Source organism: Amycolatopsis sp. NPDC043889, from assembly GCF_056435645.1.
Genome location: NZ_JBWKEC010000023.1, coordinates 1 through 112,611, shown reverse-complemented (window position 1 = coordinate 112,611; position 112,611 = coordinate 1). Strand labels below are relative to the sequence as shown.

General features: G+C 68.3%; 109 protein-coding genes and 3 pseudogenes. 69 read left to right on the top strand and 43 right to left on the bottom strand.

Translation table 11 applies throughout. The features are described 5' to 3' along the window. The first annotated feature begins 73 nt into the window (after window positions 1–73). Window positions 74–520, top strand: a complete 447-nt coding sequence (locus tag AC0685_RS31880) for a winged helix-turn-helix transcriptional regulator (RefSeq protein WP_478228878.1) — start codon at window positions 74–76, stop codon at window positions 518–520. Between the two features lie 46 nt (window positions 521–566). On the opposite strand, the gene AC0685_RS31875 is transcribed toward AC0685_RS31880, so the two are convergent. Both AC0685_RS31875 and AC0685_RS31870 read right to left on the bottom strand, forming a co-directional pair. Further along, window positions 567–1,145 carry a DUF2867 domain-containing protein gene (locus AC0685_RS31875; RefSeq protein ID WP_478228877.1) on the bottom strand — a complete coding sequence of 193 codons (579 nt, stop codon included), beginning with the start codon at window positions 1,143–1,145 and terminating at the stop codon, window positions 567–569. After that, the gene (locus AC0685_RS31870) at window positions 1,142–1,426 is read right to left on the bottom strand and encodes an antibiotic biosynthesis monooxygenase family protein (RefSeq protein ID WP_478228876.1); all 285 of its coding nucleotides are present in this window, start codon (window positions 1,424–1,426) and stop codon (window positions 1,142–1,144) included. Before AC0685_RS31870 ends, AC0685_RS31875 begins: the two co-directional genes overlap by 4 nt. A 93-nt stretch (window positions 1,427–1,519) precedes the next feature. Between AC0685_RS31870 and AC0685_RS31865 the strand changes: the two genes are divergently transcribed. Both AC0685_RS31865 and AC0685_RS31860 read left to right on the top strand, forming a co-directional pair. Beyond that, window positions 1,520–2,086 (top strand): TetR/AcrR family transcriptional regulator, encoded by a 567-nt coding sequence (locus tag AC0685_RS31865; protein WP_478228875.1) that lies wholly within the window; start codon window positions 1,520–1,522, stop codon window positions 2,084–2,086. Between the two features lie 60 nt (window positions 2,087–2,146). Then, window positions 2,147–3,148, top strand: coding sequence for an RNA polymerase subunit sigma-70 (locus tag AC0685_RS31860; protein ID WP_478228874.1), 1,002 nt, complete (start codon window positions 2,147–2,149; stop codon window positions 3,146–3,148). A 4-nt stretch (window positions 3,149–3,152) separates the two neighbouring features. Here AC0685_RS31860 and AC0685_RS31855 read toward each other — a convergent pair whose 3' ends face one another. From AC0685_RS31855 to AC0685_RS31840, 4 genes are read right to left on the bottom strand one after another with little or no spacing between them, the layout of a single operon-like run. Continuing rightward, the gene (locus AC0685_RS31855) at window positions 3,153–3,737 is read right to left on the bottom strand and encodes a dihydrofolate reductase family protein (protein ID WP_478228873.1); all 585 of its coding nucleotides are present in this window, start codon (window positions 3,735–3,737) and stop codon (window positions 3,153–3,155) included. 55 nt (window positions 3,738–3,792) lie between these two features. After that, on the bottom strand, window positions 3,793–3,939 hold the full coding sequence (locus tag AC0685_RS31850) for a hypothetical protein (protein WP_378444531.1): 147 nt from the start codon (window positions 3,937–3,939) through the stop codon (window positions 3,793–3,795). Next, on the bottom strand, window positions 3,936–5,159 hold the full coding sequence (locus AC0685_RS31845) for a hypothetical protein (RefSeq protein WP_478228872.1): 1,224 nt from the start codon (window positions 5,157–5,159) through the stop codon (window positions 3,936–3,938). The genes AC0685_RS31850 and AC0685_RS31845 overlap by 4 nt, the downstream gene beginning before the upstream one ends. Continuing rightward, entirely contained in the window at window positions 5,156–5,521 is a 366-nt protein-coding gene (locus AC0685_RS31840; protein WP_478228871.1) for a cupredoxin domain-containing protein, read from the bottom strand. The genes AC0685_RS31845 and AC0685_RS31840 overlap by 4 nt, the downstream gene beginning before the upstream one ends. Before the next feature lie 111 nt (window positions 5,522–5,632). On the opposite strand from AC0685_RS31840, the gene AC0685_RS31835 reads away from it, so the two are divergent. The 6 genes from AC0685_RS31835 to mptB all read left to right on the top strand — a co-directional run bounded on the left by AC0685_RS31835 (window position 5,633) and on the right by mptB (window position 14,888). Continuing rightward, window positions 5,633–7,423, top strand: a complete 1,791-nt coding sequence (locus AC0685_RS31835) for a hypothetical protein (RefSeq protein ID WP_478228870.1) — start codon at window positions 5,633–5,635, stop codon at window positions 7,421–7,423. 392 nt (window positions 7,424–7,815) lie between these two features. Beyond that, the gene (locus AC0685_RS31830) at window positions 7,816–9,600 is read left to right on the top strand and encodes an ABC transporter substrate-binding protein (protein WP_478228892.1); all 1,785 of its coding nucleotides are present in this window, start codon (window positions 7,816–7,818) and stop codon (window positions 9,598–9,600) included. 110 nt (window positions 9,601–9,710) lie between these two features. Continuing rightward, window positions 9,711–10,742, top strand: a complete 1,032-nt coding sequence (locus AC0685_RS31825) for an ABC transporter permease (RefSeq protein ID WP_478228869.1) — start codon at window positions 9,711–9,713, stop codon at window positions 10,740–10,742. Beyond that, the gene (locus AC0685_RS31820; RefSeq protein WP_478228868.1) at window positions 10,739–11,644 is read left to right on the top strand and encodes an ABC transporter permease; all 906 of its coding nucleotides are present in this window, start codon (window positions 10,739–10,741) and stop codon (window positions 11,642–11,644) included. The genes AC0685_RS31825 and AC0685_RS31820 overlap by 4 nt, the downstream gene beginning before the upstream one ends. Further along, entirely contained in the window at window positions 11,641–13,311 is a 1,671-nt protein-coding gene (nikE, locus tag AC0685_RS31815; RefSeq protein ID WP_478228867.1) for a nickel ABC transporter ATP-binding protein NikE, read from the top strand. Before AC0685_RS31820 ends, nikE begins: the two co-directional genes overlap by 4 nt. Window positions 13,312–13,325: 14 nt before the next feature. Next, window positions 13,326–14,888 (top strand): polyprenol phosphomannose-dependent alpha 1,6 mannosyltransferase MptB, encoded by a 1,563-nt coding sequence (gene mptB, locus AC0685_RS31810; RefSeq protein ID WP_478228866.1) that lies wholly within the window; start codon window positions 13,326–13,328, stop codon window positions 14,886–14,888. 290 nt (window positions 14,889–15,178) lie between these two features. On the opposite strand, the gene AC0685_RS31805 is transcribed toward mptB, so the two are convergent. From AC0685_RS31805 to AC0685_RS31790, 4 genes are read right to left on the bottom strand one after another with little or no spacing between them, the layout of a single operon-like run. Further along, window positions 15,179–15,595, bottom strand: a complete 417-nt coding sequence (locus tag AC0685_RS31805) for a TIGR03668 family PPOX class F420-dependent oxidoreductase (RefSeq protein WP_478228865.1) — start codon at window positions 15,593–15,595, stop codon at window positions 15,179–15,181. Between the two features lie 14 nt (window positions 15,596–15,609). After that, a complete protein-coding gene (locus AC0685_RS31800) occupies window positions 15,610–16,233 on the bottom strand; it encodes a class I SAM-dependent methyltransferase (protein ID WP_478228864.1) in 624 nt (207 codons plus the stop codon). A 48-nt stretch (window positions 16,234–16,281) separates the two neighbouring features. Next, on the bottom strand, window positions 16,282–17,169 hold the full coding sequence (locus tag AC0685_RS31795) for a S66 peptidase family protein (protein ID WP_478228863.1): 888 nt from the start codon (window positions 17,167–17,169) through the stop codon (window positions 16,282–16,284). After that, entirely contained in the window at window positions 17,166–19,106 is a 1,941-nt protein-coding gene (locus AC0685_RS31790; protein ID WP_478228862.1) for a S9 family peptidase, read from the bottom strand. The genes AC0685_RS31795 and AC0685_RS31790 overlap by 4 nt, the downstream gene beginning before the upstream one ends. A gap of 121 nt (window positions 19,107–19,227) precedes the next feature. Between AC0685_RS31790 and AC0685_RS31785 the strand changes: the two genes are divergently transcribed. From AC0685_RS31785 to AC0685_RS31755, 7 genes are all read left to right on the top strand, one after another. After that, window positions 19,228–19,803: a DUF3090 domain-containing protein gene (locus AC0685_RS31785; protein WP_378439468.1), complete on the top strand. Its 576-nt coding sequence runs from the start codon at window positions 19,228–19,230 to the stop codon at window positions 19,801–19,803. A 4-nt stretch (window positions 19,804–19,807) separates the two neighbouring features. Then, window positions 19,808–20,590: an SCO1664 family protein gene (locus tag AC0685_RS31780; RefSeq protein ID WP_478228861.1), complete on the top strand. Its 783-nt coding sequence runs from the start codon at window positions 19,808–19,810 to the stop codon at window positions 20,588–20,590. Then, window positions 20,575–21,474: an aminoglycoside phosphotransferase family protein gene (locus AC0685_RS31775; protein WP_478228860.1), complete on the top strand. Its 900-nt coding sequence runs from the start codon at window positions 20,575–20,577 to the stop codon at window positions 21,472–21,474. Before AC0685_RS31780 ends, AC0685_RS31775 begins: the two co-directional genes overlap by 16 nt. Window positions 21,475–21,571: 97 nt before the next feature. Further along, window positions 21,572–22,387 (top strand): DUF3097 domain-containing protein, encoded by an 816-nt coding sequence (locus AC0685_RS31770; protein ID WP_478228859.1) that lies wholly within the window; start codon window positions 21,572–21,574, stop codon window positions 22,385–22,387. A 95-nt stretch (window positions 22,388–22,482) separates the two neighbouring features. Then, on the top strand, window positions 22,483–22,914 hold the full coding sequence (locus AC0685_RS31765) for an NfeD family protein (RefSeq protein ID WP_478228858.1): 432 nt from the start codon (window positions 22,483–22,485) through the stop codon (window positions 22,912–22,914). A 58-nt stretch (window positions 22,915–22,972) separates the two neighbouring features. Beyond that, complete coding sequence (locus AC0685_RS31760; protein WP_478228891.1) at window positions 22,973–24,319, top strand: SPFH domain-containing protein; 1,347 nt, start codon at window positions 22,973–22,975, stop codon at window positions 24,317–24,319. 194 nt (window positions 24,320–24,513) lie between these two features. Beyond that, window positions 24,514–24,996: a pyridoxamine 5'-phosphate oxidase family protein gene (locus tag AC0685_RS31755; protein WP_478228857.1), complete on the top strand. Its 483-nt coding sequence runs from the start codon at window positions 24,514–24,516 to the stop codon at window positions 24,994–24,996. On the opposite strand, the gene AC0685_RS31750 is transcribed toward AC0685_RS31755, so the two are convergent. Genes AC0685_RS31750 through AC0685_RS31740 form a run of 3 tightly spaced genes read right to left on the bottom strand, consistent with a single transcriptional unit; the run spans window position 24,986 to window position 27,386 of the window. After that, a complete protein-coding gene (locus tag AC0685_RS31750; RefSeq protein ID WP_478228856.1) occupies window positions 24,986–25,360 on the bottom strand; it encodes a MerR family transcriptional regulator in 375 nt (124 codons plus the stop codon). The two genes, AC0685_RS31755 and AC0685_RS31750, sit on opposite strands and share 11 nt — an antisense overlap. Beyond that, window positions 25,357–26,805 (bottom strand): DHA2 family efflux MFS transporter permease subunit, encoded by a 1,449-nt coding sequence (locus AC0685_RS31745; protein ID WP_478228855.1) that lies wholly within the window; start codon window positions 26,803–26,805, stop codon window positions 25,357–25,359. Before AC0685_RS31745 ends, AC0685_RS31750 begins: the two co-directional genes overlap by 4 nt. Then, complete coding sequence (locus tag AC0685_RS31740) at window positions 26,802–27,386, bottom strand: NADPH-dependent FMN reductase (protein ID WP_478228854.1); 585 nt, start codon at window positions 27,384–27,386, stop codon at window positions 26,802–26,804. Before AC0685_RS31740 ends, AC0685_RS31745 begins: the two co-directional genes overlap by 4 nt. A 42-nt stretch (window positions 27,387–27,428) precedes the next feature. Between AC0685_RS31740 and AC0685_RS31735 the strand changes: the two genes are divergently transcribed. The 5 genes from AC0685_RS31735 to AC0685_RS31715 all read left to right on the top strand — a co-directional run bounded on the left by AC0685_RS31735 (window position 27,429) and on the right by AC0685_RS31715 (window position 30,321). Then, entirely contained in the window at window positions 27,429–28,511 is a 1,083-nt protein-coding gene (locus tag AC0685_RS31735) for a hypothetical protein (RefSeq protein ID WP_478228853.1), read from the top strand. Between the two features lie 32 nt (window positions 28,512–28,543). Continuing rightward, window positions 28,544–28,930, top strand: a complete 387-nt coding sequence (locus AC0685_RS31730; protein ID WP_478228852.1) for a VOC family protein — start codon at window positions 28,544–28,546, stop codon at window positions 28,928–28,930. Then, window positions 28,930–29,247, top strand: coding sequence for a metalloregulator ArsR/SmtB family transcription factor (locus AC0685_RS31725; protein ID WP_007034535.1), 318 nt, complete (start codon window positions 28,930–28,932; stop codon window positions 29,245–29,247). Before AC0685_RS31730 ends, AC0685_RS31725 begins: the two co-directional genes overlap by 1 nt. Before the next feature lie 20 nt (window positions 29,248–29,267). Further along, window positions 29,268–29,684 carry an SRPBCC family protein gene (locus tag AC0685_RS31720; RefSeq protein WP_340682020.1) on the top strand — a complete coding sequence of 139 codons (417 nt, stop codon included), beginning with the start codon at window positions 29,268–29,270 and terminating at the stop codon, window positions 29,682–29,684. 64 nt (window positions 29,685–29,748) lie between these two features. After that, window positions 29,749–30,321, top strand: a complete 573-nt coding sequence (locus AC0685_RS31715; RefSeq protein ID WP_478228851.1) for a TetR/AcrR family transcriptional regulator — start codon at window positions 29,749–29,751, stop codon at window positions 30,319–30,321. On the opposite strand, the gene AC0685_RS31710 is transcribed toward AC0685_RS31715, so the two are convergent. The 3 genes from AC0685_RS31710 to AC0685_RS31700 form a co-directional block, all read right to left on the bottom strand. Next, entirely contained in the window at window positions 30,312–31,070 is a 759-nt protein-coding gene (locus AC0685_RS31710; RefSeq protein WP_478228850.1) for an SGNH/GDSL hydrolase family protein, read from the bottom strand. The two genes, AC0685_RS31715 and AC0685_RS31710, sit on opposite strands and share 10 nt — an antisense overlap. Before the next feature lie 165 nt (window positions 31,071–31,235). Then, window positions 31,236–31,457 carry a hypothetical protein gene (locus AC0685_RS31705; protein ID WP_478228849.1) on the bottom strand — a complete coding sequence of 74 codons (222 nt, stop codon included), beginning with the start codon at window positions 31,455–31,457 and terminating at the stop codon, window positions 31,236–31,238. Between the two features lie 494 nt (window positions 31,458–31,951). Next, window positions 31,952–33,424, bottom strand: a complete 1,473-nt coding sequence (locus tag AC0685_RS31700) for an alpha/beta hydrolase (RefSeq protein ID WP_478228848.1) — start codon at window positions 33,422–33,424, stop codon at window positions 31,952–31,954. Window positions 33,425–33,553: 129 nt separating this feature from the next. On the opposite strand from AC0685_RS31700, the gene AC0685_RS31695 reads away from it, so the two are divergent. The 7 genes from AC0685_RS31695 (at window position 33,554) to AC0685_RS31665 (ending at window position 43,605) form a co-directional block, all read left to right on the top strand. Further along, a complete protein-coding gene (locus AC0685_RS31695; RefSeq protein ID WP_478228847.1) occupies window positions 33,554–34,276 on the top strand; it encodes a helix-turn-helix domain-containing protein in 723 nt (240 codons plus the stop codon). Window positions 34,277–34,278: 2 nt separating this feature from the next. After that, complete coding sequence (locus tag AC0685_RS31690) at window positions 34,279–34,941, top strand: hypothetical protein (protein ID WP_478228846.1); 663 nt, start codon at window positions 34,279–34,281, stop codon at window positions 34,939–34,941. A 79-nt stretch (window positions 34,942–35,020) separates the two neighbouring features. Beyond that, the gene (locus AC0685_RS31685; protein WP_478228845.1) at window positions 35,021–39,397 is read left to right on the top strand and encodes an HAD-IC family P-type ATPase; all 4,377 of its coding nucleotides are present in this window, start codon (window positions 35,021–35,023) and stop codon (window positions 39,395–39,397) included. A 208-nt stretch (window positions 39,398–39,605) separates the two neighbouring features. Beyond that, complete coding sequence (locus AC0685_RS31680) at window positions 39,606–41,084, top strand: FAD-dependent oxidoreductase (protein WP_478228844.1); 1,479 nt, start codon at window positions 39,606–39,608, stop codon at window positions 41,082–41,084. Then, on the top strand, window positions 41,081–42,124 hold the full coding sequence (locus tag AC0685_RS31675; RefSeq protein ID WP_478228843.1) for a hypothetical protein: 1,044 nt from the start codon (window positions 41,081–41,083) through the stop codon (window positions 42,122–42,124). The genes AC0685_RS31680 and AC0685_RS31675 overlap by 4 nt, the downstream gene beginning before the upstream one ends. A gap of 28 nt (window positions 42,125–42,152) precedes the next feature. Beyond that, window positions 42,153–42,758 (top strand): TetR/AcrR family transcriptional regulator, encoded by a 606-nt coding sequence (locus tag AC0685_RS31670; protein WP_478228842.1) that lies wholly within the window; start codon window positions 42,153–42,155, stop codon window positions 42,756–42,758. 124 nt (window positions 42,759–42,882) lie between these two features. Then, on the top strand, window positions 42,883–43,605 hold the full coding sequence (locus tag AC0685_RS31665) for a VanZ family protein (protein ID WP_478228841.1): 723 nt from the start codon (window positions 42,883–42,885) through the stop codon (window positions 43,603–43,605). Between the two features lie 10 nt (window positions 43,606–43,615). On the opposite strand, the gene AC0685_RS31660 is transcribed toward AC0685_RS31665, so the two are convergent. Continuing rightward, window positions 43,616–44,071 (bottom strand): glycogen operon protein GlgX, encoded by a 456-nt coding sequence (locus tag AC0685_RS31660; RefSeq protein WP_478228840.1) that lies wholly within the window; start codon window positions 44,069–44,071, stop codon window positions 43,616–43,618. A 100-nt stretch (window positions 44,072–44,171) separates the two neighbouring features. Here AC0685_RS31660 and AC0685_RS31655 point away from each other — a divergent pair, with 100 nt between their 5' ends. Then, on the top strand, window positions 44,172–44,897 hold the full coding sequence (locus AC0685_RS31655) for a TetR family transcriptional regulator (RefSeq protein ID WP_478228839.1): 726 nt from the start codon (window positions 44,172–44,174) through the stop codon (window positions 44,895–44,897). Between the two features lie 208 nt (window positions 44,898–45,105). Here the strand turns inward: AC0685_RS31655 and AC0685_RS31650 are convergent, their stop codons facing one another. Beyond that, window positions 45,106–46,209, bottom strand: coding sequence for an epoxide hydrolase family protein (locus tag AC0685_RS31650; RefSeq protein ID WP_478228838.1), 1,104 nt, complete (start codon window positions 46,207–46,209; stop codon window positions 45,106–45,108). A gap of 90 nt (window positions 46,210–46,299) precedes the next feature. Between AC0685_RS31650 and AC0685_RS31645 the strand changes: the two genes are divergently transcribed. Beyond that, window positions 46,300–46,758, top strand: coding sequence for a MarR family winged helix-turn-helix transcriptional regulator (locus AC0685_RS31645; protein ID WP_478228837.1), 459 nt, complete (start codon window positions 46,300–46,302; stop codon window positions 46,756–46,758). Here AC0685_RS31645 and AC0685_RS31640 read toward each other — a convergent pair. Further along, the gene (locus AC0685_RS31640; protein WP_478228836.1) at window positions 46,755–47,630 is read right to left on the bottom strand and encodes a LysR substrate-binding domain-containing protein; all 876 of its coding nucleotides are present in this window, start codon (window positions 47,628–47,630) and stop codon (window positions 46,755–46,757) included. The genes AC0685_RS31645 and AC0685_RS31640 overlap by 4 nt on opposite strands. Before the next feature lie 51 nt (window positions 47,631–47,681). Then, entirely contained in the window at window positions 47,682–48,437 is a 756-nt protein-coding gene (locus AC0685_RS31635; RefSeq protein ID WP_478228835.1) for an SDR family oxidoreductase, read from the bottom strand. A 151-nt stretch (window positions 48,438–48,588) separates the two neighbouring features. Here AC0685_RS31635 and AC0685_RS31630 point away from each other — a divergent pair, with 151 nt between their 5' ends. Beyond that, the gene (locus tag AC0685_RS31630) at window positions 48,589–49,809 is read left to right on the top strand and encodes a hypothetical protein (RefSeq protein ID WP_478228834.1); all 1,221 of its coding nucleotides are present in this window, start codon (window positions 48,589–48,591) and stop codon (window positions 49,807–49,809) included. Between the two features lie 151 nt (window positions 49,810–49,960). Beyond that, window positions 49,961–50,081 (top strand): annotated as a pseudogene (locus AC0685_RS31625) (IS481 family transposase); the annotation flags it as partial. Between the two features lie 3 nt (window positions 50,082–50,084). Here the strand turns inward: AC0685_RS31625 and AC0685_RS31620 are convergent. Continuing rightward, on the bottom strand, window positions 50,085–50,603 hold the full coding sequence (locus AC0685_RS31620) for a CGNR zinc finger domain-containing protein (protein ID WP_478228833.1): 519 nt from the start codon (window positions 50,601–50,603) through the stop codon (window positions 50,085–50,087). A gap of 204 nt (window positions 50,604–50,807) precedes the next feature. After that, entirely contained in the window at window positions 50,808–51,617 is an 810-nt protein-coding gene (locus AC0685_RS31615) for a tyrosine-type recombinase/integrase (RefSeq protein WP_478228832.1), read from the bottom strand. Between the two features lie 54 nt (window positions 51,618–51,671). Between AC0685_RS31615 and AC0685_RS31610 the strand changes: the two genes are divergently transcribed. Further along, a complete protein-coding gene (locus AC0685_RS31610; RefSeq protein ID WP_478228831.1) occupies window positions 51,672–51,881 on the top strand; it encodes a hypothetical protein in 210 nt (69 codons plus the stop codon). An 83-nt stretch (window positions 51,882–51,964) separates the two neighbouring features. On the opposite strand, the gene AC0685_RS31605 is transcribed toward AC0685_RS31610, so the two are convergent. After that, on the bottom strand, window positions 51,965–52,390 hold the full coding sequence (locus AC0685_RS31605) for a nucleoside deaminase (RefSeq protein WP_478228830.1): 426 nt from the start codon (window positions 52,388–52,390) through the stop codon (window positions 51,965–51,967). Then, window positions 52,387–53,256 carry an LLM class flavin-dependent oxidoreductase gene (locus AC0685_RS31600; RefSeq protein WP_478228829.1) on the bottom strand — a complete coding sequence of 290 codons (870 nt, stop codon included), beginning with the start codon at window positions 53,254–53,256 and terminating at the stop codon, window positions 52,387–52,389. The genes AC0685_RS31605 and AC0685_RS31600 overlap by 4 nt, the downstream gene beginning before the upstream one ends. Window positions 53,257–53,349: 93 nt before the next feature. Here AC0685_RS31600 and AC0685_RS31595 point away from each other — a divergent pair, with 93 nt between their 5' ends. Beyond that, window positions 53,350–53,796: an Lrp/AsnC family transcriptional regulator gene (locus AC0685_RS31595; RefSeq protein ID WP_007034427.1), complete on the top strand. Its 447-nt coding sequence runs from the start codon at window positions 53,350–53,352 to the stop codon at window positions 53,794–53,796. A 26-nt stretch (window positions 53,797–53,822) separates the two neighbouring features. Here AC0685_RS31595 and AC0685_RS31590 read toward each other — a convergent pair whose 3' ends face one another. Next, complete coding sequence (locus AC0685_RS31590; RefSeq protein WP_478228828.1) at window positions 53,823–54,212, bottom strand: VOC family protein; 390 nt, start codon at window positions 54,210–54,212, stop codon at window positions 53,823–53,825. A gap of 70 nt (window positions 54,213–54,282) precedes the next feature. Then, the gene (gene rox, locus AC0685_RS31585) at window positions 54,283–55,710 is read right to left on the bottom strand and encodes a rifampin monooxygenase (protein ID WP_478228827.1); all 1,428 of its coding nucleotides are present in this window, start codon (window positions 55,708–55,710) and stop codon (window positions 54,283–54,285) included. A gap of 160 nt (window positions 55,711–55,870) precedes the next feature. Between rox and AC0685_RS31580 the strand changes: the two genes are divergently transcribed. Beyond that, window positions 55,871–56,134 carry a hypothetical protein gene (locus AC0685_RS31580; protein WP_478228826.1) on the top strand — a complete coding sequence of 88 codons (264 nt, stop codon included), beginning with the start codon at window positions 55,871–55,873 and terminating at the stop codon, window positions 56,132–56,134. On the opposite strand, the gene AC0685_RS31575 is transcribed toward AC0685_RS31580, so the two are convergent. Further along, entirely contained in the window at window positions 56,125–56,715 is a 591-nt protein-coding gene (locus tag AC0685_RS31575; RefSeq protein WP_478228825.1) for a CGNR zinc finger domain-containing protein, read from the bottom strand. The two genes, AC0685_RS31580 and AC0685_RS31575, sit on opposite strands and share 10 nt — an antisense overlap. A gap of 97 nt (window positions 56,716–56,812) precedes the next feature. Between AC0685_RS31575 and AC0685_RS31570 the strand changes: the two genes are divergently transcribed. Beyond that, window positions 56,813–57,580, top strand: a complete 768-nt coding sequence (locus AC0685_RS31570) for an MBL fold metallo-hydrolase (protein WP_478228824.1) — start codon at window positions 56,813–56,815, stop codon at window positions 57,578–57,580. A gap of 51 nt (window positions 57,581–57,631) precedes the next feature. Beyond that, on the top strand, window positions 57,632–58,375 hold the full coding sequence (locus AC0685_RS31565) for a dienelactone hydrolase family protein (protein ID WP_478228890.1): 744 nt from the start codon (window positions 57,632–57,634) through the stop codon (window positions 58,373–58,375). 286 nt (window positions 58,376–58,661) lie between these two features. Here the strand turns inward: AC0685_RS31565 and AC0685_RS31560 are convergent, their stop codons facing one another. Next, complete coding sequence (locus AC0685_RS31560) at window positions 58,662–59,828, bottom strand: epoxide hydrolase family protein (RefSeq protein ID WP_478228823.1); 1,167 nt, start codon at window positions 59,826–59,828, stop codon at window positions 58,662–58,664. An 81-nt stretch (window positions 59,829–59,909) separates the two neighbouring features. Here AC0685_RS31560 and AC0685_RS31555 point away from each other — a divergent pair, with 81 nt between their 5' ends. Continuing rightward, window positions 59,910–60,476 (top strand): CGNR zinc finger domain-containing protein, encoded by a 567-nt coding sequence (locus AC0685_RS31555; RefSeq protein ID WP_478228822.1) that lies wholly within the window; start codon window positions 59,910–59,912, stop codon window positions 60,474–60,476. A gap of 11 nt (window positions 60,477–60,487) precedes the next feature. Further along, entirely contained in the window at window positions 60,488–61,177 is a 690-nt protein-coding gene (locus AC0685_RS31550; protein WP_478228821.1) for a class I SAM-dependent methyltransferase, read from the top strand. Here AC0685_RS31550 and AC0685_RS31545 read toward each other — a convergent pair. Further along, window positions 61,174–61,984: pseudogene (locus AC0685_RS31545) on the bottom strand (NAD-dependent epimerase/dehydratase family protein). The gene AC0685_RS31550 and the pseudogene AC0685_RS31545 sit on opposite strands and share 4 nt — an antisense overlap. Before the next feature lie 51 nt (window positions 61,985–62,035). Between AC0685_RS31545 and AC0685_RS31540 the strand changes: the two are divergent. Next, a pseudogene (locus AC0685_RS31540) lies at window positions 62,036–62,538 on the top strand (TetR/AcrR family transcriptional regulator). A gap of 89 nt (window positions 62,539–62,627) precedes the next feature. Here the strand turns inward: AC0685_RS31540 and AC0685_RS31535 are convergent. Continuing rightward, window positions 62,628–63,821 carry a tyrosine-type recombinase/integrase gene (locus AC0685_RS31535; RefSeq protein ID WP_478228820.1) on the bottom strand — a complete coding sequence of 398 codons (1,194 nt, stop codon included), beginning with the start codon at window positions 63,819–63,821 and terminating at the stop codon, window positions 62,628–62,630. A gap of 137 nt (window positions 63,822–63,958) precedes the next feature. Then, window positions 63,959–64,345, bottom strand: a complete 387-nt coding sequence (locus AC0685_RS31530; RefSeq protein ID WP_478228819.1) for a cobalamin B12-binding domain-containing protein — start codon at window positions 64,343–64,345, stop codon at window positions 63,959–63,961. A gap of 426 nt (window positions 64,346–64,771) precedes the next feature. Between AC0685_RS31530 and def the strand changes: the two genes are divergently transcribed. From def to AC0685_RS31480, 10 genes are all read left to right on the top strand, one after another. Beyond that, on the top strand, window positions 64,772–65,392 hold the full coding sequence (gene def, locus AC0685_RS31525; RefSeq protein WP_478228818.1) for a peptide deformylase: 621 nt from the start codon (window positions 64,772–64,774) through the stop codon (window positions 65,390–65,392). A gap of 573 nt (window positions 65,393–65,965) precedes the next feature. Beyond that, a complete protein-coding gene (locus AC0685_RS31520) occupies window positions 65,966–66,181 on the top strand; it encodes a phosphopantetheine-binding protein (protein ID WP_340681980.1) in 216 nt (71 codons plus the stop codon). A 17-nt stretch (window positions 66,182–66,198) separates the two neighbouring features. Further along, window positions 66,199–68,262: a condensation domain-containing protein gene (locus tag AC0685_RS31515; RefSeq protein ID WP_478228817.1), complete on the top strand. Its 2,064-nt coding sequence runs from the start codon at window positions 66,199–66,201 to the stop codon at window positions 68,260–68,262. Between the two features lie 20 nt (window positions 68,263–68,282). Next, window positions 68,283–69,587 carry an adenylosuccinate lyase gene (gene purB, locus AC0685_RS31510; protein WP_478228816.1) on the top strand — a complete coding sequence of 435 codons (1,305 nt, stop codon included), beginning with the start codon at window positions 68,283–68,285 and terminating at the stop codon, window positions 69,585–69,587. Next, window positions 69,574–69,978 carry a GNAT family N-acetyltransferase gene (locus AC0685_RS31505; RefSeq protein WP_478228815.1) on the top strand — a complete coding sequence of 135 codons (405 nt, stop codon included), beginning with the start codon at window positions 69,574–69,576 and terminating at the stop codon, window positions 69,976–69,978. Before purB ends, AC0685_RS31505 begins: the two co-directional genes overlap by 14 nt. 60 nt (window positions 69,979–70,038) lie before the next feature. Continuing rightward, a complete protein-coding gene (locus AC0685_RS31500; protein ID WP_478228814.1) occupies window positions 70,039–71,769 on the top strand; it encodes a hypothetical protein in 1,731 nt (576 codons plus the stop codon). Beyond that, window positions 71,762–73,180, top strand: coding sequence for an amidase (locus AC0685_RS31495; RefSeq protein ID WP_478228813.1), 1,419 nt, complete (start codon window positions 71,762–71,764; stop codon window positions 73,178–73,180). The genes AC0685_RS31500 and AC0685_RS31495 overlap by 8 nt, the downstream gene beginning before the upstream one ends. A gap of 9 nt (window positions 73,181–73,189) precedes the next feature. Then, window positions 73,190–74,743 (top strand): glutamine synthetase family protein, encoded by a 1,554-nt coding sequence (locus tag AC0685_RS31490; RefSeq protein ID WP_478228812.1) that lies wholly within the window; start codon window positions 73,190–73,192, stop codon window positions 74,741–74,743. Window positions 74,744–74,785: 42 nt separating this feature from the next. Then, the gene (gene asnB / locus AC0685_RS31485; protein WP_478228811.1) at window positions 74,786–76,639 is read left to right on the top strand and encodes an asparagine synthase (glutamine-hydrolyzing); all 1,854 of its coding nucleotides are present in this window, start codon (window positions 74,786–74,788) and stop codon (window positions 76,637–76,639) included. Continuing rightward, window positions 76,639–80,379, top strand: coding sequence for a non-ribosomal peptide synthetase (locus AC0685_RS31480; RefSeq protein WP_478228810.1), 3,741 nt, complete (start codon window positions 76,639–76,641; stop codon window positions 80,377–80,379). The genes asnB and AC0685_RS31480 overlap by 1 nt, the downstream gene beginning before the upstream one ends. Here the strand turns inward: AC0685_RS31480 and AC0685_RS31475 are convergent. From AC0685_RS31475 to AC0685_RS31465, 3 genes are all read right to left on the bottom strand, one after another. Further along, on the bottom strand, window positions 80,363–80,581 hold the full coding sequence (locus AC0685_RS31475) for a ferredoxin (RefSeq protein WP_340681973.1): 219 nt from the start codon (window positions 80,579–80,581) through the stop codon (window positions 80,363–80,365). The genes AC0685_RS31480 and AC0685_RS31475 overlap by 17 nt on opposite strands. Next, window positions 80,574–81,776 (bottom strand): cytochrome P450, encoded by a 1,203-nt coding sequence (locus AC0685_RS31470; RefSeq protein ID WP_478228809.1) that lies wholly within the window; start codon window positions 81,774–81,776, stop codon window positions 80,574–80,576. The genes AC0685_RS31475 and AC0685_RS31470 overlap by 8 nt, the downstream gene beginning before the upstream one ends. Window positions 81,777–81,839: 63 nt before the next feature. Continuing rightward, window positions 81,840–83,021 (bottom strand): GNAT family N-acetyltransferase, encoded by a 1,182-nt coding sequence (locus AC0685_RS31465; RefSeq protein ID WP_478228808.1) that lies wholly within the window; start codon window positions 83,019–83,021, stop codon window positions 81,840–81,842. Between the two features lie 112 nt (window positions 83,022–83,133). Here AC0685_RS31465 and AC0685_RS31460 point away from each other — a divergent pair, with 112 nt between their 5' ends. The 7 genes from AC0685_RS31460 to AC0685_RS31430 all read left to right on the top strand — a co-directional run bounded on the left by AC0685_RS31460 (window position 83,134) and on the right by AC0685_RS31430 (window position 92,488). Beyond that, on the top strand, window positions 83,134–84,396 hold the full coding sequence (locus tag AC0685_RS31460; RefSeq protein ID WP_478228807.1) for an MFS transporter: 1,263 nt from the start codon (window positions 83,134–83,136) through the stop codon (window positions 84,394–84,396). A 317-nt stretch (window positions 84,397–84,713) separates the two neighbouring features. Further along, complete coding sequence (locus tag AC0685_RS31455) at window positions 84,714–86,060, top strand: lysine N(6)-hydroxylase/L-ornithine N(5)-oxygenase family protein (RefSeq protein WP_340681969.1); 1,347 nt, start codon at window positions 84,714–84,716, stop codon at window positions 86,058–86,060. A 12-nt stretch (window positions 86,061–86,072) separates the two neighbouring features. Further along, window positions 86,073–86,732, top strand: a complete 660-nt coding sequence (locus AC0685_RS31450; protein ID WP_478228806.1) for an FMN-binding negative transcriptional regulator — start codon at window positions 86,073–86,075, stop codon at window positions 86,730–86,732. Then, a complete protein-coding gene (locus AC0685_RS31445) occupies window positions 86,729–88,306 on the top strand; it encodes an amino acid adenylation domain-containing protein (protein WP_478228805.1) in 1,578 nt (525 codons plus the stop codon). The genes AC0685_RS31450 and AC0685_RS31445 overlap by 4 nt, the downstream gene beginning before the upstream one ends. Window positions 88,307–88,320: 14 nt before the next feature. Further along, on the top strand, window positions 88,321–89,622 hold the full coding sequence (ccrA, locus tag AC0685_RS31440) for a crotonyl-CoA carboxylase/reductase (protein WP_478228804.1): 1,302 nt from the start codon (window positions 88,321–88,323) through the stop codon (window positions 89,620–89,622). 11 nt (window positions 89,623–89,633) lie between these two features. After that, window positions 89,634–91,061 carry a methylmalonyl-CoA mutase family protein gene (locus tag AC0685_RS31435; protein ID WP_478228803.1) on the top strand — a complete coding sequence of 476 codons (1,428 nt, stop codon included), beginning with the start codon at window positions 89,634–89,636 and terminating at the stop codon, window positions 91,059–91,061. Between the two features lie 302 nt (window positions 91,062–91,363). Next, entirely contained in the window at window positions 91,364–92,488 is a 1,125-nt protein-coding gene (locus tag AC0685_RS31430) for a response regulator receiver protein (protein ID WP_478228802.1), read from the top strand. Between the two features lie 139 nt (window positions 92,489–92,627). Here the strand turns inward: AC0685_RS31430 and AC0685_RS31425 are convergent, their stop codons facing one another. Further along, on the bottom strand, window positions 92,628–92,963 hold the full coding sequence (locus tag AC0685_RS31425) for a hypothetical protein (RefSeq protein ID WP_478228801.1): 336 nt from the start codon (window positions 92,961–92,963) through the stop codon (window positions 92,628–92,630). 280 nt (window positions 92,964–93,243) lie between these two features. Between AC0685_RS31425 and AC0685_RS31420 the strand changes: the two genes are divergently transcribed. Beyond that, on the top strand, window positions 93,244–93,840 hold the full coding sequence (locus tag AC0685_RS31420) for a hypothetical protein (RefSeq protein ID WP_478228800.1): 597 nt from the start codon (window positions 93,244–93,246) through the stop codon (window positions 93,838–93,840). A gap of 304 nt (window positions 93,841–94,144) precedes the next feature. Here the strand turns inward: AC0685_RS31420 and AC0685_RS31415 are convergent, their stop codons facing one another. Both AC0685_RS31415 and AC0685_RS31410 read right to left on the bottom strand, forming a co-directional pair. Next, window positions 94,145–95,791, bottom strand: a complete 1,647-nt coding sequence (locus AC0685_RS31415) for a WXG100 family type VII secretion target (RefSeq protein WP_478228799.1) — start codon at window positions 95,789–95,791, stop codon at window positions 94,145–94,147. A gap of 98 nt (window positions 95,792–95,889) precedes the next feature. Further along, window positions 95,890–96,669 (bottom strand): SDR family NAD(P)-dependent oxidoreductase, encoded by a 780-nt coding sequence (locus AC0685_RS31410; RefSeq protein ID WP_478228798.1) that lies wholly within the window; start codon window positions 96,667–96,669, stop codon window positions 95,890–95,892. Window positions 96,670–96,754: 85 nt separating this feature from the next. On the opposite strand from AC0685_RS31410, the gene AC0685_RS31405 reads away from it, so the two are divergent. Further along, the gene (locus tag AC0685_RS31405; protein ID WP_478228797.1) at window positions 96,755–97,606 is read left to right on the top strand and encodes a helix-turn-helix transcriptional regulator; all 852 of its coding nucleotides are present in this window, start codon (window positions 96,755–96,757) and stop codon (window positions 97,604–97,606) included. On the opposite strand, the gene AC0685_RS31400 is transcribed toward AC0685_RS31405, so the two are convergent. Beyond that, window positions 97,556–98,788: a PucR-like N-terminal domain-containing protein gene (locus tag AC0685_RS31400; RefSeq protein ID WP_478228796.1), complete on the bottom strand. Its 1,233-nt coding sequence runs from the start codon at window positions 98,786–98,788 to the stop codon at window positions 97,556–97,558. The two genes, AC0685_RS31405 and AC0685_RS31400, sit on opposite strands and share 51 nt — an antisense overlap. 152 nt (window positions 98,789–98,940) lie before the next feature. Here AC0685_RS31400 and AC0685_RS31395 point away from each other — a divergent pair, with 152 nt between their 5' ends. Next, entirely contained in the window at window positions 98,941–99,771 is an 831-nt protein-coding gene (locus AC0685_RS31395; protein WP_478228889.1) for an SGNH/GDSL hydrolase family protein, read from the top strand. A 136-nt stretch (window positions 99,772–99,907) separates the two neighbouring features. On the opposite strand, the gene AC0685_RS31390 is transcribed toward AC0685_RS31395, so the two are convergent. Next, entirely contained in the window at window positions 99,908–101,089 is a 1,182-nt protein-coding gene (locus AC0685_RS31390; RefSeq protein ID WP_478228795.1) for a S8 family peptidase, read from the bottom strand. A gap of 260 nt (window positions 101,090–101,349) precedes the next feature. On the opposite strand from AC0685_RS31390, the gene AC0685_RS31385 reads away from it, so the two are divergent. After that, window positions 101,350–102,153 carry a pentapeptide repeat-containing protein gene (locus tag AC0685_RS31385; protein ID WP_478228794.1) on the top strand — a complete coding sequence of 268 codons (804 nt, stop codon included), beginning with the start codon at window positions 101,350–101,352 and terminating at the stop codon, window positions 102,151–102,153. A gap of 123 nt (window positions 102,154–102,276) precedes the next feature. After that, window positions 102,277–103,230, top strand: a complete 954-nt coding sequence (locus tag AC0685_RS31380; protein ID WP_478228793.1) for a helix-turn-helix transcriptional regulator — start codon at window positions 102,277–102,279, stop codon at window positions 103,228–103,230. Here AC0685_RS31380 and AC0685_RS31375 read toward each other — a convergent pair. Then, the gene (locus AC0685_RS31375; protein ID WP_478228792.1) at window positions 103,209–104,147 is read right to left on the bottom strand and encodes an AraC family transcriptional regulator; all 939 of its coding nucleotides are present in this window, start codon (window positions 104,145–104,147) and stop codon (window positions 103,209–103,211) included. The two genes, AC0685_RS31380 and AC0685_RS31375, sit on opposite strands and share 22 nt — an antisense overlap. 81 nt (window positions 104,148–104,228) lie before the next feature. Between AC0685_RS31375 and AC0685_RS31370 the strand changes: the two genes are divergently transcribed. Together AC0685_RS31370 and AC0685_RS31365 are read left to right on the top strand one after the other, a co-directional pair. Beyond that, window positions 104,229–105,056 (top strand): Rossmann-fold NAD(P)-binding domain-containing protein, encoded by an 828-nt coding sequence (locus AC0685_RS31370; RefSeq protein ID WP_478228791.1) that lies wholly within the window; start codon window positions 104,229–104,231, stop codon window positions 105,054–105,056. Window positions 105,057–105,088: 32 nt separating this feature from the next. After that, window positions 105,089–105,580, top strand: a complete 492-nt coding sequence (locus AC0685_RS31365; RefSeq protein ID WP_478228790.1) for an anthrone oxygenase family protein — start codon at window positions 105,089–105,091, stop codon at window positions 105,578–105,580. A gap of 7 nt (window positions 105,581–105,587) precedes the next feature. On the opposite strand, the gene AC0685_RS31360 is transcribed toward AC0685_RS31365, so the two are convergent. The 3 genes from AC0685_RS31360 to AC0685_RS31350 all read right to left on the bottom strand — a co-directional run bounded on the left by AC0685_RS31360 (window position 105,588) and on the right by AC0685_RS31350 (window position 108,790). Continuing rightward, window positions 105,588–106,361, bottom strand: a complete 774-nt coding sequence (locus AC0685_RS31360) for an alpha/beta fold hydrolase (protein ID WP_478228789.1) — start codon at window positions 106,359–106,361, stop codon at window positions 105,588–105,590. 72 nt (window positions 106,362–106,433) lie between these two features. Continuing rightward, window positions 106,434–107,660: an RNA polymerase sigma factor gene (locus tag AC0685_RS31355; protein ID WP_478228788.1), complete on the bottom strand. Its 1,227-nt coding sequence runs from the start codon at window positions 107,658–107,660 to the stop codon at window positions 106,434–106,436. Next, window positions 107,657–108,790, bottom strand: a complete 1,134-nt coding sequence (locus tag AC0685_RS31350) for a glycosyltransferase (RefSeq protein WP_478228787.1) — start codon at window positions 108,788–108,790, stop codon at window positions 107,657–107,659. The genes AC0685_RS31355 and AC0685_RS31350 overlap by 4 nt, the downstream gene beginning before the upstream one ends. A 74-nt stretch (window positions 108,791–108,864) precedes the next feature. Here AC0685_RS31350 and AC0685_RS31345 point away from each other — a divergent pair, with 74 nt between their 5' ends. Genes AC0685_RS31345 through AC0685_RS31325 form a run of 5 tightly spaced genes read left to right on the top strand, consistent with a single transcriptional unit; the run spans window position 108,865 to window position 112,374 of the window. Continuing rightward, the gene (locus tag AC0685_RS31345; RefSeq protein ID WP_478228786.1) at window positions 108,865–109,890 is read left to right on the top strand and encodes a hypothetical protein; all 1,026 of its coding nucleotides are present in this window, start codon (window positions 108,865–108,867) and stop codon (window positions 109,888–109,890) included. 12 nt (window positions 109,891–109,902) lie between these two features. Next, a complete protein-coding gene (locus AC0685_RS31340) occupies window positions 109,903–110,190 on the top strand; it encodes a hypothetical protein (RefSeq protein WP_478228785.1) in 288 nt (95 codons plus the stop codon). After that, a complete protein-coding gene (locus AC0685_RS31335) occupies window positions 110,187–111,587 on the top strand; it encodes a WXG100 family type VII secretion target (RefSeq protein ID WP_478228784.1) in 1,401 nt (466 codons plus the stop codon). The genes AC0685_RS31340 and AC0685_RS31335 overlap by 4 nt, the downstream gene beginning before the upstream one ends. Then, window positions 111,571–112,119, top strand: a complete 549-nt coding sequence (locus tag AC0685_RS31330) for a hypothetical protein (RefSeq protein ID WP_478228783.1) — start codon at window positions 111,571–111,573, stop codon at window positions 112,117–112,119. The genes AC0685_RS31335 and AC0685_RS31330 overlap by 17 nt, the downstream gene beginning before the upstream one ends. 6 nt (window positions 112,120–112,125) lie before the next feature. Next, window positions 112,126–112,374, top strand: a complete 249-nt coding sequence (locus AC0685_RS31325) for a hypothetical protein (protein ID WP_478228782.1) — start codon at window positions 112,126–112,128, stop codon at window positions 112,372–112,374. The last annotated feature ends 237 nt before the right edge of the window (window positions 112,375–112,611 follow it).

Genomic DNA, 112,611 nt, shown 5'->3' with positions numbered 1-112,611 from the left:
GAGTTGGTATCTCCAACTCACTGTGGCATCGAGTGGGTTGGAAATCAAGACTCACTGGGTTTACGCTGGTCGCATGACCGAAGGACCGAGGGACTGCTCGATCGCCAACGCGATGGAGGTGATCGGGGAGCGCTGGAGCCTGCTCGCGCTGCGCGAAGTGTTCTTCGGTGCGCGGCGGTTCGACCAGATCGTCCGCAACACGGGGGCGAGCCGGGACATCCTGACCGCGCGGCTGCGGAAGCTCGTCGAGACGGGAATCCTCGAAAAGCGGCTCTACGAGGAGCATCCGCCGCGCTACGAGTACGTGCTCACCGAGGCCGGGCACGCCCTCAATCACGTGCTGCTGAACCTCATGGCTTGGGGCGACGCGCACGTCACGGAGGGGCCGCCGCCGACGGTGTGGCGGCATTCGTGCGGCGAGGTCCTCGCCCCGGAGACCGTATGCGCGCACTGCCGCGAACCGGTGCGGGAGAAGGACATGACGCTGGTACGGAGCAGTCGTCGCGCCACTTCCTCGTGAGTGGTAAGGACGGTTCTAACCGTCCTTACCACTCACGAGGCTGGTCTCAGGAGTGGCTCGTCCATTCCCGCGCGATCATCCGCATGAGCGCCGGATAGATGATCAGGTACCGGAACGGCTTGATGAATTCCATGTACACCCGGCCGAACAACCCGTTGGGTTTGACCAGCACCGCCATCTGACCGCGATACCCGCCACGCCCGTCTTCGACCCAGGCGATGTGCAGGACGCCGTGCATGGTCCGGTTCGCCATTTCGGCGGCGAATTCGTCGTCGAGCCGGTAGAGCGGGGTGAACGGAAGCCAGTCCTCGTCCGGGCCGGTGGGTGTGCCGCGAAGGTCTTCCGGCAGCTTGCCGCGGAGCGATCCCACTCGGGTGTCGAGGCCGGAATTCCGTTTGTCCAGCCCCAGTAGGCGACCGAGCTTCCAGCGCAGCGCCCACAGTGCCCGGACGGGGGGTGGCGCCCCGTCCGGGAAATTCCCCGACGAGAACTGCACCACCAGCTTGCCGAAATCGTCCGGCCCGCCGGGTGTTCCGAGCGCCCAGACGTCTTCGAGGTCGAAGTCCCCGGCGATTTCGTGGATCCGCCACGAACGTGTGGTGTGGGCCGTGTTCGCGAGCTTCATGCCGACACCAACTGGACGATCTCGCGCGGACGGACCTCGCGGTCGTCGAAGGCGACGTCCACGTCCGCCAACCCCAGAGCTTGCATCGAGGCCGCCTGGGCCGCCTCGGATTCCCGGCGCACGATCGACACCACGGCGTCACCCGCGGTGGTGACCCGGCATTCGGCGGCGAGACAGCCCGGCGTGCAGCGCAAGACGTCGGCGACTCGCCGGACTCGCGCGACGAATTCGTCGTGGTGATCGGTGTGCGGGTAATGCGTGGCCACGAATCCGACAGTCATCGTCGTTGTTCCTCCCAGTGGACTTCCGCCATCTATACGGTAGCGTATATATCGTCCTAGTGGTGCCGGAGTGACGGGAGATACGGTGATCCCATGGCCGCCGCAACCCGGACCCCGCCGAGCGCCTGGATCGACGCGGGGCTGCACGCTCTCGCCGCCGGAGGTCCCGACGCCGTGCGCGTCGAGGCGCTCGCGAAAGCCCTGGGAGTCACCAAAGGCGGGTTCTACGGCCATTTCGCCGACCGGGGGGCGCTATTGGAGGGAATGCTCGCCACGTGGGAGCGGATGAGCACCGACCTGCTCTTCGAAAGCGTCGAGAGCACAGGCGGTGACGCCAGGGCGAAGATCCGGCGCGCGGGTCTGCTCGCCGGCGATCGTCTGCTGCCGATCGACCTCGCCATCCGGGATTGGGCCCGGCGCGATCCGGCCGTGGCCGAGCGGCTCCGGAGGGTCGACAACCAGCGAATGGACTACCTGCGTTCCCTCATGCGCGAGATCTTCGCCGACGAGGACGAGGTCGAGGCCCGTTGCCTGCTCGCGTTCTCACTCCTGATCGGCAAGCACTTCATGGCCGCCGACCACGGTGGCCGTACCCGGGACGAGGTCACCGAGCTGGCCGGAGCACTGCTTCTCGGCGGTCGGCCCGGTCATGACGGCTGAGGCGGGCCACCACGTCGTCAGTTCCGGTAGCCCTCGCATCCAGTGGAAGGATTGATGACGATGACCGACGCTGGAGCGCTGCGCGCCGACGCGGCCACGTTCATCGCGGCGGCCCGCTCCAGCGATACCGCGCGGTTCGCGCTCATCACGGAGCGCCACCGGCGTGAGCTGCAGGTGCACTGCTACCGGATGCTCGCGAACTACGAGGACGCCCAGGACATGACGCAGGAGACGTTCCTGCGGGCGTGGAACAAGCGGGAGTCCTTCAAGGGCCACGCCACGTTGCGGACCTGGCTGTACCGGATCGCGACCAACGTCTGCCTCGACTTCCTGGAGAAGCGCGACGACCGCACGCCCGCACCGTCCGAGCTGCCGGACTCCGAGGTGCTGTACCTGCAGCCGTACCCCGACCGGATGCTCCCCGAGGACCCGCAGGAATCGGTGGTGGTGCGGGAGACGATCGAGCTGGCGTTCATCGTCGCCGTCCAGCATCTGCCGCCGCGCCAGCGGGCGGTGTTCATCCTGCGCGACGTCCTCGGCTGGCCGGCGTCGAAGGCCGCCGACGCCCTCGAGGTGACCGTCGCGTCGGTGACCAGCGCACTGCAGCGGGCGCGCGTGACGATGCGGGAGCGGCTGCCCGGCAGCCGCCTCGATTGGCGGAGCCCCGCCACCCACGAGCTGTCGGATGACGAGCGCGGAGTGGTGAAGTCGTACATCGAGGCCCATGAGCGCAACGACCTCGACGGGCTGATCTCCCTGCTGCGGGCCGACCTGCGCTTCGCGATGCTGCCCGATTCGGGCACCGCGGTCAGGACGGCCAAGGACGCGGTGGACGGCTGGGTCTCCGGCGGGCTCTTCCAGCGCGGCCACGACGACTGGCGCGGTATCACCACGACGGTCAACCGCATGCCGGCCGCCGCGCTCTACCTGCGCACCCCCGGCGATCCGGAGTACCGGCTCTTCGCCATCGCTGTCCTGCGCGTCGTCGACGGGAAGATCGCCGAGCTCACCGGATTCGACGCCGCCGGCAAACCATGGCTGGACGTGCCCCCGGCACTGTGACCACTCAGCGCCTTGTCTCGTATCGGGTCAGCACCACACCGCCGGGAAACGTCCGTGTCTCCACCAGGGCCAGGTTCACCCAGTTGTCCAGGGCGGTGAAGAACGGCGTGCCGCCGCCCACCAGGACCGGATGGGTGACCAGCACGTACTCGTCGATCAGCCCGGCCCGCATGGCCGCCCCGGCGAGCGTCGCGCCGCCGATGTCCATCGGACCGGCGTCCTCGGTCTTGAGCCGGGTGATCTCGGTGACCGCGTCGCCGGTGACCAGGCGGGTGTTCCAGTCGACCGTGCCGGTCGTCGAGGAGAACACCACCTTCGGCATGTCCCGCCAGCGGCGGGCGAACTCGGTCTCCGCCGGGGTGGCGCCGGGCTGCAGGCCGGCGGTCGGCCAGTGGGAACTCATCGCCTCCCACAGCTTGCGTCCGTACAGCGCCAGGCCCGTCGCCGCCACCCGGTCGGACCACCACCCGAACAGCTCGTCGCTCGGTGACGAGTCCGGTCCGTCACCGCCGCTCCAGCCGAGGTCGTCGCCGGGCGCGGCGATGTAGCCGTCCACGGTCAGGTTCATGCCGAAGGTCAATTTCCGCATGGCGTCAGCCTCCTGTGAGTCGATCTCACACGTACTGACGGGGGCGGCGCGAAAACTAATCGTCGTCTTCTTCGGGTGTCGTCGGGACCTGCTTGCGCGCGACGTAGACGAGCAGCCCGATGATCACCACGGGGCCGGCGAAGATGAGGATCTCGTCCCAGCCGCCCTGGTGCATCATCACCACCCGCGCCGCGATGGTCATGAGCCGGAGACCAGCGCGATCCCGAGCGCGGTGTAGCCGATCATCAGCGCCAGCATGGGGTACTGGCCCACCTTGACGTAGTTCGAGCGCAGCACGCCGACGGAACGGTCATGCGCCGAGGTTACGGCCAGCACGTGCCCGGCGACGATCCCGGCGATCTGCACCAGCGCGATCACCCCGGCCGAGACGACCGTGTAGTCGATCGCGCGGCCGAATCCCTGCTGGCCCGAGAACACGGCGAACGAGAAGTAATGCGCGACCGTGTAGCCGACCATGATCGGGATCAACGACGGCGCGAACGCGGGATACGGGTCGAACCCTCGGCGCAGATACGGCCTGGTCAGGCTGATGGCGCCCGCGTAGGCGCCGTAGGTGAGCGCGATACAGACCGCGAGCCCGGCGGTGCCGCCGAAGACGCCCGCGTCCAGCGACGTCCAGAACGGAAGCCGGGTGAGGCCGTCGAACGCCGTCGAGCCGAGCACCACCAGCACCAGCGCGGTCAGCCAAGGCGCGGGGGAGACGGTGAGCAGGCCGTCCAGCGGATTCCGGATCACCAGGCGCCCATCTGTCCGCCTCCCGAAAGGGGAGAGGGCCGCGATCAGGCGCGCATAGACCTCGAAAGCGTCGCCGCGGTCGAACCAGCGCGGACCGAACACCGCCCCGAGAGCGATGTGTATAACGGCATACACGGTGGCGAAAAGAGCGATCGCCCTGGGCGAGTCCGAATGCGGAAACACCAGTTCCAGCCAAAGAAACGCCAGGAGGCCGACGATCGCGGGCAGGTAACCCAGTCGATCCGGGAGTTCGCGCCGTCGCGCGGGGATCAGTGCCGCGATCGTCCTCAGTGGATTCAACCGCGGCCAGACCGGGCCGAGCAGGAGCGAAAGCGGGACCAGCCCGACCCAGAACCAGACGTAGAACCACGCCGGAGCCGGGTTGCCGGCCGAGTTGTCCGGGCCTGCCCATGCCATCGCGAGGAAGCCCGCGAACAGCGCCAAGCCGAGTACGCGCGCCGCGATCCGCGAGAACCCACCATCGGCGAACCGTTGCAGGACCTCGGGAAGGGGGCGGCCGGCGTCGGCGCCGCGGAGTTTGGGCTTCTTCCAAAGCACGGTGAGCGCGAAGAAGGAGACCACGACGGCCGCCGCTCCCGCGTAGAGCGCGAGCCACAGCGGGACCGGCAGATCGGACCGGCCGCCGAGACCGTGCGCCAGGATCATCCGCTCACCCGGAGCTTGGTCACCGCCGCGCCGCTCTTGTGCAGTTCCACCTCGAAGATCCCGTCGATGTTCGCGGTGAAGGCGACCGTCCCCGGAACCCCGGGAGACAGCTGGGCGGCCTTGTCGTAGCCGTGGACGTGCAGTTCGTCCGGCTGGTCCGACGTGACTTCGAGCGCGACGTTCTCGCCCGTGCGCACCGCGACCTCTTCCGGCCCCGCCGTGCGCTTGCCCTCGGTGATCGAGAACTTGACGGTCCGGGTGCCGGCGCCCGGCGCCTGTTCGGAACCGGTCGTTCCCGAACAGCCGGTCACGGCCAGCAGTGCGGCCACGGTGATCCCGCGGATCCCGCCGATCCTCCGCATCGAGGTGCCTCCAAGTCGTACGCCCCGGCTTGCCCGGCCGGGACCTTGCGCCTATCGTGTTACCCCAAGGTAACAGTTACTCAGGTTAGCAGGAAGGCGAGCACGGTGTTCATGGCTCAGGAGAGCCCGCCTGCCGGCGGCGCGCAATTCGGGCAGATCGTCATCGCGGGCCTGATGTTCACCGCGGTCTTCCTGCCCTTGGCCCTTTTCGTGCTCCGCGAGCGCGCGGGGAAGCGGACGGTCTTCGGCCGCGTCGCCGACTGGATGGGCGGGTTCAGCGGTCTGCCGCGCTGGGCGGCGCTGCCGATGTTCGTCGCCTTCCTCTCCGGGATGTCGGCGCTGATCGGCGTCTACTGGGACGTGCCGATCCACATGGAACTCGGCCGCGACGAAGGCCCGCTCGCGAACCCTTCGCATTACCCGATCTACTTCGGACTGATGGGCATCTTCGCCAGCGGCGTGCTCAGCGCGACCCTCGCGACGAAGGACCTGCCCAAGCGCACGTTCAAGATCGGCCCGCACTGGCGGGCGCCGATGGGGTCCATCCAGATGATGGCGACCGGCCTGGTCGGCATCGCGGGCTTCCCGCTCGACGACGTGTGGCATCGCCTGTTCGGCCAGGACGTCACCGAATGGGGACCGACGCACGTCCTGATGATCGGCGGCGGCGTCTGTGTCGTGCTGGGCCTGCAACTGCTGCTCGGCGAGGCCCGACAGGTCGGCGCGACCGGGCCGGTCGTGCGCCTGCTCGGCCCGGTGCTCGCCGGTGCCTGGATGATGGGTGCTTCGGCGTTCCTCATGGAGTTCGACCTCGGCGTCCCACAGTTCCCGATGCTGTCGCAGGTCGTGCTCGTCGGTCTGATCGGCGCGTGGACGCTGACCTACGGGCGGCTGTCCTGGGGGCCGGGCGGCGCGCTGATCGTGCTCGTGGTCTTCCTCGCGTCCCGTGCTTCGTTCGCCGTCATCCCGCTGTTCGCGGACCTGCACGTGGCCTCGCTGCTGCCGTACGTCGCCGAAGCGGTGATCATCGAGGTCGTCGCCCTCGCGATGCGCAACCGGCAGGGCTACACGTTCGCCGCTGTCGCCGGTCTGCTCGTGGGGACCGCCGGGATGCTCGCCGAGGCGGCGTTCACCCACTGGCTGATGCCGAACCCGTGGCCCGCCGCCCATCTGCCGCTGTTCGTCCTGTTCGGGACCGGCGCGGCGCTCGCGGGTGCGTTCATCGGTGTCTGGCAGTACCAGCGAGTGGAAGAGACGGCGACGCGGGTGCCCGCGGCGGGGCCCCGGCACGCCGTCGGACTCGTCGGCGCGCTGGGCGCGGTCGCCCTGATGTCGGCGGTCGCCGTCCCGCAGGATCCGGAACCGGGGTTCACCGCCGACGTCCGGCTGACCGAGGCCGCGACCGGGCTGCCGATCTCGAATCCGCACGGCGGCGGCACACCCCGCTGGGTCGACGCGACCGTGACGATCTCGCGGCCCGACCTGGCCGACGATGCCGTGTGGCTCAACGGTTTCGCTTGGCAGGGCGGCGACTTCTTCACCGCGCCGCTGGAGAAGATCGGCGACGGGGTGTACCGCACCGCCCAGCCGTTGCCGGTGTTCGGCCAGTGGAAGACGGGGATCCGCGTGCACGTCCCGAACCGGGTGATGGGGCTCGCCCCGATCTACGCGCCCGCCGACCCGGCCGCGAACGCGCCGTCGATCGACGCGAAGTCCGGCACGCGCCCGTTCATGTCGGAGATCGAGTTCCTGCAACGGGAGCGGAAGTCGGACACACCCGCCGTGCTGTGGACTGTCGCTTACGTGACCGTGGGGCTCATCTTCGCCGGTATGTGGGCGCTGTTCGCGTGGCTCTACGCGGCCGCGGCCACCGCGCGGCGGCGTGAGGTCCCGGTCGGCTGACGCCTCGCGTTTCGTCCTCTGAATGCGGTACTTGCGTGTGCAACTACCGCATTCAGAGGACGAAACGCTTTGCTCTCACTTCGTCGCACGTATCGATTGGGCATCATCGCGCGCAAGGCTTTTGCAAGCCCGCTTCCCTTGAATACCCAGGACACTGCACGTGTTGCCCGTTCGCGCGCCGAAATGGTGACACAGCGCAACGTCGATGAGACGTAAAGTAGCTGCCGACCACGCGACGACATCCGCTGTGCACGATCGGTATTGGCGAGTCATTGCGCGGTTACCGCGACATGTGGTTACTTTTCCGCCTCGGGGGTTGGGTTACAGCGAGTTTCGATGGGGTGGTCTTCGTGCGCACAGAGCGTTTTCCGAAGCGACGGCGCGGTCTTCGCGTGGTCGCGGTCCTCGCCGCTTCGGCGGTCGCGACGGTGCCTTTCGTGCCCGCCGCGTCGGCGCAGCAACAGGGCAAGGTGCTCCGGGTGGCGCTCACGACCGGCATCGACCACCTGAACCCCTTCACCGCCCAGCTGGCGGCGTCGACGCAGGTCGGCCGGTTCAACTACGAGTTCCTGACCCTGCCCTCGGCCGAGGACACCCAGCCCACGGGCGGGATCGCGGAGTCGTGGAAGACCTCCGACGACAAGCTCACCTGGACCTTCACCATCCGCCAGGGGATGAAGTGGTCCGACGGCAAGCCGATCACCGCGCAGGACCCCGCGTACACCTTCCAGCGGATGCTCGACGACGAGAACGCCCGCACCGCGAACGGCAGCTACGTGACCAACTTCGCCTCGGTGTCGGCACCCGACGACAAGACGCTGGTCATCAAGACCAAGGCCCCGCAGTCGAGCATGACCTCGCTCGACGTCCCGATCGTGCCCAAGCACATCTGGGAGCCGATCAAGGATCTCAACGCCCCCTCGACCGACGACATGGCCGTGGTCGGCGTCGGCAGCGGACCGTATCTGCTGACCGAGTACAAGAAGAACGAATTCGTGAAGTTCAAGGCGAACAAGGACTACTGGCGTGGGGCGCCCAAGGTCGACGAGCTGCAACTGTTGCAGTTCAAGGACGCCGAGGCCGCGGTCAACGCGCTGAAGCAGGGCGAGGTCGACGTCATCAACCGGCTCACGCCGACGCAGTTCGACGCGCTCAAGGGCGAGAAGAACATCACCACGAACAAGGCGCCGGGCCGCCGGTACAACGAGCTCATCATCAACTTCGGCGTCAAGAACGTCCTCGACCAGCCGATCGGTGACGGCAACCCGATCCTGAAGGACCTCCGCGTCCGCAAGGCGATCGCGCAGGCCATCGACACCAAGACCATCGTGGACAAGGTGATGAACGGGTACGGCCAGCCGGGGACCGGTGTCGTTCCGGCGATCTACAAGGCCTACACCTGGAGCCCGTCGGACGCCGAGAAGACCAAGTTCGACATCGCGGCCGCGAACGCCACCCTCGATCAGGCCGGCTACGCCAAGGGTGCGGACGGCATCCGCGTCGCCCCCGGCGGCGCGAAGCTGGAGTTCCGGCTCGCCGGTCACGCGAACCGGCCGTTCGACCAGCGCACCGCGCAGTTCGTCAGCGGTTGGCTCAAGGACGTCGGCATCGGTGTCAAGCAGGAGCTCGTCTCCGACGACGAACTGGACGACCGCACCACCGCGGGCAATTACGACCTCGCGATCTCCGGCTACGGCACCTCACCCGACCCGGACTACGCCCTCAGCCTGAACACCTGCGCCGGCCGCCCGAACGCGGAGGGCAACGGCGGCAGCTCGGCGACGTTCTTCTGCGACTCGCGCTACGAAGACCTGTACAAGAAGCAGCTGACCGAGTTCGACCCGGCGAAGCGCGCCGAACTCGTCAAGCAGGCGCAGGCGGTGCTGGCGGGTGAGTACGTCGACGTCGTCCTGGACTACGACAACGTGCTCGAGGCCTACCGCTCGGACAAGTTCTCCTCGTTCACCAAGCAGCCGCAGCCCGACGGCGCGATCCTCGAACAGTCCGGCTACTGGGGCGTCTACGGCGCCACTCCGGCCGACGCCGCCGCGGCGGGCGCCGAGGAAAGCAGCAACACCGGATTGTGGATCGGCATCGGCGTGGTCGTGCTCGTGGTGCTCGTCGGCGGCGGGGTGCTGCTCGGGCGGCGCGGCAAGTCGGCCGACGACCGGGAGTAAGCAGCTGTCGGCGGAGCTGAGATCTACTCCGAGAAAGGGACACAACGCGTGAACCAGTCTGGCTGGCCGCTCGCGGACGCGGGTTCACCGACGAAATCAGAAGGACCGCGTTGACCGAAGCACTCAGTTCCCTCGAAAAGCCCCCAGCGCTCGGCGATCCCGACGAGCGCCGGGGCGGGACCGGCACCGCCCGGTTCGTGCTCTCCAAGATCGGCGGCGCGCTGGCGAGCCTCGCGCTCGTCGTCGTGCTGGGGTTCTTCCTGTTCCGGACGCTGCCCGGCGATCCCGTGCGGTTCATGGTCCGCGACCGGCCGACCGATCCGAAGATGATGGCGGAGCTCCGGGCGCAGATGGGCGTGGACAAGCCGCTGCTGCAGCAGTTCTGGGACTACCTCACCGGCCTGCTCCAGGGCGACATGGGGGTCTCGTACCTGCAGCGGCGCCCGGTCATGGACATGGTCGGCGAGCGGTTGTGGCCGACGATCCTGCTCGTCGGCAGTGCGACAGTGCTCGCGGTCGCGCTCGGCCTGTGGCTCGGCATCCGCGCGGGCTGGCGCCGGGGGAGCAGGTTCGACAAGGTCCAAACAGGACTCGCGCTGACCCTGTGGTCGGTGCCGCAGTTCTGGCTCGGCCTGATGCTCCTGGTGGCCACCAACGGACTCTTTCCCAGCCGGGGCATGCATTCCCCGGATGTCGCGCCGGGCTTCTTCAGTGAAGGGCTCGACGTGCTCCACCATCTGGTGCTGCCATGCGTGACCCTGCTGGTGGTGTTCTACGCGCAGTACATGCTGGTCATGCGTTCGTCCCTGATCGGTGAGATGAACTCGGACTACCTCACCACCGCGCGGGCCAAGGGCCTGCGTGACGACCTCGTCCGCAAGCGGCACGCCGTGCCCAACGCCCTGCTGCCGACGGTGACGCTGGTCTTCATGCAGTTCGGCATGGTGGTCTCGGGTGCGGTCTCGGTCGAGGCCGTGTTCAGCTGGCCGGGGCTCGGGCAGCTGCTCTACGAAGCGCTCCGCGGACCTGATCTACCTGTCCTGCAAGGAGTCTTCGTCACCCTCGCGGGTGCGGTGGTGCTGATGAACCTGCTCGCGGAGTTGCTCTACCGCGTGCTCGACCCCAGGGTGCGGACGGCATGACCACTGCGGAAAAACCCGGTTCGATCGTCTGGCGCCGCCGCCGCGAGGCCGTGGCGAAACGCTGGCACGAGTTCACGACGAACAAGGCGGGCGTCTTCGGGCTGGCCTTCCTCGGTGTCATCACGGTGCTGGCCATCCTCGCGCCGGTGATCTCGGACGAATCCGGACTCGACGTCACCAAGGCCCAGGGCGGTTCGCTGGAGTCACCCAGCGGGGAGTTCTGGCTGGGCACCGACATCGACGGCCGTTCGGTGCTGCTGATGACGTTCTGGGGTGCGCGGATCTCGCTGCTCACCGGTTTCTCGGCGGCGTTCCTCTCGGTGCTGATCGGCACCCTCATCGGGATCGCGGCCGCGCATTTCGGCGGCTGGCTGTCCGGGCTGCTGCTGCGGTTCACGGACTTCTTCCTGGTGCTGCCGTCGCTCGTCCTCGCCGTGGCGCTCGCCTCGGTGCTGGACCAGGGCACGATGACGGTGATCATCGCCATCGGCGTCACCGCCTGGCCCAGCACCGCGCGCCTGGTCCGCGCGCAGACCCTCACGATCGAGGGCCGCCCGTACATCGAGCGCGCGAAGGCACTCGGCGGCGGTCACCTGCACATCGTCGGCAAGCACGTCCTTCCCGGCGTCATGCCGCTCGTGCTGGCCAACACCACGCTCGTCGTGGGCAACGCGGTCATCGCGGACGCGACGCTGGCGTTCCTCGGCGTCGGCAACCCGAACACCGTCTCCTGGGGAGCCATGCTGCAGACCGCGTTGAACAACGGCGCGATCAGCAAGGGTGCCTGGTGGAACCTGCTGCCGCCGGGTGTCGCGATCGTCGTGGTCGTCCTCGCCTTCACCCTCGTCGGACGCGCGCTGGAGACCGTGCTGAACCCGCGCCTGAAGGGACAGCACTCATGAGCCCCTTGCTGGAACTGAAGAACCTCGGCGTCACCTACGCCACCGGAGGCGGTGAGGTCGCCGCCGTCCGCGGCGTCGACCTTGTCCTCGAAGCCGGCGACACCCTCGGGGTCGCGGGGGAGTCGGGATCGGGGAAGTCGACGGTCGCGATGAGTGTGCTGCGGCTGCTCCCGCGGTCGGCGAAGGTCAGCGGGGAGATCCTGCTGGACGGCGAAGACGTCACGGCCATGAAATGGGGCAGGCTGCGCGCGGTGCGCTGGGCCGAGGCCTCGGTCGTGTTCCAGGGCGCGATGCACGCGCTCAACCCGGTGCGGAAGATCGGCGAGCAGATCGCGGAGCCGATCCGCCTGCACCCGCCCGGCGGCAAGGCGCTTTCGGACGGCGAGATCCAGGCCAAGGTCTCCGAGCTGCTCGAACAGGTCGACCTGCCACCCGGCCGTGCCGGGGCCTACCCGCACGAACTGTCCGGTGGGCAGAAGCAACGCGTCATGATCGCGATGGCGCTGGCCTGTTCGCCGCGGCTGATCATCGCGGACGAGCCGACGACCGCGCTCGACGTCGTCGTCCAGGCTCAGGTGCTCGACCTGCTGGGCAGGCTGGTCACCGAGCAGGGGATCGGGCTGATCATGATCAGTCACGATCTGTCGGTACTCGCCGCGACCTGTCGCCGGATCGCGGTGATGTACGACGGCGAGATCGTCGAGGAGCGGCCGAGCGCGGAGTTGATGAGCGCGCCGCACCACGAGCACAGCAAGGCGCTGGCGGCCGCTTTCCCGACCGTCGGCGACCCTGCGTCCCGGTTCGCGCCCGCGACCAGCACGCCGTTGCCACCGGAGCCCGAACGCACCGGTGACCAGCCGGCGCTGTTGGAGGCCGAGGATCTGCGCGTCAGCTTCCGCGACCGCACGGGCAAGCGGATCAACGCCGTCGCCGGGGTGAGCCTCCAGGTGCGGAAGGACGAGATCGTCGCGCTCGTCGGCCAGTCCGGTTCTGGCAAGACGACGCTCGCCCGGACCCTGCTCGGGCTGCAGAAACCCGACTCCGGCGCGGTGCGGTACGACGGCAAGCCGGTTCCGCTCGGTGGCGCCGGGCTCAAGGCGTACCGGCGGCAGGTCCAGCTGGTGCTGCAGGACCCGACGAGCGCGCTGAACCCGAATCACACGGTGTACGAGGCCGTTGCGGAAGGCCCGCGCATCCACGGAATGGGCGCGAACGAGCACGAGATCGTCGTCAAGGCACTGGAAGCGGCCGAACTGCGGCCTGCGGAGAAGTTCCTCGACCGGCTCCCGCACGAGCTGTCCGGCGGGCAGCGGCAGCGGGTCGTCATCGCGGGCGCGCTCGCGCTGGACCCCGGCGTGATCGTGGCGGACGAACCGGTGGCGTCACTCGACGCGTCGGTGCGGGGGGAGATCCTCGCGCTGCTGCTGCGCCTGCGGCGTGAACTGGGTCTCGCCGGGCTGGTGATCACCCACGACCTCGGACTGGCCTGGAACATCGCCGACCGGGTCGCCGTGATGTATCGCGGGGAGCTGGTGGAAGTGGGTACCGTGGAGGAGGTCCTGCTGGACCCGAAACACGACTACACGAAGTCGCTGCTCGCCGCGTTGCCCGGTGGCACCGCGCGGGAAACACCCATTGCCGCGCACTCGCACAGGCGCGGTGTGTAACCTCCAATCTCGAAATGGCGACCACTACAGACCCCCAGCAGACGCCCTCGGCCGGCTCCCTCGGCGAGCGGCTCCGGGTGCCTTCCCGGTTCCCGTACCGCACCATCGCGATGGGAACCATAGGCAGCACGCTGCTGATGCTGGCGGCGCTCGGCGCCGGTGGAATCCTCATCCGTGACCCGATCCTGGGGCACGGACCGCTGTCGTGGATCCGCTACGGCCATGGCCGCATCCTGGCCAACGTGATGCTCTACACGGGCTTCGCGCTGATCATCTGGGCGTGGGTCCGTTTGGGTCGCTACGCGCTCGCGGGCCGGATCGGCAGCCGTCCGATCGTCATCGCCGCCGCCTGCTGGATGGCGCCGCTGCTGGTCTCGCCGCCGCTGTTCACCCGCGACGTCTTCTCCTACCTCGCGCAGGGCGCGCAGCTGCTCAACGGGCTCGACCCGTACGCCAACGGCCCGGCCGAACTGGCCGTGCTGCCGGACGTCGTGCAGAACGTCCATCCGCTGTGGCAGACCACGCCCGCGCCGTACGGCCCGCTGTTCCTGCTGGTCGCCAAGGGGATCGTCTCGGTCACCGGCAACGACATGATCGCCGGTGTCATCGCGACCCGGCTGGTCCTGATGCTCGGCCTGGTCGGGATGCTGTGGTCGCTGCCGCGGCTGGTCAAGCACCTCGGTGGCAAACTGCCGATCACGTTATGGCTCGCCATCGCCAGCCCGATGACGGTGATCCACTTGGTCGGCGGACCGCACAACGACCTGCTGATGCTGGGCTTCCTCACCGTCGGCGTGCTGGCCGCGCTGGAGCGCAAGCACGTCGTCGCGATCGTCCTGGTCACCATCGGCATGCTGATCAAGCCCACCGCGGCGTGGGCGCTGCCGTTCCTGGTCTGGGTGTGGGCGAACCACCTGCCCGGCGACCGGAAGGTGGTCAACTTCTTCCGCGCGGGCGCCGCGTCGGTCGGGATCTTCCTGCCGGTGTTCGTCGCCGGCACCTGGCTGTCGCTCGGCTCGGTCAACCTCGGCTGGCTGACCGGTCTCAAGGCGCCGACGCTGATCGCGAACTGGATGAACTTCCCGACGGGGATCGGCGAGATCTTCTACTCGCTGGTGGACCTGGTGATCGACGTCGAGGTCTCGCCGTTCGTCACGGTGTTCCGCGCGATCGCGATGGTCGGCCTGTTCGTCTTCGCCGGCTGGCAGTGGTGGCTCGCCCGCGACGGCGGCTACCCGGCGATCCACCGGATGGCGATCGTGCTGCTGGCCGGTGCGATCGTCCCGCCGCCCTCGTTGCCGTGGTACCTGACCTGGGGTTTCGTCGTTCTTTCCGCGTTCGAATGGCGCCGCCGTAATCTCGCGGTCGTCGTCGCGGTGTCGGTTTTCGTGACGCTGGTCTACTACCCGACGGGGGAGCAGGCGCTGTACGACTGGTGGTTCATGGCGGGCGTCGTCGCGGCGAGCGTGTACGCGGCCGCTTCGCTGCTGCGGCCGGATCCGCTGGGGATCGTCGCCGCTTGGCGGGGGAAGCCGGTGGAGCAGTTCCTGCCTGCCGAGGCTCCACGCTCGTCCTGACTTTTCAGTCCGTGAAGGCCTCCTTCACTACCTTCAGGGTAGTGAAGGAGGCCTTCACGGACCTCTGGTGAGAGCCTCGCGATCGCGAAGGGCGAGTTTCCTCGGCTGAGCCGCGTGAAGGGGGCCTTCACGCGCTCTGGAGTGAAGATTGTGACTCCTGAGACGATCAAACGGTCCGTGAAGGGCCCTTCACGGACCCAGAGTCCTTCAAGGAATCTCATCAAATGTATAACGACCTATACGGCATGGCGAAGGCCTTGTTGCCGTAGAACGGCAACAAGGCCAAAAGCTCAGGAAGCGCGCCACCCACTCCAGGAGTGAACGAGGGTGCTCACCACGGCATGCGGTGCAGGCTGCGCCTCGTACTGCGGATACTTGTCCCGCAGCAGCCGCGCCGGTAGCGCCTGCTCGTCGGGATCGGTCAGCGCCCGGGCGACACCGTCGGCCCGAGCCCACCACAGTCCTGCCCAGTCCTCGTCGTAGTGGTCGGTCAGAAAACTGACCGCGGGGTTCTCCGCGATGTTCTTCAGGCGCCGCAACGCCGTCGTGCTCTTGGGCTTGTGGTCGATCGCGAACGCCACCGAGTCGCCTTCGAGAACGAACGTCACCGGCACCACATGGGGCACGCCGTCCGAACCCGTCGTCGCCAGCCTCGCTATCCGCTCGCCTTCGAACCGTGACCTGGCTTCGGCACGCGTCATCCGCATGTCGCAGACGGTACCTAGGCGCGGCGCACGCGGAGCACGTTGTCCGAACGCGTTCCGTGTTGTCCCTCCGGGCCGGGGAAGTCGTGCGCGATCAGATCCTGCCGCTCCACGGTCCATTCGCCGTCGGCCAGGGCCAGCGCTTCGAGGACCTCGGCGGTCGTCGGGAAATGGACGTCCTTGTGCGGCGGCTCTTCCATCCACGTCGGCCAGCCCGCGTGGCCTGCCACCACCAGCGTGCCGCCCGGCGCGACGGCTTCGGCGGCGCGGCGGAGTGCCTTGTCCCGCTCGCCGTCCTCGGCGACGGGGGAGTGGAAGAACTGTGCGGAAACGAGGTCGAAGCGTCCTGCCGGGAACGACTTCGTCAGGTCGTGGCGTTCCCAGACGATGCCCTCGACTCCGGCCTCGGCCGCGTGCCCGGCGGCGCGTTCGAGCGCGACCTCCGAGATGTCGACGGCGGTGACCCGCCAGCCCTGCTGGGTGAGCCAGATGGCGTCGCCGCCCTCGCCGCAGCCGAGATCGAGCGCCGTCCCCGGCGTGAGCGCGGCGACCTCGTTCACCAGGATCGGGTTCGCCTTCCCGCTCCAGACCTGATCCTTGTCCCGGTAGAAGTCTTCCCAGAACTGCTGTGTGGAATCCATGACCGCAAGATGCCTCCGCCTCGGCCGGTTCCGCAAGTCCCGTTGCTGTTATGGCAAAATCAGCAGGGTGCCCGCGTCGGCGTCGAGGGTGGCCGGTGCGCCGAGGGGGATGGTCGGCGACGCCGGGACATGCCCGACGCCGAAGTCCCAGGCGATCGGCACGCCGAGCGGGCCGAAGCGCTCGAGCATCAGGGCTCGGATCACCTCCGGATCACCACAGGACTTCCACGAGCCCAGCAGGAACCCGCGAACCCCGTCGAGCCAGCCGGAACGCAGCAGCTGGGTCAGCATCCGGTCGATCCGGTAGGGGCTCTCGGTGACGTCCTCCAGCAGTACGAGCGCGTCACGCCCCGAGCCCTGCTCCGGTGTGCCGAGGCCCGACGTCAGGAGGGCGAGGTTGCCGCCGATGAGCGTCCCGGTCGCGGTGCCCGGCACCAGTGGCGACGCCGTCGGTGAGGTGATCAGCCGCACACTCTCCGGTTCGAACAACGACAGCCGCAGGTGTTCGGCGGCCACCGCGTCGAACAGGGTGGTCGCGGGCATGGGGGAGAACAGCGTCTCCAGTCCCAAGTGGACGTTCACCGCCCGGTGCAGCGCGGTGACGTCGCTCGATCCGGCGAACATCGTGGGTCCGGCCGCCTTCAAGGCCGCCCAGTCGACCAGGTCGAGCATGCGCTGCGAGCCGTAGCCGCCACGGGCGGCCAGGACGCAGGTGACTCCCGGGTCCAGCCAGGCGCGGGTGAACTCGGCGGCCCGCGCCTCGTCGGAGGCGGACAGATAGCCGGTGGAGGTCGCGCGGACGCATTCACCGACATGGACATCGACGCCCCAGCCGCGGAGCACCGGCAGCGCCTTCTCGACGAGGTCCGGCGGGACCGGCCCCGCCGGGGCGACAAGGGCGATCGTGTCACCCGGCCGTGTCTTCGGTGGCCTCATCGGCTCAGCCGGAGTTTCGGCACGCCGGGTGTCTCGAAGCCGAGGACCTGACCGTAGAACGACAACTCCGCTTCGAGCGCGGCCACGATCGTCTCCGCCTTCCGGAAACCGTGCTGCTCGCCCTCGAACCTGAGGTAGGCGTGCTCGATGCCGCGTCCTTCCAGCCCGGCCACGAAGCGGTCCGCCTGTTCGGGCGGGCAGATCTCGTCCTCCAGCCCCTGCAGGAACAGCAGCGGGCCGGCGAGGGTGCCCGCGTTGTTGATCGGCGACCGGTCCCGGTAGCGCTGTACGGCCTCCGGCAGCGGCCCGATCAACCCGTCGAGGTAGCGGGACTCGAAGTCGTGCGTCTCGCCGCCGTCGCCGGTCCACTGCGTGAGGTCGAGGATCGGGTACATCACGGTGCCCGCGCGGTAGGTCGTGGTGGTGGTCAGCGAGGCGGCGGAGGTGTACCCGCCCGCGCTGCCGCCGCGGATGGCCAGCCTGTCGCCGTCGACGGTGCCTTCGGCGGCGAGGGCTTCGGCGACGGTGACACAGTCGGCCACGTCGACGACGCCCCACTGTTCCCGCAGCCGCTCGCGATAAGCGCGTCCGTAGCCGGTCGAGCCGCCGTAGTTCACCGTGACGACGGCGATGCCGCGGCTGGTGAAGTAGGCGATCTCGTAGTCGAGTACCGCGCTGTCCCGGCCGGTCGGCCCGCCGTGCGGGTACACGAGCAACGGCGGCAGTTCCCCGTCCGGAGCGGCGAAGTCGTCGTTGGCGGGAAGGTAGACGAAGGCGGGGATCCGAGCGCCGTCGTCGGTTTTGAAGATCCGTTCGACGGGCGTCGACAGGTAGGCAGGCGACGGCGGTTCGGGTGCTGCGGCGAGTTCGGTCACCGTTCCGCTGTCGAGACCGACTTTCACGACGGCACCTTCGCGCTTCGGCCCCGCCGCGACGCCGACGATGTCGCCTTCGTGGACGGCGAACCCGTTGGTGGACCACGCGGTCAGATCGGCGGCGGCCGCCACCGGGGTCACTTCCCGCGTCGCTTCGTCGAGGACGGCGAGCCTGCCCGACGCGATGACGGCGAACCTGCCGTCGCCGAGCGGGGTGAACCAGCGCGTGCCGAGTTTCCACTGCGCGCCGCCGATCTCCTGTTCGGCCGGGGCGAGGTTCGTGATGCCGCCGTCGAGTCCGACGCGGTGCAGGTTCCACCAGCCGTCCGGGTCGAGCAACGCCAGCAGGCTGTCCGCCGACTCCCATTCGACCTGGCAGACGGAGATGCCGGCCGCGCCGGCGAGTACACGGTGCGGGCCGAACGCCCCGTCCTCGTCGAGTTCGGCGACGCACAGTTCGGTGCCGTCCCAAGGCATCGCGGGGTGGTTCCACCCGATCCACGCCGCGCGTGCGCCGTCCGGCGAAAGCCGCGGCGCGGTGAGGAAGTGATGGCTCGCCGTCAGAACCCGTTCCGGGCCGCCGTCGAGGGGCACCGCGAGGAGATCCCGGGCGATGTCGACGCGACGGGGGCCGGTGCTGCGTTCGCGGACCAGCCACACTTCGCCGGTGAGGCCGGGACGGAGGTCGCTGTAGCGGATCTGGTGCCGGGTCGCCGGTTCCGGGGTCAGCGGTGTCGTCTCGCCGGTGGTCAGGTCGCGGCGGTAGACGCGCTGATCCGCCCAGTGGGTGAAGACCAGGATGTCACCGAGGACGAGCCAGGGCCGGCCGCCGTATTCGTGGACCCGGTTCCGGACGCTCCACGGAGCGGGGAGGACGTCTTCGACCGTGCCGTCGGCGCGGGACCGTACGAGGGTCACGCGGCCGCCTTCACCGGTTCTCGCTTCGGCCCACCAGACCTCGTTTCCCACGGTATCGAGCCATTGCGCGCTGACTCCCGAGGCCGCGACAGCGGCGGCCGACAGGGGAGACGTCCAGGTGCCGTAAGGGGCGATCTCAACCACGGTTGAAGACTAGGTTCGGCCCTTTGCCCATGACGGCCCGGGGCGCGGCGGTTTCGCCCTGGGCTGAACCTTGGGGCGGCGGATGCCGATCACGGGGCCGTGGCCTAGTGTCAAAGGTGCCATGTCTCGCGTAATCCACGTCTTCCGCCAGCCCGACCGGTTCGTCGCAGGAACCGTCGGTGAGCCCGGCGACCGCACGTTCTACCTCCAGGCGTCCGAGGACGTCCGCACGATCAGTGTGACCATCGAAAAACAGCAGGTGGTGGTCTTGGCCGAGAGGCTCAGCTCGCTGCTGGAAGAGGTCGCCAGCCGGTTCGGAGCGGATGTACCGGACGACGCGCCCGAAGAGCTCCTCGACGTCGACCCCTTGACCGTTCCGGTCGAGGAGGAGTTCCGCGTCGGCACGATGGGACTCGGCTGGGACGCCGAGAGCAAAGCCGTCGTGATCGAGCTGCTCGCGATGACGGAGGGCGAGGTGGACGAAACGGTCGTGCTGGACGACACCGAAGAGGGGCCGGACGCCGTGCGCGTCTTCCTGAGTCCTGGCGCGGCGCGCGCGTTCGCGGAACGAGCGGACCGGGTGGTCAACGCCGGCCGCAAGCCGTGCCCGCTCTGCGCGGAACCGCTCGACCCGGCGGGCCACATCTGCCCGCGCCAGAACGGGTACCGGCGCGACGTCGACGTCCTCGAGGACTGACGAGGTGGAGGAGTCTTCTCGGGAGCTGGTGACGCGCGGCAAGATCGACGTCGAAGGCAGGCTCGTCGACGCCTCCAACGTCACGCTCTTCTGCACGATCGAGCTCGACGGCGTCACCGGGAACGTCGTGTACAAGCCGGTTTCCGGTGAGCGGCCGCTGTGGGACTTCCCGGACGGGACGCTCGCGGGCCGCGAGGTCGCGACGGCCATGGTCGCCGAAGCCTCCGGACTGGGCGCGATCCCGCCCACGGTGCTGCGCGACGGGCCGTTCGGGCCCGGCATGGTGCAGCTGTGGATCGAGACCACCGACGAGGAGCTCGTCGACGTCCGGTCGCCGGAGAGCCTGCCGGAAGACTGGCGTGTCGTGCTCCACGCGCACGATCGCGACGGCGAACCCGCGGTACTCGCGCACGCGGACCGGCAGGGCATGCGGGAGCTGGCCGTGCTCGACATCGTGGTCAACAACACCGACCGCAAGGGCGGCCACGTGCTCGCCGGTGCCGACGGCCGGATCTACGGCGTGGATCACGGGATCTGCCTGCACACCGACCCGAAGCTGCGGACGGTGCTCTGGGGCTGGATCGGCGAGCGGCTGACCGATGCCGAGGTCAGCAAGCTCCACGGCCTTCGCGAGCGGTTGGACGGGGAACTCGGGGACGCGCTCGGCGAGCACCTCACCGGCTTCGAGATCCGCGCGCTGGCCGAACGGACCGAACTGCTTCTGGCGGAGGGGGTCTTCCCTGAGCCCGGCGACGACTGGCGCGCCATCCCGTGGCCGCTGTTCTGAAGGTGCTGGACGAGCAGGCCCGCGTGCGTCTGATCACGCGATTCGGCGAGGACGTCGCGACGTGGTGTGACGAGCTGCCCGCCCTCGTGGAGCGGTTGGCCGCTCGGTGGGGTCTCACCGTCGTCGACGCCAAACCGGGCAACACCGGCCGGACCTTGATCTGCCACGGGGACGACGGCCTGACGAAGGTCCTCAAGCTGACCCCGGATCACACGATCGCCGAATCGGAAGCCGCCGCGTTGCGGGCATGGGACGGCTGCTCGCGGGTCGTGCAGGTGCTCGACACGGAACTCGCCGCCGGGGCGATCCTGCTGGAGGGCATCGACCCAGGCACGCAGCTACTGGAGGCGGGAGCGAACGTCCCGTGGGCCGAGGTCGGCGACCTGCTGACCCAGATCCACTCGGTGACCCCGCCGTCGGATTTCCCGCCGCTGGAAGACCGTGTCGTCTTCATGTACCGGCTCGCCGAGCGGGGGCTGCGCGGCTCGGTGGCCGAGGCCACGCTCTCGCTGGAGACGCTCGATCGCGCGCGGCTGCGGGCGCTCGAACTCGCGACCGGCTGGGGAGGGAACGCGATCGTGCACGGGGACCTGCATCCGGGCAATGTCCTCGACGGCGGGCCCGGACGGGGAGCGGTCGCGATCGACCCGCGGCCGAGCGTCGGCGACCCGTCCTTCGATCTGGCCGACTGGGTCACGTTGCCGATGCGCGACGGCGGAACGCTCGAAGACGGTTTCGACGCGATCGCGCCGCATCTGCCGGGTTTCGACGCCGGACGAGTGCGCGCGTGGTGTGCCGCGCTCGCGCCGCTGTTCGTGATGCGCCCGCTCGAGCGGGGCGAGCGCACCCCGTTCGTCGACGCGATGCTGTCATTCTGTTGGTGAACCTGAGTCCGCGATCGACGTCGGCAGGGCGGCGGATGGCCGCCTGACCGGCGTGGCGGGGAGACGACGGCCCCTGGCACCGATAGCGTCGTTCGCCGTGCGCTCCCATTCGTACGACGACGTGCTGTCCGGCCCGCGCAAGCGGAAGATCCCCGAGGTGCCCGCGGAGCCGGGGCTCGTGGTCGAAGACCCGGCCAGCGGCTACTGCGGTGCCGTGGTGAAGATCGAGTACGGCAACGTCGTCCTCGAAGACCGGCACGGCAAGCACCGCGTGTTCCCGCTGAATCCCGCGGGTTTCCTGCTCGAGGGCAAACCGGTCACGCTGGTGCCGTCGAAGGCCGCCCCGAAAGCCCCGGCACGGCGGATCTCCGCGTCCGGGTCGGTCCAGGTCCAAGGGCTCAAGGCGCGGGTCGCTCGCGATTCACGCATCTGGGTGGAGGGCAAGCACGACGCCGAACTCGTCGAACGTGTCTGGGGCCACGACCTGCGAGTCGAAGGCGTGGTGGTGGAACCACTCGATGGGGTGGACGTGCTGTCCGACCGCATCGACGAGTTCGGCACCGGACCCGGCCGACGCCTCGGCGTGCTGGTCGACCATCTGGTCGCGGGCAGCAAGGAGTCGCGGATCGTCGACGCGATCCGCGACGAGAACGTGCTGATCACCGGGCATCCGTACATCGACATCTGGGAGGCGGTGAAGCCGTCGGTCGTCGGTATCCGTGCCTGGCCGAAGATCCCGCGCGGCACGGAGTGGAAACAGGGCGTCTGCGACGCGCTCGGCTGGGGCGAGCCGTGGGAGGGCTGGCAGCGGATCCTGGCGGCGGTCGGCAGCTACCGGGATCTGGAAACGCCGCTGATCGGAGCGGTGGAACGGCTCATCGACTTCGTCTCGGACCCGGGCGAAGAGTTCTGAATGCCCGGTTTGTGCGAGGTCACTCAAGGTCACGCGTCGGTCACGTCGGATTCGCTTCCTCGGTATGAATCGGCGCGATCTGGGAGCATGGACGCATGACAGGCGCGCTCATCTGGCTGATCGCCGGCATTCTCTTGATCATCGCCGAGCTGCTCTCTGGTGATCTGTTCCTGCTCATGGTCGGCGTCGGAGCCCTGTTCGGAGCGGGCTCGGCCGCCTTGACCGGGAACCCGTTCATCGACGTCGCGGTGTTCGCCGTCGCCTCGGTCGGGATGCTCGTCCTCGTCCGGCCGACCCTCAAACGCCGGTTCCTCGCGGGGCCGGACATCAAGACCAACACCGACGCGCTGATCGGCGCGCGGGCGATAGTAGTGTCCACAGTGGACGGCGATGCGGGTCAGGTGAAGCTGGCAGGCGACGTCTGGTCGGCACGGAGCATGACCGGCGGGGAACCGATCGCCCCGGGGACATCGGTGACGGTCGTCGAGATCTCGGGCGCCACGGCGGTCGTCTCGGCCGAGCTGTGAGCCGGACGGCCGCACCGCAACAGGTTTCTACGTAAGGGGAAGGTAGTTGTCAGAGACAGTGGTGTTCATCGTCGTCGGACTGCTCGCGTTGTTCGTGGTCGTCGTCGTGGTCAAGGCGATCATGGTGGTGCCGCAGGCACAGTCCGCTGTGATCGAACGGCTTGGCCGGTTCCGGACGGTGGCTTCTCCCGGCCTGACGTTTCTGGTGCCCTTCCTGGACAAGGTCCGGGCGCGGATCGACCTCCGCGAGCAGGTCGTCTCGTTCCCTCCGCAGCCCGTGATCACCGAGGACAACCTGACGGTGTCCATCGATACGGTCGTGTACTTCCAGGTCACCGACTCGCGGGCCGCGGTCTACGAGATCTCGAACTACATCGTCGGTGTCGAGCAGCTGACCACGACGACCCTGCGTAACGTCGTCGGTGGCATGAGCCTCGAACAGACGCTGACCTCGCGCGACTCGATCAACAGCCAGCTGCGCGGCGTGCTGGACGAGGCCACCGGCCGCTGGGGCATCCGCGTCGCCCGGGTCGAGCTGAAGGCGATCGACCCGCCGCCCTCCATCCAGGACTCGATGGAGAAGCAGATGCGCGCCGACCGTGAGAAGCGCGCGATGATCCTGACCGCCGAAGGTCAGCGGGAATCGGCGATCAAGACCGCGGAAGGCCAGAAGCAGAGCCAGATCCTCGCGGCCGAAGGTGCCAAGCAGGCCGCGATCCTGAGCGCGGAGGCCGAGCGGCAGTCGCGGATCCTGCGTGCGCAGGGTGAACGTGCTGCCCGATACCTGCAGGCGCAGGGTCAGGCGAAGGCCATCGAGAAGGTCTTCGCGGCGATCAAGGCCGGACGTCCCACGCCCGAGGTCCTGGCGTACCAGTACCTGCAGACCCTGCCGCAGCTGGCGCAGGGCGACGCGAACAAGGTCTGGATGATCCCGAGCGACTACGGCAAGGCCCTGGAGGGCTTCGCCCGCGCGCTCGGCGCACCCGGCGACGACGGCGTGTTCCGCTACGAGCCGCCGAAGGAAGACCCGGTCGAGAAGCCGGACCTGGAGGACGAAGAGGTCCAGGGCTGGTTCGACACCTCCAGCGACCCGAAGGTCGCCGAAGCCGTCGCGGCCGCGGAAGCCGTGGCGCGCAAGGAGGTTCCGGCGCTGGGTGTCGCGACGCCGCGACAGGAGCCGCCCGCTCCGCGTCAGGTCCCCAAGGTCGCGCCTGCTCCCGAGCCGGAGGCCGCTCCGGAGCGGCCGCAGGCCCCGCCGCCCACCCGGTTGCCGCAGGCGCAGCCGCCCGCCGGTCCGCAGGGTGGCCCGTACCAGGGGCCGCCGTCGCAGGGGCCGGGCAGTGGCCCGTTCCCGCAGCAAGGACCGTTCGGCGGTCCGCAGGGTGGTCCGCCGCCGCAGCGCTGAGTCACGTGAAAGAGGGCCGTCCCGTTCGGGGCGGCCCTCTTTCGTACTGCCGCTGTGACAGGTGGCCGCATAGGTAGTGAAGGCCTCCATCGTTACCTTCAGGGTAGGCAAGGAGGCCTTCACGGACTCGTTCGCGGGGGCGAAACCTCGTCGTCACTGGACCTCGATCGCGGTCGAGAGTGCAGGGTGAGGTGATGGACCGATCGATTCTTGCGGTACGAGACTTCCTCGACGAACCGCGTCTGCCTGCCAGTGTCGCCGCCACCACCGGCCGCGGGAATCCGGCATTGGCGATGATGTGGTTCGTGGCCGAGGAGAGCCGGTTGTGGTTCCACACCCCGGTGTCCGACGGCCGGCCGTCGCCGTTCTTGGCCGCGGCCCGCGACAATCGCGAGGTCGCGGTCATGATCGCGACCTTCGACCCACCCGATGACGTCCGTCAGGTCCGCATGACCGGTCCCGCGAGACTGGAAGTCAAAGATATGGCCCGGATTCGACGCATCTACGAGCGCTACATCCCCGCCTGGTCGGCGGACTGGGCGGATCATGCCGCGTCGCCTGACTCGCGGCTGTGGTCGATGTCCCCTGACCGGGGTATGGCCGTGGCCTACCCCGGTCTCGAGAACCGTCCTGTGTTCCGCTGGTCGAGCGCGGCGGAAGGACCGTTCAACTCCTGAGGAACTCGAGTGTCCGGTACTCGTCGACCACCGAGGTGAGCTCGGCGATACGAGCCTGCCCGGCGTCGATGAGCCGTTGCCCCGCCCGCGACCACAGTTCGAGATCGGGGGACATCGGCGGGATCTCGGCCAGGATCTCCGCGCTTTCGGCGAGGCTGAGCCCGACCCGCTGGGCGGCGACCGCGAGCCGGATCCGGCAGATGGCGTCGATCGTGAACCGGCGTGCGTTGCCCGCTGTCCGCTCCGCGGTGATGACGCGGTAGCGCTCGTAGTACCGGACCGCGTTCGCCGAGACCCCGGCTTTGCTCGCGACCTCGCTGACGGTCAGCCGGGCATCGAGCGGGGACAGTGTCGACGTCGTCATGCTGCGCTCCGTACCGTGGTGGGTTCCGTCGTCGGGGCGGGGCGTGTCCGCAGCCTGACCACCAGGGCGAGCACCATGATCGCGAGGACTCCGACGAGAGTCAGACGATACGCGTCGACGATCTCCTCGGTGAGCATCGAGCCCGCCAACGGATCGCTCAGCGCGGCGAGACCCTGTCCAGCTGTGGCGGACGCGATCAGCCCGGTGAACACCGCGCTCACCACCGCGGTGCCGACCGCGCTCGCGATGGTGCTGGCCAAGGGGAGGATCGCGGAACCGGATGCGAGATCCGGCCCCCGCAGTTCGCGGCCGGCGCTCACGATGGTGGGCATCATGATCGCTCCGGTACCCGCTCCCTGGAACACTCCCAAGATCCCCAGCACGAGGTACGGGGTGTCCGGCGTGAGGACGAGCACCGTCAGAGCGGTCGAGACGATCGCCAGGCTCAGTCCCGTCCCGACGACGATCCTCGGACCGAAGCGTTCCAGGACGCGGGCGGCGAACTGGATGGTGATGCCCATCCCGATCGCTCCGGGGACCATCATCAGCGCGCTGGTCAGGGCCGAGTCGCCGCGCATCACCTGAATGTAGGCGGGCATCAGCAGCATCGAGCCGAAGTAGGGCGCGGCGTACAGGACGAGGACGGCGGTGTTGCGGCCGAAGGTCCGGTCGCGCAGGAGCCGGACGTTCAGAAGCGGCGCGTGATGACCCCATGACCTCCGGATGAACACGGCCATGAGCACCAGCCCGGCGGCGACGATGCCCGACCGGACGTCCACGCCGAGCGTCTCTTCGCTGAAGCCGTACGCCACCGCGACCACGCCGGGGACGAGCAGCAGGCCGCCGGCGAAATCGATCGGAGCGCGTTCCGCCGAAGGAGTATCGGCGGGCACCCAGCGCAGCACCCCTACGACGGCGAGCAGAGCCGGGGGGACGGTGATGAAGAACAGCGCCCGCCACGACAGGCTGTCCAGCAGGATCCCGCCGAGCATCGGGCCGAGGATCGGCCCGATCAGCAACGGAAGACCGGTGATCGCGGTCATCCGGCTCCGGCGCTCCGGGGCCACCGTGCCGAAGCCGATGGTCATGCCCAAGGGATTGATCAGGCCACCGGCGAGGCCCTGCACCGCTCGTGCGGCGATCAGCCAACCCAGATCACCGGCGGCTCCGGCCGCCGCGGACGCCACCGCGAACACGAGCAGCGCGGCCAGATACACCCGGCGCGCTCCCCACCGCAGTGCGAAGGTCGCGGCGAGCGGCATCGCCGCGACCATGCCGAGCGCGTACGCGGTCACGATCCACTGGATCGTGGTGAGGGACGCGGAGAAGGTCGTCATGAACCGCGGCAGCGCGACGGCGACGATCGTGGTGTCGAGAACGGCCATCAAGCCGCCGAGCGCGATCACCGCCGCGATACGCAGTTCTTGTGCGGTCAGGCGGTTCATGCCGCACTTACCTGATCCGCGACGCGTCCGGCGCGCAGGGTGCGGGCCCACCAGATCAGTTCGGTCATCGTCGCTACCAGCGCGCCGCGTTCGCCTTCGGTGCCCTCGTAGCCGTTCGGACCGAGCCGGGTCCACGGCGCGTTCAGCAGGACCGCGTCGCGGATCGTGGTCGCCCGCAGCTCGGGGAAGATCAGCCGCAGCTGCTCGATCGCGCGGATGCCGCCCGAACCCGCGCCGTAACCGACGAACCCGACGGGCTTGTACGCCCATTCCGTGAAGTGCCAGTCGATCGCGTTCTTCAGCGCCGCCGGGAAACTGTGGTTGTACTCCGGGGTGACGACGAGGTAGGCGTCGGCCGCGCGCAGCCTGTCGCTGATCACCGTCCGGGTGCCGCCGGGCCGCGTTCCCTGCAGCGGGAGATCGACGTCGGCGAGGTCGATCGGGTCGGCTTCCAGGCCGTCGATCGCGGCGAGTTCGGCCAGCAGCCAGCCCGTGATGGCGTCGGCGAAGCGTTCGTGGCGGACACTGCCGATGATCACGGCGAGGCGAACGGGGGACTGGGCGGTGGTTTCTTTGCTCATGACGAAGACGCTAAAAGTTCGTCCATAGGTGAACTCAAGCTCTTGCGTCCCTGGTCACGAACCCTGGACCTCTATTTAGGTCGAGGTTGTAGCGCTGCCGGTGTGGTATGTCTTTCGGTTATGGATCACCTCGACGATGACCCGGATGACCTGGCGAAATGGGGTCTGCACTGCTTTTGTCTCGGCGCGCGGAGCACTCCGCATCACGTTGTGAAGATGGATGACAACGGCCGTCTTCTCTTTCGCGCGCGGCTGGGCGTCAGTCGCACGGAACTGCGGCACCAGGGAATCGACCCGCTGGACAGTCAGATCGCGCTTCTGCGGGCGTACCACCTCATCGCGGTCGAAGGTGATCGGCTGGTGACCACTTTTCCCGTGCTCGGTTCCCAGGAGGCGGCCGCATTGCGCGGCCGGATGGCCGGCCTCGCTGACGTGATCGCGCCGGAAATCGCGGCCGACGTGTCCGCGTTCGCCGACGTCTTGGCCGGTCGGGGACTGGCTCACTGTGTCTACGGGGTGCTCTTCGGATACGTGATCGATGGTCTCGTCTGGGACTGTCTCCGGTCGGACGGCTTGCTTCCTTTCGGGGAGCTGAGTGTCGAACGTCCTTATTGGAATGGTGCCTTTTGGGCGGTCTACCCGCCGCGGGAGGGGGCTATGGGTACGAATGAAATCAAGGAAGCCGGGGCCGGATTGACGATGGTCTGGACGGACCCGACGGTCGAGTCCTTGAATCGGCTGGCCGAGTCTCCGGCGCTGCGCCCGGCTTTGCGCGCGGTCGGTCGTGGCGATCTTCCGCGCGCGACTCTCGTGGCAGGCGAAGGGCATACGTGGACGCTCGCCGGCGACGGCGCGTGGCCGACGATTCCGCTCATCAGGCGACGCGAGTCCGATCCCGTCCACGCGATCGGCCTGCGGATCGCGGCGAAGGTCGTCTCGGTGCTGCTGCGGGACATGCCGGAGCCCGATGTGGTCGTGGCCGCCCATGAGCTGATCTGGAACCTCATGGAAGCCTTGGAAGCGGCCGAAATCATCCGGCGACCGGCGGTGTTCGGCGGTTCCCAGGCGTCTCCTGACGCTCTTGGTGCCCAGATGTTCCTTGTCGTCGATGGTGGCACGAGTTGACATGTAGGAAATCTCCTACGTATGGTCGCGGTATGAACATCGACCGCATCCAGTTCCTCACCGTGCCGGTCTCCGATCAGGCGAAGGCGCGGGACTTCTACGTCGGCAAGCTGGGGTTCGACCTGCTCGTCGACGTCAGTGGCCCGCACGGTCCGTTCGTCATGGTCGGCCCCAAGGGGGCGGACACCGGGATCGTCCTCGTGGACCGCGCCGTCGGCGACCTGGACCCTGACACACGCGTGCACTTCCAGCTGAGCACCACCGACATTGATGCCGACATCGCGGAACTCCGTACTCAAGGCGTCGAGGTCGGGGACGCGGAGGAGATGCCGTGGGGTCGCGTGACCTCCCTGAAAGACGCCGACGGCAACGCGATGGGACTACTCGAACCCTCGGGTTACGGGAACTGGCCGCGCTAGTGCCGGTCAACGACGACGTTTTCGCCGCGCTCGCCAACCCGGCCCGCCGCGAAGTTCTCGGCATCCTTCTCGACGGCCCACGAGCGGCGGGGGAGATCGCCGAACGGTTCGACATGCGGCGGCCGAGCCTGTCGGAACACCTTCGGGTGCTGCGTGAAGCCGGGCTCGTCCGCGAAGAGAGGCAGGGCCGCAACCGCGTCTACTCTCTTGAGGCCGCGCCGCTGCAAGAGGTCTCCGACTGGCTTTCGCCGTACGAGCGGTACTGGCGCGGCAAACTGGGCAACCTGCGCGAACTGCTGGACGAGGAGGACTTCTGAACGACGAGGATCCTACGGCCGTGCACGTCGACCAGTTCCTGGCGCATCCTCCGCGCAAGGTGTGGCGCGCGCTGACCGAACCGCAGCTGCTCGAACGCTGGCTGCGGATGCCGAACGACATCAAACCCGTTGTGGGACATCGGTTCGAACTGCTCGCCGACCCGGTTCCCGCCGCCGGGTTCGCGGGCGGCCCGGTCGCCTGCGAGGTGCTGGCCGTGGAGCCGGAGCGGTTGCTCAGCATCAGCTGGGGTCCGGAGTGGACGGTCACCTGGAGGCTCGAACCCGAGGGGCGTGGGACGCGGCTGTTCCTCAGCCACGAGGGCTTCGACCCGGACGACGAGTTCCAGCGGATGTCGCGCCGGATCATGGGCGGTGGCTGGCGCACCGGAGTCCCGAAGGCGCTGGCGCGCGTATTGGATGAGATGCCGGACGGCTAAAAGCGGACGTGTCTTGCCCGGTACCTCTGCTGTACCCCTCGACAACGGGTCTAGGATCCCCGCTGTGACGGACGAGAAACCGCTCCGAGCCGATGCCCGCCGTAACCGCACGCGGGTGTTGGAGGCCGCGGAGCGCGTCTTCACGGCCAAAGGCACCAGTGCGCCGACCGAAGAAGTCGCCCGCGAAGCAGGCGTCGGGGTGGGCACTGTATTCCGGCACTTTCCGACGAAGGAAGCGCTGCTGGAGGCTGTGCTCTTCGCGCGTCTGCACCGCTTCGTCGACGAAGCGGAGGCCACGGTGGCCGTCGAGTCGCCCGACCCTGGTGCCACGTTCTTCGGCTTCCTGACCGGCTGGATCGAGATGGCGGGTGCCAAGAACGCCTATTTCGAAGCGCTGTCAGCGGCCGGGGTCACTGTCCCGCAGGCCGGGTCCGTCATCGGCGCGCGGCTGAAAGACGCACTCGGCGTCCTGCTGGGCAGGGCACAGGACACTGGCGACGTCCGCAAAGACATCGGCGTCGACGAACTGATCGCGGTGATCATCGGAACGGCGAAGGCGGCGGAGCATGCCGGGCCCGAATTCCGGGCCCGGACGATCTGCGTCCTCTTCGACGGGCTTCGGCCGCGTCAGGCGTAGGGTTCCATCGTCGGCCGCTTCGGCGCGAGCGAGTCGCCCGAAGACTCCCCACGCAGCCTGCGTTTGATCCACGGGACAGCGTGCTCCTTGCCCCACTGGAGGTTCTCGGTGCGCCGCGCTTGCGGGCTCAGCAGCGGCCGCGGTCCGAGTTCGGCGGGCCTCAGCTTGTGCGGTTCGCCGAGAGCTTCGAGGACGGCGATGGCGATCTCGTTGTGCCCCAACGAGTTCAGGTGCAAGCGGTCGGGAGCCCACAGCCGCCTGTCCCGCAGCTGCCGCATCGCCCACATGTCCACCAGCAGTGCCCCGTGCCGCGCCGCGATGCCGCGGACGTGCTCGTTGTAGATCGCGACCCGACCCCGAATCGTGCGGAACAACGCGTCCTCGACCCCGTCGACACCGGTGAAGAGGATGACCCGCGCACCCGTGGCGACCACCTTGCCGACCGCGGCGTCGTAGTCGTCGATGAGGGCGTCGATGTCGACCTTCGGCCGCATCAGGTCGTTGCCGCCGGCGTACAGCGTCACGAGATCCGGGTTCAGCGCGAGTGCCGGGTCGAGTTGCTCGGCGAGAACCTGCCCGAGGAGCTTGCCGCGGATCGCGAGGTTCGCGTAACGGAAGTCCTGGTGGTTGGCCGCGAGGGTACTCGCGACGCGGTCGGCCCAGCCCCGGACGCCGTTGGGCGATGACGGGTCTTCGTCACCGACACCCTCGGTGAAGGAGTCTCCGAGACTGACTAAGCGCTTGCTCATACCAGGATGCTACCCAGACCGGTGCGCTGGGTCTGGCAGCCCCCTCCTCGGCGTAACGCGGTCCCTTTTGCCCGCCCAAGCCCAGCGGTATCGTCAGGCGAAAGCGACCGTGGCGGGAGCTGAATTGCTGGACATCATCGGTCTGAGCGAAATCGACGTCGAGGTCTACGACGCGTTCGCCGGTACCGGTTCGATGACCGTCGCCGAAATCCGGCAGCGAACCGGGTTGCCCGGCCCGGCCGAGGCGTATTCGGCGGTGCGACCGGAGATCGCGCTGGAGGCGATGCTCCGGCAGAAGGAGCGGGAACTCGCGAGTGCGCGGTTGGTCGCCGACCGGTTGCGTGAGCGGTACCGGGCGACGTCCGGTGAACGCCCGGTCGACCTCATCGAGGTGATCCACGGGAACACGCTCATCGCCGACCGGGGCCGATCAGCTGCTGCGCTCTGCCGAGTAGGAGGTCGCCTTCGTCAACAAACCTCCGTACGCACAACCGCCGAGTGTGCTGCATCCGCCGAACGTGACCTCCTGAGCCGGGGTGTGCGGTTCCGCGGGGTTTACGAGCGCAGCACGCTGGAACCGCACGATCTGTCATCCGACATCGAGGCGTGTCTCTCCCTCGGCGAAGAGGCCCGCGTGGTCACCACCGCCCGGCTGAAGATGATCGTGGTCGACCGCAGACTGGGACTGGTGCCGCTGCGTTCCGATCTCCCCGAAGTCGGCACGGCCTTGGTGATCCAGCCGTGCGCTCTGCTCGACGCGCTCAGCGCGGTCTTCGCTTTCCTTCGGCAGACAGGGCTTTACCGCGGTTCGGCGATCACCGGGACCCGTCGTGCCCGGAGCAAAAGGGCCCAGGACCGCGCCTGGGCCCTCCCGCTGTCGATCACCTGCAGAACACGTCGCGCTTCGGCAGCTTCCCGGAGATCAGGAAGTTCGTCGTGGTGTTCAGCGCGCAGGCGTTGCCGCCGAGGACGTACACGCCGTGGCCGTCGGCGTCCACGGTCACCAGCCGCGACCGGTCACCGAACTTCTCGTCGATCAGCTGCCCGCCCCGCAGCGGTGTCGCGGGGTCCCGCCGATTCTGGACGACCAGCACGTTCTCCGGCCCCTTGTCCTTGACCGCCACCGGGGGTTCGGCCGGTGCGTAAGGCCAGAACGCGCACGGCAGGATGTTCGCTCCGGCGGCGCCGAAGAGGGGGTACCGCTCGCGGTCTTCGGCCACGCCCCGCTGATAGGTGCGCATTTCCGATGGCCACGCAACGTCATTGCACGTCACCGCGAGGAACACCGACCACGCGTTGTCCGTCGGCGACGGCGTGGCCGCCAGGGACAGGCGCTTCGCTTCGGCGGCGACGCGTTCCGCCGCCGCCTTGTCGCCGTCACGGACCGACTGCCACCACTGCGCGGTCTGCCCGTACCGCGTCTTCCCGTAAAGGCCCGCGAAGGTGGCCAGCCGGAACAAACGCCCGTCGAGGCCGTTCACCGCGGTCTTGTCGAGCTTCTCCGCGAGCGCGAAGTACGTCCTGCGCACTTCGGCGGCTGTACGGCCGAGGCCGTACGACTCATGCCGTGCCGCCACCCACTTCGCGAAGTCCGGGAAGGTCTCCTCGGCGCCGAGCCCGAACCTGCGCAGCCCCTCGCGGTTGAGGTGGGTGTCGCCGACGTTGCTGTCGAGCACCACCCGGTCGGACTTCTCGGGGAACATCGACGCGTACGCCGCACCGAGCGCGGAACCGTACGAGTACCCCAGAAAACTGGCCTTCTCCTCGCCGAGCGCGGCCCGGATCCGGTCGAGGTCCCTCGCCATGTTCGCCGTGGAGATGTGCCGCAGCCTGCCGTCCTTGTCGTTCGCGGCGCACTGCGCGGCCACGCCTTTCGCGATCTTCGCCTGTTCGGCGACGGCCGCTTCGTCCACCGCGTACGGCGGGATGTTGCCCAGGTACTCCTGCTCCGCTGTGAATCCGCAGCTCACCGGCGTCGAGTGCCCGATGCCTCTGGTGTCCATGCCGATCACGTCGTAGGCGTCCAGGACACTCGCGGGCATGCCGTGCGAGGCCAGATCAGCGGGGAACGACAGCCCAGGCCCACCCGGGCCGCCCGGGTTCAGCATGAGCACGCCTCGCCGCGCCGCCGGTTTCGTGCTGGCCAGCCGGGAGATCATGACGTCGATCCGCTCGCCCTCCGGCATCCGGTAGTCCAGTGGCACCGGCACGGTGGCGCACTGCAGCACGATGCCTGCAGGTACCACCACGTCCTCGGGACACGCGGCCCACGCCAGGCCTTGCGCGGGTTCGGCCGCCCCGGCGGGCGCCGTGAACAGCGGCGCCGTGAGGCCGAGCAGCACCGCCAGGGCCACAACTCGATTCCGTCTCATCATCTTTCCCCGATCTTGGTGTGATCACCGACGGTGTATTCGAGGCCGTGCCCTCGGGGCATGGTCAAGCCGCTTGACCATGCCCCTGGGGCACGGTGTCCAATGCGGGGGATGTCCTGGAGCACACGGGAGCTGGCGGAACTGGCCGGCACGACGCTGAAGACCGTCCGCTACTACCACCGGATCGGGTTACTCGACGAGCCGGAAAGAGCACACAACGGGTACAAACGGTATCGCGTCGAGCATTTGGTCCGGTTGCTGCGGATCCGGCGGCTGGTGGACCTGGGTGTGCCGCTGTCCGAAATCCCGGCGATGGCGGACTCGGACGAACGCGCGGAGCAGACGCTGCGCGCGCTGGACGAGGAACTGCGGGCGAGTATCGAGCGGCAGCAGCGGATGCGCGACGAATTGGCCTTGATCCTGCGCCGCCGCAGCCTGGTGGACCTGCCACCGGGCTTCGACGGGAACGTCGAGGGCATGACGGAGGAGGAACGGTCGTTGATGATGATCTTTTCGACCGTGCTGGACCCGGCCACGATGGCTTCGCTGCACGCGCTCCAACCGGCGTCCCGGCCCGCCGTCCAGACGGAGTTCGACGAACTGCCCGCGGACGCCGACGACGCGACGAGGCAGCGCATCGCCGAGGCCCTCGCGCCGGTCGCCCGCGACCAGTACGAAGCCCAGCCCGGGTTGCTGGACGCGAAGACGTGGAAGGCCCTCACCAAACCGGTCGTCCTCCACGGCGTGGTGGATCTGTACAACCCGGCCCAGCTCGACGTTCTGCAGCGCGTGAACGCCCTGCTCGACCTCAACCCACCGGAAGCGACGTCCTGACCATGGTCAAGAAACTCAAACGACGGTGGCAGCTCTCCAGGGTCAGGTCCGGGGACGGATCCGCGCTGGCCGAGTACCGCCGATGGCAGCTGTTCTCCCGTTCGCTGTTCTTCCTCGATCTCGAAGCACACGTCTACGCGGTCGACGTCCGGTACCTCGCCGACGCCAAAACCCGGAAGCAGCACGAGGACGCGGTCGGGAAAAGCCCCGCCGCGCTGTACCGGGACGGTGTCCAGCTCTTCCGGTCCAACCTTCCCGCGGCGTTCCCCGTGCCGGGAGGTGTCATCGAAGTCGCCACCAGCGCGGTCGGGCTGAAGCGCATGCACTTCGTCCCCGACCACGGCGGCGAGCGAGCACTGCGTCCTCACCCTCGTTCGCAGGAAGGACTGCGGGCGAGGTTCGGACGGCGGTTCCCCCGTACCAGTGCCGCGATCGGCGCGGTCTCGCTCGTATTCCTGCTGATCGCGCTCGTCGTGGGTCTGCTCCAAGGCGCGGAGGCCGTCACGAAGATCCCCGTCGTCGCCGAACACGTCGGCACGTTCACTTCGCCGGTACCGCTGCCGCAGTGGGCGAAGATCACTCTCGGGGTGGCGGGATTCTTCTCCGCCCTCGAACGCGCGCTGAGGCTCCGGTACAACCGGTTGATCGACTCCGTCACCTCTTGAGGCGGAAAGGGGATTCGACCTTCCGGCACGCGGGTACTCGGTGAGATCCACAAGGCACCGAGCGCGAGGAGGATTCCGCATGCGGCGGACGGACCTGGAGACCGTGGACGTGCTGGGTGTCGCCTTCCCCAAACCGTCGCGGACGCTGGGGCGGGTCGCCCGGGGGCTGGCCGGGCTGGCACTTCTGCCGCTGGAGGGAATCCCGGGACGCGGACCGCGGCGGGCGGTCTGGTCGTGTCCCGGCAGGCTCTACATCGAGACGCACGGCGTGAAAGGGCCGAACGGCGCCCACGTCGCCCGGCGGGTGGAACGAGCCTTGACGGAGATCCCCGGTGTGCGATGGGCGCAGGTGAACGCGCCGACGTCGCGAGTCGTCGTCGCGGTCGGGGCTCCGGGACCCCGGCGTCTGGAGCTGATCCGCGCGGTCGAACGAGCCGAGGCGGAGCCCGCTTCCGAAGCCGAGCTGGTCGAGGAGGACGAACTGCACCATCCGGCGGACGGCACCACGGCGACCCGGCTGCCCTCCACACTCGCGGCGGACGCCGCGGGATTGATGCTGTCGGTGGCTTCGAAGATCATGCCGTGGGCTCCGTTGCCGACGGAGGTCGCGGCACTGGCGTCACTCGTCGACCTGCACCCGCGGTTGCGTGCCTTGGCGGACCGGAAGCTGCGCGGACGGGAAAGGGCGGATTCGGCCACCTCCATCGGTGCGGCGCTGGTCCACGGACTCGCGGCCCGCAGCGAGGGGACGGTCCTGGACATCATGGTCCGCGGCACCCAATGGCGGGAAGCCAAGGCGCACCAGCGGGCCTGGTGCGAGGCCGAGTCCAGGCTGGTCGGACAGCGCGAGCACGCCGGCGCGGACTCGGTGGTGAGCGAACGACCACGGCCGCTTCCGGAAAGTGCCGCCGATCGTCACGCCCGCCGGTCCATCACCGCCGGAGCCGCGGCCGCCGCGGCGACCCTGCCGTTCGTCGGGCCGAGGCGCGCCGCCGCGGTCGGGATCTCCGCGTTGCCCAAGGCCCCGTCCAACGGCGCGGCCGCCTATTCCGCCCAGCTGGGCCAAGTCCTCGCCAGGCGCGGCGCGCTGGTGATGGACCGGTCCGTGCTGCGCGGGCTCGACCTGCTCGACACGATCGTCATCGACACCACGGCGCTCGGTGCGGGGGCGAACGTCCTCAGCGATCTGGTCCCGTTTCCCGGTGGTGACCCCGTGGACCTGACGGCTGCCGCTTTCGCGTTATTCGACCCGGAGAAACCCGAGGTGGTCCGGCGGGACGGCGAGTGGACGCTCGGGCCGGTCGAAGACCTGGACGGTGGCGAAGGATTCCCCGACCGGCAGCGGATGCTGGACCAGGGCGCCCACATGGTGCTTGGGCTGGTCCGTGACGGGAATCCGGCGGGACTGCTCGCCGTCACGCAGGAGCGCTCACCCGACGTGGACGCGTTGGCTTCCGCGGCCGAGGCCGCCGGGGTGCGGGTGGTCCAGACCGACGGTGAGGAGGTGCTCGACGCCGTCCGCGAACTCCAGGCGGACGGACGTGTGGTCATGCTGGTCTCCGATGATCGCCGGGCGCTGGGGGCGTCCGACTGCGGAGTCGGCGTGCACGAGGACGGGACCCCACCGCCGTGGGGCGCGCATGTGCTGATCGGCCGCGACATAGGCACGGCCGTCCTGCTCGTCGAGGCGATCACCGCCGCCAAAGCGGTCGTCCGGGACTCGACGATGTTCGCGACCGCGGCCAGCGGAATCGGTGGCGTGACCGCGCTCAGCGCCCGGCGCAGGCCCGCCGCGAGCGGGCTTCGCGCGGTGAACGCCGGGGCGCTCATGGCTTTCGGTGACGGGATCTGGCGCGCCCGCACTCTCACCGGCGAGCGGAAGGCTCCTTCCTCAGGCCGTGTGGCGCCGCCATGGCACCTGATGCCGGCGGACCTCGTGCTCGACCGGCTCGGTTCGGGCCCGCGTGGTCTGGACGAGCGCGAGGCCCGGCGGCGGGCGCCCGCCGACCGCCCGGGCGCAGAACGCGGCGCCGGCACGAGCATCGCGAAGGCGTTCATGGCCGAGCTCGCCAACCCGCTGACCCCTGTACTGGCCGGTGGCGCGGCGGTTTCGGCCGCGGTGGGCTCTCCGGTCGACGCCGCGCTGGTCGCCGGAATCGTCGGGGTGTCGGCGCTGATCGGCAGCGCGCAGCAGGTGCACACCGACCGCGCCCTCGCCGGGCTCTTCGAACGGTCCGCGACGGTGACCACCGTCGTGCGTGACGGTGCCGAGCGGCAGATCGTCGCCGACGCGCTGGTGCTGGGTGACGTCGTGTCGCTGCGGTCCGGCGACGTCGTACCCGCGGACTGCCGGGTGCTCGAGACGACCGGCGCGGAACTCGACGAGTCCTCGCTGACAGGGGAGTCGTTGCCGGTACCGAAGACCCCGGCGCCGGTCGTGGCCGCGGAACTCGCCGAGCGGGCGTCGATGCTGTACGAGGGCACCACGGTCGCCGCGGGCAAGGTGTCCGCCGTCGTCGTGGCGACCGGAGACGAGACCGAGGTCGGACGGGGGATGGCCGCCGCACGAGGTGCCGCCCCAGAGACCGGCGTCGAAGCACGGCTCGCGTCGCTCACCGAACAAGCCTTGCCGGTCGCGGCCGGCTCGGCGGCCGCCGTCGCGGGCGCCGGGCTCATCCGTGGCGTACCGCTGCGGCAAAGTGTCGGGGCGGCGGTGAACCTCGCGGTCGCTTCGGTGCCGGAAGGCCTGCCGTTCCTGGTGAACGCGGCCCAGCTCGCGGCCGCTCGACGGCTCGCCCAACACGGCGCGCTCGTCCGTAATCCGCGGACCATCGAAGCGCTCGGGAGGGTCGACGTCCTCTGTTTCGACAAGACCGGCACCCTCACCGAAGGCAAGCTGAGCGTCAACCGGATCGACGACGGCAGGACCACCGCCTCGGTGAGCCGGCTGCGGAAGAGCCACCGGTCGGTGCTGGCCGCCGCCGTCCGCGCGACGCCCCGGGCGGAGAACCCCGAGAAGCTGCCGCATCACACGGATCAAGCCGTGCTCGAAGGCGGCATCACCGCGGGCGTGGACGCCGGCGGCTGGGAGAAGACGGGCGCCGTCCCGTTCGAGCCGTCGCGGGGATTCCACGCGACCAACGGGAAACTCGGCGAACGGCACGTGGTGTGCGTCAAGGGCGCACCGGAGACCGTCCTTCCGCTGTGCACCAGGCACGGCGATCGGCCGATGAGTGTGGGTGTCCGGAGCAGGCTGGAGAAGCGGGTCGGCCGCCTGGCCGCTGCCGGGCACCGCGTCCTCGCCGTCGCCGAGCGCACGGTGTCCACAAAGGATCTTTCCGAGGACGACGTCGCCGATCTCCGGTTGCTCGGCTTCATCGCCTTGGCGGATCCGGTGCGCGACAGTGCCGCACCGGCGGCGGATCGGCTTCGCGAGGCCGGAGTGCGCACGGTGATGATCACCGGCGATCATCCGGCCACCGGCGAGGCCGTCTCAGAGGAGATCACCGGCCGCAACGGCGACACCAAGGTGCTCACCGGCGCGAGGATCGAGGAACTCGCCGACGAAGAGCTCGATCGCGAACTCGCCGACGTCGACGTGATCGCGCGGTGCAGCCCGGCGCAGAAGGTCCGGATCATCCAGGCGTACCAACGCGGTGGCCGGGTCGTCGCGATGACCGGTGACGGCGCGAACGACGCCCCGGCCATCCGGCTCGCCGACGTCGGGATCGCGCTCGGTCAGCGGGGTACGGCCGCGGCGAGGGCGGCCGCGGACCTCGTGGTGACCGACGACCGGCTGGAGACGATCGTCGCCGCGCTGGTGGAAGGCCGGGCGATGTGGGCGTCGGTCCGCGAGGCGCTCGGCATCCTGCTCGGCGGGAACCTGGGGGAGATCGCCTTCACCGTGCTCGGCTCGGCCGTCACCGGGCGTTCGCCGCTCACCGCCCGCCAGTTGCTGCTGATGAACCTCCTCACCGACCTGGCGCCCGCGCTGGCGATCGCGTTGAGCAGGCCGGACGGCGAGTCCGTGCCGGAGTTGCTGCGCGAAGGGCCCAGCGCGTCGCTCGGGAACGCTCTCCGGCGCGACATCACCACGCGGGCGGTGACCACGACACTCGGGGCATCCACCGCGTGGACCCTCGCGCGGCTGACCGGCAGGCGACGGCGGGCGAGCACGATCGCGCTCGTCTCCCTGATCGGTACCCAGCTCGGGCAGACGCTGGCCGTCGGCGGCCGGGACGGCACCGTCCTCGCCGCGGGGCTGGGCTCCGCCGCACTGCTGGCGATCCTGGTCCAGACTCCCGGGGTCAGCCAGTTCTTCGGATGCACGCCGCTCGGGCCGGTCGGCTGGGGGATCGCACTCGGCAGCGCCGGTACGGCGACCGTCGGCGGCCTGCTGCTCGTACGCCGCGAGGTCGAGGCTCCGGATCGTGTCCGTCCGCCCGAACTCGCGTGATTGAAGACCGAACTCGCGTGATTGAAGCCGTAACTCGCTGATCCGGCCCGAGACACGCGTGATGCGGCTCCAAACACGCGAGTTACGGCTTCAATCACGCGAGTTACGGCTTCAGGCACATCTGTCGGCATCTTGACAGCCTGTGGCGTCGTTCATACATTCATACAAGCGTTGTCAAACTGTATGAATGACGCTGGGAGTTGGTCGTATGCGACTCGGCAAGACCGCCGTCGTCCTCGGTGGCAGCGCCGCCGGACTCTGCACCGCGGGCGCGCTGGCCCCGTACTTCGACCGCGTGCTGGTGCTCGAACGCGACGAGCTCCCGGCCGAGGCCGAACACCGGCGCGGGGTGCCGCAGAGCAAACATCCGCATTTCCTCCTGAACTCGGGCCGCCGCGCGATCGGAGCGTTGTTCCCCGAATTCGAGGACGACCTCATCGCCGCCGGCGGACTGCATCTCATGCCGTCCATGGACGCCGCCTACCTCGACGGGAAGGGCTGGTCGGCGCGGAAACGCAGCGCGATGACGATGATCTACAGCTCGCGGATCCTCATCGAACGCGTGCTCCGGGACAAGGTCCGCGGGCTGCCCAACGTCGTGATCCGTGAGGGCGTCGCGGTCAGTGGGCTGAAGACCCGGGACGGCGCCGTCACGGGGGTCGGCTTCTCCACGGGCGACGGCGAGGAGCACCTCGACGCAGACTTCGTGGTGGACGCGATGGGCCGCGGTTCCCCGGTCGGCGCGTGGCTGGTGGCGGCCGGCTGGCCGGAACCCGAAGTGCGGACCCTCGACGCCAAGGTCACCTACACCTCACGCTGGTACGACCTGCCGTCACCCGAGGAGCGCCCGCCGTCGTGGTGGTGGCGGCATCTGGTGATCATGCCGACCCCCGACAAGGGCCCGCATCCGGACGAGCACGAGTTCCTGGTGAACTTCTTCCCGATCGAGGGCAACCGGGTCATCGCGTGCATGGGCTCGTGGGGCATCGAGATGCCCCGCACCACCGAGGCGTTCGTCGAGTCCGCCCGCCGAGTGCGGGCACCGCTGTTCGCGGCCGCGATGGACCGGTCCACGCCGATCTCCGAGGTGCACCTCACCCGATCGACCGGCAACAAATGGCGGCGCTACGACCGGCTCCGCACCCCGCCGGAACGGCTGGAGTTCGTCGGCGACTCGATCTGCGCGTTCAACCCGTTCTACGCACAGGGCATCAGTTCCGCCGCCGGTTCGGCGCTGCTGCTGCGCGAGCACCTCGCCGGCGCCGAGCGTCTCGACACCGGGTTCTCCGCACGTTTCCTCGCGGCCCAGCGCAAGCTGCTCACCGTGCCGTGGAGCCTGGCGATGGCGAGGGACCAGGGGTACGCCTGCGCGGTGGGCACCGAAAAGGCGGGGGAGTGGAAGCGACGTCTGCTCTCGGCGGTGTCCGGTCCGGCGTTCAGGCTCATCGTCGGCGCAGCTCGCGAAGACGACGTGGTCGACGAGCATTTCGCGAAGGTGTTCAACCTCGACGAGTCGCTGCGCGACATGATGACGAACCCGAGGGTGATCGGGGGCCTCGTGCGCTACCGGATCCGGGCGGCGCTGGGGCGGCACCGGATCCCGTTCGACTTCGACGCCCGCGCCGAGCCGCCGGTCACGGACTATTCACCGGAAGGTGGCGCCGCCGAACCGGCGGTCGCCCGATGAGCGTCGTATGCGGTGCGGACGCGGAAGCCGTCACCCGAGGCCTCGGCTTCGACTGTCACGACGTGTCCGCCTGGCTCTCGATCCGCCCACCGTGGGCGGCGGGGCACTGGACGATGCCGCTGCTGGAACTGCTCGTCCTCGGCGGAGCCGTGTTCGCGCTGGTGCACGCCGTCCGCCGTCACCGCCAGGGCGACTCGGTCAATCTGGCGCTGTGGTGCGCTTCGCTGGTCTACCTCTTCGTCATCGAACCGCCCCTGTACTTCCCGGAATGGTTCGGCCTCGAGCGGCAGTACGGATTCATCTTCGCCCACAACCGGTTCACCGTGCAGTTCATGTGGGACCGGCTGCCCCTCTACATCGTGGCGTTCTATCCGATGATCAGCCAGCTCGCCTACGAACTCGTCCGGTCGCTGGGGATCTTCCGTGCGCGCGGCGCGCTGGCCGGGTCGGTGGCGGTCGCCTTCGCCTGCCAGGTCTTCTATGAGGTCTTCGACCACCTCGGGCCCCGGCTGAAGTGGTGGGCCTGGAACGGGAACAACCGGATCGTCAATCACCCGGCACTGGATTCCGTGCCCATGACCAGCATGCTGCTCTTCGCGTCCGTATCCATGGGCGCCATGACCTATCTGGTGGTGCGGCTCGCCGGTGGTTCGAGGCGCGGGTGGTCGCTGGTGGCACGCATCGTGGTGGCCGGGGTCCTCACGCCGCTGAGCATGGCGATCGCCGGGCTCGCGTCGAGCCTCTTCGGCGGCAACGTGACGGTGCGAACCTGGATTCTCGCCGTCGAGCTGGCGCTGCTGTGGGCGGCGGGAATCTGGATCTTCGTCCGGCATCGAGGCGCTGAAGAGCCTCGTTCGCTTTTCGTCCGGTACTTCCCCGCCGTCTACCTGGGTGTGATGGCCGTGTTCTGGCTGGGCGCCGTCATCGAAGACGGTGTCACACTGGGGAGCGGCCTGTACGTACTGGCCTGCTTCGTGGCCGCCGGCCTGATGCTCGCCGCGCTGTACCACGTGCGTCGCCTGGCACCTGCCACCGTCTGAGATTCTCCGTTCGGGGAAGATGAGGCGCATGGGGCACCACGGATGGCGGGGCAATCCGCCCGGAACCGAGCGCGAGGCACGTCGCCGGATCGTCGAGGCGGCGACCGCCTGCATCGACCGGGTCGGCCTCGCCAAGACCAGCCTCTCCGACGTCGCCGCGGAAGCGGGCGTCACCCGGCAGACCGTCTACCGCTACTTTCCGAGTCTCGCCGACATCCTCAGCGCCGTCGCGCTGGACCGGGTCGAAGAGTTCGCCGGCCGGATGGAGCGGCATCTGGCCACGTTCGCCGACCCCGCCGAGGTCGCGGTGGAATCCGTGGTGTTCGGCGTCCGTGCGGTCCCCGACGAGCCGTACCTGGGACTGCTCCTGAAAGCGGGTGAGGCCGATGTCTTCACCGTGGCGGTCACTTCCTCGCAGTCGTTCGCGCTCGGCGCGCGGATCCTGCGGAACGTGCCGGTCGACTGGGCCGCGGTGGGCGTCACGGCCGACGAGCACTTCGAGGGCCTCGCTGAAATGCTGATGCGGCTGTTCCTGTCGTTCCTGCAGTACCCCTCGACACCGGCGCACACCGACGAACAGTTGAGGGCCTTGGTCCGACGATGGATCGGTCCGGCGCTGACCGCACGGCCGTGACAATCGAACCCCGTGAACTATCAACGCGGATGGTAGTTATTCACCGACAATAACCAGGGTCCTTGTCTGGTCTTCACGATGCTGCCACCCTCGCCGAAGACGATCATCGGCGAAAGGGGAGTGCATGGGATGGTGGTGGCGGGCGTTCTCCGACGTCGCACCGTGGTCGCTGCTCGCCGCCGCGGCCGGTGCCGTCGTCGCCGAATTCGTCGCGCGGCTTCGGGGGAACCGGCGTCGCCGGTCCGCGATCGCGCTGGATTTCGCTTTGCTGGCCTCGCTTTTCGCGGTGCTTCCGGTCGTGTTCGTGCCGGCGCCGACGGCGGGCCGCGGTTCCTCGGTGAGTCTCCACCTGCTGGGTGATGTCCTGCCCGTCTTCGAGGATCGCCCGGATCTCGCCTTGTTCCAGTTGGCGGGCAACGTTTTGCTGCTGGCGCCGCTCGCGGTGCTGGCGCCGGTGCGCTTCGACTGGGCGAAGCCGGTTCCGCGGATCGTCCTGGCGGCGTTCGCGGTGTCCGTATCGATCGAATGCCTTCAGGTCTGGCAGGGCGCCGGACGGGTGGGTTCGCTGGACGACGTCTTGTGCAACACGGCCGGGGCCGCGCTCGCGGCCTGGTGCGGAAGCCGGTGGCGAGGCCGGGCGACGGGCAGCGTTCGCGTGTGGCACCGCTCGGGAATCGAAGTCCGGCGTTCCGGTGTGGTGAACGCCCGCCGCGGTCAACGGCTGATCGGCCGCGTGACCCTGAGCGATCTGCCGCCGCTGGCGGAAGGGGCGACTCTCGAGATCACCCTGTCCGAATCGGACGGTGGAGCGCTGCTCGTTTCCGCGCAGGCGTCGGTGGCGGCATGAGCCGCGTGCGCTACCTCGGCCGGACGCCCGCGAGGACGGCGTCCAGGCTGGGAAGCCACCGCTGTCGGGGATCCGGTGCCGAGAGCCATTCCGCGTGGGCCTCTGCCCGGCCGGAGTCGGCGGGAAGGGGGAGCAGTGTGCCCCAGGCGAGTACTTCGACGTGCTGCGGCAGGGAATCCCGAGAGGGGATCAGCCCGTCGGTCTCCGCGAGAATGGCCACACGCGGTCCCTGCTGCGTCAGTACCGTCATGGCGGGGCCTTCGCAGCCGGTCTCGGCGAGCCGGGCGAGGACCTGGGCGCCGTTGATCTTGGGCAGGGTCACCGCGCAGATCCCGCTTTCGAGGACCAGGAACGGCTGCGGACCTCGCCATTTGAGCGACCAGCCGAAGAGCCGACCGTAGAAGGCATCGCCCCGGGGGCGGATCGAACGTGACTCGACCGGGAGCACTTGGTGGTCCAGCGACATCGTCGGCGCCTTCCGAGCGGGGGAGGGGACACGGCCCCGGGAACTCCGCACAGCCTAACGGCACTCAGTGCCACTAGCAAGTGGCTGCTACCGTCCCGCTATGACCGATTCGCCGCGCCGGGTGCCGGTGACCAGAGCCGGCGCGACCCCCGCGGGGAGGCGCCGGCTGCGTCGTGCGCTCGCGGCGGCGGCCGTGGACCTGTTCGTGGCGAAGGGCTACGAGGCCACCACGGTGGACGAGATCGCGGCCGCGGCAGGGGTGGGCCGCCGGACGTTCTTCCGGTACTTCGACGCCAAGGACGACGTGCTCTTCGCCAACCACGACGAGATCGTGGCGGAGATGGAGGAGACGTTCGCCGCCGCGGATCCGGACCGTGATCCCGTCGAGGTGGCATGCGCCGCCGTCGGACTGGTCCTCGACTCCTACGCCGCGGAACTCGACGTGTCGCTCAAGCGGTTCACGCTGACGCGGACGGTGCCTTCGTTGCGGGACAAGGAAGTCGCGACCGTCGACCGCTATCAGCGCGTGCTCGCCCGCTACTTGCGGGCGCGGTTCACCGAACAGGGTGACGAGACGGCGAGCCTGCGGGCGGCCGTGGCCGCGGCGGCGATCGCGGCCGCCAACAACCACGTGCTCCGGCGCTGGCTGCGCAGTGGCGGGCAGGACGACATCGCGGCCAGCGCGGCGGAGGCATTCGCGCTGGTGATCGACGCGTTCAAGGTGCAGGACGCCGCGGTCGAAACGACCATGGTGGCGGTGATGACCACGTCGACGCCTCTGCACGACGTCATCGCCAAGGTCAACGCCGCCTTGGCCGAACAGTAAGGACTGGCACTCAGTGCCACGGAGGTGCTTGCCAGGCGTCGTCCAGGGGGAGCGGAGTGGCGCGCCATACAGGACGCTGGACGGCGGGGGAGTGTGGCGCGGCGATCGCCGTCCGGTCAGTCGGGAGGCCGACCGGCCTCCCGACGACATGCTGAACCTTCGAAATGTATAACGACCTATACAGCACGGCAAAAGAGAAAACCCAGACTCATCTCGCAAAAAACTGCACAGAGGTGAGGCCGAGAAAGAACTTCCGGATGTCTTCGGCGAGCAGGTCCGGAACCTCCATCGCGGCGAAGTGCCCGCCCCGGTCGAACTCCGACCAGTGCCTGATGTCGTACAGCCGCTCGGCCAGTGGTCGCACCGACTGCGTGATGTCATGCGGGAGCACCGCCACGCCGAGTGGGGCGCGGCAAGGAGCGTTCCCCCTTCCGGTGTCGTGGTGGAGGCGCGCGGACGACGCCGCGGTCGCGGTCAGCCAATACAGCGAGATGTCGGTGAGCATCCGGTCGTCGCTGACCGGCGTGCGCGGGTCTGTCCACTGTGCGAAGCGCTCGGCGATCCAGGCGAGCTGGCCGACCGGTGAATCGGTCAACGCGTAGCCGATGGTCTGCGGGGTGGCGGCCTGCAATGCCTGATACGGCGGGCGATTCGCCATGAGTCGCTTCACCTTCTCCAAGCGAGCTTCGTCCTCTTCGGACAGTTCGAGACCGGCGTCCGGATCCGGCCGGGTCGGCAGGTAGTTCACGTGTACCCCGACCACGTGCTCCGGTGCCGCCGCGCCGAGTGCCGTCGAGATCCCCGAACCGAAGTCGCCGCCTTGTGCGCCGTAGCGCTCGTACCCGAGGCGGCGCATCAGCTCGGCCCACGCCCGGGCGATCCGGTCGGTGCTCCAGCCTCGTTCGTGGGTCGGGCCGGAGAACCCGAAGCCCGGAATCGAAGGGATCACCAGGTGGAAGTCGGGTGAGAGCGGCTCGATCAGGTCGAGGAACTCCAGGAACGAACCGGGCCAGCCGTGGGTGAGGACCAGTGCGAGCGCGTCCGGGTTCGCCGACCGGACGTGCACGAAGTGGATGTTCTGACCGTCGATCTCGGTGGTGAAGTGCGGAAGCTTGTTGAGTTCGGTTTCGTGGGCGCGCCAGTCGTATCCGGTTCGCCAGTATTCGGCGAGTTCCTTGAGACGGGCGAGCGGAAATCCGTAGTCCAGGCCCGCGTCGGCGACCTCGTTGGGCCAGCGGGTGCGGGCCAGCCGGTCGGCGAGGTCGTCGAGATCGGTCTGGGGGATGTCGATGTGGAAGGGCTTGATCGTCACGCCTGGCTCGATTCGTTGGGCAGATAAACGTTTGGTGTCCCAACGATACCGGAATCGTTCGGGTGCCCAACGATTCGTTAGACTCGTCACATGGAGAACTCCTCGGACGAGCCGTGCGGCGGCTGGCGGAAGCTGCCCAGCTGGCTGCTCACGCAGACCGCGAACCACGCGCATCGCCTGGTGACCGACGGGTTCGCCGCGGTCGACTCCCGTGGCTACCACTACCGCGTGCTGGCGACGCTGGACGAGTTCGGGCCTGCCAGCCAGGCGATGCTGGGCCGCCGGAGCGGCATCCACGTGAGCGAGATGGTCGCGGCGATCAACGAGCTCGCCGAACGTGAGCTGGTCGAGCGTGCCCCGGATCCGGCCGATCGGCGGCGTAACGTCATCTCGCTGACCACCGCGGGCAGGCGGCAACTGCGACGGCTGGAGAAACAGCTGGCCGAACGGCAGGACGAGCTGCTGGCTCCGCTTTCGGCCGACGAGCGGAAGCGGTTCACCGAGCTGCTGTCGAAGCTACTGGACCACCACGACCGGCTCGGCCTCTAGAAGCCTTGAGCGGACGCGAGAAACGCTTGGCGTGCGTCGGAAGTGCTGTGCTGCGGCCAAAGGGCTTGCAGCGGGACGTGCGCGGCAGGCCGCAGTTCCCTGACCTGGACGGCGCCGCCCGCCGCCGGTCCGGGTGACGCGGTCACGAACGCGACGCCTTCGGTGTCGAGGACGGCGGCCACCGGTGGCGTTCCCTGGATGGGGTTGCGGCGTACGTTGGGTTCGAATCCCGCGTCGCGGCAGAGGTTGACGAGCAGATCGGTGTAGCCGGACCGGCCTGGGTGTCCCCAGACGGTGATCTCTTCGCCGTCGAGGTCGGTCAAGGCGAGGTACTCGCGTTCGGCGAGCCGGTGTCCGGTGGCGACCGCGACGTTGAGCCGCTGCCGGATCAGGGTGGTCCCGACCAGGCCGTGCGCGAGGGTCAGCGCGCGGCCGAGGCCGAGGTCCAGTTGCCCGCCGAGCAGTTGTGCGACGAGTTCGTCGGGGTAGCGCTGGTTGACGTCGATGATCAGGTCCGGGTCGCTCTGGTGTTTGCGCAGCAGGGCGGTGACCTCGTCGCCGGTGACGGCCGGGGTGTGGCCGACGCGGAGGCGTTCCGGTTCGCTGCGGCCGATGCGCCTGGCGCGCCGGACGGCGGAGTCGGCGATGCCGTGCAGGAGGTGGGCGTCGGCGATCAGTGCCTGTCCGGCGGGGAGCACGGTGACGCCGGTGGCGCTCCGCTCGAGCAGGGGGACGCCGACCTCCCGCTCGAGCGTGCGCACCGACGTCGACAGCGCCTGCTGGCTCAGGTGCAGCCGGGCCGCCGCGCGGGTGAAGCTGCCTTCTTCGGCGACGGCGATGAGGTGGTTCAGCTTGTACAGGTCCAGGCCCACCCCGGGGTTCCTTTTCGTGTCCGGTCTACGGCGTCTTGGCCAGCGTAAGGGTCAGCGGGTGGTGTAGCCGCCGTTGGGGAACATCGTCTGGCCGGTGAACCAGGCGCCGTCGGTGGCCAGGAACCTGATGATCGGCACGATGTCCTCGATCTTCGTGAGTCGTCCGCCCATCGCCTGGGACTTGTGGAATTCGACCCGCTCGGGGGTTTCCTGCGGGTAGAAGAACGGGGTGTCCATCGGGCCGGGTGCGACGACGTTGACCGAGATGCCGCGGTCGGCGAACTCCTTGGCGGCGGCCCTGGTGAAGTGCTCCAGCGGGGCTTTGCCGCCGGCGTAGGTGGAGTAGCCGTCGGTGAAGGCCGCCAGCAGGGACGTGCCGAGGCTGATGATCTTGCCGTTGTCGGAGAGGCGTCGTCCGGCTTCCTGGATGAAGAAGTAGGCGGCTTTGGCGTTGACCGCGAACATGCGGTCGTAGTCCTCCTCGGTCGTTTCGAGGATCGGCTTGCGCAGGACCATGCCGGTGGTGTTGATCGCGATGTCGGCGCCGCCGAAGGTGTCGACGGCGGTGTCGAAGAGGCGGCGGACGTCGGCGACCGCGGTGAGGTCGCCTTGGACGGCGATGGCTTCGGAGCCCGCGCCGCGGACGGCTTCGACTGTCTTGCCGGCGTCGGCCGCGGAGGCGTCGCCGTGGTAGTGGACGACGATTTTGGCGCCGGCTTCGCCGAGGGTGGTGGAGAGGAGCCCGCCGAGGTTCTTCGCGCCGCCGGCGATGATGGCGACGGTGTCCTTGAGGTTCTGTTCGCTCATGACTTCGAACGTAGGAGCGGGGGCGGTGGCTGGGAAACACAAGATCGAGGTGGGGTCACAAGCCGGGTTTGTGGCCTTCCCCACCTGCGCGGAGCCTGGGAATCTTCGGGATCGAGCGGCGAGCTGGCCCCGCATTGTGGACACTCTGAGCGTGCTCCGAGAAGTCGACGACCTTGATCAGCCCGCCGCTCCCGAGAGGGCGCCCCGGCAGGGGCGTCCGGCGCGCGTGTTCGAGAGAGCGCTCGACAGACTGGCGTGGTCGCCTTATCCGAGGGCGATCCTGTTGTATCTCGTGATCCGGACGGCGAGTGTCCAGCTGCTCGATCTGCTGGCCGCTCGGCGTGGTGCCACGTTGACCGATCGGCTCACGGCGTGGGACGGGCAGTGGTATCTGCGATTGGCGGTGCACGGGTACGCGGATCTGCCGGGGACGCTGGACGCGGCGCGGCAGCCGTATTCGGACGCGCCGATGGCGTTCTTCCCGTTGTATCCGAAGCTCGTCGGCGCGGTGATGTGGCTAGGGCCGGATGTGGTGACGGCGGCGTTGACGGTGTCGGTGCTGGCCGGTCTGGTGCTGGCGTGCGGGTTGATCCGGATCGGGCGGGCGGTTTCGCCGGAGCGGGGTGACCAGACCGGGTTGTTGCTGGTGGCGTTGTGGGCCGGGGCGCCGATGGCGATCGTGTTCTCGATGGCTTACACGGAAGCGGTGTTCTGCGCTTTCGCGGTGTGGTCGCTGGTGGGTGTGCTGGAGCGGCGCTGGATGCTGGCTGGCCTGTGCGCTTTCGCGGCCGGGTTGTCGAGGTCGACGGCGGTGGTGCTGGTCGCGGTGGTCGTGGTGGCGGCGTTGGTCGCGGTCTTCCGGCGTACCGAGAAGCGTTGGTGGGCGTTGGCGGGTGCGGTGGTGGCTCCGCTGGGGGTCGCCGGGTATCTGGGGTTCGTCGCGTATCGGACGGGCAGTTGGACCGGTTGGCAGGACATCGAGTTGCGGGGCTGGAACACCGAGTTCGACTTCGGTGCGGAGACCGCGGATTCGGTGCTGGCGCGGTTGACCGGGGACGAGTCGGTGTTCAGCACGCTGACGGTGTTGTTGCTGCTGGGTGCGGTGGTGCTGGTGCTGGTGGCGGCGTTCATCCGGGTTCCGTGGCCGTTGACGCTGTACGGGGCCGGGGTGCTGTTGCTGGCGATCGGTACGCGGGGGTTGCCGGATGCGAAGATCCGGTTCATCCTGCCCGCCTTCCCGGTGCTGGTGCCGATCGCGATCGGATTGTCGAAACGGCGGACGGTCACGGCGGTGGCGGCCGCGGTGGCGTGGGTGGTGCTGGGTGCGTGGTTCTCGGCGCACGCTCTGACGGCGTGGCGGTACGCGATCTAGCTGTATCGGCGGCATGGGCGGAGACGCGATCACCCTGTCCGGGCACGCCCTGCGCTCCAACGCCTTCCGCATCCTGGGCAGTGGCTTCGGCTCACGGGACGCACCCGGCGAGCGTCCCGGCGAAAATCGGAGCACGGATCGCCAATGATCGGCAGGCCACGGCATCATCGCCGAACGTGTCCTCACAGACGACGGCTCCTGCCGCGGTCGAGCGTCTGAATCGCACCCTGCTCGACAAGTGGGCGTACGTGCGCCCGTACTCCGGCAACGCCGGACTACATCCAGCCCGCTTGCCGGTTCCGGTGGTCGGCGACGTGGACCCTGGTCGCGCAGCGGGTGGAGCAGAATCGGCGGCGGCCGTTGCGGGAGACGTCGACGTAGACCGTTTCGCAGCCTTCGCGTGAGCAGACGCCGAAGCGGTCCGGAGTGTCGCAGACGAGGTGTGCGAGTCCGCCCGCGGTGTAGGCCCGGACTCGGGACGCGGTGCCGGCGTGTGCGTCGACGTAGTGCAGGTGGGGTGCCTTGCCGTCGTGGGTGGAGATGTAGGGCTTGGACGCGGAATCGTGGAGCAGCGCGTTGACCAGGTCGACGCGGGTGGCGGGGTCGGCTTCGAAGACGTCGCGGAGTCTCTTGGTCCAGGCGATGATCTCGGTCGATTCGTGGTCCTTTACGGCGGCGACGGTCATGCGGTCGCGGAAGATCGTGGTCAGCGTCGCCGGGTCGGCGGCGTCGCCGAGGTTGACGAGGTCGGCGGCGATCTGCGCCGCCGCACCGCCGTAAGGGTTGAAGTGCATTGACTCATTACAGCACGATCGGGGCATGGAAGCGAACGAGTGCCCGCGGTGTGGGTGGCCGCTGGCCGAACTGCCTGGAAGCGCGACGAATTCCCAGCGGGTCTCCCAGGGGAGGCTTGAGTACGTCCGGTGCCTGTGCGGGAGCTGGCTCGCGCGTGTCGACGGTGTGGTGATCGGGGCGACGAAGTCCCAGCTGGGGCAGGCTCAGTTCTGACGGTGTCGCGCGTCGGCGAGCAGTTGCGCGAGCGCGTGCACGGGAGAGGTCTCCAGCTTGTGGCGATGCGCGTCGTAGCGGTCGCGGGTCGTGCGGATGTCGGCGTGTCCCAGCAGGTCCTGGACCTTCTGGACCGGGACGTCGTTGGCCAGCAGCAGGGTTCCCGTGGTGCGCCGCGCGGTGTGCGGGGAGATGGTGTTCGCTTCGGCGAGTCCGGCGGCGTGGGCCTGTGCCCGCAGGAGGAACCAGACATCCCGTTGCGCCAGTGGTTTCCCGCCGGATTTGGTGCTGTCGTAGCGGTGGGGCATGGTCGCGAGCAGCGGGCCGGTCAGCTCGTCGGGGCGGACGCCGGTGCGCGCGGCGCGCAGTTCGAGGTAGCGGCGCAGCGGGTGCTGGGCGGCGGGGACGAGGTCCTGCACGGTGGCGGTGGTGAGGCCGGAGACGCGCAGGCCGGTGTAGAACAGGATCGCGACGACTGCGGCGTCGCGCCAGGACGGTTCCGTGTCGTTCGCGCGGGCGCGCTTCTCCATGTGGTTCAGCAGTTTCGCCGTCGACTCGCCGCCGAGTGCCGGCAGTGGCGGGGTCTTGCCGGTCTTGGGCCGGTTGACCGCGGAGACCGGGTTGCGGTCGGCGATGTCGTTGGACTGCAGGTACCGGTACCAGCTGGAGATGCCGGCGAGGGTGCGCGCGACGTTGGAGTCCGCGGCAGGCCGTCCTTGCCGGTGACGGTGAGGGTGTTCTTCCAGGCGTCGACGTCGGCGCGGCGCGCCATGAGCGGGTCGAGCCCGGTGCGGGCACACCAGCCGAGCCAGGCGGAGAGGTCGGCGTAGTAGGCGCGGCGGGTGTGATCGGTCTTGTCGGTCTCGAGCCAGAGCGTGGTGATGTGCCGGATCGCGTACCGGTCGAGCGGGTCGGCCGGAGGAAGCGCGGGCAGCAGTGCGACGGCTTCGGCGAGGATCCGCCGCCGGTTCTCGGGCCTGGTCTCCGGAAGCCGCGACGGCGGTTCCGGCGCGGTGGGCACGAGTTCGGCGGACATCGTGATCATCCTATGCGCCGGTCCGTGAAGTCCCCCTTCACGACCCGCAAGTCCGTGAAGGCCTCCTTCCCTACTTTCAGGGTAGGGAAGGAGGCCTTCACGGACCGGGGCTCAGGTGTAGTAGCCCTCGACGGGGACGCGGGCCTCGTCGTACAGCGCGGGCCCCTCCAGCCGAACAGGCGGTGCGGTGACGGGCGGCTTGAGCGCGGTGACCTGTTCGCCGGAGAGGGCGAACACGACCCTGCCCAGGCCGGAGCGTTCGATGGCGCCCTGACACATCCCGCATGGCTGGCAGCTGGTGTACATGGTGGTCTTCGCGGCGACGGTGGGTTCGAGTTCGCGGGCGGCCCACACGGCGAGTTTCAGCTCCGGGTGCAGGCTGATGTCTGATTGCGACACCGTGGTGTTGTGGTCCTCGGCCAGCACCGTGCCGTCGGCGCCGACGAGCAGCGAGCCGAAGGGCGGGTCGCCGTCCTTGCGGGATTTCGCGGCCAGTTCGATGGCGCGGCGGAGGAACTTCTCGTCTTCTTCGGTCATCGTCGGTCCTGTTCGGTTCGGTAGCGGCCCAGTTCCCAGTGTGCGGCCACGGTCGCCAGTGCCTGCCAGGCGGCTTCCGGGCGGAGGGTCTCGTCGGGGTCGCCGGAGAACGGGTCGAGCACGATCGTCTCGGCGCCGAGATGCTGCAGGCGGTCGAGGTCGTCGACGATCTGCTCGATCGTGCCTTCCCCGGCGGGGCGATCGGGTCCGGTCGCGGGGCGTTCGGTGACGTTGAGCACGATCCGCGGGGCGAACGCGGGGACCGGCCGATCGTGGGCATCGGCGATGGTCTTGACCCTGGTGAGTGCTTCGGTGAGCCAGGGGAGGGTGGCCCGCAGCGGGTGCCAGGCGTCCCCGATCCGGACGGCGCGGCGGATCCCGGCGTCGCTGTTGCCGCCGACCCAGATCGGGATTTCGCCGGCGCGGTAGTCGGCGTCGTCGGCCCACGCCTTCCGGACGGCGTCGAGGTGGCCGTCGGTCAGCCGTCCCCGGTGCTCGAACGGGACGTCGAGGGCTTCGAACTCCTGACGGGCCCATCCTGAGGCGACACCGAGTACGAGCCGGCCGCCGCTGAGCTGGTTCAGGTTCGCGGCCATACGGGCGATGAGCAGTGGATGCCGGTACGGGACGATGAGCACGGTGGTGCCCAGCCGGATCCGGTCGGTCACGCCGGCGAGCCACGACAGCGTCGTGAACGGTTCGTAGAATGGAGCCGGGTACTGCTCGGCGACGTCGGGGGTGATGGCGACGTGGTCGGACACCATCAGCAGGTCGTAGCCGAGGCCTTCGACCGTGGTGGCCCAGCCGCGGAGGATCCCGGGGTCGGTCCCCGGTCCGAAATTCGGGACGTTGACACCTATTCGCACAGGTCAAGGCTATCGGCGGGGCCCGAATCCCGGGAAGGGATCTTTCCCGGCGTATGGCCGTTTCCGCCGTGGATCTGCCGGTATTCTCCCCGGATGGCCGAGACTCTCGACGCGACGGACTGGGCGATCCTGGTCGAGCTCCAGAAGGACGGGCGCCTGCCACTCACCGAGCTGGGGAAGCGGGTCAGCTTGAGCGCGTCGGCGACGACGGAACGGGTCAAGCGGCTGGAGTCGGCCGGGGTGATCACCGGCTATCGCGCCGAGGTCGATCTGGAGAAGGCCGGGTACGTGGTGCTCGCGGTGGTGCGGTTGAAGTACCCGGGCAGCAAGCACGCACCCTTGCACAAGCTCCTGGCCGAGCGGACCGAGATCCTCGAATGCCTCCGCACGACCGGTGACGACTGCTATTCGCTGAAGATCGCGGCCCCGTCGATGGGGCGGCTGGAGGAGATCGTCAACGAGCTCGCGCTCTTCGGCAGCACGAACACCAACATCGTCTACAACCAGACGTTGCCGTACCGGGGACCGCAGGGCCCGTGACCACGACGGCCACGGGCCCGCGGGGTTCAGCTTTGGCCCGCGTTCTCCCAGAGCCCCATGACGTTGCCTTCCGGGTCCTTGAAGTAGGCGGCGAAACCCATGTCGCCGACCGCGGTCCGGCCGACGAGGGTCGTGCCGCCCTGTTTCTCGATGACCGCGAGCGTGTCGTCGATGCCGTCGACGTCGAGCACGATCACGGGTCCCGACGCGGGGCTGAGTTCCTTGGCCAGCATCCCGCCGTTGATGAACCCCGGCTCCGCGGGCATGCCGGTCTCGGCGGTCGGCCCCGAGGCGACCATCGTGTAGTCCATCCCCGGCATCGTGTCGGCCTTCCAGCCGAAGACCTCCCGGTAGAAGCCGCGTGCGCGCTCGCCGTCCTCGAACGGAATCTCGAAGTGCACCACCCGTCCGGCCATTGGTCATCAACTCCTGTCGTGGATGTGGATTCGGAACGTCCTCAGCCAATAGCCGCCGTCCCCGGGCGCGCTAGAGGACTTCGCCCTCTCCGAACCACCGGCGCAAGGCACCGACGAGCTCGTGCTGGTCTTCGCCCGCCCACGCCACGTGTCCGTCCGGCCGCAGCAGGACGGCCGGCACGTCCAGTTCCTCGCTGACGTCGACGACGTGATCGACCCGGTCCGACCAGCCCTGTACCGACAGCGCGCCGGTCTGGTCGAGCAGCAGACCCCGGCCGCCGCGGGTCAGCCCGTAGAGATGTCCCTGCTTGAGATCGAGGTCCCGCATCCGGCGGCCGAGAAGTTCGTGCCCTTCGCCGAAGTCGTAGCGGATCGCGGTCGCGGTGATCTTCTCGGTCAGGAACCGGCTCACGTCCTCGAACCCCATGAGTTCCGCCAGCAGCCGCCGGACCGCCTGGGACCCCGGATCGAGTGACATCAGCTGCATCTGCGCACGGGTGTTGTCCAGCACCGCGGCGGCCACCGGATGCCGTTCGGTGTGGTAGGTGTCCAGCAGGTCCTCCGGCGCCCAGCCGTTGACCGCGGCGGCCAGTTTCCAGCCGAGGTTGAAGGCGTCCTGGACGCCGAGGTTGAGCCCCTGCCCGCCGACCGGCGGATGGATATGCGCCGCGTCGCCCGCCAGGAACACGCGTCCGTCCCGGTAACGCTCGGCCAGGCGGGTGGCGTCACCGAAGCGGGAGAGCCAGCGCGGTGAGTGCACGCCGAAGTCGCTGCCCGCGAGGGCTTTGAGCTGTCGTTTGACCTCGTCGAAGGCCGGCGGGGTCCGCGGGTCGTCGGCCAGGCCTTCGGCGGGCACGCCGACCCGGTAGACCCCGTCGCCGATGGGAGAGAGGCCGAAGCGCAGCTGGGTCTTGCGGACTTCGGTCATCACGGCGAGCACGGTTTCCCAGTCCTCGGTCAATTCCATCTCGCCCAGCAGGGTCTCGGCGGTGGCAGGTTCTCCGGGGAAGCCGATCCCGAGGAGTTTGCGCACCGTGCTGCGCCCGCCGTCGCAGCCGACGAGGTATCGCGCGCGCAACTTCGTGCCGTCGGCCAGTTCGACCTCCACTCCGTCCTCGTCCTGGCTCAGGCCGACCAGTTCGCGGCCACGGCGGATCTCGACGCCCGCTTCGGCGGCGTGCTCGGTCAGCAGCCGGTCGGTGACGGTCTGCGGGATGCCGAGGATGTAGGCGTGCGCGCTGTCCAGCGGCGGCGCCGGTTTGATGATGCCCGCGAAGGAGCCGCCGACCGGGTACTTCGTTCCGTTCTCGAGGAATCGCTCCAGCAGGCCACGCTGGTCCATCACCTCGATGCTGCGTGCGTGCAGGCCCATGGAGCGGACGACCTTGGTCTGCTCCAGGTCCTTCTCCACGACGACCACGCGGACGCCGTGCAGCCGCAGTTCGGCACCCAGCATCATGCCGGTCGGTCCGCCGCCCGCGATGATCACGTCGATCAAGAGTTCCCCCGTTTGTCGAGCTCGTGCTGGTACGGCGGGGGATTCTGCGGCATGACCGGGGTCTTGCCGCAAGCCCCCGGGTGCGCTATATGTTGGAAGTGGCAGGGAGAGTCAATCTCTCTGCCGTTGTCCTTGAGGTCGTCCTGAACCACTTCGACGGGTGGACACGGGACTGCGGGCGCTGATCACCGGCGAGCTGATCCTGCGGCCGATCCAAGCGCTGCCCATCGGCCACCGCTGGGACCGTGTCCCCGGTGTCACCCTGCTCGGGGACGCCGCCCACCTGATGTCGCCGTTCGCCGGAGAGGGCGCCAACCCTCGCGATGCTCGACGTAGCCGAACTCGGCCCGCCGAAAGCCTCGTCCTCTGCTTCGCCGAAGACTCCCCGAAGCCCCTGCTGGACCAGTTCGCGTCCTACCGCTGACCGACCGGCTGCGAGCGCCTGGCATAGGCGCGGGCGGCGCGAGCCCGGTCACCACAACGCACGGAACACCACTGGCGCCGCCCGTTGCGCAGGAAGAACCGCGTGCACGGCGGCGACCCGCAGGCGGCGATCCGCTCCGCGTCCGGACCGGTCAGCAAGTCCGCGGCGTTGGCGGCGAGCGTCGCCAACGCGTGCTCGACGATCTGGGTGATCGGATGCGACGCGGTGCGGTACAGCCCGCGGGCCGGGTCCCAGCGCAGGAGTTCCGCGGTGGGCGCCTTGCTCAGCGCTTCGTTGACGGCGTTGAGGGCGCTCTTCGGAGCCGGATCCGAGCACGACCTCGACGCGAGCAGCACCCGCACCTGCTCGCGCAACGACTGGACCAGTCCCGCGCACATCTCCTGTAAACCGGCGTTGACCGGGGCGAGCCCCTGTTCGGCGAGCCACTTCGTCGCGGCGGCCGGAGTGCCGAGCAGATCGGTGAACTGGCCGCCGGGCAACGCGATCGTGGTGTTGGCGAGCGCCAGCGCGACGTACTGCTCGGCGCCGGGGGCCGGGGGAAGGGCAGCGGTGTCGTTCACGTTCTCATGGTAGTTCCTCACGGAAGTTATTGAACTCGTCCGTGAGAACTGGCTAGAGTACTCACGGAAGCAGAATTACTTATCCGTGAGGAGAACGATGCGCCAGCTCGGCGAACAGCTCTCGGTCCAGGTCTCGGGCGGCCCGACCGCGGTGATCGACTACGGCGGCCTGCGATTCCTGACCGACCCGACCTTCGACGAACCCGGCCATTACGGGCGGCCCGACGGGAAACCCGGCCTCACCAAGACCGCGCCGGCATCGCTGAACCCCGCGGACCTCGGCCACATCGACGCCGTCCTGCTCTCCCATGACGAGCACCCCGACAACCTCGACCACTCCGGCCGGAAGCTGCTGGCGAACGTGCCCCTGACGCTCACCACGCCCAGTGGCGCCGGCAGGCTGGGCGGCACCGCGAAAGGGCTGGAGACCTGGGAGACGGTCGAGCTCGACCGGCCCGGCGGAGGAGTCGTGACCGTGACCGCCGCGCCCGCGCTCCACGGGCCGGAAGGCTCGGAGAAGGTCACCGGCGACGTCGTCGGATTCGTGCTCACCGGCCAGGGCCTGCCGACGGTCTACATCAGCGGCGACAACGCCTCGCTCGACGTCGTCCGCCAGGTCGCCGACCGGTTCGGCCCGGTCGACACCGCTGTGCTCTTCGCCGGGGCTCCGCGGCTGAAGCCGGTCTTCGACGGCGCCCTGCTCGTCCTCGACAGCGCGCTGGCCGCGGAGGCGACGCGGATTCTCGGTGCCCGCACGGTCGTCCCCGTGCACATCGACAGCTGGGCGCACTTCACCGAAGGCCGCGACGACCTGGTGACGGCGTTCACCGCGGCCGGACTGGCCGATCGGCTGCGGCTGGGCTGAGCTTGATCGTCTACGTTCGGGGTTACACCGACGAGACGAGGGAGCACCGCCATTCCCGCCACAACGCTGAGCATTCCCACCCCGGACGGCCAGTCCGACGCCTTCGCCGCCATCCCCGGCGACGGCGGAACGCATCCGGGTGTCCTCCTGTACCCGGACGCGTTCGGGCCACGCCCCGTCCTGTGGGACATGGCCCGCGAACTGGCCGGACACGGCTACTACGTACTCGTCCCGAACGTCTTCCACCGGCACCGCCCGGCACCCGTGTTCGACCTGCCCGAGCACATCACCACCGAAAACCGTCCCGCGCTCTTCGGCCAGATCATGCCGCTCATCGAAGCGCACACCACCGAACGCGCACTGAGCGACGCCGCCGCGTACCTCGACTTCCTCGCCTCCCGGCGCGAGGTCCGCGGCGGACCGGTCGCCACGATCGGCTACTGCATGGGCGCAGTCCTCGCGATGCGCACCGCGACGGCCCACCCCGATCGCGTCGCCGCCGTCGCCGGGTTCCATCCCGGTGCCCTGGTCACCGACCGGCCCGACAGCCCGCACCGGCAGATCCCGGGCCTCACCGCGAAAGTCCACCTCGGACTCGCCGAGAACGACATGACACCCGAGGCGATCACCGAGATCAGCCAGGCGTTCGACGCCGCCGGCGTCGGCTACAGCTGTGAGATCTACCCCGGCACCGTCCACGGCTTCACCATGTCCGACACCGACGCCTTCGACGAGGCCGGATCGCGGCGCCACTGGGAACGACTGCTCGCCCTCCTCGGCAGCACGCTGGGATGACCTGGCCCGAGAAGGACACCCGCCGGGTCTCGCTCCGGAACGGCCAGTGGTTCCTCTGGCACCTCGATGCCGACTGGGAAACGACAACGCGCGTGATCCGCGTCAAGGAAGACGGCACCGGCGGACAGGTTCTCGTTCTCGACCCCTACCACCACGCCTTCCTGCCCACGCAGACGCAGGTCCGCCGCGCCATTCGTGACGCCTTTCGCGCCGGCTGGCAGCCCGCCGCGCGACGACCGCCGCTCGAGATGGTGTTCGACGGCGAGCGCTTCGTTCCCCGAGAACCTCAACGACCCGCTGCGGCCAGTACCGCCGCTAGACCTTCCCTCAGGTCCTTGACGAAATATCCGGGAACCTCCAGCGACGGGAAGTGACCCCCGGATTCGGGAGACCTCCAGCGAACGATCCGCCGGTACCGCTCCTGCGCCAAAGGACGTGGGCATTTCTCGATGTCGCGGGGATACATGGTGATCGCCGACGGGACGTCGACCCGGAGTCCGGGGTCCAGGGAATCGTGGCTTTCGTAGTAGATGCGGGCCGCCGACGCGCCGGTCCGTGTCAGCCAGTACAGGGTCACGTCGTCGAGAACGCGGTCTCTGGAGATCGTCTCGAACGGACCGTCTTCGGTGTCCGACCACTCGGCGAACTTGTCGAGGATCCAGGCGAGCAGCCCGACCGGTGAGTCGACGAGGGAGTAACCGATGGTCTGCGGCCGGGTCGCCTGCTGTTTCGCGTACGCCGCGCGACGGCCCCAGAAATCACGGGTCTGCTCGGCCCACTCGCGCTCGGCCGCCGTCAGCCCGTCCATGGACAACCCGGGCGGCCCCTGCGCGAACGTCGTGTGGATGCCGAGTACGTGCGCCGGGAACCTGCCGCCGAGCACCGTGGTGATATTGCCTCCCCAGTCGCCGCCGTGGGCCACGAACTCGCCGTAGCCGAGCCTTCCCATCAGCTCCACCCACGCGGACGCGATCTTTTCGGTGCCCCATCCGGTGGTGGCAGGCCTGTCGCTGTACCCGAATCCCGGCAACGACGGGGCCACGACGTGGAACGCCGGCGCGTCCGCGTCCTTCGGATCCGCGAGCTCTTCGATCACGTCGACGAACTCGGCGACGCTGCCCGGCCAGCCGTGGGTCAAGATCAGGGGAGTGGCATCCGCACGCGCGGATCGGCGATGCAGGAAGTGGATCCCCAGGCCGTCGATGGTCGTGCGGAACTGGCCGATCCGGTCGAGGCGCTCTTCGAACGACCGCCAGTCGTACTCCGTGCGCCAATAGTCCACGACCTCGACGAGGTCGGCGAGAGGAACGCCCTGGTCCCATCGGCGCGGGTCGGGCGCCGGGCGACAGACCGTCTCGGCCTCGGGCAGCCGCGCCGCGGCCAATCGCGCCCGCAGCTCCTCGAGGTCGGCCTCCGTCGCCCGGCTTTCGAATGCTCGCACCTCATTGGTCATGAGACCTCCTGGCGTTGCGGAACCGGCTAAGACGGTTCTAACAGTTCCGGCCGACGGTGTGCAACCGGCTAAGGTGGTTCCATGCCTGCTGGGTTTCCCGACTTCCGCCTCGGTAGCGTGCTGGCGACCAGCTTCACGGCGACTCTGACGGAGCGTCGTGGCGACGCCGTCGAGCGCATACCCACGCCGCACCGGCTCGTGGACTGGCTGGCCGTGAACGGCCTCGACGTGGGCTCCTGCACCACCGCCCAGCTCGACCTCGCCCGTGAGCTGAGGGAAGCGATTCACGCCACCGCGACCGCGACCGCGCTCCAGGACACGCTCCCCGCGCCTGCCGTCCGGGTCATCAACGAGTGCAGCGCCCGGGGCCGGGCCGCGGCCGTCCTGACACCCGAGGGTGAGCGGCGATGGCGGGTTTCCGGCGTGGAAGACGCCCTCAGCGTGATCGCCGCCGACGCGATCAGCATCATCGCGGGTGAACGCGACGGACGATTCGCCTTGTGCGCGTCACCGACCTGCCGGGCCGCCTTCTTCGACACCAGTCAAAGCCGCACCCGCCGATGGTGCGACATGAACACGTGCGGGAATCGCCAGAAGAAAGCGCGGTTCAACGCCAACCACCGCAAGAACCCCGGATCGGCCCGGTGAAAGGCATAGCGATGGAGAACGACTACGACGGCTTCGCCGAGGCATACGCGGCCGAGTCCGAGAACAGCCTGATCAATGCCTACTACACACGGCCCGCGATCCTGAACCTCGCGGGGGACGTGGCCGGCAGGCGGATCCTCGACGCCGGCTGCGGCGCAGGCCCCCTGTTCGAGTCGCTGCGGGAGCGGGGCGCCATCGTGACCGGCTTCGACGCCAGCACCAAGATGCTGGAGCTGGCCCGGAAACGACTCGGAGACGACACGGCCCTCCAGGTCGCCGACATCGGCGCCCCGCTGCCCTTTCCCGACGGCGCGTTCGATGACGTCATCGCGGCCCTCGTCCTGCACTACCTCGAAGACTGGACCGCTCCGCTGGCCGAGATCCGGCGCGTACTGAAACCCGGCGGCAGGCTGATCATGGCCGTCAACCACCCGCTCCTGTTCAAACTGGTCCATCCCGACTCGGACTACTTCAAGATCGCCAAGTGGTCCGACGAGTACTCCTTCAACGGCCGGAAAGCCGTGCTGACGTACTGGCATCGCCCTCTGCACGCGATGACCGACGCGTTCACCGCGGCAGGTTTCCGGACCGCCGTCATCAGTGAGCCCCATCCGGCACCGGGCGCGCACGAGCGCTTCCCCGAGGAACTCGCGGGCAAGACCGCCTTCTTGAGTTTTCTGTTCTTCGTCCTCGAGGCCTAGGGCTGGATGTTCTCGAGGTCCTTCAGCAGGCTCGGGTGCTGGGGAGTCCAACCGAGCGTTTGGCGGGTGTGGGCGCTGGACGAGGGCTGGTCGGCCGCGAAGATGACGCCGAGAGGCCCGTAGGTCTCCACCGGCACGGATTCGACGGGCAGTCCCAGCCGCCCACCGATGACCCCGGCGATGTCGCGCACCGGGTCGCCCTCGTCGGCGACGGCGTGCCAGGCAGTGCCTGCTTCGGCCTTCTCCAGGGCGAGCCTGAGCAGGACCGCGGCGTCGAGAGCGTGCACCGCGGGCCAGCGCTGGGTGCCGTCGCCCGGGTAACCGAAGACTCCGCTCTGGCGCGCGATCCCGGTCAGCACGCCGGCGAACCCGCCCGTGCCCTCGTCAGGACCCCGGTGACCACGCGGCCGCGGCCGCCGACCGGCCCGTCGGTCGGAATCGGGTCACTCTCGGTGGAGGCGCGGCCCGGCGTGGCGGGCGTGCCCGAACAGGTCACGAAGGGCGGCCGGTGCCGACGAGCGCCTCACCGAGGGTGGCGAGGGCGGCGCTTTCCTCGGCGACCGCGTTCGCCACGGCTTCGGAGCTGCTGAAGTCGTTGGCGAAAGCCAAATGGATCACTCCGTCCACCTGGGCGGCGGCGGTCCGCAGGACGTCCAGATCGGCCAGACCGCCTCGGATCGGCGCCGAAGCGGCCTTAACCGCGCCCTCGGAGCGGGCGAGTGCGAGGACAGTGTGGCCGTTGCCGAGGAGTTCGGCGACCACGGCGGACCCGATCAGGCCGGTGCCGCCGGTGATGAAGACGCGCATGGATTCTCCGTAAAGTGATGGGACAAGAGTCCCATCACAGAGAATGAGCCCATGGGTCGATGGGTGCCGGACGCGCGTGAACGCCTCGTCGTGGCGGCCGTCGACCTGTTCACCGAGCAGGGCTACGACGCCACGACGGTCGTGCAGATCGCCGAACGGGCCGGGGTCACCAAGAGCACCTTCTTCCGGCACTTCCCCGACAAGCGCGAACTGCTGGTCGCCGGACAGGAAACGCTGAGTCGGCTGTTGACCGAAGGGATCTCCGAAGCGCCCGCGGAAGCCAGTCCGCTCGAGGCGGTCGCCGCGGGTCTCGTCCGCGCGTCGACCGCGATGGGCCCGATGAGCCGGGAGATCGCCCGCGGCTCAAGGCCGCGGTCGCCGCGAGCGCCGAACTTCAGGAACGAGACGCCCTCGCCAGCGAACTCGGCGTCCTCGCCTTCAAGCGGGGCTACGTCGAATGGTCCGAAGGCGACCGCGCTCCCGAGGACGACTTCGCCGCCTTTCTGATCAAGGCTCTCGACGAACTGCGCGCCGCGAGCGCGTCCCTGGGCTGAGCGGAAACCTCAGTCGAACAGCCGTCCCAGCCGCGGCGTCAGCAGCCGCCTCGTTGCCGGGCCACCACCCTGGCCCGCGTCACCATGGGTCAGGTGCCGCTCGGGTGCCAGGCGTCGGCGACGAGGTCGACCGCGCTGCGCGCCGGGTCACGGGCCGCGTGATCGTAGACGCCGCTGGTGGTGTCGATGCTGGCATGCCCGACGTCGGCCTGCACATATTCCAGCGAGGCCCCTGCCTCGACCGCGGCGGTCACGTAGAAGTGCCGCAGCGCGTGGGGATGCATCGCCTCGGCGACGCCGGCCAAGTCCTGGCCGCCGGCCGCGGCGAGACGGCGCAGGAGCTGCCAGATCGCCTGACGGGCGAATCGGCGCCCGCCACGGGTCACCAGCAGCGGGCGGTCTGAGGGCAGGGCGCGGCGGCTGGCGCCGGTCACCACCGCGGTTCCCGTACCGTCCGCACGCAGCGCGAGATACTCCACCAACGCGCGCTCAGCGGGCACACTCAGATACACGATGCGGACTTTCCCGCCTTTGCCGCGCACGCGTAGCGCCCGCCGCCCCCGGGTCACATGCAGGTCGGCGTCGTCGAGCCCGCACAGCTCACTGACCCGCAAACCCAGCGTGAACAACGCGACGATCGCGACCGCGCGTGCGACATCACACGCACTCGCGCCCCGCCGCGGTGTCCCCGCCGCCTGATGTAATGCCGCGACCTGCCGGGTCGTCAAGGTGACCGTCGCCGACGTGCTCGCCGCTGCTGCGGTCAGCCCGAGCCGCCGCCGGTCCAGCGCTGCCGGGTTTGCCGCCACCAGCCCCGCATCGGCCAGGGATGCGTACATGGTCTTCACCGTCGCCAACATCCGGTCCCGCGTCGACGGCGCCGCTCCCGCCGACTCCAGGTCCCTCAGCCACGTCTTCACCTGTGCCGATGTCGCCACCGTCGGATCCACCCCGTTGGCCGCGCACCACCGCAGCCAATGGCAATCCCGTAACCGTCCCCGGCCCGCGGGCGGAGGTCCTGCCCGTCCCGGCGGCTTGGCCGCGGGCGCGATGACGACGGCCTCGGCGTAGTCGGCCAAGGCGTCAGCCCACCGATCCCGGACCGGGGCACCGATCCGGGGCCCCATCCAGCCGCCGATATCGTCGGTGGTCACCGGCAGCCCCAGTCCTTCGGCGTAAGTACGGCGGGTCTGGTGGTTGCCGTATCCGGTCAACCACTCCGTGATGCCGGAGAGCAGACCGGCCGGATCCGTGACCCCCGGCCAGACTTCGCTCTCTCGCACGGGTTTTCCGGGTGAGGCAGCGGCTGAATCGAGGCCGGACAGGAGTTTCACTGTCGGGTGTCCTCCGGGCTCCGGTCGGTCGCGACGATCATCCGATCACCGTAGTGGTTGTGCCGGGTACACAAGAACAGCGGAAATCATGCCATCGAGGCCGGGGCGAGGGTGTCCCGGACCCAGTCGACGATTTCGGTCGTCGCGGCGCCGGGGGTGAAGATCTGCGCGACCCCCATCGCGGCCAGCTCTTCGATGTCTTCGGCGGGAATGATGCCACCGCCGAAGACGACGATGTCGGTCGCGTCCTGTTCGGCCAGCAGGTCGAGAATGCGCCGGAACAACGAAAGGTGCGTTCCCGACAGCACGGACAGGCCGATGGCGTCGGCGTCTTCCTGCACGGCGACACGCACGATCTGTTCCGGAGACTGCCGCAGCCCGGTGTAAACAACTTCCATGCCCGCGTCGCGCAGAGCACGCGCCACGATCTTGGCGCCACGATCGTGGCCATCAAGACCGGGCTTGGCGACCACGACCCGGATCGGACTCGGCAGTGGACGTCCCGGCGTCGGCGCGTCGGTGTACATGCTCCTCCTCGAAGGGTTGCTCGGGGTCTGCACTTCCGGGATCGTGAATCGATGCGGGCGCCCGAATTCTCACCACCTCCGGCGGTGCGGGTGAGGTCCAGGCATCCCTCCGCCTCGCGTGGTGTCACGATACTTCGGCGACGGCTCCATCTGCCAGCTTCGGTCCGATTCTCCGCGGAAACGGGAACTCGCTTTGTCGCACGGATGGCTCTGTGTCGTTGCGGGACCGGCCATTTCGCCAAGGTAAAGTGAGCCCATTGAACCAAATCCAACAGGCTTTCCTGGTCACGGGACGGCGAATTTCGGAGGGATCGCACGACGATGGCAACTATCCCGGTCACTGACCGCCGCACCCGAGTCCAGGGTGTGCCTGTGGACGGCGACTACCCTGCCCGTGCGCCCGAGGCCGCGCGTGGCCAAGTCCTGCGGGTCACGGTCGTGGGGGAGGAGATCCTTCACCGGCCTTGCGCCCCCGCGCGGACGGAGTTCGGTACTCCGGAACTGTCCCGGTTGATCGACGACATGTTCGTCACCATGTACGTGGCCGCGGGCTGCGGCCTTGCCGCAAACCAAGTCGGCGTCGATCTGCGCCTGTTCGTCTACGACTGCTTCGATGACGACGGCGTGCGCCACGTCGGCCATATCCTCAATCCCACGGTCGATCCACTCGGTCCACGTGAGCGACGTCTGCTAGACGCTCATGAGGGCTGCCTTTCGGTGCCAGGTCCCACCGCGGCTTTGCACCGCGAGGAAAAAGCGGTGGTGCGCGGCCAGGACAAGGACGGGAACGAGCTGGTGATCGAGGGCACCGGATATTTCGCCCGTTGTCTTCTGCACGAGACCGATCACCTCGACGGTCTCCTCTACATCGACCGGCTCGCCAAGCGCCGGCGCCGGTCGGTGCTCCAGGAGATGGCCGACGTCATGGAAGACGTGTTCGCGCAGCGAGTGGAACGCGCGCGAGAGATCGGTGCCACCGAAAAGGGGAAGTAGCCGCGGCGCCTCCGGGGTCTGCTCACGGCTGTCCGGACCGTGCCGGCGACCCGTTCCTGCCCTCGAGTATCGTCCGGGGCCGCTGAGGAGTTGTGATTACTCCTTTCAGCGGGCCCGGACTGGTTCCATCGGCGCACACTTCATTTCGTCCAGCTCATCCCGTGTCGCCGCCGAGCGGCCGAGCGATAGTGCGAAATGGGAAGCAAAGCTTCCACGAATGAGCGAGAAGAGCTTTTTTTGCCACCGCTGGACAACGAAATTCGTGACATGCCCGGCGAGTCTCATCTTGACGCCCTCATCGGCCGGTCGCCTCGGGATGGCCAGTGATCGGGGGAGGATACACGCGTAATCGGCATATCCGTCCTATGTCCCAGGTGTCCTGGCTTCGTTACGACGCGGGTCGACTCCTTGCCGCGAAACCATTTCCTCAGTTCTTCGTGGACAGCTCGGGGTGGCGTCTGTAAGACTGGGATCATTGGTCATCACCAGGTAGCGCGAACGATAAGTCCCCAACCAGGAGGGTTACGTTCCTTGTCGATATCCGGTCCCCTTCTCACTGCCGTCGGCGAGACGGTGTCCAGAGTTGTCTCCGACGTCCTCAAGCAGCCGGTGGCGCAGACGGCCAACCTGCTCAAGCTCGGGGTCGACTCTTTGGTCGGCACCCGGATCGTCGTTCTCATCCGCTCCGAATTGGAAGTGGACGTCCCACTTCTGCTGTTGTTCGAAAACCCGGTGCTCGGCGACTTCGCGGCAGCGGTGACGGACCTCGCGCAGGAGCAGAGCGCCTGACTGTCCCTCGTCGAGCGATGGAAGAGAGTCAGATGCGGGGATGCGGGGAGACCGTGCCATTGACGATGGCGCAGGAACCGGTGTGGCTGGAACAGCTCCGGCATCCGGAACAGGTGAACGCAGGATTCTTCGTTGTCACGATGATCGGGACAGTGGAGGCCGACGCGGTCGCTGGGGCCTGCGCCGAAGTTTGCCGAAACCATCCGGAATTGTGCGGAACAATCGTCGACCAGGATAACCGGTACTGGTTTCGGATCAACGACGCCGAAACGGTATTCGAAATCGAATACCCCATTGTTCCGTGCGCGCCGGGCGCCGAGAACGAGACGGCCCGCGCCTGGTATCGCGCCCGGCGGCCGCTGACATGGGACTTGACGTCCCGTGCTCCCATCCGTTTCTTCCTGCTCGACCACGGTGATGAGCGGCGGACGCTGGTGATCGCGGTTCATCACATCGCGTTCGACGGCCGGTCCAAATTCGTGTTCGCGCGCCAGTTCGTCAGTGCCTTGCGAGAGATCCGAGCGGGGGTTCGCCCGGCCGCGGCCGTCGAAGCCGTCGCTCCGCTGGCCGGCTCCGACGACTTGGACAAAGCCGGGCTGGCGGCGGCGACAACCTATTGGCAGGGGCACGACCTGCGCACCTTTCCCAGCCTGGTACTGCCCGTGCCGAGTCGCGTCGATCCTGTGTCGAGTATGGCCGCGACGTCGAGATTCGAACTCCCCGAGCAAAGGTTGCGGCGGCTCGCCGCTCTCACAACCGAAGCCGGGACGAGCTTCTTCTCCGGTCTGCTCGCCGTGACCGCCGCCCAGCTCGGTCGCTACGGAAACGACCGCTTCGCGTTGTCCATCCCGGCGGACACGAGTACCGCCGCCACCAGGGAACGCATTGCCATGCAGGTCAACATGGTTCCCTGCGTGATCGAGCATGCGCCGCGGGCCGGCCTCCGGGACCTGGTCACCACGGCCGGACGTGCCCTGGCCGACATCGACCGGTTCCGGCGGGTCCCGTTCCACCTTCTGATGCGCGAACTCCGCCAGAGCTATGGCGTCGACATCGGGCCGAGCATCTTCGATCGGTTCGGCGTTTCCTACCCGCGAGTCGCAGCAGACTTCGGCGAGGTTCCGGGGCTTGTGCTGGATTGGGATTTCTTCGCGCCGAACTCGTCCCAGTCCTTCCAAGTCACGCTTCAGCTACGAAAGACCCCGGAAGGCGTATTCGGCCGCCTGGATTACGCGACCTCCGTTTTCGATGCCGAGACCGCCGAGGACTTCGTGTCAGGCTGGCACGAGACCTTGGAGCGGGCGCTCGCGGATCCCGACGAACCACTGTCTCGGCGTTCCGACAGTCCCGGCTGCCCGCTGCCCGTGGCACCCGTGCCGAAGTTCGAAGCCGGCACCATGATCGTCCCGGTCGACCGATTCCTCCCCACAGAGGACCGGGTGGCTTTCGTGAACTCGGGTGGCCGGATCGTGCTGGTACTCGACGACGACCGAGCCGGCCCGATCGCGTGGGGGGAGTGGGAACCGGCTCCGGACGTCCCCGACGGCGCTCTGATCTTGGCCCACAACACCGGGAACTGGCGACCGATCGTGGTCGCGCACGACGGGCGGGAACTGCCGGCGCGGGTTCCGGGAACGCTGGTGCTCCGTCCGCGGGATGGAGGACCCGACCTGGAAACCGAGATCCGCGCGCGCATCGATCCGAAGGGACGTCTCCACTACCTCGGCTTGGCGGGGCAGGCCGCCGATTTCGGGGGACGGCATCTCGAAGGCGCGGAGGCCGAGCGCCGGATCGCGGCGCTGCCGGGTGTGCGTGAGGTGGCCGTCGTACCCGGGGCCGACGCGAGCCGTCCGGCACCCGGGATTCTGCTGGCGCCGGACGGCACCGCCGAATCGGATCCCGCCTCGGAGAGGACGTGGCGCCGGAAAGTCCTTCGAGTTTGGCCGCCGGGAGCACCCCGGCCCACCGAAGTGGTGTTGACCGAACGGCTGCCCAGGGACCGGGCAGGGAGGGTCGACCTCGCGCGAGTCCGGTCGATCTGTCTCGATGCGACGAGCCCGTCGACCGCAGACATCCCCTAGGCCCTGGACGAAGGACGAGGATGATTCCCCGCTACGTGTTGCCGGCGATGGCCGCCATCTGGTCCGACGAGGCCAAGTATGGCCTGTGGGCGCGTATTGAAGTCCTCGTGGCCGAGGCGATGGCCGAGCAGGGGGCTTTCCCGGCCGCGACACTGCGCCTGATCGCCGAAGCACCGCCGCCCACCCCGGACCGCGTCGCCGAACTGGAACGGACTCGCGATCACGAGATCCTGGCATTTCTCGCCGCGTACACCGAATCCATGCCCGCCGAAGCCGCCCGTTGGGTCCACTACGGCCTGACAAGCTATGACGTGGTCGATACCGGTCTGGGCGCTACGCTGAAGGCCGCCTGTGATCTCGTCCTGGACGCCGGGACGCGCCTGCTCGCCACGCTCGTCGACCGTGCCCTGGAGCATTGGGACACGATGTGCGTGGGTCGCACACACGGGGTCCACGCCGAACCCACCACCTTCGGCCAGAAGCTCGGAGTTCACGCCTTCGCGGTGCACCGGAGCCTGGAGCGTGTCCGGGTGGCTCGCACCGCCGTCGCGGTCGGTACGATTTCCGGCGCGATCGGAACGTACGCGTTCCTCGATCCAGGCGTGGAAACGCACGTATGCGCGTCCTTGGGGCTGGGCTTCGAGCCGATCCCATCCCAGGTCGTGGCCAGAGACCGGCATGCCGAGCTGCTGGCGGCGCTGGCCGTCGCCGGCGCCGTGGTCGAGCAGATCGCCCTGGAGTTCAGACATCTGCAGCGCACCGAGGTCCGCGAGGTGGAGGAGCCCCGAACCTCCGAGTACCAAGGCTCGTCGGCGATGCCGCACAAACGGAACCCGAACACCAGTGAGCGGTTGTGCGGTCTGGCGCGACTGCTGCGGTCCCACGCGAGTGTGGCCTTCGAGAACGTCGCGCTGTGGCACGAGCGCGATCTGGCCCACCAGGCGGCGGAACGCGTGATTCTTCCCGACAGCCTGATGATCACCCATTTCCTCTTCTCTTCGGCCGCCGACGTCATCGCGGGCCTGACCGTACGTTCGGAACGCATGCTGGAGAACATGGAAGCCACGCGGGGCCTGATCTACAGCTCGATGGGCTACCTCGATCTGGTCTCTTCCGGTATGGAGCGCGAACAGGCCTACCGGACTGTCCAGAGTGCCGCCGACTCGGCCTGGTCCGGTACCGCGGATTTCGCACAGGCATTGCGCGAACGGGGTGTCGCACAACCCTTGGACGTCGGGCCGGAAAGGTATCTGGCCAATCGGAGCCACCTCAAAGAACGGCTGCACGACTTGATCAAGGAGACCTCATCGCATGTGGAAATGTGAAATCGAAGACGGCGCGGAACTCGATGTGGAGGAAGTGGCGGCGCTCTACCACGCTTCCACACTCGCCGAACGCCGTCCGACCGACCAACGTGACCGTTTCACCACCATGGTCCGCCAGGCGAACCTGATCGTGACCGCGCGGCTGGACGGCCGCATGATCGGCATCGCCCGATCGTTGACCGACGGAGCGTACGTCACCTACATGTCGGATATCGCGGTCGACGTGGAGTTCCAGCGCCAGGGAGTGGGCCGGAGCCTGATCCGCGCCACCCAGGAGTTCGCGCCGCAAGCCAAGATCGTCCTGCTGTCCGCGCCCGCCGCGGTCGACTACTACCCCCACGTGGGCTTCACCCGGCACGAGTCCGCCTGGGTGCTGAACGCGTTGGGCTGAGTCAGGACGAATCCACGAAAGTCGGAAGAGATCGGTTCGGGGGGGCGAACGGTGACTGGCTTGAGGACAAACGGCTTCGACGCGATCGTGGCAGAGGCCGCCGCGCTGGCGAGGAAGCAGTCGACGGCGTCGGAGGCGGCTCGCGTCGCCGCCACTCTGGATGGACGCATCAACGAGGAGACGGGGATCGCCGCACTCAGTCGCCAGGAGCGGGGTCTTCTGGAAGAGATGGTCCGCTCGGGGATCGGGCTCGAAGGTGATGGAGAGACCGAGGCCGACGACGACAGGACCGACGACGGCTGGTGGCTCTGGCTCACCGCGACAGGCAGGCTGGCGATCCGACAACGTGATGCCGACGCCGGCGAGGGTGCATACCGCATCGGCAAGGGTTGCTGGCCTACCCCTGAATCCCTCGCCACTGCCGATCGCCTGGCGCGCGGAGCGGCCTGGGCCGAGCGATCCGAGTTCGACGATCTCGCTGCGGAGCTGGCACAAGAGCCGCCCGAAGCGGTCGTCGAGCGGCTGAACGCCGTCTCCGACGCGCTGGTCCATCTCGCGCCGGTGCGGATCTACGTCGGCGACCGGACCTATTCGAACTTGGGCAGCCACTCCAACCTCCCGGGGAAGTCGCTGGCCGTCGGTGCGCCGGATTCGGTGTTGACCGAACTGAGCCGGACGGCAGTGGCGGAGTGGCGGGTCGAAGACGCCGTCTTCGTCGCGTGCGCCGCCGCGCTTCTTAAGTCCGGTACGGCGGTTCGGCTGGAAGAGTTCAACAGCCGCCAGCTGACACCGTCCGCTTTGGAGGCGTGGCTTCGGCGGAAAACGTGCAGCTACAGCGGCCTCGAAATCGACTCCGCGGCGGCCATGCCGACCGGCGGAATCCTGGGCAGGCTTGATGATCTGGCGGTCCAGTGTGCGGCCCGGCGGTCGGAATCGATCCGCTCCGGTCAACAGTTCTACCGGTACATCCAGGGCGTCAACCTCTACAAGGAGGAGCGGCCGCTGGTTCCTCGGGTCGGCCCGGCCGACCTTCCCGCCGAGGTGGTCGGGTTCCTGCGCGAAGAGGCGAGCCTGGACGAGACGGCCGACGGTACGTTCCGCGTCCCCGACGACCTGGCACGAGCGCTGGCCGAACCGGCAGGCGACGCTCGTTTCGGCTCGGCTTTCGAGCAACTGCTCCACGGATTGCTCGGCGCCGTCGCCGAGGCGACCGATTCGGATGTGACCATGGCACGCGGACCTCGATGCCTGGACGACCTGGCCGACGGCAGCGACTCACCGGAGCGGGTGCTGCGGCTGACCACGAACGAGAACTACTGCTGCGTCGTGCCCAGCCACCGGTTCCGGGAGAGATTCGCCGATGACCGTGCCTCGTTGATCAAAGCCCTGGCCTCCTACAGCGCAAGGATGCGCTACAACACCTGGCACTACCTTCCGGACTCCATGGGGCTCGGCAGGCATCACCCTGGCAGGGACGACTGGTTCTTCGCGCCTTCGATGCCCGACATCACCACTTGGTCGGACCAGCATCACACCGGCCATGTCACGTTCGGCGTTCGTCACGCGATCCGTGTACCCATCGGAATTCACTTCGACGGCTCCTACCGCCCCGGCCTGTACGACCTGCGGCTCATGCGGGCCGAGGAGCCGCCCTTCGAACTCGCCGATCTGCGCGCGGGGGTCGCGGTCGGCCAGATGCTGACGACGCTCCACCAGGCGATGGCCGCTCATCGCCGTCGGGTCACGGCGTTCGACAACGCGTGGTATCGGGGGTTCCGGTTCGATGACTGACGAGTACCGGTTCTGCGACATGGCCACCCTGCGCGACGCGTTCGCACGAGGCGAGCTGTCGCCGGTCGAGCACGTGGAAACCGTGCTGGCGCGGATCGAGACGGTCGGCGCCAGGCTGGGCGCGTTCATCACGGTGGACCGGAAGGGTGCGATGGCCGCGGCCGAGGCAGCCGCCACCCGGATCCGACACGGCGGTCACACGGCTTGGCGGGAAGCGCCGCTGCTGGGTATTCCGATCTCCGTCAAGGACCTCATCGCGACGAAAGGGCTGCGCACGACCAGAGGTTCCTGGCAGCATCGCGACTGGATTCCGGACTTCGATCCCCCCGTCGTCGAACGGTTGCGAGCGGCGGGAGCGGTGCTCCTCGGAAAGACCGCGACATCCGAGTTCGGCTGGAGCGGTTCGGGCAACAGCTTGCTGGCCGGCCCGGTGCGTAACCCGTGGAACCTCGAACTCACCTCGGGCGGCTCCAGCGGGGGTGCCGCGGCGGCCGTCGCGGCCGGGCTGGGCGCGGGTGCCGTTGGCACCGACGGCGCGGGCTCGGTTCGCATTCCCGCGGCCTTCTGCGGAGTGGTCGGGTTCAAGCCGTCGTTCGGCAGCATTCCCTACGTACCAACAAGTCCGGAGAACCTGTCACATCTGGGACCGCTGACACGCAGTGTTTCCGACACGGCGCTGATGATGTCGGTCATGGCCGGGGCCGACGCCAGGGACGTGTATTCCTACTCCGGTCCGCCCGGCGAATGGGATCTGGGACCAGCCACGGACCGGCCTCTGCGCATCGGCTGGATCCGCTCGTTCGGCCGACCCGAACCGGAGGTGGCGATCGAACGGATCGCATACGCCGCGGTCGCCGCGCTCGGAGAGGCCGGGCACACGGTACGAGAGATGAGACCCCCTTGCGCCGACCCGTACCACGTTCTCGAAACCATCCTCGCGGCCGCCGAAGCGGCAGGTGCCGGTGAAGAGCCCGTCGAGCACGCCGCACCCGGACGCCTGGAAGTAGCCGACCTCGGCAGGAAACTGTCGGCGGTCGATCTCGCCCGCGCGGAGCGCGATCGGGGGAAGCTGGCCGACGAGATACGGCTGGCCATGGCCGATGTGGACGTGCTGGCGATGCCCACCGTGCCGATCGGCCCGTTCTCCACTGAGCTTCATCAACCTGCCGAAGCCGTCCACAAAGGCCGGCTGTCCTGGCTTTCCTGGACGCCGGCGACCTACCCGTTCAACCTCACCGGGCAGCCCGCGGTGTCGGTGCCCGCCGGGTTCACCGAGCGCGGGATCCCGGTGGGAGTGCAACTGGTAGGCCGTTGGCGTGCGGACTCCGCCGTGCTCGCGGTCGCCCGCGACCTGGAACGGATCCGGCCATGGGCAGCAGCCTACGGACGCACCGCCGCAGGTCTGATCTGAGGAGGAACGATGACTGAGGCCAAGCCCGGCGTCGCCGCGGCGTACGCGAACGTCCAGCGTTACGCGGGGTTCAGCACCGGTACGCCCGGGTTCATCGCCCGGCACGGGCTGTGGAGCGAGGCCCAACGCGAGGAGGCCGCCAAGCTCGATACTGTGCTCGACGGGCTGGACCTGGTACGCGTGGTCTACGGCGATCCCCACGGCCTTGTGCGTTCCAAGACCCTGACCGTACCCGCGTTCCGGACTGTCCTCCGAAACGGTATGGACGCGAGCCCCGGCCCCCTCGTATTCGACACCGGTCATGCCGTCGCCATCGACTTCTTCACCGAAGGCGCGGGGATCGGCGTCCCCGAGCTGACCGGGGCCGGAGACTTCGTCCTCGTCCCGGACCCGCACACGTTCCGCGTTCTGCCGCACCAGGAGGCGGCGATCGGTTGGGTCGTCGCGGACGAGTACCTGAGGGACGGCACCCCGCATCCGCTGTCGAGCCGGGCCGTGCTGAAACGGCAGAGCGAGCGGCTGGCCGCCCGCTCGCTCGACCTGGTCGTCGGTTTGGAGATCGAGTGGACACTGACCAGATTCCTGGATGACGGCCGCCCGGAAAGCGCCGGCGGCTTCGGGATCCAGGGCAGTGCACCGTCGGTGGCGGCGGTGAACGCCGGCTACCAGTTCAACCTCGATCTCTACGTCGATCAGCTGCTTCCGGTCATCGCGCCGTTGGCACGTGCCTACCGGGACGTCGATCTCCCGCTGCGGACGATCGAACACGAATCGGGGCCGGGGCAGCTGGAATGCACCTTCAGCCCGATGAGCGGTCTCGCCGCCGCCGACGCGGTGCTGCTGATCCGCAGCCTGACCAAGCAGGTCTGCGCTCGCCTCGGGTACCACGCCTCGTTCATGGCGCTCCCGTCGCTTCCAGGCCTGGACCCGAGTGGCTGGCACCTGCATCAGTCCCTCTATGACTTGGCCCGTGACCGCAACGCCTTCGCCACCGGGAGCGAGGGCGGATTCCTCTCCACGACCGGCAGTCACTATCTCGGAGGACTGCTGGAGCACGCGGAGAGCGCGAGCCTGCTTTGCGTGCCGACGGTCAACGGCTACCGGCGTATGGCCGACCGGTTCAGCCTTTCACCGGACCGTGTGGTCTGGTCCGTGGAGAACAGGGGAACGTTTCTTCGAGTGCTTGGCGGGGAGGGGGACCCGGTGACCCACATCGAGAACAGGATCGGGGAGCCGTGCGCGAATCCCTATCTGTTCATCGCCGCCCAAGCGGCCGCAGGACTCGACGGCATCGATCGCGGATCGGACCCGGGGATGGCGTCCACAGACCCGCACGCGACCGATGCCGCACCTTTACCGGATTCGCTCGCTGCGGCGCTCGAAGCCTTCGAGTCGTCGGAGCTGTTCAAGCAGACGTTGGGCGAACCGCTGTGGCGCGCTCTTCTGCTGCTCAAGCGAAGTGAATGGACGCGCTACCAGAAGTGGGCGGCCGCGGACGGCGTCGAGCACGCCGCCGACCAGGTCACCGACTGGGAACAGCGCGAGTATTTCGAGGTCTACTGAACCGATCGGCGGGCTCTGTGCCCCGTTCCTCCAGGAGTCGACGTGTGTGGAATTGGCGGAATCATCTCCTTCAGCTCGGATCTCGGCGGACGGGATCAGACCGCTGACCGGTTCGCGGCGGCGTTGCACGACCGCGGCCCCGAGTCGGGCGGCCGCTGGTTGGGGCGGCATGCGCTGCTGGTGTTCACCCGGCTCGCGGTCATCGACCCGATCGGCGGTAGCCAGCCGATGGTGGGCGCAGATGCCGAGGACGGTGCGGAACCGGCCGTCCTCGCGTACACCGGGGAGATCTTCAACTTCGTGGACCTGCGCCGGGAGCTGACCGGGCGTGGGCACCGCTTCATCACGGGAAGCGACACAGAGGTCGTGCTCCGTGCCTTCGAGGAATGGGGACCCTCGTGCGCGGAGCGGCTGCGGGGGATGTTCGCGTTCGCGGTCTGGGACGCGGCGAAGGAACAGCTCCACCTCATCCGTGACAGGTTCGGGATCTATCCGCTCCACTACACGCTGACCGACGAAGGATTCGCGTTCGCGTCGGAGCCCAAAGCGCTGTTCCACACCGGACAGGCACGGCCCGTCGTCGACCACGACGGCCTGCGCGAACTTCTCGGCTATACGCCGACCCCCGGCCTCACGGTCTTCCGAGGTGTCAGGGAGGTGATGCCCGGCGAGATCGTGACCTTCGGCCGAGACGGGCTCAGCAGGCGCCATTACTGGCAGCTCCCCGCCCGGGAGCACACCGAAAGCCTGTCCGAGACCATCCGCACGGTGCGGGAGCTGCTGGAAGACAGCATAAAACGCCAGGTGGTCTCCGATGTACCGCTCGGGGTGATGCTCTCCGGTGGCCTCGACTCCAGCATCGTGTCCACGCTCGTGGACCGTGAGGTCGGCGCGGGGGCCGGTGGTGACCGGTTGCGCACCTTCTCGATGGAGTACGGCTACAACCTCGCACACTTCCGTCGCAACGAGATGCACGAGTCCCCGGACAGTCCTCACGTGGCGACGATGGTCGAGCGCCTCGGCACCGACCACAGCGAACTGCTGGTGACCACCGACGACCTGATGGATCCGCTGGAACAGCTGGCCGTGGTGAGCGGGATGGACCGGCCGGTCGTAGGCCTGGACACGCATGTCGCGTTCCGCCGGCTGGCGGCCCGGATGCAGCCGACCGCGACGGTGGCGCTGTGCGGCGACGGCGCGGACGAGTTGTTCGGCGGCTACGTCTGGTTCCAGGATCCCTGGTATGTCCGGGCCAAGACCTTTCCCTGGATCGGGCCTTTCCACGGAATGGAGATGTACTCGGGGCTCGTCGATCGGCAGCTCTACCAGGAGCTCGATCTGCCCGGCTACATCGACCAGCGCTATCAGGAGGCGATCGCGGAGACCCCGCTCACCGGAACGGAAACCGCTGAGGAACGGCGGATGCGGGAGATCACCTATCTCAATCTCACCAGGTATCTACGGACGGTTCTGGATCGACGAGACCGCATGGGTCAGGCCGGCCCGTTGGAAGGACGTGTGCCTTTCTGCGATCACCTCCTCGTCGAGTACGTCTACAACATCCCCTGGGCCATGAAGAATCTGGACGGCAGGGAGAAGGGCCTGCTGCGCGCCGCGGTGACCGACCTGCTGCCGGAAAGTATCCTGTGGCGCGGCAAGTCTCCTTTTCCGACGGCGCAGGATCCGGCCTATCGCCAATCCTTGCGCAAACAGCTCCAAGTGATCAGCGAGGACAAGGCCAGCGGTATCGCCGGCTTGCTGGACGCCAAGCGGGTCGAGGCGGTGCTGTCGGATCCGTCCGAGGGGCTTGGCGCGGGCGTGAACCGGCTGAGTATCGAAGCCGCCATCCAGCTCTATTACTGGACCACGGACTGTGGCGTCGAGTTGGACTTCTGATGCTGTCTCATTCCCAAGAACAACTGTGGTTCCTTCACCGGATGGAGCCGTCGGCCGCCTACACCGTTCCGATCGCCTACGACGTCATCGGAGCGCTGGACGTCGAGGTACTGCGTGAAGCACTGGGAACGCTGGTCGAACGCCACGAGATCCTGCGCACGGAGTACGTGGACGTCGACGGCATCCCCACAGCCCGGGTACGGCCTCCGACGCCACTTGCGTGCCCGCTGGTGGAACTGACGTCGGGCGAGCCGGAGCTGCGGGAAGCCTTGCGCGCGGAGTGTTTCCGGCCGCTCGATCTCGGCGGACCGCACCGCTTGCGGGTCACCCTCTATCGCTTGAGCGCCGGGCATCATGTGCTGCTCCTGATGTTTCATCACATTGTGGCCGATGGCTGGTCGGTGCAGCTGATGGTCGAGGAGATCGGACGGCACTACCGGGCCGGGGGAAAGGACACCTCGGCGATCGAGCCGCCGCAGTTCGCCGACCACGTCCGGACGGAGCGCGCCTCCGGAAGCGAGGAGGCGATCGGCGAGCATCTCGCATACTGGCAGAAGCGGCTCGCAGGCCTCGAAGACGTGGAACTGCCCGCGGACCGGCCTCGGCCGATCACCGCGGGGGCACATCACGGCGAACTGCTTCGACGCGAACTGCGGCCGGGGCTCATGGCCGACGTCGAGGATCTGGCGGTGCGTGAGCAGGTATCGCCGTTCATGGTGATCCTCGCCGCCTTCGCCTGGACGCTGAGCCGCACGACCGGCAGTACCGACATCCCGATCGGTGTGCCGACCTCAAGCCGGGCGAGTGCCGAGTCGTTCGACACCGTCGGCCTGTTCGTGAACATGCTCGCCGTCCGCAACCGGATCGACGAGACCTTGCCCTTCGCCGAATTCCTCCGGCAGACACGGGACGCCCTTCTCGCCGATCTCGGCCACCGCGAGGTCCCGTTCAGCCAGGTTGTCGAGGTGGTCGGCCCGCCGCGTCATCGAGGTGCGAACCCGTTGTTCCAGACAGCGCTCGGCTTCGAGCGCGGAACACCGGACCAGATTCTGGCGCCCGGGGTGGTCTTGCGGCCAAGAGACAGCCGGGAGATCGCGACCGGGCAGGTGAAGTTCGATCTCGACATCCAGGTGTCGGCGGCCGGAGACGGTTCGCTTCTCTATGTGGAGTACTCCAGCGATTTGTTCGACCGATGGCGGATCGAACAGCTCCTGGACCACTTCGAACACGTCGTGACGATGGTGGTCGCCAAACCGCGGAGCCCCTTGCGGGAGATCACGCTGACGGACCCCGCGACTCGAAAAGAGCTCATCAAATCTCTGACCGGCCCGGAGCGGCCGGTGCCCACGGTGGACCTGCACGACTCCTTCGCACATTGGGTGCACGTAGCACCATCGCGGATCGCAGCCGAGTGTCCGGACGGCACCTTCACCTACGCCGAGCTCGACATCAGGGCGAACGCCGTCGCCGGGAAACTGCGGCACGCCGGCGTCGAGCCGGGGGACCGGGTGGCCGTCAAGGCCGATCGCGGGGTAGCGCTCTTGGCCGCTGTCCTCGGCGTTCTCAAAACCGGAGCCGCCTACTTGCCGGTGGATCCGGAAGCGCCTCGGCAACGGGTGGACAAGCAGTTCGCCGACTCAGGTGTCCGAGTCATGGTGGATGGCACGGAGGTGCGCGCGGTCGGCGCGGGGGATATACGCAGTCCGTCCGGAAAGGACCGGCGCCGTCCCGCCTACGTCCTCTACACCTCCGGTTCGACCGGACGTCCCAAAGGCGTACTGGTGTCCCACGAGGCCGCAGCCGACTTCGTGCGCCAGTACGGCGACTGTTTCGACATCGGTGAAGGAACCAGGGTCCTCCAGTTCTCGAACCTCACCTTCGACGTCTCGGTCCTGGAAATCTTCACCGCCCTGTGCCGCGGCGGGACCGTGTGCATGCCTTCTCTCGAAGTGATCCGCGCACCAGACGATCTCTCCGACTACCTGCAGAACGCGCGCATCGACGTGGCGGTCCTGCCACCGACCTTCGTGGACCTCGTGCCACTCCGGCCCGACCTGCCGCTCCGGTTGCTCGACATCGGTGGCGAGGCGTTCCCCGCTGAACTCGCGGCTCGCTGGGCGGCGCGGGGACGGGAGGTGGTGGTCAGTTACGGGCCCACGGAGGCGACCGTCATCATGGCCTGGCATCGCTGCGGGCCGGACGAGGTCGATCCCCTGCCTTTCGGGCGACCGCGGGCCAATTCCCACGCTTACGTGGTCGACGCCTTCGGAGACTTGGCCCCGGTCGGGGTCCCGGGCGAGCTGTGGATCGGGGGAGTGAGTGTGGCCGAAGGCTACGAAAACGCCCCGGAGGCCACCCGTGAGGCTTTCGTGCCGGATCCGTTCGTCCCCGGTCGCGGGACGGTCTATCGGACGGGAGATCGGTGCGTTCTGGGTCGCGACGGTGAGCTGACCTTTCGCGGCCGGCTCGACAGTCAGGTCAAGATCCGCGGATTCCGGGTGGAACTCGGGGAGGTCGAAACGGTTCTCGCCGGCCATCCTGACGTGCAGCAGGTGGTGGTTCACCTGGTGGGTTCCGGCGCCGATGCCCGGGTCGCGGCCTGGGTGGTGCCCGCTCCAGGCAGTAGCTGTGACCCTGCCCGGCTGCGGCAATGGCTCGGCGAGTCGCTTCCCCACTACATGGTGCCGAGCTCGGTCGACGTGATCGACGCCATCCCCTTGACCCCGCACGGGAAGGTCGACCGGTCCGCGCTCCCGTCACCGGGCGCATCCGCAGGTTCCCCGATGGCTCAGCCGCGGACAACCGCGGAACGGCACGTCGCCGAGGCGTTCGCCGCGACACTGGGCATCGAACAGGTCGGGATCCACGACGGTTTCTTCGAACTCGGCGGCACCTCGCTCCGGATCGTGCGCCTGCTGGCCGAGCTCAGGCGCCGGCTGGGGATCTCCTTGCCCGTGGGCGACGTTTACGCCGCTTCGACCGTCGCGGAGCTCGCGGACCGGGTGGCGGTCGCGCCCCAGCAGGCGCTCCCGGTACAGATTTCCGCCCTGACCAGTAGCGCTCGGCTCGACCGCGAGGCGGCACCGGTGTTCTTGATTCACCCGAGTTCAGGCTCGGCGCTCTGCTACGCCCCGCTCGCGCAAAAGGCCGGCTCGAGATTCCAGTGCTGGGGGATCGGAGCGGAGGAACGGCCGGGAGGACCTCTTCCGACGTCCGTGACTTCCATGGCGGACCAGTACGCGGACTTGATCACCCGGTTCTGCGCCGACCGACCGGTGTACATCGCGGGGTGGTCCTTCGGCGGGATCATCGCGCAGGCCGTGGCCCACCGGCTGCGGCAGCGGCAGCAACACGAAATCGCCGGACTCGTTCTCGTCGACGCCGTCCTGCCAGACGGCTCACTCCCCGATGAGAAAAGACTCGCGAGCGATTTCCGTGCTGAGATCGCGCTGACGCTCGACAACCGTGACGTGAGCGAGTCTCCGGAACTACGGCATCGGCGCCGGCTCTACTCGGCGATCGTGCGTGCGGTCCACCGCCACCGGCCTGCCCCGGTCGATGTACGGACACTGCTCGTGTCGGCATCGGAAACCGTTGTACCCACGAGGAAGTGGACTGAATTCCTCACCGGGGCAGTGATCGAGGAAACGCTTTCCAGCGATCACTTCGGCCTGGTGACGGAACCCGCTGTCGGTCGGCTGACCGCTCTGATGACGGACTTCGTCACGGAGTCTCGCTGACGTTCAGCCGAATCGCGCCGGACGGGCAGTTGTAGGCCGCCGCCTGCGTCACTTCGTGCAACTCGGCTCCCGGCGTGGCCACCCTGACGATGACGGTTCCGTCGTCTTCCCGTTGCGTGAACACCGCCGGAGCCGTCAGGGCACAGACTCCCGTGCCCATACAGACATCGACGTCCGTCTCGATCTTCAACTGGTCAGGCATCCCACTCCACCGGCAATGATTTGACCCCGTACACACCCATGTCGTGCCGCATCGCGATCTCCTCCGGCGGAAGGGTCACCCTCAGGCCGGGAAGCCGCCGGAGCAGTACGGAGTAGCCGATCCGCAACTCCGCGCGCGCCAGCTGCTGGCCGATGCACTGGTGGATGCCGTGACCGAAGCCGACGTGACCGGTCGTCGTGCGCCGCAGGTCCAGTCGGTCGGGGTCGTCGAACCTCAGCGGATCACGGTTCGCGGCGGGAAGCGACACCAGCACCACTTCGCCCCGTTTGACCTGCACGCCTTCCAATTCGACGTCCTCCAGCGCGCCGCGGAACGGCCCGATGTGGATGATGGTCTGGTAGCGCACCAACTCTTCGATCGCGTTTTCCAGCAGCGTCATGTCATCGAGCAACAGGGCGAGCTGGTCGGGGTTCTGCAAAAGCGCATGGATGCCGAGCGCGATCATGTTCGCGGTCGACTCCAGGCCGGCGACGATGAGCGTCACCCCTGCCCCGGTCAGTTCCTCGTCGGTGAGGTCGCTTTCGGTCAAACCACTCAGCAGATCCTCGCCCGGATCGGCCCGCTTGGCGGCGACCAGTTTGCGGACGTAGTCATGGATGTACGCCCAGGCATGGCCGGAGCCCGTGCTGGTCGACTTCATGTCGACCAGCACGTTCGTCCGTTCGAGGAAAGCCTCGCGGTCTTCCAGCGGCACACCGATCAACTCGCAGATCATCTGCGACGGGATCGGCACCGCGAAATCGCGTTGGAGATCGGCGGGAGGCCCGACCCGGAGCATCTCGTCCACACAGGCGTCGGCGATCTCGGTGATCCTCGGCTCGAGCGTCGCCATGCGCCGTACCGTGAACTGCCCGGCGAGGAGACGGCGATAGCGCGTGTACTCCGGCGGGTCCAGACGACTGAACATCCCCGGCAGCGTCGGCACGTGCCGTGTCTGTGTCCGCGCGCGTTCGACCGGCCAGTGCCGGAATTCGTTGCGGTTGCTGAACCGTGGATCCGCGAGAACGGTCCGGGCCAGCGCATGGTTGGTCACCAGCCAGCCGCGGTGGCCATCGGGGAATACCAGCCGCGAAAGGGGTGCTTGCTCCCTGAGCTCGCTGAGCTCGTCGGGCGGATCGAAGGGGCAGGAGCGCGTCATCGGAAGACCGTGGATTTCCGGGATCATCTCCACCATGAAACAAACGTAGCCGGGATCCGATCGATCGCCAAGGGATTCGTTATCGAACCGGGCGTCCGATCAATCGGCGCCGGGAAGCGGCGCCTGGGGACTCCACTTCGCGGTGAGGAACTCCGTCGCTCGCTCGCCGTTCTCCTCCTGGAACTCGTCGAAGCTCTGGCGGTTGTGTTCGCGAACGGCGGCCGACCAACCACTTGCTCCTTCGGATGACGGTTCGACCAGTGCCCACTTCGGCTCGATCGTCATTCCTCGCGACACTTTGGCGTGCAGCGCTTTGATCCCGAAGTCGATCGTCGTCGCCCCTCGTGCCAGCGCACATTCGATGGGCAGGTAATAGCCGAGGTTGAAATAGAGCGCCGTCCTTCGCGCCACCTCGTAGTCCAAGCCCAGCCACGGGACCACCCATTGCGACCCGTTCACGAATCCGCTCACCGCGCCGACCAGGCGCCCTTCGTCGCGGCAGGTGAGGACCAAGGTGTCCTCGCCGAAGCATCGCGCTTGCGCCTCCAGGTTCTGGCGGAGCCCTGCCGGGTCGGCCGGGGGATAGCCATGTTGGCGGTAGGTGAATTCGAAAAGCGCGGCGATCTCGTCGAAATCATCCGGTAAAGTGGCGGGGCCCCACACGAGCCCACTGTTTTCGAAGATGCGGCGTTCTCGGCCGATTTCCTGGCGCCGCCGCTTCGGGAGAGTGTGGAGGTACCCCTCGAAAGTCGTGGCCGGGAGATCCAGCGTGGCGACGGTGTTCAGCAGTCCGACCGACGGGTGCCCATACCCCGCCTCGGAGAGTTCGGTGAGCCGCGCCTGTGGCACGCAGAGGAAAGCGGTGTACTCGGCTCCCAGAGAAGTCGCGAACTCCCGGAAGGTCTCGACCATGGTCCGAGCAAGTGAGGCTCGCTCCCCGGCGGACACATCGGGCCGGATGAGCAATCCATCGTTGTGATATCCGTAGGCCGTCCCACCCAGAACCGCGAATCCCGACGGCGACGCGGCTTCCGAGTGGATGACCTTGGTCAGTGTGAAGGGCGACGGTGTCTCGTCCGGCCCACCGGAGTAAGTCGGCAGGGCCGCGATCAACTTGCCGTCCTCGTCGTGCCACAGCAGATACGCGATTTTCGTGGTGAGCCGGTCTTCGAGAAACCGCTGCCAGCGGTGACAAGCGAAAAGCGAGGAGCCTTCGGCCACGGCGTCCCACTCGGCCGGCGGGATCTCGTCGATCGAGTCCGCCGTGACCCAGGTGGTCATCGGTGCGGCTGTTCTCTCATTGCTCGGGTTCACAAGCGGCCTTTCACGGAAACGGAGATCGAGGAGTCGAAGGCTGCGCGTCGACGACTACCATCCGATACATTGTCATACCGTGCCGGTCCGGATGTCTCCAGAGCCCTTGCAAGAGGAACCCAACCCTCACCGCACTCGCAGCCTGAACCTGTGGTTGTCCGGCGTGAGTCTGTCGCTGTTCGGCGATAGCGCACTTTGGCTGGTAGCGGCCCTTTGGGTGAAGAGTTTGACCGGCAGCGACGGCGCGGCGGGTATGACCTTCCTGGCTTATCTCGCCCCAGGTATCATTGCGCCGCTGTTCGGAGTGGTCGTCGATCGGGTGCGGCGCAAGCGGCTCGTGTTGACGATCAACCTCGTGCTCGCTCCCGTCACGTGTCTGGTGCTGTTCGCCACCACGAGTTCGGACGTGTGGATCATCTACACGGTGCTGGTGATCACCGGGTTCGGGACGAGTCTGCACAACGCCGCGGGTGGCGCGTTGCTCCCGAGGATCGCCGGACCGAAGGGGATCGGCCGGGCGAACGCGAAACTGCGCACCCTGAAAGAGATCAGTCGTTTGTTCGCGCCGGTCGTCGGCACCGCGCTTTTCGCCGCGTCGAGCGTGGAAGCGGTGGTGGTGATCAACGCCGCGACCTATCTGGTCGCCGCGGTGTGCGTTTGGCTGGTGGACGTCGATGACCCCAAGCCACAGTACGAGCGTGGTGAGCCTCTCGTGCGCCAGATGACCGCCGGCGCGCGATTCCTGTGGCAGTGCGCCCCACTTCGGGAGACCGCTTTCACGCTGGTGGGCGTGCTCGCCGTCTTCGGGTTGATCCAGCCGACCGTGTTCGCCCTTGTGTCGAACGGCCTGCAGCTCTCTGTCACTTTTGTGGGCGTACTGAGCAGTTGTCAAGCGGTCGGCGCCATCGTCGGCGGAATGGTCACCGTCCGAATGGTCGACCGGCTTGGTGCCCGTCGGCTGCTTCTCTGCGGGCTGCTCCTATACATCGCAGGACACGCCGCACTCCTGATACCGGTCCCGATCAGCGCGATCGCGGGATTCGTCGTGATCGGTGGCGGAATCGCCCCGGTGATCGTGGGTTTCTACACGCAGGTGCAGCATCTCGCCCCAGACAGGATGCTCGGCAGGGTGTCCGCGGTCGCCGATTCACTCATCAGCCTGCCACAGGCCGGATTCATCGCGCTCGGCTCCTTGACGATCGGGACGATCGGACACGGGCCGATGCTGATCTTCATGGTGACGGTGCTGGTGTTCTCGACGCTGTACTACCTTTCCCGGCTCAGGGCGACACCGACGCCGGAAGTCCTGGCACCGCAACCTGCTCGTATGGCAAAGCCGTGAGGACCGGACACCGGATTCACCGTGCCCGCTCCCGGCCTTCGCAATCGGAATGTTTGCGCACCACGTATTCGCACGGCAGTATGGGGCATCGTGGAGACGGACGAACCCTGATGGGTCGCTCCTCCTTTCACGGGAACGGCTGATTCGCAATGGGGGAATAGATGCTATGTGCCATCGCCTGTAGACGCTTCGATCCCGTAGCCCCGAGGCCGTCGGTCTCTGCCACCGTCTCCGGTAGCCCTCGCCGCAGTCCCGGTAGACCCGGCTGGTTGGCGTAGTTCGACTGCTGCCGTGACGAAACGACGGAGGGATCACCGATGGCGTACGAGTCAGAGGCGGACGATACGGCGGACGTCGTGGGCGTGGGTTTCGGTCCGGCGAACCTGGCACTCGCCATAGCCCTCAGGGAACGGGCATCGGCCGAGTCCGCCGCGGCCGTCTTCAAAGCGCGCTTCTTCGAGAAGCAGCAAGAGTTCGGCTGGCATCGCGGCATGCTGATCGACGGCGCGACGATGCAGGTGTCATTCCTCAAGGACTTGGTCACGCCGCGCAATCCGACGAGCCGGTTCGGATTCTTGTCCTACTTGCACGCCAAAGGCCGTTTCGCCACGTTTCTCAACCGCAAGTCCTTCTATCCACTTCGTACCGAGTTCCACGACTATCTGGCTTGGGCGGCCGATCAGCTCGCCGACGATGTCGACTATGGCAGTGAGGTCGTCGAAATACGACCGGTCACGGATGCTCGCGGCACCACGGCCGCCGTCGACGTGGTCGTCCGCGGACAAGGTGCGCTGTCGACCGTGCGGACGCGAGCCATCGCCGTCGCGTCCGGGCTCGAGCCGGTCCTTCCCGCGGGTATCGAGGCGGGGGACCGGATATGGCACAGCTCGGACTTGCTCTACCAGGCGGAGAAGGCGGCAACAGGGACACCTGCCCGTTTCGTCGTGGTCGGCGCCGGGCAGAGCGCCGCGGAAGTGGTCGGCTATCTGCACGAACGTTTCCCGCAGGCGGAGGTGCACGCGGTGTTCGCGCGGTACGGCTTCAGCGTCGCAGACGACAGTTCGTTCACCAACGAGGTCTTCGACCCGGTCGCCGTCGACCGGTATTTCACTTCTCCGCCGGACGTGAAGGCGATGCTGCTCGACTACCATTCCAACACCAATTACGCGGTCGTCGATGACGACACCATACGAGACCTGTATGACCGTGTGTACCGGGAAAGCCTCAGCGGGGTCCGGCGTCTGCACGTCCACAATGTGTCCCGGGTGCGCGGTCAAGAGGTCGGTACCGACGACGTGAACGTCCGGCTCGAGTTCCTGCCGACCGGCGATGTCACGGCGGTCCGGGCCGACGCTATCGTCTACGCGACCGGCTACCGCCCCGGTGATCCGCTGCGATTGCTCGGCGAGCTCGGAACGCGATGCCTGCGCGACGAGCGCGGGAACATCCAGGTGGGGCGCGATTACCGGGTCCGGACGACGGACGACGTGAAAGTCGACATCTTCCTGCAAGGTTCCACCGAACACAGTCACGGCATCTCGTCCAGTCTTCTTTCCAATGTGGCGGTACGAGCTGGGGAGATCGCCGATGCGCTGGAGGCGTCCGGAAGACCCGCCCGGCATCCCCGTAATCGATCGTCGAGTGTGTCTCTGACTGAACACTGAAGGAGTGATCCGGTGTTCGTTCCCGAGCTCTATCAAGTACGCGACGAGACGTGGCTGCGCGACGTCATGCGGGACCATCCGCTGGCGACGCTCAACACCAATGGGGCGGACGTTCCCTATTCCACGCATCTCCCGGCTCTGCTCGCGCCCGCCATTCCGGACGATGCGCCGCTGGTCGGCTCGGAAGTGATCGGTCACCTGAATCGGGCCAACCCCCATTGGCGATCCCTTTCCGACGGGATGCGGGCCCTGCTGGTGTTCCAGGGGCCGGGCGCCTACGTGACTCCGGCGACGTATGGCCTGGACCCGGCGGCCCCCACCTGGGATTTCGTCTCCATCCACCTTCATGGCCGGCTCCGTCTCGTACAGGACCGCGAGGAGACATTCGAAGTCATCCTGGCGACCGTGAAACAGCTGGAGAGCACGCAAGGCGAAGAGTGGGATCCGACGTCATCGCTGGAATACTTCCGGCGGATTCTGCCGGGGGTCGGGGCGTTCCGCCTGGAGATCGAGGGTGTCGACGCGATGTTCAAGCTCAGCCAGGAGATGCCCGCCGAGATGCGGGAACTGGTGATCCGGCATTTCGAAGACCGTGAGGGAAACCGTCGGAAGTTGGGGCGCCTGATGCGCGAGCACGGACACTGTGCGGTGAGCCAGGAGGCGGGGGCATGACGGACGCCGGTCTCCCGGTCTCCCTGTGGGGTGGCGACTCGAATCCGACCTGCCTCATCACTGCGTTGCTGCGGACAGCCGCCCGGCAGCCGCAAGCGATCGCGGTCGTCGACGGCGAGGACCGGTTCACCTACGCGGAACTCCTGCGATGGGCCCAGAGCCTCGCCGCTCTGCTCGACGAGCAAGGCGTCGCCACAGGAGACCCTGTCGCCGTCACGGGCGAGCGTGGTGCGCCCACCATCGCGGCGATGCTGGCGACGGGGCTGCTTGGAGCCGTCTATGTACCTCTCGATCCCGCCTATCCGGAGTTGCGGCTGAAGTACATGCTCCAGGACAGCGGCGCCAAGGTGCTGCTCCACAGTGGACCGGACCCGGCCTTGAGCGATTCGCCGGTACCGCTCCCGATCCCCGCTTTCGACTCGCTTTCCGTCGCCGACGAAGTGGTCGTCTTCCAGCCGCCCGCCACCTGCGACCCGGATACCGCCTTCTACATCATCTATACCTCGGGCTCAACCGGCTGGCCCAAGGGTGTCGCGATCCCGCATGGCTGCCTGGACAACATGGTGGAGTGGCAGGCTTCGCACTCACCGCGTCGGGACCTGCGCACCGCTCAGTTCGCCCCGCTCAATTTCGATGTCTACTTCCAGGAGGTACTTGGCACACTTCGCGGTGGCGGCACAGTGGTCGTCGTGCCGGAACGGCTGCGCCGTGACCCGGTCGGTCTGCTCGCTTGGCTGATGGAACACCGCGTCGAGCGGATGTTCCTGCCTTACGTGGCCCTGCAGATGCTGGCGATCGTGGCGGAGGCGACACCTGATCTGGCCGGGATCCAGCTGGTCGAAGTTAATACCGCGGGCGAGCAACTGGTGGCCACCAAGCAGATCCGTGCGATGTTCCGACGGCTGCCCGGTGCCCGGTTGGTCAACCATTACGGCCAGAGCGAGTCCGCGATGGTGTCGTCGCACATCCTGCCCGCCGATCCCGACGAATGGCCTGCTCTGCCACCGATCGGTGTTCCCTTGCCGGGCTGTGAGCTGCTGATCGATCCGGAGGACGAAGAATTGCCGGACGTCGGTGAGTTGCTCGTAGCCGGATCACCGGTTTCCCTGGGCTACACACACCGGCCGGAACTCAACGCGGAACGCTTCGTCACCGTCGCCCCCACGCCTCATGGCCACACACGGGTCTTCCGCACAGGCGACCTGGTGCGCATCCAGGACGGTGTCGTGCAGTTCATGTCCCGTCTGGACAGCGACGTCAAGATCCGCGGGTACCGCGTGAACCTGACGGAGATCGACGTCCATCTGCTGAGCAGGCCCGGCGTCGAGGCCGCGGCCTGTGTAGTCGTCGAGGCGAGTACCGGTACGCGAACCCTGCGGGCAGCCGTCACCGCGTCGGAGGAAGGTCCGCCACCGGACTGGCACGCCATTTCCCCCTATCTGAGCGAAGTGCTTCCCGAGGCATCGCTGCCTTTGTCGCTGACTGTTCTGCCCTATCTGCCTCGTACGCCGAGCGGGAAGACAGACCGCGACGCGGTCGCCGCGCTCATTGTCGAAGACATCCGAAACCGATGAGATTGGATGGGAACTTGGACGCTCTCGCCGAAGCTGTAGTCAAAGGTGCGCCCAGGGAGGATTTGGAACGCATACCGGTGCCTGACGAATTCGTCGCGGTCCACACACGCACCGAAGACGTCGGTATGTTCCAAGGTGTCGAGGACAAGGATGTCCGGCGCTCGTTGCGAATCGGTCCGGTGCCGATGCCGGCGTTGGCGGCGGACGAGGTCCTCATCGCGGTCATGGCCAGCGGTATCAACTACAACACCGTGTGGTCGGCGACCTTTGATCCCGTCCCGACATTCGCCTTCCTCAAGTATTTCGGACGGCAGGGTGGCGACGCGGCTCGTCACGACCAGCGGTTCCATGTACTGGGCTCGGACGCGGCAGGCGTCGTGGTGCGTGCCGGCTCCGGCGTTCGCCGCTGGGCCGTCGGCGATCATGTCGTGGTCGCGACGGCGCATGTCGACCATGAGGAGCCATCGACGCACGGAGACAGCATGCTCGGCGGCGAGCAACGCGCTTGGGGTTTCGAGACGAATTTCGGCGGTCTGGCGCAGTACGCGGTGGTCCGGGCGAGTCAACTGCTGGCGAAGCCCCCTCATCTGACCTGGGAGGAGGCCGCCGCCAGTCCGCTGTGTGCGGGTACCGCTTATCGCATGCTGGTCGGTGAGCACGGGGCGCGCATCAAGCAGGGCGATGTCGTCTTGATCTGGGGCGCGGCCGGCGGGCTCGGCGTGTACGCGGCACAGTTCGTCCGGAACGGTGGTGGCATCGCGGTCGGTGTGGTCAGCTCGGAAGAGCGCGCGGAAAGTGCTCGGTTGATGGGCTGCGAGCACGTCATCAACCGGCGCGAACTCGACCTCGAAGATCCGGTGACAGGTGGAAAACAACTCGGCAAGAGAATCCGGAAAGCGGTCGGTGACGATCCGCACGTCGTCTTCGAGCATGTGGGGCGCGAAACGTTCGGCCTTTCGGTTTTCGTCGCCGGGCGTGGCGGGACGATCGTGACTTGCGGATCGAGTACCGGTTTTCAGCACGAGTTCGACAATCGCTATTTGTGGATGCGCCTCAAGCGGGTGATCGGCAGCCATGGGGCGAATCTCCAAGAGCAATGGGAGGTCAACCGGCTCATCACCCTCGGACGCGTCAAATCAGCCCTTTCGGTCGTCTACCCCTTGGCCGAAGCCGCCGAAGCAGCACGGCTGGTGCAAGAGAACCTTCATCTCGGGAAGGTCGGTGTGCTCGCGCTGGCTCCCGAAGAAGGACTCGGCGTGACCGATCCGGTGATGCGCGAAAAACTCGGTGCGGACATCGCGCCGTTGATGGCCTGAAGGGGGCATAAATGGCAGGGCCCGGCGAGTACCCCTATGACGCGGGTATCCACCCGACCGGATACACCACCAAAGTCTGGACCATGCGCCAGCTCGCCGGTTTGAGCACTGCGGGCTCTACGAACGAACGTTTCCACTATCTGCTGGGCCTTGGCGAGACCGGCCTGTCGCTGGCGTTCGACCTGCCGACGCAACTCGGCCTCGACCCCGACGACCCCCGAGCAGAAGGCGAAGTCGGTCGTACGGGTGTTTCGATCGCCACCGTCGACGATCTCGCGGAGGTGTTCAAAGGTATTCCCTTGGACCGGCTCTCGGTGTCCATGACCATCAACGCCACGGCACCGATACTGCTGGCCATGTGGGTGGTGGTGGCCGAGGAGTCGGGTGTCGATCCGACTTCGCTGCGCGGGACGCTCCAGAACGAGATGCCGAAGGAGTTTCTGGCACGCAAGGCCTACATCTACGACATCGACACCAGCATGCGCTATTCGCTCGATGTTCTGGAGCACTGTATTCGCCACCTGCCGACAGTGAATCCGGTGTCTTTGTCCGGCGGACACGCGCGCGAGGCGGGGGCCAGCCGGGCGCTTGAGGTGGCATGTGGGATCGCGGACGCGGAGGTGTACCTCCAAGGCATGGTCGACCGCGGTCTGGGGGTGGACGAGGTGGCTCGACGGTTCACCTTCATCTTCGGTGCGCACATGGAATTGCTGGCGGAGGCCGCGAAGTTTCGTGTGGTGCGGTCGCTCTACGCGCAGCGGTTGCGAGAACGCTGGGGAGCGACAGACGAACGCGCGATGAAGATGCGGGTACAGGTCAACACTTTCGGTTCCGCGCTCGCACACCAAGAACCGCTGAACAATGTGGTCCGCTCCACGATCCAGGCGCTCGCGGCCGTGCTGGGCGGGGTGCAGTCCCTGCACGTGTGCAGTTTCGACGAGGCATATCAGACGCCGGGGGAGTTGGGTGCCCGTATCGCGCTGCGAACCCACCAGATCATGGCGGAGGAGACGGACGTCGCCCGGTACGTCGATCCGCTAGGTGGTTCGGCGGTGATCGAGCGGATCGCGGCGGAGATGAGGTCCGAGGTGGAGGACTGGCTCCGCCGGATCGAGGACCATGGCGGCATGCTCGGCAGTATCCGGAGCGGGTGGCTGGAGTCCGAGATCGAAGATCTGGCTCAACGTGAACCAGGGCCCCGGGTGGGAGTCAAGGACCAGCTTCGGTCCGAGACCGAAGAGGTCGTTCTCCAGCGGGAGCGCCATAAACCCTTGCCGTCGGTTCAACGAGGGGTGGAGCGTCGGGCCTGCGATGCCGAGTTGAAGGCGATACGAGACGCGGTGGCGAGTGGCGTCAACGTGATGCCCACCCTGATCGAGGCGGCACGGGCTCGTGCCAGTCTCGGCCAGATGTGTGAGGCAATGGCGCCGCAAGACTGACCCCTGGTGTGCGGGCGCCGCGTCACGGTGGCGGCTTCAGACCGTCACCGTGACGAAATGGGATGGCCATCTGGCATGGCGGGCTGAACCTGTTACCGGCCGTAACGTCAAACGCGTTTTCAGAACGGTCGTTCAAGCCCGTTTCGGGGGCGATCAAGGGCCCATGCGGTAGAACTCGAAGCTCCGGAGAGCAGTCTCCAAACTTAGCTACAAAATGTATCTTCTGTAGCTAAGTTAGGTTATAGATAGTGATACCGATACCTCGGTTACGCGTTTTGTAAGTCTCAAGGTAGGCTCCGGTCATGGTCGAGAACGAGGATGCGGTCGTCGAGGACCGTGTGCCAGAGCAGGCGCGATGTGGATTTCGCAAGTGCCGGCAACCGCTGCCGCCGCCGGGACCGCGCGGGGGTCGGCCCTACGAGTTCTGCCCTGATCGGACGTGGCCGGGCGGAAAGAGCTGCAAGCAACTGGCCGCGGCGGAACAGGCATTACGGGAGGCGCTGGGCGACGAGGCATTGCCCGCTGCGGCGCTGACCGAGGCCGGAGAAGCCTTCGACCAGGCCGCCGCCGCGGTGATCGATCCCCTGCGAACGTTGAGTAACGCGCTCGACGCTGTCACCGCGCACCTGCGCGACGAGATCACCTCGGCCGTCAGTCAAACCGAGGCAGCTCGGGAGGAGGCGACGGAAGCCAGACGGCAACGGGACGCAGCGCTGGAGCGAGCGGTCGAGGCCGAGCAATCGGCCGACGCGGCGGCTGAAGTAGCCCGGGTCGCTGAACGGGCGGAGTTTGCGGCCAGAGCGACAGCTGACGAGGCGGTCGAGGCCCGGTCTGCCGCCCAGTTGGCGCAGGCGACGGCAGAGTCGGCCACAGCAGTGATCACTCAGCGAGCAAAGGAAGCCGCTGAGGAAGCGGCCGAACAACGAACCCGTGCCGACAAGCTGACGGCCGCACTCTCGACCCGTGGCGAGGAACTGGCGACACGGACTGCCGAACGAGACGCCGCACGAGATGCACTCAGCGAATCAGAGAGGCAGCGCAGAACGTGGGAGCGGCTCCTGGACTCGCAGAAGACCGAGCTGACAACAGAATTGGACACACTCCGCAAGCAGTTGCAAGATCAAGGTGCCCGCCACCAGGAGGCCATCGAGGAGCAAACGGCACGCGAGGCTGCATCACAGGAACAACTCGCAGACGTCCGAGCCGAGTTGGCAGCTGCGCTCGGCGAACTCGCCGCAGCTCAGGCTCAGGCCAGCCAGGTCCAAGCGCGACACGAGCAGGTCGCGGCGACGCTGTCCCGCATCCGACAGCGCGCCCTCGCCGCAACAGCGGAACCGTCAACTGCGCTTCGACACGACCTGTTGGCAATTCTCCTTGGCGACGACCTGGCAGAGACACCAGCGTCAGCGACGCCTGACCTGCCGTAGGCCCCCCGCGCGCGTCCTGTTCCGGCGAAGATCTATTGGTCGGACATCAGTCGAGGCCACCAGGGGCCGATGTCGCGCCGGTCGACCTCCTCTACCTAGATCGATGCAGGGGGGAGAGAACGTGCTGGGTCGACGTCGATCAGGACTTCAGCAGATCCGGTTGCCGGGGGCGAGTTGTACCGAACTGGCCTCGGGGCCGGCGTCGCGGCCAGCTCAGGCCAGCCGTCCGGCGCTCGAAGATCTCGTGAGCAGCGACGTCCGCACGGCGGGCGGCGCGTGTGTAAGGCCGGAGCAGGCCAGGCCGCGAGGCACGCTCGACGTCGATACGCGGCAGGTCCCGGCATTCCTGGGCCGGCCCTTCCAACCCGGACGCCTGCGGCCCGATCGGCATCAGGTCCCGGATCAGCCAGTCCGCCAGCCGCGCGCTCGCCGACGGCGAATTCGGGACCAGCAATCTCCTCACCGGTTCAGTCACAGCGCAGCCCCCGCTCGCGTCCCCATCCCCCGGTACGTCTTCGCCCGCGAGACCTTGCCTGCACGCGCCGGGCCGGGAGTTCGCAGTGCCGACCGGGCGCTCGTGCTCGCAGGCTACTCCCGTTCCGCCATTCGGCCCGTGAGGTGATCCAGGTCCGGATGCGGATCGACATGGGTGAAGGCGCCACGAAATCCTCGTTTTCGCTGCGAAATGTCGTGGGTAGCCGGTACGCTGGCTGCTCCGATTTCGCTCAAGCCGCAGAGAAGTAAGGGGAAGTCCGATGGCCGCGATGACTCACGACCAGACGACGACCGACCCCCGCGCGCAGGCGAGGTCCACTCACGCACACCTCCTGCGCGGCGGCCGGCTTCGCCCGATCGAGGACTTCTCGTTCCTCGCGCGCACCACCGACGAGCACACGCTCGCCGTCCAGACGGGGCTGACCTACGCGCGGTTGTGGGAGCACGCACCGCAGATCGTCCATGGCGGGACCACCGTGATCGCCGGGCCTGAGATGCCACCGGTGGTCGCGGGCTACCTCGTCGGCGCGACGATCAGGAAGATGCTGGAGCGGCGGGCTCTGCGCAGGCACGCCGGTCTGCAGTGGCGTACCCGCGCGCTGTGGCGCGCGGTGCTGACGACGCATCGGCTGTGGGTCGAGCTGCCCGGTGGCGGGACCACGGAGTGGCTCAACCTCAACTACGAGACGATCACCCGCCTCACGCTCATCGGCGATCGGCTCGAGCTGCACTTCGCGCAGGCATGCCCGCTGGCATTGACCGGCCCGTGGGCGCCGTGGTGCGCCGCGGTGATCGCCCACTACCGCTACGGGCAGGACGCGGCCGGGGTGCTTCCCGGGTTGAACAGCGCCGTCTAGCCGAGGCTGAAGAGTTATTGAGGGGTAAGGCAAAGACGGCGTGGCGGGTTCAGAATCGACCGCCTCGAAGGGCGCGGCTCGGTCAGGCGCGTTCCGGATCCCGCCGACCGCCGCTCCTCGCTACTGGAACTCACCGACACCGGCACGCAACTCGTCCATGAAGCGGACGAGACGTTCGCGGCCATCGGCGCGCTCATCCAGACGGCCCTCGACCCCGCGCGACGCCTAGCAGGCACTGCGGCAACTCCTGACCGCGCTCGAACACGACAGGATCGGCACACCCGCCGCCTGAAGAGCGGCCTGTTCAGGGGAGAGCTTTACCGAGCTTTTCCAGCCCCTCGCGGATCCCGTCCTCGATCCGCCGGTACGTGTCGGCACCCGTGACCAGGCTGTCGGCGATGCCACCGACCGTGTCCACACCCGCCGTCAGCCGATCCCCGGCGGCGCTGATGTGCTTGGTCAGCGCCTCGCTGAAGGTGGTGGCGGCGGGGACCTCGCCGAGCAGGTGCGACACCAGTTGCAGCCGCGACACCGCGCCGGCCGCCGTGCTCAACGTCGACGTCGCCCCGTCCAGGACGCCCGCGGCACCGACCAGCGAATCGGGATCGGTTTCGTATCCGGCGTCGCCGGGGGAGAGCGCGCCGTCCGGATCGAGCCCCAGCTCCTCCAAGGCGATCCTGGTCAGCTCGGGCTCGTCCCACTTCGAACCCGGGTTCTTCTGGTAGCCGTAGGCGCCGGATTCGTGCGCCAGCACGATCTCCCCGTCGATCTCGACGGCTTCCTCGACACCGTGCGAGTCGTAGCCGTCTTCGTTGCCGGGCTCGCCGCCCTTCAGCTCGATCTCCTCACGATCGTTGAAGTCGTACCACTCCGGCGTCCGATCCTGCCGATAGAACTTGCCGCTGTGCCCATCGGACGAGGAGAAGATGAACTCGTCGTCGCGTACCACGACGCCCTGGACGTTGTTCGGTGTCTCGATCGGATCTCCGGCCTCGTCCGGCTGGGGTGAGCCGTCCGGGCCGACGGGAATTTCGTAGAGCCGGTTGTTCTTGTAGTCACCCACGAAGAGCTTGCCTTGGGCGTAGGTGACATAGCTGTGGGCGGGCGTCGGAACCACGTCGATGGCGTCGACCGGCTTGCCGCTGTCCTGTGCGGCGTCGAGTTCGGCCTTGTCGTAGACGTACACATGTTCGTTGGACGACACCCAGACGTGCTCGCCGTCCGTCGCGACGCCACCGGTATGGGTGGGCGCGCCGACGTCGCCGTTGCCGTTGAGATAGACGTTTCCCGTTTCCACACCGGTCTCGTAGTCGACGTAGGTCAGCCTGCTCGGCGTCAGCCCTGGCCCGATCGGGCTGTCGCCGGAGCCGTCCCCATCGCCGTCGTGGTACGAGCCCACCAGCAGGTTCTCGCCGTCGTAGGCCAGACCTTGGGATGTCCACGGCTCGCCTGGGTTGACGCCGCTGATGTCGGCGTCGCCCTCGCTGTCCCAGCCCTCACCGCCGCCGTCGGTCGTGGCCGCCAGCGCGGTGAGCCTGCTTTCGTAGGTCTGCTGGGCCACGGTCAGCGCCCGGACGGTCTTCATCGCGATTTCCGGCGCTTCGAGGAGGTCGCTCAGGCCGAGTTCGCGCCAGGGCTTGATGGCGGCGTCGGCTGCCGTCCGCAGGGCGGTGTACGCCTTCGCGGCGCCCTCGACGGCCGCCTCCACGGTGTGGAGCCGGCCGTACACCTCGGCGACGGCCCGCGAGGACGCTTTCGCCTTGCCGACGAACTCGGCCGCCGCCGTGCCACGCCATGACCGTGCCGCCCGCAGCGCGCCGTCGGAGATCCCGTCCGCGACCGTCTGCAACGACGCCCTGGTGTCGGCGATGGTGGCACCGACCTCGGCGATACCCGCCGCGTCGCCCGAAGTGAGCTTGGCGTAGAGCGGTTCGGGATCCAGGAACGGCATCGGCTTCTCCTCGGGCAACCACTGGTCAGGGTGGGTCGTGCGCGTTCAGACGCCGACAGGCGGACACCGGTTCCCGCGCATCACCCACCCCGCCCGGGTCAGGACAGCATGCCGCCGTCCACCCGCAGGACCGTCCCGGTCACATAGGAGGCGCGGTCGCTCAGCAGCCACGCGGCGGCCTCGGCGATCTCCTCGGGTTCGGCCACCCGGCCCAGTGGCGTGCGCGCGTTGAGCCGGTCGAGGATGTCCGGCGAGCTCTTGACCCACTCGTCGAACATCTCGGTCAACGTCGTGCCGGGGGCGACGACGTTGATGCGGATCCCTTCCGGGCCGTAGGTGGTGGCCGCCGAGGCGGTGAGGCTGTTGACGCCGCGTTTCATCGCCCCGTACGCCGGGAGTTCCGGATTGGACATCAGGCTGCCGACACTGGTGTTGTTGACGATGGCGCCGGTCTTCGCGGTGGCCCGGATCGCCTCGATCTCGGCGACCATCGCCAGCCACGGGCCTTTGAGGTTCACCGTGTAGATGCGGTCGAAATCGGCCTCGGTCACCTGGTCCATCGGGCCCGGTGGCACGTTCGTCGCGCCGTTGTTGAACGCGACGTCGAGCCGGCCGTGCAGTTCCACGGCACGGCCGACGGCCGCGCGGATGCTCGATGGGTCGCCGAGGTCGCACACCACGTGGTCCGCGACGCCGCCGTCCGCGCGGATCTCCTCGGCCACGGCCTTCAGCTGGGACTCGGTGCGGGCGGCGAGCACGACGCGGGCGCCTTCCCTGGCGAACAGCCGCGCGGCGGCGGCGCCGATACCGCGGCCGGCGCCGGTGATGAAGGCGACCTTGCCGTCGAGCAGGCCCGGAACAGTCGTTGTGTTGGTCATGGCACCGAGAGTTCCTCCGCCGTCGGCGCGTATCCAGGCACCGGCGGTACCTGGCTGACGTACCGCCATCGTCCACACTGGAGTGGTGGACAGACGACAACTCGCGGACTTCCTGCGCACCAGGCGCGAGCGGATCACTCCCGCGGACGTCGGCCTCCCCGCCGGGCGCCGCCGCCGTACTCCCGGGCTGCGGCGTGAGGAAGTGGCACAGCTGGCGTTCATCTCGACCGAGTACTACACCCGGCTGGAGCAGTCCCGTGGTCCACGGCCCTCTCGTGAGGTGCTGGCCGGGCTGACCAGGGCCCTTCGGTTGTCGGACGTGGAACGCGATCACCTGCATCACCTCGCCGGCGCGCCGCCGGGACCACCGCCCGGCCCGTCCCGGGAGGTCCGGCCGAGCCTTCTCGCGCTGTTGCACCGTCTTCCGCAGGCGGCGGCGATCGTACTGTCGGCGACCTACGAGGTGCTCGCCTGGAACGACCTCGCCGCCGCGTTGATGGAGGACTTCTCCGCACTGCCGCGGCGGGACCGTAACCTCGTGCGCCGCGCGTTCCTCGCGCCGCGGCCGGACGGGCGGCGGCTCTACGGCGTGTCCGATGTGGACGAGTTCTCCGCGAGCGCGGTCCGCAACCTCCGGGCCACCGCGGGTCGTTATCCCGACGACCCCGAGGTCACCGGGCTGATCCGGGAACTCCTCGACGGCAGCGAGGAATTCGCCCGGCTGTGGGCAGCGCACGACGTGTGCGCCGCGCCCACCCTGTGCAAGACCTTCCGGCATCCGGTGGTCGGCCCGGTCAGCGTGAACTGCGACGTCCTCGACATTTCCGACCGCGATCAGCAGGTCGTGATCTACACCGCCGACCCCGGAACGCCGTCGGAGAACGCCTTACGCCTGCTGTCCGTCGTCGGGACGCAGCGAATGGACGCCCAGCTCTGAACGGTTTGTAGGTTCCCTCGATACCAGCGGATCGATTCTCAGCGCGATCGCCAGCGCGAAGCGCCCGGCCGGATCGTCGATCGTGCCGCCGAAGAGCGTCCGCAACTGCCGGATCCGGTACCGGACGGTCTGGACGTGGACGTGCAGTTCGAGGCCGATCGCCTGTGGCTGGTCCGGCCGGGCGAGCCACGCCGCGAGGGTCGTGGTGAGCCGTTGCCTCGCCGGTTCGGGCAGACCGGCCAGCGGCGCGAGGACGTCCTTCGCGAACTCGGCGGCGAGTTCGGGATCGGCGGTCAGCAGCAGATCGATGCGGTGGTCGACGGTGTGGACCAGCGGGCTGTCGCCGAGCGCGCCGGTGCGCGTCAGCCGCCACAGCGCGCTCGCCCGGCGGGCGCTGAGCGCGGCCGAGCGAAGCGGTACGGCCGGGCCGACGCCGGCCTGGTCGTCGCCGAGCAGGTCCCGCAACCGGCCGAGGTACCACTCGAGCCGGTCGGCGGGCATGACGATCGCGGTCAGATCATGGTGACGGCCGACCAGCACCCGTCCCGGCATCCGGTCCAGCAGCTGCGGTGCCATATCGGCGCTGGTGACGGCGATGACGAGCTGGTCCGGCAGCACCCATGCGGCTTGGTTCGCGACGTCGTCGAGCTGGTCGCGGGTGGCGGCCGGTTCGGCGAGCAGGAGGCCGAGGAGCCGGTCGCGCCGTGCTTGCCCGGCTCGCGCCGCCTGTGATCGCGCTTCGGCGTACCCGTCGGCGGCCGCCGCCGAGAGTTCCGCGATGAAGGCGAACAGTGCTTCACCGAGTTCGACGATCGCCTGGGTCGGCAGATCCACCGCGGGCGCCGCCGAGGTGAGCTGCCGCCAGACGCCCAGCGCCGCCGATTGGTAGAAGCCGAGCATCTCCTCGAGGCTGCGGCCGGCGGTGTGCTGGGCCCGGCCCTGCGCCCGATAGACCTCCCGGTCGGTTGTGATGTCGGGATGGCCGATCTCGCTGAAGAAGGCGTGCAGGGCGACGTCGAGGGTGACCTGGAGGTTCGCCGCCGTCCGGTCGTCCAGCGGGGTCCGGAGCCCGGCGCGGACCTGGTCCATCGCGGCGGACGCGATCGCGGCGGTGTCCGGCTCCAGCCGTGTCAGCACTGAAGCGTCCAGCCTGCGCCAGGGCTGTGCCGACGCCTTCGTCATAGAGGGAACCTACAAAACCCCGATCAAGAACGCGCGCCTCCGTTCTAGTGGTTCTCCGCGGGTCGGCGGACGCTGATCGCGGCATTCGACGACGCATGCAGGAGGCGGCAGTGACACGTACGCGCTGGGGAAGACTCGCCCGGATCGCCGCGGTGGCGGGCACCGCACTGACCCTCGCCGGATTCGGGACACCGGCCCTCGCCACGGCGGAACGCCAGGTGTACGTCGCGATGGGCGACTCGTTCTCGGCGGGCTCGGTGGTCTTGCCGCAGTCCGATCTGCTCACCTGCGCCCGGTCGGCGATCAACTACGCCGGCCTGCTGGCGAAGCAGCTCGACGTCGACGAACTGCGCGACGTCACCTGCGGCGCGGCGACCACGTCCCATTTCACCAACCCGCAGAAGGGCATCGTCTCCGGCACCAACCCGCCGCAGTACGACGCGCTCTCGGCCGACACGACACTGGTGACCGTCGGGATCGGCGGCAACGACGTCGGCCTGGTCGGGCTCGCGACGTCGTGCGTGAACCTGCTGCCGGTGGGTGCCTCCTGCAAAGCGGCCAACACCACGGGCGGGGTGGACAAGTACGCCACCAAGATCGACGCCTTCGCCGCGACCTACGGCACGGTCATCGAACAGATCCGCCAGCGCGCCCCGCGCGCCGAGATCGTCATGGTGGGCTACCCGACCGGGATCAAGCCGGGCGGATGCTGGCCGCTCGTCCCGGTCCTGCCGCAGGACGCCGACTACATCCAGGCCAACATCGACCGGCTCAACGCCCGGATGGCGGAGCAGTCCGCCGCGCACGGCGCGAAGTACGTCGACATCCGGACGCCGAGCATCGGTCACGACGCCTGTCAGCCGATCGGCGTCAAGTGGATCGAGGGGCTCATCCCGTCGGTGGTGAACAACAGCTTCGCTCCGCTGCACCCGAACGCCGCCGGTCTCGCCGCCGTGGTGCCGAGTATCCGGAAGGTGCTGTAGCGGGCTCGTAAGCCGGGTCCGTGAAGGCCTCCTTGCCTACCTTGAGGGTAGGGAAGGAGGCCTTCACGGACTTGAGCCGGGGGATCAACCGCAGCCGGGGGCCATGGCTCTAGCCGTCCTGACCACGCACGAGCCGTCAGGCGGACGGCGCCCAGTACAGGAGCCGGTTCGGGGAACCGGAGCCCGGGTTGGTCACCTTGCCGGGGGTGGCCGCGTTGATCAGCGCGGTGGCCACCTGCGCGGGTGTGGCGCTCTTGTTGTTCTGCAGGAAGCGGGCCGCGACACCGACCACGTGCGGGGTCGCCATCGAGGTGCCGCTGATGGTCTTCGTCGCGGTGTCATTGGTGTTCCACGACGACGTGATGTTCGTGCCCGGCGCGAAGATGTCCACGACGCTGCCGTAGTTGGAGAAGCTGGAACGCGCGTCGGTTTCGATGGCCGAGCCGACGGTGATCGCCTGTGTCACGCGGGCGGGGGAGAAGCCCGAGGCGTTCGAGTTGGAATTCCCGGCGGCCACGCCGTAGGTGACGCCCGCGGCGATCGACCGGCGGACGGCGTCATCGAGCGTGCTGGAGGCGCCGCCGCCGAGGCTCATGTTGGCCGCGGCCGGTTTGACGTGGTTCTTGGTGACCCAGTCGATGCCCGCGATGACCCCGGCGGTGGTGCCGCTGCCGGAGTTGTTGAGGACACGGACGCCGTAGACGGTGGCGCCCTTGGCGATTCCGTACTGCGATCCGGCGATGGTGCCTGCGACGTGGGTGCCGTGGCCGTTGCCGTCCTGGGCGACCGCGTCGTTGTCGACGAAGTCGTAGCCGTTGCGGGCGCGGCCGCCGAAGGTCTGGTGGCTGATCCGCACGCCGGTGTCGATGACGTAGACGTTCACGCCGGCGCCGGTGCTTGTGTAGCTGTATTTGTTGTCGAGCGGGAGGTTGCGCTGGTCGACGCGGTCGAGACCCCAGGACGGCGGGTTGGTCTGGGTCGCGTCCGCGTGGACGAGCTGGTTCTGTTCGACGGACGCCACCGAGGGGTCGGCGGCGAGCCGCTTGGCCTGCCGCTCCGACAGTGTCGCGGAGAAGCCCTTGAGCGAGCTGCTGTAGACCTGCTCGACCTTCGCGCCGAAGCGGTTCGCCAGCGCGTCGACGATGCCGCCGTCCTTCAGCATGACGATGTAGCTGTTCGGGATCGCTTCGGCGGATCCCGCGGCGAGGATCCGTCCTTCGGCGGCTTGGGCCGGAGCGGCGGTCACGCTGATCGCCACCGCGACCGCGCTCACCATTCCGGCACGCGACAGCCAACGCGCTTGTCTCGTCTCTCGCATGTGTTCGTCCTGTCGTTCGCAGGGGACCGGCCGGTCAGGACCACAGCGGCGGAAAGCGGTCCGGCACGACCGCATGGGGCGGCACCTGCCGAATCCCACGAAGATCGAGGCTATTGAGCGGCCGAGATGTCCGATATCGACTGAACGGGGCAGCACCCGACCTTCGTCTGGCGGCCATTGGCGGCGGGTGCCCTGCACGGAAAGTGCGCTCCGTACCCTGTGGCTGGAACACCGTGCCGAAATCTGGAGTCCGAACCACCGTGCCAGCCCTTTCCAGCCTGCGGGCCGACTGCGAGAACTGCTTCGGCCTATGCTGTGTCGTCCCGGCCTTCGCGGCGTCGGCCGATTTCGCGATCACCAAACCGGCCGGTCAGGCGTGCCCGAACCTGCGCGAGGATTCCCGGTGCGGCATCCACGACAAGCTCCGCAAGAAGGGTTTCACCGGCTGCACGGTCTATGACTGCTTCGGCGCGGGCCAGAAGGTCTCCCAGGTCACCTTCGACGGCGAGGACTGGCGGAAGGCGCCGAAGAGGGCCAAGTCGATGTTCGCGGTCTTCCCGGTCATGCGGGATCTGCAGGAACTGCTCTACTACCTCACCGAGGCGGCGGCGCTGCCGACGTCCGCGCCCATCCGCGACGACCTGGTCGAGATGATCGACCGGACCGAGCGGATGACACTGGACACGCCCGGCGTGTTGAGGAAGCTCGACGTCCCCACGCATCGGGCCGCGGTGAACGGGCTGCTGGTGCGCGCGAGCGAACTCGCCCGCGCCGCCGTGCCCGGCAAGAAGAAGGACCGGCGCGGCGCCGACCTCATCGGCGCGAAGCTGAAGGGGGCGAACCTGCGCGGCGCGCTGCTGCGCGGGGCGTACCTGATCGGCGCGGACCTGCGGGGAGCCGATCTCCGGCAGGCCGACGTCACCGGAGCGGATCTGCGTGACGCCGATATCCGCGGCGCGGATTTCCGTGACACGCTCTTCCTCATCCAGTCCCAGCTGGACGCGGCGAAGGGTGACGCGACGACGAAGCTGCCGGAGTCGCTCGCGCACCCCGCGCGCTGGTAACCCCCCTCGCGTTTCGTCCTCTGAATGCGGTGGTTGACATCGCGAACTACCGCATTCAGAGGACGAAACGCGGGGGAGCAAAGTGTGCATCGGGGTGAGCGGTTTGGCTGCGAGACTGGGCGCATGCGTGCCGATCGCCTGGTGGCCACCCTCCTGCTGATGCAGGCTCGTGGCCGCGTCACGGCTGCCGAACTGGCCGAGGAGCTCGAGATCTCGGTCGCCACCGCCCGGCGTGACCTGGAGGCGTTGTCCGCCGCGGGCGTGCCGGTGTACCCGCAGCCCGGCCGTGGCGGTGGATGGTCGCTGGTCGGCGGCGCGCGGACCGACCTCAGTGGACTGTCGGCGCCGGAAGCTCAGGCGTTGTTCCTGCTCGCGGGCCCGGCCGCGTCGATCTCACCCGAGGTCAAATCCGCGCTGCGGAAGCTGGTCCGGGCCCTGCCCGACACCTTCCGCGTCGACGCGCAGGCCGCCGCGGACGCCGTTGTCATCGACCCGTCCCGGTGGGGCGAGCGCGAGCAGGAACGGCCCGAACTGCTCCCCGTGCTGCAGGCCGGGATCGTCCGCCGCCGCAAAGTCCGCTTCGGCTACGCGAAAAAGGGCGCGGAACCGGTCGAGCGGATCGTGGATCCGTGGGGACTCGTGGACAAGGACGACAGCTGGTACCTCATCGCGGGCACCGAGAAGGGCCAGCGCACCTTCCGGGTCGACCGCATGTCCGACGCCGAGGTCAGCGACCTGCCCGCCGGTCGCCCGGACGACTTCGAGCTGTCGAGAGCGTGGGAGCAGGTCGTCGACCGGGTCGAGGAACGCCGTTCCGGGCTGGACGCGACCGTGCTCATCGCCGAGCGGCATCTTCCGATCCTCCAGGACCACTTCGGACGGCAGTCCACTGTGGAGGAGAAGCTCGGCGATGGACGCGTGCGGGTGACGGTGTCGGCGCCGGTGGCATGGATGATCGCCCAGCAGCTCGCGGGCTGGGGCTCGATGATCGAAGTGCTGGGGCCGCCGTCGGTCCAGGCGGAACTCGCGCGGATCGGCGCGGAACTGGTCGAGCGTTACGCGACGCCGGCGCGGTAACCCTGCGGGCTGACGCCGTGCTCGCGTTTGAACGCGGTGCTGAGCGCGAACGAACTGCCGTAGCCGACCTGGCGGGCGACCGCGCCGATCGTGACATCGGGATGCTGACGCAGGAGATCCGCGGCGAGCGCGATACGCCAGCTCGCGAGGTACGCCATCGGCGGTTCGCCCACGGCGGCGGTGAACCGGCGGGCGAACGCGGCGCGGGAAACTCCGGTGTCGGCCGCGAGGCTCGCCACGGTCCACGGTTCGGAAGGCTTGTGCTGCAACAGTTTCAGCGCTCGCCCGACGACCGGGTCGCTGTGCGCGCGATACCAGGCGGGAGCTTCGGCGCCGGGCCGGTCGAACCAGGTCCGCAGCGCGGCGACCAGGAGCAGGTCGAGCACGCGGTCCAGGACGGCTTCCTGACCGGGCGTGTTCTTGACGATCTCACCGGCGAGCAGCGGCACGAGCGGGTTGTCCCACTCCTCGTCCCGCACGACCAGCAGTGACGGCAGCGCGTTGAGGAGCCGTTTGCTGATCTCGCCTTCCAGCGGATAGGTGCCGGTGAGCAGGATGACGGGGCCGTCCGGATCGCTGCCCCAGGTGCGGACGCCGAGATCGGACAGTTCGGTGAGGTGCTGTCCGTCCGGGGTCAGGCATTCCTGTCCCGGCAGGATCATCGCCTGCGGTGGCGTGGCCGGGTCGTCCGCGACGAGATAGGGGTCCGGACCGCGCGCGATGGCGATGTCGCCGGTGCCGAGGCGGATCGGCTCCCCGTGGTCGGGCACGACCCAGGATTCCCCGCGAACCTGCGCCATCACCGTCAGCGGTGCCTCGTCCTCGATCCGCAGGGACCACGGCGGGGTCATGACCGACTTCAGCAGGAAGGCGCCGCGGGCGCGGGGTCCGTCGAGCAGACCGGCGAGGGGATCCATGCCGAGAAGTGTAGACGATGAAACATGGAACAGAGCCTTTGAACTATGTTCCGTCTCATTCGGAGACGCTTGACTAGGGACATGACAGAAACGAAGAACAACGAGACGGTCCTGGTCCTCGGCGCTACCGGCAAGACGGGGAGCCGGGTGGCGCGGCGCCTGACCGAACAGGGCGTCGAGGTCCGCAAGGCGTCGCGTCCCGGGTTCGACTGGAACGACCGGTCGACCTGGACGGCGGCGGTCACCGGGATCAGCGCGGCTTACCTGACCTACTACCCCGACCTCGCCTTCCCCTGTGCCGCCGAAGCGATCCGCGACTTCTCGAAGCTGGCCGTGGACCACGGCGTCCGGCGACTGGTCCTGCTGTCCGGCCGCGGTGAGGAAGAGGCCGTGGTCAGCGAACAGGGGGTGCGGGACTCCGGTGCCGAGTGGACGGTCGTGCGGGCCAGCTGGTTCGCACAGAACTTCAGCGAGCACTTCCTGCTGGAACCGGTGCTCGCCGGGGAGATCGTGCTGCCCGCCGGGCAGGTGACCGAACCGTTCATCGACGTCGAGGACATCGTCGACGTCGTGGTGACGGCGCTGACCACCGACGAGCACGACGGCGAGGTGTACGAGCTGACCGGGCCCCGATTGCTGAGTTTCGCGGACGCGGCGGCGGAAATCGGCAAGGCTTCGGGGCGGGAAATCCAGTACGTTCCGGTTTCCGCGGCGGAGTTCGCCGCGGGTGCGGCCGAACAGGGCGTGCCGGAGGAAGAGATCGAAGGCCTGACCGACCTGTTCACTCGAGTCCTCGACGGCCGGAACGAATCCCTCACCGGTGATGTCGAGAAGGTGCTGGGCAGGCCCGCGAGGGACTTCTCCGAGTACGCCGCGAAGGCCGCGGCCACCGGGGTCTGGAATCAGTGAAACGAGCGGGAATCGGAAGGGAGGCGACAGGAATGGCGACGCTGAGCGAGATCGTCCTGATCGCGGCCGTCATCACGGCGGGGTTGATCGCGGGCTTGTTCTACGCCTACACGTGCTCGGTCATGCCGGGGCTGGGCTGGGCCGACGCCCGGACGTACGTGACCGGGATGCGGGAGATCAACATCGCCATCCTCAACGGCTGGTTCGCGATCGGCTTCGGCGGCGCGCCGTTGCTCGCCGCGGTGGCGGCGGCGCTGCACTTCCGGTCGGAACTGCGGTCCGCGCTGCCGTGGATCATCGCGGGGTTCGTCCTGCTGCTGGTGATGCTGATCGTGACGATGGCACTCAACGTGCCGTTGAACAACGCGCTCGAAGCCGGTTTCGACGGCGACAAAACCGACTTCGAGGCGCTGCGGGCGAAGTTCGAGGGTGTCTGGGAGCGGTGGAACCTGGTCCGGACCTTGGCCGCGATCGGTGGCTTCGGCGCTCTGGTGGGCGGGCTGATCGTGCACGTCCGCGGCTGACCTCCGGTCAGGCGTCGAGCACCTCCCGGAGCAGCGGAGCGAACGCGGTGGCTTCGGCGGCGAAACCACCGTGGTCACCGGGGAAGTAGGTCGGATCCAGCCCGAGTCGGCCGGCCGCGAGCACCGCGGCCTCATGTGCGGGCTGCCCGGCCGATTCCTTGCCGACACCGACGACGATCCGGGTCCCCGACGCCTTCAGAGCCGCGTAATCCGGCGTGAAGTCCCCGATCATCTTCATCAGGTGCGCGACGAAGAACTCCATGTTCTTCCGCATCTCCGGTGGGAGTGCGCCCTCGCCCGCCTCGAAACCGGCGTCGGCCATGAACTTCGCCATCGCCGCCTCGATGCCGTGCTCGCGGTGGATGCGCAGTAGCTCGTCGGGATCGATGTCGGGCTGTTCGTCCAGCAGGCTGGTCAGCGGCGGTTCGTGCGCCACGAGCGTCCGCACCCGCCCGGGATGGCGGGCGACGAGCTCGAAAGCCTGCATGCAACCACCGCTGGACGCGAAGATCGCCGCCGGTTCCTCGCTCACGCTGTCGAGCAGGCGGAGCGCGTCGTCGGCGTGGACCTCGATCCGATGCTCCTCGTCGGGATCGTCGAGGGTGCTGCGGGAGATTCCGCGCGGGTCGTAGGTGATCACCGTGTAGTGCTCCGCGAGCAGGCTCGCGATCGGCGCGAACATGCCGGAATCGGCCGCACCACCGGGGACGCACAGCAGCGCCGGACCGCTGCCGGTGACGGTGTGGTGGAGCCGGGCGCCGGGAACGTCGAGAACGGCCATCGGATGACCCCTTCCTTTCGGGACTTGTCGTCCCACCGACGAACGGCGTCGCCGGGGACAGACACCCCGGCGTCAGGAGATTTCGGCGAGTTTTCCCGACAGGTAGGCGCGCTCGGGGTCGGTACCGGCGAGCGCGAACGCCTCGCGGTAGGCACCGGCGGCCTCCCCGAGCCGGCCGAGACGCCGCAGTAGGTCCGCGCGGGTCGCGGGAAGCAGGTGGTAACCCGGAAGACTGGCGGCGAGCTTGTCGACCAGCACGAGCCCGGCTTCGGGACCTTCGGCCATGGCGACGGCGACGGCGCGGTTCAGCTCGACGACCGGCGAGGGCACGAAACGCAGCAACTCCCCGTAGAGGGCGGCGATCTGCGTCCAATCGGTCTCGGAGGCGCGGGCCGCCGTCGCGTGACAGGCGGCGATGGCGGCCTGGATCTGGTACTGCCCGGGGACGCCGCGGCGGAGCGCGGACTCCAGCAGTTCGGTGCCTTCGGCGATCTCGGCGGTGTTCCAGCGGCCGCGGTCCTGGTCTTCGAGTGAGACGAGGGTGCCGTCACCGTCGACCCGCGTGGAACGCCGGGCGTCGTGCAGGAGGACCAGGGCCAGCAGCCCGAGGGCCTCCGGTTCGCCGGGCATCAGGTCCGCGAGGATCCGGGCGAGCCGGATGGCTTCCGCGGAGAGGTCGGGCCGGAGGAGATCGGTGCCGACACTTGCCGAGTAGCCCTCGTTGAACAGCAGGTACAGCATCCCCAGCACCGCGGCCGTGCGTTCGGGCAGCAGTTCCGCGGGCGGGACCCGGTACGGGATGCCCGCGGTGCGGATCTTCCGTTTCACCCGGACCAGACGTTGCGACATCGTCGCCTCGGAGACGAGGAAGGCGCGGGCGATCTCGGCGGTGGTGAGCCCGGCCAAGGTCCGCAGCGCGAGCGCGACCTGTCCTTCCAGCGGCAGTGCGGGGTGGCAGCAGGTGAAGATCAGCCGGAGCCTTTCGTCGTGGACGCCGCTCTCGTCCCGTTCCGGCTCGGCGGGGACGTCCAGTCTGGCGGCTTCCCGCAGTTTCGCCGCGCCGACGGCCTCGCGCCGGATCTGGTCGGTGGCCCGGTTGCGTGCCGCCGTGGTCAGCCAGGCGCCGGGTTTCGCCGGGACACCGTCGCGGGGCCAGGTGCGCAACGCGAGCGCGAACGCCTCCTGGACACATTCCTCGGCCAGATCCCAGTCTCCGGTGACCCGGATCAGGGTGGCGATCACCTGCCCGGACTCCTCGCGGAACGCTCGGGTGATCGCGGCGCCGAGGTCGGTGGTCACCGCAGCAGCCCTTCCAGGAGCGGGACGATCTTCTCCGGTGGCGGGTACGCGGTGACCTCGTCGCGCAACCGCGCGGCCGCCTCTCGGTAGGACGATTCCCGCAGCACCGTGGTCACGGCGTCGCGGATGTCCTCCGGCGTGGCTTCGGCGACGCCGAGGACGGTGCCGAGCCCGAGTTCGGTGACCCGGTCACCGTTGTGGGGCTGGTCGGCGCCCATCGGGAGCAGCACCATCGGCAGCCCGTGCGCGATCGCGCCCAGCAGGCTGCCTGAACCGCCGTGGGTGAGGGCCGCGTCGCAGTACGGGAGGACGTCGTCCTGCGGCAGGTACCTCGTGAGATGGATGTGCTCCGGTTGGGGGCCGAACTCGGCGGGGTCGAGGAGGTTCCCGACGGTCACCACACACGTCGCGTCGACGTCCTTCAGCCCGGCCAATGCCCGGGTGAACAGGTCGCCGGATTCGGTGTTGAAGATCGTGCCGAGGGTGAAGTAGACCGTCGGGCGGCCCTCGACGTGCCAGTCCGGCGCCGGTCCACGTCCGGGAACGGGATCGTGGAACGGCTGTGCGGTCGGCGGCAACGGGAACCGGGGATCGCGGAGACTCGCGGGGAACGGTGAGAGCACGAGATGGCGATAGGCCATGTCGAGGTTCCGCTGCCGGGGAAGCCCGTGGGCGGCACGGACCTCGTTGAGCGCGTCGTCGACAAGTTCGGGACGGATGAGGGCACCCGCCGCCATGACCAGGACGGTCGCGTGGGGGAGATCGAGCTTTTCGGCCGCGATCATCGCGCCGTGATCGGCTTCGTCGCAGACGAGCAGATCCGGTGTCCAGTCTTCGCAGAGCGCCAAGACGTCTTTCGCGCGCAAGGGTGCGGTGCGACGGACGAACCCGTCACGGAAGTCGGCGTCCTCCCGGTCCCTGTCGACAGGCAGCAACGGGCGACGGCGGCCGTCACTGCCGAGATTGGGCCCCGACGGGAACGCGGCGAATCCCGCCGCCTCGACGATCGGGACCATGAACGGCTCGCCGGTGAACGCGATCGTGTGGCCCGCGTCGGCGAGCGCGCGGGCGAGGGGGAGCAGCGGCCGGAAGTGACCGTTGCCGCCGGCGAAGGTAAACAGAACACGCATGCGATCGACCCTATCGGCGGTCTTACCGGCGTTGCCTCGCTTTTCGCACGGGCGGGCAGCGCTACCCTGCTGCGGTGATCGATACGGACGCCGACGAGGTCCGGCTGTGCGCGCTGGAAGGCTGCGAGAATCCCTTGCCCCCGCCCGCGGTGGACGCCGACGGGAAACGCAAGGGCGGCAGGCCTTCGGCCTACTGCGGCAAGACCCACGCCGACGCCGCGTCGCGCGCCCGGCGGGCGGCCGCCGTGGCGAGCGTGGCCGATCCGCTGCTGGAGGTCCGCCGGATCGCCGACGAGTTCACCCCGGCCGCGGCGTCGCTCGTGGAACTGCTGGACGCCATGCGCTCCCGCTTCGACAACGCCGCCGAGGCGGCGCTGGGCCGGGTCACCGAAGCCGAAACCGACGCGGCCGCGGCCCGGCGCGAGGCCGAGGACGCGCAGCAGGCGGCGGCGAAGGCCGACACCGCGCGCGCGACCGCGCTGGCCGCGTCCCGCGACGACAAGATGGCCAAGGCCAAAGCGGAACGCGCCGCCGAACAGGCCCTGAAGGACGCCGAGGAGACCCGCCAGCGTTCGTGGGCCGAAGTCGCCGCCCACGAACGGGCCCGGGGCGCCGCGGAAGCCGCGACCGTGGCGGCCGAACGCGCCCGAGACGCGCTGGTCTCCGATCTCCGGACGCTGCGCGAGGACTTCGCGGCCGTCCGGGACGAGAAGACCCGGCTGGCGGCGGAGCTTGGCGAGCGGGACACGGCGCTGGCCAGGGCGGTCGCGGAACTCGAAGCGCTGCTGGACCGGCTCGACGAGGCGAAGGCCAGGGCGACGGTATCCGAAAAGGACTGTGCCGCCGCGCGGGCGGAATCGGCCGCTCTGCGTGGAGAACTGGACCGCGTCCGAGCCGAACTCGCTCAGGAGCACACGGCCAGGAGCCTCGCCGAAGCCCGGGCGACGGCACTGGCCGAAGAACTGGAGCGGGCCCAGGCCCGTGCCGTCGCGGATCAGGCGCGGTACGACGACGTCGTCCGGCAGCTGGCCGAACTCGCCCGTCCTGCGGTCGTCGAAGAATCGCCCGAATCGCCTGTGGAGGCTTCCGAGCTGAAGTAGAGTCCACCGGCTGTGAGCGGGTACGAGGTCGAGATCGGTCAGCTGCGGAACGCGGCCAAGGCGGCGGGGTCCGCCGCGGACCAGGCCAGGGCCGTGGAACCGGGCACCGGCGTGGACGCGATAGCGACGGCGTTGCCCGGTGGGGAGGCCGCGAAGAACGCGCCCACGCTGGCGTCGACGTTCACCGAGCGCGGGAAAAGGTGGGCCGGCGAGATCGACGGCTGGAGCGACTCGATCACGAAGGCCGCGAACGCGTACTCCGAAAACGAGAACTCCGCGGAGGAGGCTTTCGGGGGATGACGATCGGCTACGACGACGTCCGCAAATGGGACGCTGAGGCGCTCGAAACGACGGCCACGAACCTGGGCGGGCGGCGGGACAAGCTCATCGGGTTGCAGGACGAACTCGACGACGCCAGGAAACTGCCCGATTGGCGAGGCCCCGCCGGCGAGCGCGCACGCGGTTCGCTGGGCGACACGCGGAACAAGGCCGAGATCCTGATCGCGGAGCTGTCCGCCGTCGAAACCGCCCTGCAGAACGCGTCGGACGAGGTGTCCGCGCTGAAGACCAGAGTCGCCAACAACGACTCCCTCGCCGGCACCTACCAGTTCCGCATCGCCGCCGACGGCGCGATCGTGGACGACAAACCCGCCGACCCACCGCCGAAATCGCGGTTCGAGGCCGAGGAGTACGCCGAGTCCCGACGGCACCGCGAAACCATCAGGAAGCAGCTGGAGCAGGAAACCAAGGCGATCCTCACGGCGGCGACCAACATCGACGCCGCCCTCGCCCGGGTGATGCGGCTCGCGCAGGACGCCCAGATCAGCGACCACGGGGCGACCGACCTGGCGGGCGCCAGGAAGAGCGGGGAGATCGAGGCCGGAGTCATCGAGATGGAGCAGTCCCTGCGCGAGGCGGGGCTGCTGACCGGGCCGCCCGCGTCCGGCCACTACCGGCAGTGGCTCGAGAACGCCGTACGCCGGGGCGTATCGATCGACACCATCAAGAAGATCGCCGACGACCACGACATCACACCGGAGGACTTCAAGGTCCTCGACGGTATGGAAGAGATCCGCGAGGACGAGGACGGCGACGGGACGTTCAAGTCGTACTTCTTGATGCCGACCGACATCAGCGGGGACGACGCGGCCAAGGCCGTGCGGATGACCTACATCCTGAACGCGGGCACCGACTACGGGACCGAAGGCGAGAAGACCGACTTCGCGCCGACCCCGTACGGCTCCGAGGAACTGCGGCGGATCACCGACCGGCAACGGGAGAACTCCTGGAGCTACGACGACGACGTGGGCTTCGTGCACGGCAACGGCGGACGGCTGGTGACCACCCCGAACGGCATGATGATGGGCCTGGGCGGGAACCTCGTCCAGGACCAGTTCAGCCAGCATGGCGGAACCGCCTGGGGCGACACGTTCATGCTGAACATCGACGACCCGAAGGATCCGGCGCAGCAACTCCGAGAGGTCGTGAAGTCGGGCCACGCCTGGTACGAGGGCGACAACGGCGCGTCCCAGGGTTCGCTCGACCTGGACCGGTTGCTGCATCACGAGGAGCGCCACTCCCAGCAATGGGCGCGCGAAGGCTACGCGGGCTTCCTTGCCTCCTACGCGTGGGAGCAGGTCACCGGCGGCAACGAAACCGAGGAAGACGCGGGACTGACCGATGGCGGATATCACTAGGGGTTCGCGCGTCGCCTGCGCCGCCTTGCTCGTGGTGGCGATGACCGCGGCGTGCGACACCAAGGCGCAGTTCGCGCCGTCGCTGCCACCGGAGGCCGGATTCCGGGTTGATGACGGTGTCCTGAAACTGTGGACGGGCACTCCGTGCGAGGGCGTCACCGGCCTGAGGTTGACGTTCGACTCCGGCACCCAGGCGAGCACGGAACAGGTGTGGACCGCGCCGCGGCCAGGTGTGCGGGTCGAGCACCTGGACCTGCTCGGGGTGTCCTTTCCGGACACCGGTGGCCCGCTCCAGGTGCGGACACCGCTGCCCGCGGACTACGACTGGACCAAGGCGGGCTCGGTCAGCATCGCCGTCGACGGACCGAAAGCGAACGGCGCCAAGGCCGACGTCGCCCAGGTGCTGCGCGAGTCGGCCCAACATCCGTCTGGGAGCTACCTGTTCGGCCGGAGCGGCTGGATGGACGCGGCGGCCGTGCAGCGTGAGAACCGGAAGTCGTTCCTGACCGTCTGCACTCCCGACCCGGAGTGATGGCTCATGGATACGCCGGAGAGTGCCTCGCGAACGGTGCTGCGCCGCATCGTGCTGGGCGCGTTCGCCTGCGTCGCCGCGGTGATCGTGCTGCTCGTCGGACGCGCGGTGCTCAGCGCGACCGGCCTGTCGTCCGATCCGCACGGCTACGGGATGTTCGCGGGAATCCTGTTCACGGCGGTCCTGACCCCGGTCGCGCTGGCGTTGTGGCTGCTCTACCGCTCACTGCGGCGACGCGGCAATGACCTAAGGTGATCGGGGCCTGGCTCCGGACTCGCCGATGGGAGCCGGCCGTACCGCGAGTGTCCACAAAGGACGCCTTCGCGTGGCGAAATGTCTGATTCACGCTCGTAGGCACGACTTTGGGCGGGGGTCGTGGGGGGGGGGTTTGGGTTTCCCCCCCACCCCCCCCCCCCCCCCCCCTTCCCCCCCCCCCCCCCCTCCCCCCTCCCCCCCCCCCTCCCCCCAAAGGCCCCTTCCCCCCCCCGACCG

Excerpts from the sequence above, each read along its gene's own strand:
- AC0685_RS31795 (WP_478228863.1), bottom strand. The coding sequence starts at position 17,169 with ATGAGGCCACCGAAGACACGGCCGGGTGACACGATCGCCCTTGTCGCC.
- AC0685_RS31705 (WP_478228849.1), bottom strand. The coding sequence starts at position 31,457 with ATGAGGTCGACCGGGCGTTCACCGGACGTCGCCCGGTACCGCTCACGC.
- AC0685_RS31755 (WP_478228857.1), top strand. The coding sequence starts at position 24,514 with ATGGACCGATCGATTCTTGCGGTACGAGACTTCCTCGACGAACCGCGT.
- AC0685_RS31445 (WP_478228805.1), top strand. The coding sequence starts at position 86,729 with ATGACGGACGCCGGTCTCCCGGTCTCCCTGTGGGGTGGCGACTCGAAT.
- AC0685_RS31750 (WP_478228856.1), bottom strand. The coding sequence starts at position 25,360 with ATGACGACGTCGACACTGTCCCCGCTCGATGCCCGGCTGACCGTCAGC.
- AC0685_RS31745 (WP_478228855.1), bottom strand. The coding sequence starts at position 26,805 with ATGAACCGCCTGACCGCACAAGAACTGCGTATCGCGGCGGTGATCGCG.
- AC0685_RS31370 (WP_478228791.1), top strand. The coding sequence starts at position 104,229 with ATGACAGAAACGAAGAACAACGAGACGGTCCTGGTCCTCGGCGCTACC.
- AC0685_RS31865 (WP_478228875.1), top strand. The coding sequence starts at position 1,520 with ATGGCCGCCGCAACCCGGACCCCGCCGAGCGCCTGGATCGACGCGGGG.
- AC0685_RS31845 (WP_478228872.1), bottom strand. The coding sequence starts at position 5,159 with ATGATCCTGGCGCACGGTCTCGGCGGCCGGTCCGATCTGCCGGTCCCG.
- AC0685_RS31805 (WP_478228865.1), bottom strand. The coding sequence starts at position 15,595 with ATGCGGATGACGCGTGCCGAAGCCAGGTCACGGTTCGAAGGCGAGCGG.
- AC0685_RS31680 (WP_478228844.1), top strand. The coding sequence starts at position 39,606 with ATGCGACTCGGCAAGACCGCCGTCGTCCTCGGTGGCAGCGCCGCCGGA.
- AC0685_RS31800 (WP_478228864.1), bottom strand. The coding sequence starts at position 16,233 with ATGGATTCCACACAGCAGTTCTGGGAAGACTTCTACCGGGACAAGGAT.
- AC0685_RS31570 (WP_478228824.1), top strand. The coding sequence starts at position 56,813 with ATGCGCCAGCTCGGCGAACAGCTCTCGGTCCAGGTCTCGGGCGGCCCG.
- AC0685_RS31350 (WP_478228787.1), bottom strand. The coding sequence starts at position 108,790 with ATGCGTGTTCTGTTTACCTTCGCCGGCGGCAACGGTCACTTCCGGCCG.
- AC0685_RS31410 (WP_478228798.1), bottom strand. The coding sequence starts at position 96,669 with ATGACCAACACAACGACTGTTCCGGGCCTGCTCGACGGCAAGGTCGCC.
- AC0685_RS31335 (WP_478228784.1), top strand. The coding sequence starts at position 110,187 with ATGACGATCGGCTACGACGACGTCCGCAAATGGGACGCTGAGGCGCTC.
- AC0685_RS31765 (WP_478228858.1), top strand. The coding sequence starts at position 22,483 with ATGACAGGCGCGCTCATCTGGCTGATCGCCGGCATTCTCTTGATCATC.
- AC0685_RS31390 (WP_478228795.1), bottom strand. The coding sequence starts at position 101,089 with ATGCGAGAGACGAGACAAGCGCGTTGGCTGTCGCGTGCCGGAATGGTG.
- AC0685_RS31430 (WP_478228802.1), top strand. The coding sequence starts at position 91,364 with ATGGTCGAGAACGAGGATGCGGTCGTCGAGGACCGTGTGCCAGAGCAG.
- AC0685_RS31670 (WP_478228842.1), top strand. The coding sequence starts at position 42,153 with ATGGGGCACCACGGATGGCGGGGCAATCCGCCCGGAACCGAGCGCGAG.
- AC0685_RS31855 (WP_478228873.1), bottom strand. The coding sequence starts at position 3,737 with ATGCGGAAATTGACCTTCGGCATGAACCTGACCGTGGACGGCTACATC.
- AC0685_RS31360 (WP_478228789.1), bottom strand. The coding sequence starts at position 106,361 with ATGGCCGTTCTCGACGTTCCCGGCGCCCGGCTCCACCACACCGTCACC.
- AC0685_RS31690 (WP_478228846.1), top strand. The coding sequence starts at position 34,279 with ATGGTCAAGAAACTCAAACGACGGTGGCAGCTCTCCAGGGTCAGGTCC.
- AC0685_RS31880 (WP_478228878.1), top strand. The coding sequence starts at position 74 with ATGACCGAAGGACCGAGGGACTGCTCGATCGCCAACGCGATGGAGGTG.
- AC0685_RS31740 (WP_478228854.1), bottom strand. The coding sequence starts at position 27,386 with ATGAGCAAAGAAACCACCGCCCAGTCCCCCGTTCGCCTCGCCGTGATC.
- AC0685_RS31375 (WP_478228792.1), bottom strand. The coding sequence starts at position 104,147 with ATGGATCCCCTCGCCGGTCTGCTCGACGGACCCCGCGCCCGCGGCGCC.
- AC0685_RS31415 (WP_478228799.1), bottom strand. The coding sequence starts at position 95,791 with ATGCCGTTCCTGGATCCCGAACCGCTCTACGCCAAGCTCACTTCGGGC.
- AC0685_RS31550 (WP_478228821.1), top strand. The coding sequence starts at position 60,488 with ATGGAGAACGACTACGACGGCTTCGCCGAGGCATACGCGGCCGAGTCC.
- purB (WP_478228816.1), top strand. The coding sequence starts at position 68,283 with ATGATTCCCCGCTACGTGTTGCCGGCGATGGCCGCCATCTGGTCCGAC.
- mptB (WP_478228866.1), top strand. The coding sequence starts at position 13,326 with ATGGCGACCACTACAGACCCCCAGCAGACGCCCTCGGCCGGCTCCCTC.
- AC0685_RS31675 (WP_478228843.1), top strand. The coding sequence starts at position 41,081 with ATGAGCGTCGTATGCGGTGCGGACGCGGAAGCCGTCACCCGAGGCCTC.
- AC0685_RS31695 (WP_478228847.1), top strand. The coding sequence starts at position 33,554 with ATGTCCTGGAGCACACGGGAGCTGGCGGAACTGGCCGGCACGACGCTG.
- AC0685_RS31620 (WP_478228833.1), bottom strand. The coding sequence starts at position 50,603 with ATGCACTTCAACCCTTACGGCGGTGCGGCGGCGCAGATCGCCGCCGAC.
- AC0685_RS31330 (WP_478228783.1), top strand. The coding sequence starts at position 111,571 with ATGGCGGATATCACTAGGGGTTCGCGCGTCGCCTGCGCCGCCTTGCTC.
- AC0685_RS31435 (WP_478228803.1), top strand. The coding sequence starts at position 89,634 with ATGGCAGGGCCCGGCGAGTACCCCTATGACGCGGGTATCCACCCGACC.
- AC0685_RS31495 (WP_478228813.1), top strand. The coding sequence starts at position 71,762 with ATGACTGACGAGTACCGGTTCTGCGACATGGCCACCCTGCGCGACGCG.
- AC0685_RS31840 (WP_478228871.1), bottom strand. The coding sequence starts at position 5,521 with ATGCGGAGGATCGGCGGGATCCGCGGGATCACCGTGGCCGCACTGCTG.
- AC0685_RS31655 (WP_478228839.1), top strand. The coding sequence starts at position 44,172 with ATGACCGATTCGCCGCGCCGGGTGCCGGTGACCAGAGCCGGCGCGACC.
- AC0685_RS31835 (WP_478228870.1), top strand. The coding sequence starts at position 5,633 with ATGGCTCAGGAGAGCCCGCCTGCCGGCGGCGCGCAATTCGGGCAGATC.
- AC0685_RS31555 (WP_478228822.1), top strand. The coding sequence starts at position 59,910 with ATGCCTGCTGGGTTTCCCGACTTCCGCCTCGGTAGCGTGCTGGCGACC.
- AC0685_RS31660 (WP_478228840.1), bottom strand. The coding sequence starts at position 44,071 with ATGTCGCTGGACCACCAAGTGCTCCCGGTCGAGTCACGTTCGATCCGC.
- AC0685_RS31560 (WP_478228823.1), bottom strand. The coding sequence starts at position 59,828 with ATGACCAATGAGGTGCGAGCATTCGAAAGCCGGGCGACGGAGGCCGAC.
- AC0685_RS31635 (WP_478228835.1), bottom strand. The coding sequence starts at position 48,437 with ATGAGCGAACAGAACCTCAAGGACACCGTCGCCATCATCGCCGGCGGC.
- AC0685_RS31480 (WP_478228810.1), top strand. The coding sequence starts at position 76,639 with ATGCTGTCTCATTCCCAAGAACAACTGTGGTTCCTTCACCGGATGGAG.
- AC0685_RS31605 (WP_478228830.1), bottom strand. The coding sequence starts at position 52,390 with ATGACCGAAGAAGACGAGAAGTTCCTCCGCCGCGCCATCGAACTGGCC.
- AC0685_RS31850 (WP_378444531.1), bottom strand. The coding sequence starts at position 3,939 with ATGACCATCGCGGCGCGGGTGGTGATGATGCACCAGGGCGGCTGGGAC.
- AC0685_RS31820 (WP_478228868.1), top strand. The coding sequence starts at position 10,739 with ATGACCACTGCGGAAAAACCCGGTTCGATCGTCTGGCGCCGCCGCCGC.
- AC0685_RS31860 (WP_478228874.1), top strand. The coding sequence starts at position 2,147 with ATGACCGACGCTGGAGCGCTGCGCGCCGACGCGGCCACGTTCATCGCG.
- AC0685_RS31665 (WP_478228841.1), top strand. The coding sequence starts at position 42,883 with ATGGGATGGTGGTGGCGGGCGTTCTCCGACGTCGCACCGTGGTCGCTG.
- AC0685_RS31490 (WP_478228812.1), top strand. The coding sequence starts at position 73,190 with ATGACTGAGGCCAAGCCCGGCGTCGCCGCGGCGTACGCGAACGTCCAG.
- AC0685_RS31400 (WP_478228796.1), bottom strand. The coding sequence starts at position 98,788 with ATGACGAAGGCGTCGGCACAGCCCTGGCGCAGGCTGGACGCTTCAGTG.
- AC0685_RS31785 (WP_378439468.1), top strand. The coding sequence starts at position 19,228 with ATGTCTCGCGTAATCCACGTCTTCCGCCAGCCCGACCGGTTCGTCGCA.
- AC0685_RS31475 (WP_340681973.1), bottom strand. The coding sequence starts at position 80,581 with ATGCCTGACCAGTTGAAGATCGAGACGGACGTCGATGTCTGTATGGGC.
- AC0685_RS31875 (WP_478228877.1), bottom strand. The coding sequence starts at position 1,145 with ATGAAGCTCGCGAACACGGCCCACACCACACGTTCGTGGCGGATCCAC.
- AC0685_RS31465 (WP_478228808.1), bottom strand. The coding sequence starts at position 83,021 with ATGACCACCTGGGTCACGGCGGACTCGATCGACGAGATCCCGCCGGCC.
- AC0685_RS31870 (WP_478228876.1), bottom strand. The coding sequence starts at position 1,426 with ATGACTGTCGGATTCGTGGCCACGCATTACCCGCACACCGATCACCAC.
- AC0685_RS31710 (WP_478228850.1), bottom strand. The coding sequence starts at position 31,070 with ATGAGCAAGCGCTTAGTCAGTCTCGGAGACTCCTTCACCGAGGGTGTC.
- AC0685_RS31365 (WP_478228790.1), top strand. The coding sequence starts at position 105,089 with ATGGCGACGCTGAGCGAGATCGTCCTGATCGCGGCCGTCATCACGGCG.
- AC0685_RS31470 (WP_478228809.1), bottom strand. The coding sequence starts at position 81,776 with ATGGTGGAGATGATCCCGGAAATCCACGGTCTTCCGATGACGCGCTCC.
- AC0685_RS31515 (WP_478228817.1), top strand. The coding sequence starts at position 66,199 with ATGGAAGAGAGTCAGATGCGGGGATGCGGGGAGACCGTGCCATTGACG.
- nikE (WP_478228867.1), top strand. The coding sequence starts at position 11,641 with ATGAGCCCCTTGCTGGAACTGAAGAACCTCGGCGTCACCTACGCCACC.
- AC0685_RS31730 (WP_478228852.1), top strand. The coding sequence starts at position 28,544 with ATGAACATCGACCGCATCCAGTTCCTCACCGTGCCGGTCTCCGATCAG.
- AC0685_RS31505 (WP_478228815.1), top strand. The coding sequence starts at position 69,574 with ATGTGGAAATGTGAAATCGAAGACGGCGCGGAACTCGATGTGGAGGAA.
- AC0685_RS31455 (WP_340681969.1), top strand. The coding sequence starts at position 84,714 with ATGGCGTACGAGTCAGAGGCGGACGATACGGCGGACGTCGTGGGCGTG.
- AC0685_RS31325 (WP_478228782.1), top strand. The coding sequence starts at position 112,126 with ATGGATACGCCGGAGAGTGCCTCGCGAACGGTGCTGCGCCGCATCGTG.
- AC0685_RS31380 (WP_478228793.1), top strand. The coding sequence starts at position 102,277 with ATGCGTGCCGATCGCCTGGTGGCCACCCTCCTGCTGATGCAGGCTCGT.
- AC0685_RS31595 (WP_007034427.1), top strand. The coding sequence starts at position 53,350 with ATGGCCGAGACTCTCGACGCGACGGACTGGGCGATCCTGGTCGAGCTC.
- AC0685_RS31420 (WP_478228800.1), top strand. The coding sequence starts at position 93,244 with ATGGCCGCGATGACTCACGACCAGACGACGACCGACCCCCGCGCGCAG.
- AC0685_RS31685 (WP_478228845.1), top strand. The coding sequence starts at position 35,021 with ATGCGGCGGACGGACCTGGAGACCGTGGACGTGCTGGGTGTCGCCTTC.
- AC0685_RS31590 (WP_478228828.1), bottom strand. The coding sequence starts at position 54,212 with ATGGCCGGACGGGTGGTGCACTTCGAGATTCCGTTCGAGGACGGCGAG.
- AC0685_RS31645 (WP_478228837.1), top strand. The coding sequence starts at position 46,300 with ATGGAGAACTCCTCGGACGAGCCGTGCGGCGGCTGGCGGAAGCTGCCC.